General features: G+C 72.3%; 96 protein-coding genes, 1 tRNA gene and 1 pseudogene (1 of these 98 only partly in view). 38 read left to right on the top strand and 60 right to left on the bottom strand.

Translation table 11 applies throughout. The annotated features are described in order from the left end of the window. The 11 genes from FH610_RS23865 to FH610_RS23815 all read right to left on the bottom strand — a co-directional run. Positions 1-900: the 5' end (the start) of a penicillin acylase family protein gene (locus tag FH610_RS23865; protein ID WP_139576860.1), read on the bottom strand. It extends 1,407 nt beyond the left edge of the window; the window shows 900 of its 2,307 coding nt (coding positions 1-900); the start codon lies at positions 898-900; its stop codon lies off the left edge, out of view. Positions 901-907: 7 nt separating this feature from the next. After that, a complete protein-coding gene (locus tag FH610_RS23860; RefSeq protein ID WP_139576859.1) occupies positions 908-3,139 on the bottom strand; it encodes an FtsX-like permease family protein in 2,232 nt (743 codons plus the stop codon). Next, positions 3,136-3,816: an ABC transporter ATP-binding protein gene (locus tag FH610_RS23855; protein WP_420813733.1), complete on the bottom strand. Its 681-nt coding sequence runs from the start codon at positions 3,814-3,816 to the stop codon at positions 3,136-3,138. The genes FH610_RS23860 and FH610_RS23855 overlap by 4 nt, the downstream gene beginning before the upstream one ends. Then, the gene (locus FH610_RS23850) at positions 3,813-4,337 is read right to left on the bottom strand and encodes a PadR family transcriptional regulator (RefSeq protein ID WP_161628069.1); all 525 of its coding nucleotides are present in this window, start codon (positions 4,335-4,337) and stop codon (positions 3,813-3,815) included. The genes FH610_RS23855 and FH610_RS23850 overlap by 4 nt, the downstream gene beginning before the upstream one ends. Before the next feature lie 91 nt (positions 4,338-4,428). Then, positions 4,429-4,504: transfer RNA gene (locus tag FH610_RS23845), tRNA-His, on the bottom strand. A gap of 83 nt (positions 4,505-4,587) precedes the next feature. Then, the gene (gene orn, locus FH610_RS23840) at positions 4,588-5,184 is read right to left on the bottom strand and encodes an oligoribonuclease (protein WP_139576857.1); all 597 of its coding nucleotides are present in this window, start codon (positions 5,182-5,184) and stop codon (positions 4,588-4,590) included. 43 nt (positions 5,185-5,227) lie between these two features. Then, positions 5,228-6,241: a DUF2510 domain-containing protein gene (locus FH610_RS43800; RefSeq protein ID WP_205826002.1), complete on the bottom strand. Its 1,014-nt coding sequence runs from the start codon at positions 6,239-6,241 to the stop codon at positions 5,228-5,230. 19 nt (positions 6,242-6,260) lie between these two features. Then, positions 6,261-7,622, bottom strand: coding sequence for a protein kinase family protein (locus FH610_RS23830; protein WP_139576856.1), 1,362 nt, complete (start codon positions 7,620-7,622; stop codon positions 6,261-6,263). A 92-nt stretch (positions 7,623-7,714) separates the two neighbouring features. Beyond that, the gene (locus tag FH610_RS23825) at positions 7,715-9,241 is read right to left on the bottom strand and encodes a serine/threonine protein kinase (protein WP_139576855.1); all 1,527 of its coding nucleotides are present in this window, start codon (positions 9,239-9,241) and stop codon (positions 7,715-7,717) included. A 125-nt stretch (positions 9,242-9,366) separates the two neighbouring features. Beyond that, complete coding sequence (locus FH610_RS23820; protein WP_205826001.1) at positions 9,367-11,631, bottom strand: serine/threonine-protein kinase; 2,265 nt, start codon at positions 11,629-11,631, stop codon at positions 9,367-9,369. 60 nt (positions 11,632-11,691) lie between these two features. Then, positions 11,692-12,339: a pyridoxamine 5'-phosphate oxidase family protein gene (locus FH610_RS23815; RefSeq protein WP_139576854.1), complete on the bottom strand. Its 648-nt coding sequence runs from the start codon at positions 12,337-12,339 to the stop codon at positions 11,692-11,694. Between the two features lie 83 nt (positions 12,340-12,422). Here FH610_RS23815 and pdxR point away from each other — a divergent pair, with 83 nt between their 5' ends. After that, the gene (gene pdxR, locus FH610_RS23810; RefSeq protein WP_139576853.1) at positions 12,423-13,808 is read left to right on the top strand and encodes a MocR-like pyridoxine biosynthesis transcription factor PdxR; all 1,386 of its coding nucleotides are present in this window, start codon (positions 12,423-12,425) and stop codon (positions 13,806-13,808) included. Here pdxR and FH610_RS23805 read toward each other — a convergent pair. The 3 genes from FH610_RS23805 to FH610_RS23795 all read right to left on the bottom strand — a co-directional run bounded on the left by FH610_RS23805 (position 13,786) and on the right by FH610_RS23795 (position 18,136). Next, complete coding sequence (locus FH610_RS23805) at positions 13,786-14,325, bottom strand: hypothetical protein (RefSeq protein WP_139576852.1); 540 nt, start codon at positions 14,323-14,325, stop codon at positions 13,786-13,788. The genes pdxR and FH610_RS23805 overlap by 23 nt on opposite strands. 197 nt (positions 14,326-14,522) lie before the next feature. Continuing rightward, positions 14,523-16,241 carry a sigma factor-like helix-turn-helix DNA-binding protein gene (locus tag FH610_RS23800; protein WP_139576851.1) on the bottom strand — a complete coding sequence of 573 codons (1,719 nt, stop codon included), beginning with the start codon at positions 16,239-16,241 and terminating at the stop codon, positions 14,523-14,525. A 134-nt stretch (positions 16,242-16,375) separates the two neighbouring features. Then, entirely contained in the window at positions 16,376-18,136 is a 1,761-nt protein-coding gene (locus FH610_RS23795; protein WP_139576850.1) for a substrate-binding and VWA domain-containing protein, read from the bottom strand. Positions 18,137-18,249: 113 nt separating this feature from the next. Here FH610_RS23795 and FH610_RS23790 point away from each other — a divergent pair, with 113 nt between their 5' ends. Continuing rightward, a complete protein-coding gene (locus FH610_RS23790; protein WP_139576849.1) occupies positions 18,250-19,059 on the top strand; it encodes a TrmH family RNA methyltransferase in 810 nt (269 codons plus the stop codon). Here the strand turns inward: FH610_RS23790 and FH610_RS23785 are convergent. From FH610_RS23785 to FH610_RS23765, 5 genes are all read right to left on the bottom strand, one after another. Then, positions 19,046-19,906 (bottom strand): D-alanyl-D-alanine carboxypeptidase family protein, encoded by an 861-nt coding sequence (locus FH610_RS23785; RefSeq protein WP_139576848.1) that lies wholly within the window; start codon positions 19,904-19,906, stop codon positions 19,046-19,048. The two genes, FH610_RS23790 and FH610_RS23785, sit on opposite strands and share 14 nt — an antisense overlap. Beyond that, positions 19,899-20,435, bottom strand: a complete 537-nt coding sequence (locus tag FH610_RS23780) for a DedA family protein (protein ID WP_139576847.1) — start codon at positions 20,433-20,435, stop codon at positions 19,899-19,901. The genes FH610_RS23785 and FH610_RS23780 overlap by 8 nt, the downstream gene beginning before the upstream one ends. Positions 20,436-20,562: 127 nt before the next feature. After that, entirely contained in the window at positions 20,563-23,940 is a 3,378-nt protein-coding gene (locus tag FH610_RS23775; RefSeq protein ID WP_139576846.1) for an ATP-binding protein, read from the bottom strand. A gap of 170 nt (positions 23,941-24,110) precedes the next feature. Further along, complete coding sequence (locus FH610_RS23770) at positions 24,111-25,196, bottom strand: lysylphosphatidylglycerol synthase domain-containing protein (RefSeq protein ID WP_139576845.1); 1,086 nt, start codon at positions 25,194-25,196, stop codon at positions 24,111-24,113. Positions 25,197-25,284: 88 nt separating this feature from the next. Then, positions 25,285-26,196, bottom strand: coding sequence for a PIG-L deacetylase family protein (locus FH610_RS23765; RefSeq protein ID WP_240809151.1), 912 nt, complete (start codon positions 26,194-26,196; stop codon positions 25,285-25,287). 92 nt (positions 26,197-26,288) lie between these two features. On the opposite strand from FH610_RS23765, the gene FH610_RS23760 reads away from it, so the two are divergent. Continuing rightward, on the top strand, positions 26,289-27,428 hold the full coding sequence (locus FH610_RS23760) for a glycosyltransferase family 4 protein (protein WP_139576844.1): 1,140 nt from the start codon (positions 26,289-26,291) through the stop codon (positions 27,426-27,428). A gap of 356 nt (positions 27,429-27,784) precedes the next feature. Here the strand turns inward: FH610_RS23760 and cysS are convergent, their stop codons facing one another. Then, a complete protein-coding gene (gene cysS / locus FH610_RS23755) occupies positions 27,785-29,140 on the bottom strand; it encodes a cysteine--tRNA ligase (RefSeq protein WP_139576843.1) in 1,356 nt (451 codons plus the stop codon). Between the two features lie 126 nt (positions 29,141-29,266). On the opposite strand from cysS, the gene FH610_RS23750 reads away from it, so the two are divergent. Then, positions 29,267-30,010 (top strand): DUF427 domain-containing protein, encoded by a 744-nt coding sequence (locus FH610_RS23750; RefSeq protein WP_139576842.1) that lies wholly within the window; start codon positions 29,267-29,269, stop codon positions 30,008-30,010. A 6-nt stretch (positions 30,011-30,016) separates the two neighbouring features. Here FH610_RS23750 and FH610_RS23745 read toward each other — a convergent pair whose 3' ends face one another. After that, positions 30,017-30,304 (bottom strand): hypothetical protein, encoded by a 288-nt coding sequence (locus tag FH610_RS23745; protein WP_079315904.1) that lies wholly within the window; start codon positions 30,302-30,304, stop codon positions 30,017-30,019. 238 nt (positions 30,305-30,542) lie between these two features. On the opposite strand from FH610_RS23745, the gene FH610_RS23740 reads away from it, so the two are divergent. From FH610_RS23740 to FH610_RS45655, 5 genes and pseudogenes are all read left to right on the top strand, one after another. Then, complete coding sequence (locus FH610_RS23740; RefSeq protein WP_205826000.1) at positions 30,543-32,030, top strand: NsdA family TPR-like regulatory protein; 1,488 nt, start codon at positions 30,543-30,545, stop codon at positions 32,028-32,030. 16 nt (positions 32,031-32,046) lie between these two features. Continuing rightward, positions 32,047-33,021, top strand: a complete 975-nt coding sequence (locus FH610_RS23735) for a phosphotransferase enzyme family protein (protein WP_205825999.1) — start codon at positions 32,047-32,049, stop codon at positions 33,019-33,021. Between the two features lie 212 nt (positions 33,022-33,233). Then, positions 33,234-33,437, top strand: a complete 204-nt coding sequence (locus FH610_RS23730; protein ID WP_030511616.1) for a cold-shock protein — start codon at positions 33,234-33,236, stop codon at positions 33,435-33,437. A 136-nt stretch (positions 33,438-33,573) separates the two neighbouring features. Further along, a complete protein-coding gene (locus FH610_RS23725; RefSeq protein ID WP_240809150.1) occupies positions 33,574-35,244 on the top strand; it encodes an alpha-amylase family protein in 1,671 nt (556 codons plus the stop codon). An 81-nt stretch (positions 35,245-35,325) separates the two neighbouring features. Beyond that, positions 35,326-35,811 (top strand): annotated as a pseudogene (locus FH610_RS45655) (DUF998 domain-containing protein); the annotation flags it as partial. A gap of 72 nt (positions 35,812-35,883) precedes the next feature. Here the strand turns inward: FH610_RS45655 and FH610_RS44600 are convergent. The 3 genes from FH610_RS44600 to FH610_RS23710 all read right to left on the bottom strand — a co-directional run bounded on the left by FH610_RS44600 (position 35,884) and on the right by FH610_RS23710 (position 39,437). Then, entirely contained in the window at positions 35,884-36,918 is a 1,035-nt protein-coding gene (locus tag FH610_RS44600; protein WP_240809147.1) for a hypothetical protein, read from the bottom strand. Positions 36,919-36,975: 57 nt separating this feature from the next. Further along, positions 36,976-38,358 carry a dihydrolipoyl dehydrogenase family protein gene (locus tag FH610_RS23715; RefSeq protein WP_139577144.1) on the bottom strand — a complete coding sequence of 461 codons (1,383 nt, stop codon included), beginning with the start codon at positions 38,356-38,358 and terminating at the stop codon, positions 36,976-36,978. A 101-nt stretch (positions 38,359-38,459) separates the two neighbouring features. Continuing rightward, positions 38,460-39,437: a malate dehydrogenase gene (locus tag FH610_RS23710; protein ID WP_139576838.1), complete on the bottom strand. Its 978-nt coding sequence runs from the start codon at positions 39,435-39,437 to the stop codon at positions 38,460-38,462. Positions 39,438-39,788: 351 nt separating this feature from the next. On the opposite strand from FH610_RS23710, the gene FH610_RS23705 reads away from it, so the two are divergent. Further along, positions 39,789-41,654: a glycoside hydrolase family 6 protein gene (locus tag FH610_RS23705; protein ID WP_139576837.1), complete on the top strand. Its 1,866-nt coding sequence runs from the start codon at positions 39,789-39,791 to the stop codon at positions 41,652-41,654. Between the two features lie 87 nt (positions 41,655-41,741). On the opposite strand, the gene FH610_RS42930 is transcribed toward FH610_RS23705, so the two are convergent. Both FH610_RS42930 and dapD read right to left on the bottom strand, forming a co-directional pair. Beyond that, a complete protein-coding gene (locus FH610_RS42930) occupies positions 41,742-41,918 on the bottom strand; it encodes a hypothetical protein (protein WP_156081201.1) in 177 nt (58 codons plus the stop codon). A 104-nt stretch (positions 41,919-42,022) separates the two neighbouring features. Further along, a complete protein-coding gene (dapD, locus tag FH610_RS23700) occupies positions 42,023-42,991 on the bottom strand; it encodes a 2,3,4,5-tetrahydropyridine-2,6-dicarboxylate N-succinyltransferase (RefSeq protein WP_139576836.1) in 969 nt (322 codons plus the stop codon). 314 nt (positions 42,992-43,305) lie between these two features. On the opposite strand from dapD, the gene FH610_RS23695 reads away from it, so the two are divergent. Genes FH610_RS23695 through egtD form a run of 4 tightly spaced genes read left to right on the top strand, consistent with a single transcriptional unit; the run spans position 43,306 to position 47,456 of the window. Continuing rightward, positions 43,306-44,430 (top strand): glutamate-cysteine ligase family protein, encoded by a 1,125-nt coding sequence (locus FH610_RS23695; RefSeq protein ID WP_139576835.1) that lies wholly within the window; start codon positions 43,306-43,308, stop codon positions 44,428-44,430. Beyond that, positions 44,427-45,749 carry an ergothioneine biosynthesis protein EgtB gene (gene egtB / locus FH610_RS23690; protein ID WP_240809146.1) on the top strand — a complete coding sequence of 441 codons (1,323 nt, stop codon included), beginning with the start codon at positions 44,427-44,429 and terminating at the stop codon, positions 45,747-45,749. The genes FH610_RS23695 and egtB overlap by 4 nt, the downstream gene beginning before the upstream one ends. A 4-nt stretch (positions 45,750-45,753) precedes the next feature. Then, on the top strand, positions 45,754-46,455 hold the full coding sequence (gene egtC, locus FH610_RS23685) for an ergothioneine biosynthesis protein EgtC (RefSeq protein ID WP_139576834.1): 702 nt from the start codon (positions 45,754-45,756) through the stop codon (positions 46,453-46,455). 8 nt (positions 46,456-46,463) lie between these two features. Further along, entirely contained in the window at positions 46,464-47,456 is a 993-nt protein-coding gene (egtD, locus tag FH610_RS23680) for an L-histidine N(alpha)-methyltransferase (RefSeq protein ID WP_139576833.1), read from the top strand. A gap of 3 nt (positions 47,457-47,459) precedes the next feature. Here egtD and FH610_RS23675 read toward each other — a convergent pair whose 3' ends face one another. From FH610_RS23675 to FH610_RS23665, 3 genes are all read right to left on the bottom strand, one after another. After that, complete coding sequence (locus FH610_RS23675; RefSeq protein WP_161628068.1) at positions 47,460-48,806, bottom strand: sensor histidine kinase; 1,347 nt, start codon at positions 48,804-48,806, stop codon at positions 47,460-47,462. A 202-nt stretch (positions 48,807-49,008) separates the two neighbouring features. Next, positions 49,009-51,384, bottom strand: a complete 2,376-nt coding sequence (locus FH610_RS23670; protein ID WP_139576831.1) for an ABC transporter permease — start codon at positions 51,382-51,384, stop codon at positions 49,009-49,011. Then, positions 51,378-52,136 carry an ABC transporter ATP-binding protein gene (locus FH610_RS23665; RefSeq protein ID WP_139576830.1) on the bottom strand — a complete coding sequence of 253 codons (759 nt, stop codon included), beginning with the start codon at positions 52,134-52,136 and terminating at the stop codon, positions 51,378-51,380. Before FH610_RS23665 ends, FH610_RS23670 begins: the two co-directional genes overlap by 7 nt. Positions 52,137-52,246: 110 nt before the next feature. Here FH610_RS23665 and FH610_RS23660 point away from each other — a divergent pair, with 110 nt between their 5' ends. Then, on the top strand, positions 52,247-53,467 hold the full coding sequence (locus FH610_RS23660) for a sensor histidine kinase (protein ID WP_240809145.1): 1,221 nt from the start codon (positions 52,247-52,249) through the stop codon (positions 53,465-53,467). After that, positions 53,455-54,111 carry a response regulator gene (locus FH610_RS23655; RefSeq protein WP_139576829.1) on the top strand — a complete coding sequence of 219 codons (657 nt, stop codon included), beginning with the start codon at positions 53,455-53,457 and terminating at the stop codon, positions 54,109-54,111. Before FH610_RS23660 ends, FH610_RS23655 begins: the two co-directional genes overlap by 13 nt. A gap of 35 nt (positions 54,112-54,146) precedes the next feature. Here the strand turns inward: FH610_RS23655 and FH610_RS23650 are convergent, their stop codons facing one another. The 4 genes from FH610_RS23650 to FH610_RS23635 all read right to left on the bottom strand — a co-directional run bounded on the left by FH610_RS23650 (position 54,147) and on the right by FH610_RS23635 (position 57,210). Continuing rightward, positions 54,147-54,545 (bottom strand): PPOX class F420-dependent oxidoreductase, encoded by a 399-nt coding sequence (locus FH610_RS23650; protein WP_139576828.1) that lies wholly within the window; start codon positions 54,543-54,545, stop codon positions 54,147-54,149. Positions 54,546-54,563: 18 nt separating this feature from the next. Continuing rightward, entirely contained in the window at positions 54,564-55,223 is a 660-nt protein-coding gene (locus tag FH610_RS23645) for a DedA family protein (protein ID WP_139576827.1), read from the bottom strand. A 206-nt stretch (positions 55,224-55,429) separates the two neighbouring features. Further along, complete coding sequence (locus FH610_RS23640) at positions 55,430-56,077, bottom strand: response regulator (protein WP_139576826.1); 648 nt, start codon at positions 56,075-56,077, stop codon at positions 55,430-55,432. Further along, complete coding sequence (locus tag FH610_RS23635) at positions 56,074-57,210, bottom strand: sensor histidine kinase (protein WP_139576825.1); 1,137 nt, start codon at positions 57,208-57,210, stop codon at positions 56,074-56,076. Before FH610_RS23635 ends, FH610_RS23640 begins: the two co-directional genes overlap by 4 nt. Before the next feature lie 109 nt (positions 57,211-57,319). Here FH610_RS23635 and FH610_RS23630 point away from each other — a divergent pair, with 109 nt between their 5' ends. Beyond that, positions 57,320-58,420: an alpha/beta hydrolase family protein gene (locus tag FH610_RS23630; protein WP_161628067.1), complete on the top strand. Its 1,101-nt coding sequence runs from the start codon at positions 57,320-57,322 to the stop codon at positions 58,418-58,420. A gap of 3 nt (positions 58,421-58,423) precedes the next feature. On the opposite strand, the gene FH610_RS23625 is transcribed toward FH610_RS23630, so the two are convergent. The 4 genes from FH610_RS23625 to FH610_RS23610 all read right to left on the bottom strand — a co-directional run bounded on the left by FH610_RS23625 (position 58,424) and on the right by FH610_RS23610 (position 61,276). Beyond that, on the bottom strand, positions 58,424-58,948 hold the full coding sequence (locus FH610_RS23625; RefSeq protein ID WP_139576823.1) for a DUF6789 family protein: 525 nt from the start codon (positions 58,946-58,948) through the stop codon (positions 58,424-58,426). 110 nt (positions 58,949-59,058) lie between these two features. Next, entirely contained in the window at positions 59,059-59,571 is a 513-nt protein-coding gene (locus FH610_RS23620; protein WP_139576822.1) for a nuclear transport factor 2 family protein, read from the bottom strand. A gap of 107 nt (positions 59,572-59,678) precedes the next feature. Beyond that, complete coding sequence (locus tag FH610_RS23615) at positions 59,679-60,632, bottom strand: glycosyltransferase (protein ID WP_139576821.1); 954 nt, start codon at positions 60,630-60,632, stop codon at positions 59,679-59,681. Positions 60,633-60,697: 65 nt separating this feature from the next. Further along, positions 60,698-61,276: a D-glycero-alpha-D-manno-heptose-1,7-bisphosphate 7-phosphatase gene (locus FH610_RS23610; protein WP_240809144.1), complete on the bottom strand. Its 579-nt coding sequence runs from the start codon at positions 61,274-61,276 to the stop codon at positions 60,698-60,700. Between the two features lie 196 nt (positions 61,277-61,472). Between FH610_RS23610 and FH610_RS23605 the strand changes: the two genes are divergently transcribed. From FH610_RS23605 to FH610_RS23565, 9 genes are read left to right on the top strand one after another with little or no spacing between them, the layout of a single operon-like run. Beyond that, entirely contained in the window at positions 61,473-63,113 is a 1,641-nt protein-coding gene (locus tag FH610_RS23605) for a carbamoyltransferase family protein (protein WP_139576820.1), read from the top strand. Continuing rightward, positions 63,110-64,132, top strand: a complete 1,023-nt coding sequence (locus FH610_RS23600) for a glycosyltransferase family 2 protein (RefSeq protein ID WP_240809143.1) — start codon at positions 63,110-63,112, stop codon at positions 64,130-64,132. The genes FH610_RS23605 and FH610_RS23600 overlap by 4 nt, the downstream gene beginning before the upstream one ends. Continuing rightward, positions 64,129-65,169, top strand: a complete 1,041-nt coding sequence (locus FH610_RS23595) for a glycosyltransferase family 9 protein (protein ID WP_139576819.1) — start codon at positions 64,129-64,131, stop codon at positions 65,167-65,169. Before FH610_RS23600 ends, FH610_RS23595 begins: the two co-directional genes overlap by 4 nt. Further along, the gene (locus tag FH610_RS23590; RefSeq protein WP_139576818.1) at positions 65,166-66,359 is read left to right on the top strand and encodes a glycosyltransferase; all 1,194 of its coding nucleotides are present in this window, start codon (positions 65,166-65,168) and stop codon (positions 66,357-66,359) included. Before FH610_RS23595 ends, FH610_RS23590 begins: the two co-directional genes overlap by 4 nt. A 3-nt stretch (positions 66,360-66,362) precedes the next feature. Further along, a complete protein-coding gene (locus FH610_RS23585; protein ID WP_030512289.1) occupies positions 66,363-66,914 on the top strand; it encodes a D-sedoheptulose-7-phosphate isomerase in 552 nt (183 codons plus the stop codon). Then, the gene (gene rfaE2 / locus FH610_RS23580) at positions 66,911-68,293 is read left to right on the top strand and encodes a D-glycero-beta-D-manno-heptose 1-phosphate adenylyltransferase (RefSeq protein ID WP_139576817.1); all 1,383 of its coding nucleotides are present in this window, start codon (positions 66,911-66,913) and stop codon (positions 68,291-68,293) included. Before FH610_RS23585 ends, rfaE2 begins: the two co-directional genes overlap by 4 nt. A gap of 31 nt (positions 68,294-68,324) precedes the next feature. Further along, a complete protein-coding gene (locus tag FH610_RS23575) occupies positions 68,325-69,005 on the top strand; it encodes an SDR family oxidoreductase (RefSeq protein ID WP_139576816.1) in 681 nt (226 codons plus the stop codon). Beyond that, positions 68,996-69,943 carry a glycosyltransferase family 9 protein gene (locus FH610_RS23570; protein WP_139576815.1) on the top strand — a complete coding sequence of 316 codons (948 nt, stop codon included), beginning with the start codon at positions 68,996-68,998 and terminating at the stop codon, positions 69,941-69,943. Before FH610_RS23575 ends, FH610_RS23570 begins: the two co-directional genes overlap by 10 nt. After that, positions 69,940-70,899, top strand: coding sequence for a UDP-glucuronic acid decarboxylase family protein (locus FH610_RS23565; protein WP_139576814.1), 960 nt, complete (start codon positions 69,940-69,942; stop codon positions 70,897-70,899). Before FH610_RS23570 ends, FH610_RS23565 begins: the two co-directional genes overlap by 4 nt. A 64-nt stretch (positions 70,900-70,963) precedes the next feature. Here FH610_RS23565 and FH610_RS23560 read toward each other — a convergent pair whose 3' ends face one another. Further along, complete coding sequence (locus FH610_RS23560; protein WP_139576813.1) at positions 70,964-71,419, bottom strand: MarR family winged helix-turn-helix transcriptional regulator; 456 nt, start codon at positions 71,417-71,419, stop codon at positions 70,964-70,966. Between the two features lie 89 nt (positions 71,420-71,508). Here FH610_RS23560 and FH610_RS23555 point away from each other — a divergent pair, with 89 nt between their 5' ends. Continuing rightward, positions 71,509-72,456: a quinone oxidoreductase family protein gene (locus FH610_RS23555; RefSeq protein WP_139577139.1), complete on the top strand. Its 948-nt coding sequence runs from the start codon at positions 71,509-71,511 to the stop codon at positions 72,454-72,456. A gap of 141 nt (positions 72,457-72,597) precedes the next feature. Here FH610_RS23555 and FH610_RS23550 read toward each other — a convergent pair whose 3' ends face one another. Next, complete coding sequence (locus FH610_RS23550) at positions 72,598-75,150, bottom strand: ATP-binding protein (RefSeq protein WP_139576812.1); 2,553 nt, start codon at positions 75,148-75,150, stop codon at positions 72,598-72,600. 143 nt (positions 75,151-75,293) lie between these two features. On the opposite strand from FH610_RS23550, the gene FH610_RS23545 reads away from it, so the two are divergent. After that, positions 75,294-75,899, top strand: coding sequence for a carboxymuconolactone decarboxylase family protein (locus FH610_RS23545; protein WP_139576811.1), 606 nt, complete (start codon positions 75,294-75,296; stop codon positions 75,897-75,899). A 30-nt stretch (positions 75,900-75,929) separates the two neighbouring features. Here FH610_RS23545 and FH610_RS23540 read toward each other — a convergent pair whose 3' ends face one another. From FH610_RS23540 to FH610_RS23525, 4 genes are all read right to left on the bottom strand, one after another. Further along, complete coding sequence (locus tag FH610_RS23540; protein ID WP_139576810.1) at positions 75,930-76,577, bottom strand: DUF6461 domain-containing protein; 648 nt, start codon at positions 76,575-76,577, stop codon at positions 75,930-75,932. A gap of 68 nt (positions 76,578-76,645) precedes the next feature. Continuing rightward, positions 76,646-77,572, bottom strand: a complete 927-nt coding sequence (locus tag FH610_RS23535) for a MerR family transcriptional regulator (protein ID WP_139576809.1) — start codon at positions 77,570-77,572, stop codon at positions 76,646-76,648. 40 nt (positions 77,573-77,612) lie between these two features. Beyond that, positions 77,613-78,335 (bottom strand): Mut7-C RNAse domain-containing protein, encoded by a 723-nt coding sequence (locus FH610_RS23530; RefSeq protein ID WP_139576808.1) that lies wholly within the window; start codon positions 78,333-78,335, stop codon positions 77,613-77,615. A gap of 28 nt (positions 78,336-78,363) precedes the next feature. Further along, positions 78,364-78,834: a MarR family transcriptional regulator gene (locus tag FH610_RS23525; RefSeq protein WP_139576807.1), complete on the bottom strand. Its 471-nt coding sequence runs from the start codon at positions 78,832-78,834 to the stop codon at positions 78,364-78,366. A gap of 69 nt (positions 78,835-78,903) precedes the next feature. Here FH610_RS23525 and FH610_RS23520 point away from each other — a divergent pair, with 69 nt between their 5' ends. Continuing rightward, positions 78,904-79,779 (top strand): alpha/beta fold hydrolase, encoded by an 876-nt coding sequence (locus FH610_RS23520; protein WP_205825997.1) that lies wholly within the window; start codon positions 78,904-78,906, stop codon positions 79,777-79,779. A 1-nt stretch (position 79,780) separates the two neighbouring features. Here the strand turns inward: FH610_RS23520 and FH610_RS23515 are convergent, their stop codons facing one another. Both FH610_RS23515 and betA read right to left on the bottom strand, forming a co-directional pair. Further along, positions 79,781-81,238, bottom strand: a complete 1,458-nt coding sequence (locus FH610_RS23515) for an aldehyde dehydrogenase family protein (RefSeq protein ID WP_139576805.1) — start codon at positions 81,236-81,238, stop codon at positions 79,781-79,783. A gap of 1 nt (position 81,239) precedes the next feature. After that, positions 81,240-82,874, bottom strand: coding sequence for a choline dehydrogenase (gene betA, locus FH610_RS23510; protein ID WP_139576804.1), 1,635 nt, complete (start codon positions 82,872-82,874; stop codon positions 81,240-81,242). A gap of 41 nt (positions 82,875-82,915) precedes the next feature. On the opposite strand from betA, the gene FH610_RS23505 reads away from it, so the two are divergent. Beyond that, positions 82,916-83,746 (top strand): IclR family transcriptional regulator, encoded by an 831-nt coding sequence (locus FH610_RS23505; protein WP_420813732.1) that lies wholly within the window; start codon positions 82,916-82,918, stop codon positions 83,744-83,746. A gap of 87 nt (positions 83,747-83,833) precedes the next feature. Here the strand turns inward: FH610_RS23505 and FH610_RS23500 are convergent, their stop codons facing one another. The 5 genes from FH610_RS23500 to FH610_RS23480 form a co-directional block, all read right to left on the bottom strand. Beyond that, entirely contained in the window at positions 83,834-85,000 is a 1,167-nt protein-coding gene (locus FH610_RS23500) for an NAD(P)/FAD-dependent oxidoreductase (protein ID WP_139576802.1), read from the bottom strand. Positions 85,001-85,017: 17 nt separating this feature from the next. Continuing rightward, positions 85,018-85,365, bottom strand: a complete 348-nt coding sequence (locus FH610_RS23495; RefSeq protein WP_079315939.1) for a bifunctional 3-phenylpropionate/cinnamic acid dioxygenase ferredoxin subunit — start codon at positions 85,363-85,365, stop codon at positions 85,018-85,020. Positions 85,366-85,624: 259 nt separating this feature from the next. After that, positions 85,625-85,969 carry an SPW repeat domain-containing protein gene (locus tag FH610_RS23490; protein WP_139576801.1) on the bottom strand — a complete coding sequence of 115 codons (345 nt, stop codon included), beginning with the start codon at positions 85,967-85,969 and terminating at the stop codon, positions 85,625-85,627. A 189-nt stretch (positions 85,970-86,158) separates the two neighbouring features. Further along, the gene (locus FH610_RS23485) at positions 86,159-88,606 is read right to left on the bottom strand and encodes a M14 family zinc carboxypeptidase (protein ID WP_139576800.1); all 2,448 of its coding nucleotides are present in this window, start codon (positions 88,604-88,606) and stop codon (positions 86,159-86,161) included. 226 nt (positions 88,607-88,832) lie between these two features. Next, positions 88,833-89,495 (bottom strand): SDR family oxidoreductase, encoded by a 663-nt coding sequence (locus FH610_RS23480; protein ID WP_139576799.1) that lies wholly within the window; start codon positions 89,493-89,495, stop codon positions 88,833-88,835. A gap of 148 nt (positions 89,496-89,643) precedes the next feature. On the opposite strand from FH610_RS23480, the gene FH610_RS23475 reads away from it, so the two are divergent. Both FH610_RS23475 and FH610_RS23470 read left to right on the top strand, forming a co-directional pair. Further along, a complete protein-coding gene (locus tag FH610_RS23475; protein WP_139576798.1) occupies positions 89,644-90,411 on the top strand; it encodes a bestrophin-like domain in 768 nt (255 codons plus the stop codon). Between the two features lies 1 nt (position 90,412). Continuing rightward, the gene (locus FH610_RS23470) at positions 90,413-90,988 is read left to right on the top strand and encodes a hypothetical protein (protein ID WP_139576797.1); all 576 of its coding nucleotides are present in this window, start codon (positions 90,413-90,415) and stop codon (positions 90,986-90,988) included. Positions 90,989-91,050: 62 nt separating this feature from the next. Here FH610_RS23470 and FH610_RS23465 read toward each other — a convergent pair whose 3' ends face one another. Then, entirely contained in the window at positions 91,051-92,097 is a 1,047-nt protein-coding gene (locus tag FH610_RS23465; RefSeq protein ID WP_139577138.1) for an aldo/keto reductase, read from the bottom strand. Between the two features lie 97 nt (positions 92,098-92,194). On the opposite strand from FH610_RS23465, the gene FH610_RS23460 reads away from it, so the two are divergent. Further along, positions 92,195-92,881 carry a TetR/AcrR family transcriptional regulator gene (locus tag FH610_RS23460; protein WP_139576796.1) on the top strand — a complete coding sequence of 229 codons (687 nt, stop codon included), beginning with the start codon at positions 92,195-92,197 and terminating at the stop codon, positions 92,879-92,881. Between the two features lie 61 nt (positions 92,882-92,942). On the opposite strand, the gene FH610_RS43795 is transcribed toward FH610_RS23460, so the two are convergent. From FH610_RS43795 to FH610_RS23435, 5 genes are all read right to left on the bottom strand, one after another. Next, positions 92,943-96,551 (bottom strand): ATP-binding protein, encoded by a 3,609-nt coding sequence (locus tag FH610_RS43795; RefSeq protein WP_240809142.1) that lies wholly within the window; start codon positions 96,549-96,551, stop codon positions 92,943-92,945. Then, positions 96,548-97,273 (bottom strand): hypothetical protein, encoded by a 726-nt coding sequence (locus FH610_RS23450; protein WP_139576795.1) that lies wholly within the window; start codon positions 97,271-97,273, stop codon positions 96,548-96,550. The genes FH610_RS43795 and FH610_RS23450 overlap by 4 nt, the downstream gene beginning before the upstream one ends. Next, complete coding sequence (locus FH610_RS23445; protein WP_139576794.1) at positions 97,266-98,318, bottom strand: DUF559 domain-containing protein; 1,053 nt, start codon at positions 98,316-98,318, stop codon at positions 97,266-97,268. The genes FH610_RS23450 and FH610_RS23445 overlap by 8 nt, the downstream gene beginning before the upstream one ends. An 86-nt stretch (positions 98,319-98,404) precedes the next feature. Then, a complete protein-coding gene (locus FH610_RS23440; RefSeq protein WP_205825996.1) occupies positions 98,405-99,148 on the bottom strand; it encodes a hypothetical protein in 744 nt (247 codons plus the stop codon). Positions 99,149-99,306: 158 nt separating this feature from the next. Next, on the bottom strand, positions 99,307-101,076 hold the full coding sequence (locus tag FH610_RS23435; RefSeq protein ID WP_139576792.1) for a 5'-nucleotidase C-terminal domain-containing protein: 1,770 nt from the start codon (positions 101,074-101,076) through the stop codon (positions 99,307-99,309). A gap of 121 nt (positions 101,077-101,197) precedes the next feature. Here FH610_RS23435 and FH610_RS23430 point away from each other — a divergent pair, with 121 nt between their 5' ends. Then, entirely contained in the window at positions 101,198-102,196 is a 999-nt protein-coding gene (locus FH610_RS23430) for a DNA polymerase ligase N-terminal domain-containing protein (RefSeq protein WP_139576791.1), read from the top strand. Positions 102,197-102,239: 43 nt separating this feature from the next. Further along, positions 102,240-102,608, top strand: a complete 369-nt coding sequence (locus FH610_RS23425) for a hypothetical protein (protein ID WP_139576790.1) — start codon at positions 102,240-102,242, stop codon at positions 102,606-102,608. Between the two features lies 1 nt (position 102,609). On the opposite strand, the gene FH610_RS23420 is transcribed toward FH610_RS23425, so the two are convergent. After that, positions 102,610-103,227, bottom strand: a complete 618-nt coding sequence (locus tag FH610_RS23420) for a sigma-70 family RNA polymerase sigma factor (RefSeq protein ID WP_139576789.1) — start codon at positions 103,225-103,227, stop codon at positions 102,610-102,612. 206 nt (positions 103,228-103,433) lie between these two features. On the opposite strand from FH610_RS23420, the gene FH610_RS42925 reads away from it, so the two are divergent. Next, complete coding sequence (locus tag FH610_RS42925; protein WP_161628066.1) at positions 103,434-103,604, top strand: hypothetical protein; 171 nt, start codon at positions 103,434-103,436, stop codon at positions 103,602-103,604. Between the two features lie 47 nt (positions 103,605-103,651). On the opposite strand, the gene FH610_RS45280 is transcribed toward FH610_RS42925, so the two are convergent. Next, positions 103,652-104,929: a site-2 protease family protein gene (locus FH610_RS45280; RefSeq protein WP_139576788.1), complete on the bottom strand. Its 1,278-nt coding sequence runs from the start codon at positions 104,927-104,929 to the stop codon at positions 103,652-103,654. Positions 104,930-105,182: 253 nt separating this feature from the next. Between FH610_RS45280 and FH610_RS23410 the strand changes: the two genes are divergently transcribed. Further along, complete coding sequence (locus FH610_RS23410) at positions 105,183-105,617, top strand: ester cyclase (protein WP_139576787.1); 435 nt, start codon at positions 105,183-105,185, stop codon at positions 105,615-105,617. Positions 105,618-105,683: 66 nt separating this feature from the next. Here the strand turns inward: FH610_RS23410 and FH610_RS23405 are convergent, their stop codons facing one another. Beyond that, on the bottom strand, positions 105,684-108,002 hold the full coding sequence (locus FH610_RS23405; RefSeq protein WP_139576786.1) for a rhamnogalacturonan lyase family protein: 2,319 nt from the start codon (positions 108,000-108,002) through the stop codon (positions 105,684-105,686). Positions 108,003-108,468: 466 nt separating this feature from the next. Between FH610_RS23405 and FH610_RS23400 the strand changes: the two genes are divergently transcribed. Further along, the gene (locus FH610_RS23400; protein ID WP_139576785.1) at positions 108,469-109,809 is read left to right on the top strand and encodes an NAD(P)/FAD-dependent oxidoreductase; all 1,341 of its coding nucleotides are present in this window, start codon (positions 108,469-108,471) and stop codon (positions 109,807-109,809) included. Positions 109,810-109,819: 10 nt separating this feature from the next. Here FH610_RS23400 and FH610_RS23395 read toward each other — a convergent pair. Beyond that, positions 109,820-114,300 (bottom strand): HAMP domain-containing protein (locus FH610_RS23395; RefSeq protein WP_161628065.1); only part of this gene is annotated, 4,481 nt, incomplete at its 5' end.

Genomic DNA, 114,300 nt, shown 5'->3' with positions numbered 1-114,300 from the left:
GTGGCCGCCCGCGAGTGCCAGCCGGTAGACGGTGAAGCGCTGGGCGTGGGAGACGGTGTGGGCCCAGGCGACCTTGGCGTTGTGGCCGATCTGGACGACCGGGGTGCCGTACAGGCTGCCGCCGGAGACGTCGAGCACGCCGGGAATGGTGAGCTGGACCTGGTAGAAGCGGCGGATCCCCTGCCAGGGGAAATGCGGGTCGGCCAGCACCATCCCGCCGCCCCCGCGTGTGGCCTGACGGCCGAGCGCCCAGGCGTTGCTGCCCGCGGCCGGCTTGGGCTGTGGTCTCTTGTCTTCTGGCGGTCCCTCGGGTTCGGCTATCCCGGCGATGGCCTCCTTCAGGCTGGAGCTCGAGACCATCCGGTCGAGGTCGAGCAGGTTGTTCCACATGTCGGTGGCGGTGATCGGGCCGACCCACGCCTTGCCCCGGCACCTGGGGTCGGGCAGGTTCGCCACGCCGGTGTCCTCGAGGTAGCGGTTGTATCCGGCCACGTAGCCGTCGACCAGGCGGCGCAGCTCGTCGCTCGGGCCGACCGGCGCGGGGCGGGCCAGCAGCCGCCGTACGACGCCGGAGCCGGCGACGCTCTTGTAGTAGACGTCGCTGGCGAGGTTGGCGACCGGGCGGACCGGGTCGTCGGACTCGGCCTTCGGGCCGAAGTAGCGGGAGCGTTCGCCGCGCAGCGTCACGACCCAGGAGGCCAGCGTGCACAGGTTGTCCTGGGCGAAGGCGTAGCCGTACCCGAATCCGAGGCCGCCGTAGTCCTTGGCGGTGATGTGCGGGATGCCGTACTCGGTGCGTCGGATCGTGGCCGAGTAACTCCCGTCGGCCGCCGCGGCGGGCACGGGAGACACGGCCGGGGTGAGTAAGGCCAGCGTGATCATCAGTGGTCTGAGCTTCATCGGTCTCCTATTCGAAACGCGCGTTGTCGGGCGTGGTCATGCGCCGCAGCAGCGGCAGCGTCGTGAGGATCACCAGGAGGGAGGCGGCCAGGCCGGCGCCGAGGGAGGCGAAGTAGACGTGACCTGGCATCGCGATCGACGCGCTCTTCATCGCGAGGGCGTCGATGAGCGGCTCGGCCACTCCGAAGCCGGCGCCGGCGGCGAGCGCGGCGGCCAGCACGAGCGGCAGCGCCGACTCCAGCAGCACCACCGCGGCCAGGGTGCGCGTGGGCGTGCCCGCCAGCCGCAGCAGGGTGAACGGCTGCCTGCGCTCCACCAGCCCGCCGCCTGCCGCCACCATGAGGCCGCAGGCGCCGGCGACCAGGGTGAGCCCGACCATGGCCAGCGCGACGTTCTCCGCCCGGGTGTAGAGGTCCGCCCTGACTTCGGCGACCTCGGCGAAGGTCATCGGCGCCTCGACGGTGTAGCCCGCCAGCAGGGTGCGCAGCCGCTCCAGCGTCGCCGGATCGCGTGTAGTGATCATGACGGCCGCCAGGTCGAGCCCGTCGGCGGAGGCGGGCGGGCTGGCCGGGCCCGCCAGCGGAAGGAGTCTGTCGACGGTGAGAGGGTTGTCGGCGCCGACGATGCGGGCGAAGTTGCCCGCCACGGCCCGGGCGCCGTCGGGGCAGCGGCCGAGCACGGGGAAGCGGGCCAGATTGGAGCACTCGACGACGTACGGCGCGGGCGGCGGGCCGTCGGGCCGCGGGGGGACGTGTTCCGCCCTGGCCTCGATCGGCAGCGCGTAGATCGGCAGCACGTCCACGCCCGGGCGGGCGCGCAGCCGGTCGAGCAGCTCCGTTCCCGCCCGCGGTGACAGGCCGGAGACGCCCGGCCGGTCGAACCTGGCGCCCAGAACGTCGTTGAGCGTGCCCCCGGCCACCTTCTGCTGGCCGGCGACCACCGTCGGCACGAGGGCCGCGATCGTCGTCCCGATGAACACCGCCAGCACCAGCCCGCTCACCGACCTGAAGGCGGCCTTCGGATCGGCGGCCAGGCGCCGCGCGGCCAGCAGCGTCGCCCCGCCCCGGGTCAGCCGGGCGGTCAGGCGTGCGGCGACCATGGTCAGCCAGGGGCCGGCCAGCATCAGCCCGACCATGACCAGCGCGAGCGCGACGACGGCCAGCAAATTGTCGGGCTTGCCGTTCCGGTACACCGGACCCAAGAACATCCCCAGCCCCGCCAGCAGCGGGACCACCCGCCACGCTCGCGGTGGGGACGCGGCGGTCTTCCTCGCCACGCCGAGCGGCGAGATCCGCACCCGGCGCAGCGACCACAGGGCGGCGCAGGCCGCCACGACCGGCGCGCCGCCAAGCACGGCCGCGTACTGCCAGGCGTGCGGGGCGACCAGTTCGGGGAAGAACCGGGCACCGGTGATCCGGACGCCGGCCACGGCCGGCCGTACGAGCTGGAAGACCGCGAGGCCGGCCAGCGCGCCGGCCAGCGCGCCCAGCGCGGCGTCCACCGTCGCGAGCACGTTGATCTGCCGCGTGGTGGCTCCGACCAGGCGGATCGCGGCGAAGCGGGTCTCGCGGCGAGCCGCGGCCAGCCGGGTGGCGGTGCCCACGAGCACCAGCAGCGGGACGATCAGCCCGACGGCGGCGACGCCGAAGCCGAACCGGTAGACGTCCGCGCTGTCGTCGACCGCGGGCATGGTGGAGACCGCGGAGACCGTGTCGACCTGCCTGGCGCCGGGCAGGGCGGCGACCTGATCCGGCGTCCGCCCTACCACGATGACCAGCTCGTCGGGCCCGGACAGCGCCGCGTCGCCGATCAGCCCGGCGCGCGTGCCGGGGAAGCGGGCGGCCAGCTCCTCAGGCGGCGCCGAGTCCAGCAGCCCGGCCAGCGCGGGCGAGGCGTAGTACTGCCCCGGGCCGGGCATGCGGGACAGACCGGGGACGACCGGCGCCCGCGTGCCGAGCGCGGCGGCGTCGAGCCTCTTGATCGTCCGGCCCGCGTAGAAGTCCTCGTGGTAGTTCCACAGCGCGCCGTCGGCCGTCGCGTCGAGGGCCCAGCCGCTGGGCGCCGAGCCGGACGTGCACTCCCAGCAGGGGCGGCCGTCGGTGGCCTGGAAGGCGTTGAACAGCGACAGCGTGGCCAGCAGCACCGCGACGCCGGCCGCCACCCCGACGACGATCAGCGCCAGCCTGGCCGCCGCCTCCCTGCCGCTGCTCAGCGACAGCCGCAGGCCCAGCCGGATCATCGGAGGGCCCCGCTCGTGTACGGGTCGAAGACGCGGCCGTCGCGCACCACGACCTCCCGGTCGGCGCAGGCGGCCACCCGGGCGTCGTGGGTCACCACGATCACGGTGGCGCCCTCCTCGCGGGCCAGGCCCACCAGCAGGTCCATCACGTGCTCGCCGGTGAGCGTGTCGAGCGCGCCGGTCGGCTCGTCGGCGAACACGACCCGCGGCCGCGTCACCAGCGCTCGCGCGATCGCCACGCGCTGCGCCTGCCCGCCGGACAGCTCCCCGGTGCGCCGGCCGCCCAGGTCGGCCAGCTCCAGTCGCTCCAGCCATTCGGCCGCCCGCCGCTCGGCGTGCTTTCTCCTGGTGCGGCCCAGCAGCAGCGGCAGCATCACGTTGTCGGCCGCGGTCAGCTCCGGCACGAGCTGGCCGAACTGGAAGACGAAGCCGAAGGCGGTGCGCCGCAGCTCGCTGCGGCGGCCGTCGTCCAGGGTGTCCAGGCGGCGTCCGTCGAACCAGACCTCGCCGCTGTCCGGCGTGAAGATGCCGGCCAGGCAGTGCAGCAGCGTCGACTTGCCGGACCCGCTGGGACCCATGATCGCCACGACCTCGCCCGCGGCCACCGACAGGTTCGCCTCCCGCAGCGCGGGCGTGCTGCCGTAGGAGCGGCTGACCTCCCGAGCCTCGATGATCACGATGCGCGCACCATCTCGGCCAGGGCCCCCAGCCGGGCCTGGGTGACGTCGATCCACCGCAGGTCCGCCTCCAGGTGGAACATGGCGTGGTCGGCCAGCAGGGCGTCGGTCAGGGGGCCGCCGCGCTTGACCTCCGTCAGCTCCCGCATGCGCCGCATGTGCGTGGCGCGCTGCGCGTCCAGATAGCCGGCCGCGTCACGGCCCAGCATCAGCGCCAGCACGACCTTGGTGAACAGCACCGTCTGCAGGTACGGCTCGGCCGCGACCGGCTCGGCCAGCCATGTGGCGACCTCCTGCCTGCCGAGGGGGGTGATGGCATAGCGCTTGCGGTCCGGCCCGTCGCCCGGTTCGCTCTGCCCGGTTACCTTGCCGTCCCTGGCCAGGCGGCCGAGCGTGGAGTACACCTGCCCGAAGGGCAGTGGCCTGCCCCGGCCGAAGAAGGCGTCGTAGTCGCGTTTCAGGTCGTATCCGTGGCTCGGCTCCCGTTCCAGCAGGCCGAGCAACGCGAGGGGAACGGTCATGCCGGTGACTATACATCGAGTGTATACGCGGAGGTTATAGTCACTCATGAAAAAGCGAACGGCCGATCCGTCTGGACCGGCCGTTCGCCATTGGGGTGAGTGATGGGACTTGAACCCACGACATCCAGGACCACAACCTGGCGCTCTGCCAGCTGAGCTACACCCACCATGTCCGCCGTTCGAGGCGTACGAAGAAAGTGTAGCGGTATTTCGGAGTCCTCCGCGCCCTCAATACCGCTCGCCCTCCGCGTCAGGACCCGGAGACGGCCTCCGCGACCTCGCGGGCGGTGGCGGAGTCGGGGCCGGGCTGCGGCACGAAGACCGCGGCGCGGTAGTAACGCAGCTCCCGGATGCTCTCGGTGATGTCGGCCAGCGCGCGGTGCCCGCCCTGCTTCTCGGGGGAGGCGAAGTAGACCCGGGGATACCAGCGGCGGGCCAGCTCCTTGATCGACGAGACGTCGACCATCCGGTAGTGCAGGAACGCGTCCACCAGCGGCATGTCCCGGGCGATGAACGCGCGGTCGGTCGCGATGGAGTTGCCGCACAGCGGCGCCTTCTTGGCCTCGGGCACGTGGGAGCGGATGTAGTCGAGCACGACGGCCTCGGCCTCCGCCAGGGTCACCCCCGTCGCGAGCGCCCGCAGCAGCCCCGAGGCCGTGTGCATCTCCCGCACGACCTCGGACATCTGCTCCAGCGTCTCCGCGGGGGGCTTGATGACGACGTCCACGCCCTCATCCAGCTGGTTCAGCTCGCCGTCGGTGACGATACAGGCCACCTCGATGAGCGCGTCACGGCCGAGGTCGAGCCCGGTCATCTCACAGTCGATCCAGACCAGCGGGTCAGTCATGGCTCAAGAGTAATGCTGAAGGGTAATGGGGACGTCACTGAGATTAAAGCGAGTCCTCCACGCGCTTGATGACCGACTGGTCCAGGTTGTCCGGCACCGAGACGTACAGCATCGCGGGACGGGCGTTCTGACCGCGGTCCACGAGGATGATCGCGCCCTTCTCCTTCTTCCACTTCAGATTGTTGGCCTCGGCGACCTTGGTGAAGTCCATCTCGAACTCGATGACCCAGCCCTGCTTGCCGCTCACGGTCAGCGCCTCGTTGCGGAGGATCTTGCGGTCGTGCTGGATGCCGTACCAGGCCCGGTCGTAGGTGAGCAGCAGCCCTTGAGCGAGCGGCCCCAAGCCCCCCGCGCCGCTGTTGGGGAAGACCTGGGGCACCTCGGCCGTGTAGACGCTGCCCACCCAGTCGTTGCCCCTGCCGTCGTAGTTCGACTGGGACGTCGCCTGGCAGCCGCTCGTCCACAGTGGACTCGTCGGGTCGGCCGGGTTGTTGACGTCCTTCGACTCCGGCACCTGCCACTTGTCGCCCGGGTACGCGTACGACAGGCCGGTCACCGGGTCCGTGATGCGGTCACCGGACGGCTGGGGAAGCTGGGGCAGCGGCGGGGTGGACTGCTGCGGTTCCTGCTCGGGCGGCACGGTCTGGTCGAGCTGCGGGGCCGTCGCGGTGGTGTCCGGCCGGGCGAGGGCCGTGCCGGCGCGGTCGCGCAGGACGATGACCGCGCCGCCGATGACCAGCGCGAGCACGACCACCGCGGCGATGCCGCCCACGATCCACGGCCAGACCGGCGCCGTACGCCGCGGCGCGCCGAACTCGGGCATCGGAAGCTGCGCCGTCTGGTTCGGAGGCCCCCACTGGGGCTGTGTCGTCCACTGCGGGGCCTGCTGAGCGGCCTGCTGAGGGGCCTGGTGAGGGGCCTGCTGAGGAGCCTGGGGCGGCGCCCCGGCCTCCTGTCCGGGAGCGTGGGTGGCGTCGGTCCACTGGGTGCCGTCCCACCAACGGAGGAGAGGGGAGCCGTACGGGTCCGGATACCAGCCGGCGGGGGTCGTCGTCATGCGCGCCACACTAATGAAATCAGCATTTGTAGGTGAAACTTGCCTTGTCCTGGATCGGCTTCCCCGCCGTCGTGGGGGACAGGACGCGGAGTGTGGCCGTGCCCTTGAACGATCCCGATCCGGTCACCTTCCAGTGCAGGGGAAGGTCCACCGACGTGTCTCCGGAGGAGACCCGCTGCTCCTGCTCCAGCGGCTTGCGGTCGTCGCTGCGGATCCAGAGGTAGCGGATCGTCCCGGCCTCGCCGTTGGTCGTGACGACGCCCACGAAATCGGCTTTGCCGTCGCAGCGCACCGTCTTCTTGGGCGCCTTGACGTCGACGTCGCTCACCGCGAGCGGCAGGCCGGGCGTCTGGCGCAGCCACAGGATCACCGCCGCGATCAGGATCGCCAGCAGCAACGTCCCCGCCCACGCCGTCGTACGCCTCCGGCGCCGCCGGGGAGCCGGACCGCCGGCGTGGGTGGTCGTGATGGCGTCGGAGGTCTGCCCGGCACGCCAGATCTGCGCCGCCGTGGTCTCGGTCGGGACCCCGGGCCCGAACCGCATCATCACGTCGCCGCGGCCGTCGGCCGCATTCGGCAGGTCGAGCCCGTCCGCCGCGTCCGGCAGGTCGAGCAGGGTCACCGCCTCCCCGCCGGCAGAGCCGGCCGCCGCGCCCGCGGGGAGTTCTGGGGTCGCGGTCGCGGAGAGGCCGTGTGCCGCGTGGGCCAGCTGTTCCCTGCCCATGCCGGGGAACGCCTCGCGCTCGGCGAGCAGGGTGTCTCGCGCGGCGGCGAGCCCATGGGCCGCGGTGGCGGACGCGCGCCGCAGCGCCGCCGCGGCGTGTCCCTGCCCGCAGTTCGCGGCCAGCGCGCCGGCGAGCGCGGCCCAGGCCGCGACGTCCTGCTCCGCGGACGCGTGCTCGCCCCGCAGCGCCCGCAGCAGGCCGCGCTCGGCCAGCAGCACCGCGCCGTTCTCCCCGATCACGACGGTCCCGGCATGCAGCGCGCCGTGGGCGAGCCCGGCGGCGTGCACGGCGAGCAGCGCCTGCGCGGTCTCCAGGAGCACGGTCGCCGCGCCGCCCGGGTCCAGGCGGCCGGCGGCCATCAGGTCGGCGACGGCCGGCGTCGCCCGTGCGGTGATCAGCCAGACCTCGTCACGCGCGGCCACCAGGTCGATCACGGGCAGCAGCCCGATCGGCCCGCCTCCGTGTAAACGCACGTCGGCGCCGACCGCCGCGACGAGCCGCTCGCGCGCCTGGGCCGTCGCGACGGCCAGGGGATCGAACCGCAGCACACCGGACGGCCGCCCGTCGGGGGAGACGGCGTCCGCCCAGGTGCCCACCTCGCTGGGCCGGGTGCGGCCGGTGAGCCGGTGTCCCGCGACCGTCACGCCTTCTCGCATCTACCGCCGCCTTCGGTGCCGTCCGCGTATGCGTCCCATGGCCAGTGTGGCGGGAACGAGGCCGGTCGTCACCAGGGCCGCGGCGAGCGCGCTCACAGGATCTCCGGCGGCGAAGCGGGCGAGAGCGTCAGTGTGGGCGGGTTCTCGGTCGAGGGCTGGGGCGAAGGCTGGGTGGAGGGCTGCGTCGTGGGCGGGTTGCTGGTCGGCGTGGGCTTGGGCTGCCTGGTCGCCGGCGGGTTCTTGGGCGGGTCCACCGTGACCGTGGGCTCGTCCGAGGGAACGGGCTTGGGCGACGGCTTCGGCGTGGGCTTGGCCGTGGGTCTGGTCGTGGGCTTGGCGGTCGGCTTCGGCTTCGGCGAGGGGCTGGGCCTGCGGGTCGGCCGCTGGGTCACGGTGGGCCGCACGGCCGGCGTCGGCGACGCGCCGGGCTTGGGGCTGGTGGCCGCCGGGGTCGGGGTGGGCTCCTGCGGCTCCTCGGTGGGGTCGTCGCCGGAGTCGTCGCCGGAGTCGTCCTCCACCTCGATGGACGAGGGATCGACCGCGGGCGGGCTGGACGTCTCGATCGTCGTCCCGGCCTGCAGGGTCGTGCCGCCGCTCACCGTCTGGACCAGCGCCACCGTTCCGCCCGCGATCACGACCATCCCGGCCAGGGTCAGGCCGATCTTCATGCGGGTCTGGCTCAGCAGCCCGCCGAGCCTGGTCTCGGCCAGCGCGGTGCCGGTCTCGGGAGCGTTCTCCTTCAATGGGAAGAACGGTACGAGCAGCCCGGCGAGCGCCGCGAGCCGGCGCCGTCCGCGCTCCTCCCAGGCCGGGCCGTACGCGCCGGCGGCGACGGCCTCGAGCTCCCGCAGGAACTCCTCGGCCGACGCGAACCGGTCCTCCGGCCGCTTGGCCATGCCGCGCTCCACGAGGTCGCGCAGCGGGGGCGGCACCTCGTCGACCGGAGGAGGGGTCGCCTGGTGCTGGCGGGCCAGCGCGGCCATGTTCTGCGCCCGGAACGGCCGTCCGCCGGTGAGGCACTCGAAGAAGACGACCGTGGCGGCGTAGACGTCGCTCGCCGGTCCGGCCTTCCCGCCCGACCATTGCTCCGGAGCCATGTACGGCGGTGTCCCGGCCGCCCTGACCCCCTCGCCGGCCTGCGCCGCGATGCCGAAGTCGACGAGCTTGCTGGTGCCGTCGCCCTCCACCATGACGTTCTCGGGCTTGTAGTCGCGGTGGACGACGCCGATGGAGTGCGCCGCGGCCAGGCCGAGCAGCGAGCCCTTGAGCACGGTGAGCGCGGCCTCGGGACCGGTCGGGCCCTCCGAACGGAGCATCGCGCGCAGCGAGACGCCGTCGATGAGCTCCATGACGATGGCGGCGCCGCGCGCGGTCTCGACGTACTCGTAGAAGCGCGCCGCGTGGGGATTGGGATCCATGGCGGCGAGCAGCCGGGCCTCGTGCCGGAACCGGGCGACGAAGTGGAGGTCCGCCATCATCTCGTCGGACAGGTACTTGATCGCCACAGGGATGTCGTCGGCGTCGTGCCGCGCGAGTATCACTCGCCCGGCGCCCCCCGTGCCGAGTTCACGAATCTCCGTATAGCCGGGGACGCGCCAGGCGCCCGTATGGCCGTGCATAACGGTCTGTCTCCTCATCGCCTGGGGCCCCCGCCATATGACGAGACCGTAGCTTAGTGATGACGTTGCGAGTGCGATGAAAAGTCACGACTTAGTCAGACTGAGTCGTCAATGATGGTCCGGGGTCATTTGATGCACGGATCCGTCTGCCGGATGATCGTGGAGGCGCCGCCCGCCGCGGCCGGGGAGGTCGAGGCGGTCACGCCGTAGGAGTCGCAGGGCCAGCGGGAGTAGGTGTACGAGGCCGTGACGGTGTAGCCGGTCTTGCCCGACAGGCTGAAGGTCCGGGTGGTCACCGTGGAGCCACCGGTCATCCAGGCGAGGTTCAACCGCACCGCGGAGGTGTTGCCCGCGGTGACGGCGATGGTGGCCGTGGCCGTCGTCCCGTTTATGTCCAGGCTCTGCACGCGTACCTGACCGACGGAGGCGGGGCAGGTCACCGCGACCGAACGCGACGCGGCGCCGCCGGGGGCCGCGGGATCGGTCGAGGCGTCGAACGTGACGCTCTCGCCGCAGGGGCGGCGCGAGAAGGTGTACGACAGCGTCCGCGTGTAGGTCCTCGCCCCGGACAGACGGACCGTCTTCGTCCCGCCGCCCGCCGTGGGCGCGGAGAACCGTCCGGCGAGGTCCACCGGGCCGGTGCCGTCGGTGGTCACCGTCACGGTGGCCGTCGCGACCCCGGCCGAGGACACGACCGGTGTGCCGGCCTTCAGCCCGGTGACGGAGGTCGGGCACGGCGGCGCCTTCGCCGTGGCCTCGCGGGCACCGCCCGGCGCGGCGGGGCCGGTGGTCACGCTCATGCCCCAGGTGCCCGAGCAGACGTGGCCGAGGCCGCCCGAGACGGTGCGGGTGTAGGACGTCGCGCCACTGAGGGTGAGCGTGCGGGTGGCGGTCACCGTGCCGTTGGCGGTGAAACGCACGGTCAGGGTCACCTTGCCCGGCCCGCTCGTCCTGACGGTGACCGTTCCGGCGCCGGTCGCGCCGTCCTTGCCTGCTCCGGCCTTGTACGACAGCCCGCCGACATCCAGGTCGCCGACCTTGACGAGTGGGGGAGAGGGCGACGGCTTCACCGAGGGTGTCGCAGAGGGCCTCGGAGAAGGTTTCGGAGAAGGTTTCGGAGAGGGCTTGGGAGAGGGCTTGACCGTGGGTCCAGGGGTGGGCGCAGAGGTGGGCGCCGCGGACGGGCTCCGCACGGGCGTCTCCGTGGACACCGGCGAGGGGGATTCCGAGAAGGTCTCGTCCGGCGTCTCGTCCGGCGTCTCCTCAGGGACGACCGGCGACGCGGACGCCGTGGCGGGCACACCCGTGTTCCCCGCGCCCGTGTTCCCCGCGCTCGTGTCCTGCGACGCCGCGACCGTGCGCGTCCCGGCCGAGCCGAGAGCGTACGCGCCGATGCCGCCGCCCGCGACCACCACCAGCACGGCCCCGGCGGTGAGCAGGACACCCCTGCTCCTCAGCGACCGCAGCGTCGTGGTGAACAGCGAGGTGCCGGCCTCCGGAGGACGTGTCCGGTTCAGCGGGAACGTCGCGGCCAGGGTGGCGGCGAGCGCGGCCAGCCTGCGGCGGCCCCGCTCCTCCCACGCCGGGCCGTACGCCGCCACGGCGGCCTGCTCCAGCTCGGAGACGAACGCGGTCGCGCTCGCCGGCCGTAGCGCGGGGTCCTTCGCCATGCCGCGCGCGACCAGGTGCCGCAGCGGCTCGGGGACCTCCTCGACCGGCACGGGCGCCGTCCTGTGCATGTGCCGGAGGACGGAGTGCTCGGTCGCCCGGTAGGGCCGGTGCCCGGTCAGGCACTCGAAGAAGACCGCGGTCGCGGCGTACACGTCGGACGCCGGTGAGGCGGCCGTGCCCGTCCACTGCTCGGGGGCCATGTACGGCGGGGTGCCGGCCGGGAAGCCGGGGGCTCCTCCGGCCCGCACGGCGATGCCGAAGTCGGCGAGCTTGCTCGTCCCGTCGGCGGTGACCAGCACGTTCTCAGGCTTGTAGTCGCGGTGGACGACCCCGGTCGCGTGTGCCGAGGCCAGGCCGAGCAGGGAGCCCTTGAGGACGGCGAGCGCGGCCTCGGCGCCCGTCGGGCCCTGCTCGCGCAGCAGCGCCCGAAGGGTGGGGCCGTCGACCAGTTCCATGACGATCGCGGCGCCCCGCCCGGTCTCCAGGTACTCATAGAGCCGCACCACGTGCGGGTCGTCCAGCTCGACGAGCAGGCGGGCCTCCTGCCGGAAACGGGCGACGAATCCCTCGTCCCGGCGCAGGTCCTCCGACAGGTACTTGATCGCCACCGGGGCGCCGGACCCCTCGTGGACGGCGAGGACGACGCGCCCGCCGCCTCCCGCGCCCAGCTCACGCGTCACCGTGTAACCGGGCACATTCCAGTGCTCGGCGGAACTCATACGGCCTCCCTGGCTGATGAAAGGTCGGCCGTAGTGTCGGTGAAACCGCTTGCAATCCGCTTACAGCCGCGGCTGACGGTTCCCGATGTGCGGGGGAACCGGGATGCCGGGCGCGAGGCGCGGGTCGGGCTCGGGAGCGCCCCACGACACGGTGAGCGGCAGCACGCCCGCCCAGACGGGCAGGTCGTAGTCCTCCTCGTCGTCCTTCGGCGGCCCCTGCCGGACCTTCACCGACGCCTCCTCCAGGGACAGGGCGACCACGGCCGTGGCGGCCATCTCCTTGCGGTCCGGCAGGCGTACGGCGTCCCACTGTCCGGGGGCGAGCTGCTCGGTGACGGCCCGCAGGCCGGCGAGCCGTTCCTCGGGGTCGTCCACCATCCGGGCGAGGCCGTAGACCATGGCGGACCGGTAGTTCACGGAGTGGTGGAACGCGGAGCGCGCCAGCACGACGCCGTCGAGGTGGGTCACGGTGACGCAGACCGGGGTGCCGAGCGCGGCCCGCAGCGAGGTGGCGGCGGTGGAGCCGTGCAGGTAGAGGGTGTCGCCGATCCGACCGTAACCGGTGGGGATCACCATGGGGGACCCGCCGGCCAGCACGCCGAGATGACAGATGAGGCCGGCGTCCAGGATCGCGTACAGGTCGGCGCGGTCGGTGCGGGCGCGGTCTTTCGACCGCCTAAGGGTGGTACGGGCGGTTGTGGAGAGCATGTCCGATACGTTAAGCCGAAGTGGACCGCCGGAACACGTCCACTCAGTGCCCATATGGAGAGACCACTTTTGCGGAGAACACTGTGCGTGTGACCATAGATCTGCCGCTGACGGTGGACCGCGAGTCCCCGGTGCCGCTCGCCGCCCAGGTGGCCGGCCAGTTGCGGGAGGCCATGCGCACCGGCCGGCTCAGGGCGGGGGAGCGGCTGCCGTCCACGCGGGCCCTCGCCGCGCTGCTGGGGGTCAGCAGGACCGTCGCGACCGACGCCTACCAGCAGTTGTACGCCGAGGGGTGGCTGGACGGGCGGCACGGCTCGGGCACCTATGTGGCCGACGACACGCTGCCGTACGAGCAGCCCGGCGCGCAGGCGGTCGAGGCTCGCGGGGCCGCCCGCCGCGAGCCGGCGCCCCCGGGATGGGTGGACCTGCGGCCGGGACGGCCGTGGGTGTTCGGGTACGACACGGCGGCCTGGCGGCGGGCCTGGCGCTCGGCCGGCGAGCTCGCGCTGAACGCGTTCCCCGACCCCTACGGCCACCCGGAGCTGCGCGAACTGCTGGCCGACCACCTCCGCAGGGCCAGGGCCGTGCCGGTGGGCGCCGGGAACGTCATGGTCACCAGGGGCACCGGCAACGGCCTCGACCTGATCGCCGCCACGCTGCTCGGGCCGGGGAGCCGGGCCGGGGTGGAGGAGCCCGGCTGGCGGGCCGCCCGGCGGATCTTCGCCTCACGGGGCGCGGAGGTCGTGCCCTGCCCGGTGGACGAGCAGGGCGTGATCGTCGAGGCGCTCCCCGACGACCTGCGGGTGCTCTACACCACGCCCGCGCACCAGTTCCCGGTCGGCGGCAGGCTGCCGATCCCGCGCAGGGAGAAGCTGCTCGCCTGGGCACGCAGGACCGGCGCGATCGTGGTGGAGGACGACTACGACGCCGAGTTCCGCTACGACGTCGCGCCGCTGCCCGCGCTCTACGGGCTCGACCCCGGGCGGGTGGTGCTGCTCGGCACGCTGTCGAAGTCGCTCGGCCCCGACGTCGGGCTCGGCTGGCTGGTCGCCCCCGCCGACCTGCTCGACGCCGTGGCCGAGCGCCGGATGCACCTCGCCGACCGGACGTCGGGGCCGGTCCAGCGGGCCGTGGCGACCCTGCTGGAACGCGGCGACCTCGACCGGCACCTGCGCAGGATGCGGCTGGAGTACGCCCGCAGGAGGGCGGCCATCGTCGAGGCGCTCGGGCCGTACGTGCGGGGCGACACGGCCGGGCTCCACGTCATGGTCAGCCTGCCCGCCGGCGTGGTCCCCGGCCTCGTACGGCGGGCCGGGGAACGCGGCGTGCTCCTGGACACGACCGAGGCCCACCACCAGGGGCCGCCTCGGGTGCACGGCCTCGTGCTGGGTTACGGCTCGGCCTCCCGCGCCGACGTGCGGCGCGGGTGCGCGGTGATCCGGGAGCTCATACCTCCTGAAGGAGCCTGAGCCCTCTTCCGGGCAGGGGGACCTCCAGGTTGAGCGCCTCCTCGCCGATGATGCGGGCGATGTCGATCGATCCCGGGTCGCCCTCCCTGGTGCCGGGCACCTGGGAGTGGCCGAAGTGGCCGCCCCGCGCCCACAGCCGTTTGCTGCGCTCGGCGGTCAGGGAGTGTGGATAGGGCAGCGGAGGGCCGGCCGGCCAGCGGCGCGGCACCTCCCAGGAGTCGAGCCAGGCCAGGATGTCGTCCAGACCGTCGAGCTTGGTGTCGGTGAACGGTTCCCTCGCCGAGCCGATGACTTGGATCTGCACGCAGACCCGTCCGTTCCTGCCGCGGTCCGCGGCGAGCCCGCCGCCCGCCCTGGTGGGCGGGAGCAACTGGACGATCTCCCCGGTCACCGGGTTCCACACCAGGTGGGAGGGCCGGCGGAGCTGGATCAGCCGCTGGGCGACGGACCTGGCCGAGACCCCTTGGGGGTCGGCGGGCCAGATGAACCAGACGGTCCTCGGGGCTCCTCCGAGCATCGCTCCGGAGTCCCCGGGGGAGGGAAGTCGGCTTGCGCCGGGCAGCCATGCTTGGGCCACAATGCCCCCTCAAATCCTCGGTCGCGTCGTTTTTCCCCTTTCAAACTTCCGCTGACACCTCGCGAATCCTGATTGTTACTGGCGGGTGCCAATCTTCCAACGAAGGTGTAACACCTGGTGATTCTGTGACGGATGCGTCAGGCAGAGGGAGTGGCGGCGGCTTCGGCGGCCGGAGGCGGGCCGTCGCCCGACTCGCCCGCAGGATCGGAGGAGGGGCCGGCCGTGGGGCGGGCAGTGGGACCGGTCGTGGTGTCGGAGGTCGGGTCGGGCAGCGGGCCGGAGTCGCCGTTCCCCTCCTGGCCGTCCCAGGTCATCCGGCACGAGGGCCGGCCGGCCGAGGACTCGAAGGTCACCACGCCCCTGCCCGCGACGCCGGGGTCGACGACGGCGAGCGTGACCCGGCCGCTCGCGCCCGCGCGGAGCCTGCCGTGCCGGGGCGAGACCGCGATCCCGCCCGAGGTGACGGCCGTCCACTCGATCACGGCGTTGCGCGCGGCCAGCGTGATCGACGCGCCCGCGGCCCCGCCCAGGTCTCCGGGGCACAGCGCCGTCAGCGCCGGCCTGGGCACGGGCCGCGTACGGGTGGGAGAGGGCCGCGACCGCCCCGAGGGTGCGGTGGTGTGGGGCGGGGCGGTCGCGGCCGATTGGGGGGAACCGTCTGGTGGGGGTGTCTCGTCTCCGGACGCGGCGGGAGTCGCCGTGGGCAGGTCGCTCTCCTCCGGGCCCGGCGTCGAATCTCCGGGGGCAGGCTCTCCGGCGGCGGGGTCTCCGGAGACGGGGCCTCCGGGCGCCGCCGTCGGAGATACGCGTATCGCCTCGAGCCGCTCGGCCGGAGCCTGACCGGAGACCAGCGCGAGCCCTCCGGCGGCGCCGAACACGCAGACGGCGGCGAGCATGACGGGGGCGGTCCGCAGCGGGCGGGAGCGGACCCGCCTGCGCCCTGTCCGCCCGTGCCCTGCCTGCCCGTGCCCTGCCTGCCTGCCGGTGGTCGCGGGGAAACCGCGCCGGTCGAACTCGGCGGTGGTGGCGGCTGTGGTGGCGGTGGCGGCGTCACGCCGGTCGGCGTGGAGCGCGGACTCGATCACCCGGCGGCGCAGGGAGAGCGGGGGGAAGGCGACGGGGATCATGTCGAGCAACCGCTCGGCCGACACGTGCCTGCCCCGGCCCTCACGGCAGATCTCACAGGCCGCGATGTGCTTGCTCAACCTCTTGCGCAGGGGAGGAGCGAGGGGGCCGTCCTGCCAGGAGGCGCCCACGCCGTGGTCGACCAGGGCCGACAGCTCGGGGCAGTGGGCCCGGCCGACCCTGGCCAGCACGAGGGCCGCCGCGGCGTTCTCCAGGTGATCGCGGGCCCGGGTGAGCCGCGCCGACACCTGCCGGGAGGCGAGCCCGAGGACCGATCCGATCTCGGCCGTCGTCAGGCCGTGCCGTACGGCGAGTTCGAGCACCTCGCGCTCGTGGTCGCCGAGTTCCCCCAGCACCTCCCGCACCAGCGCGGCGAGCGGCGGGTCCGCGGACTCCTCCACGGAGATGACGGGTCCGGTGACCTCCTTCCCCCCTCGCGCGGCCCCTTTTCTGGTGGCGCTGTGGAACCGGGTCAGCGCGTACAGCCACGCCCGCAGCCGGGCCGGTTCCTTCAGCCGGTCGGCGCAGCAGGACGCGGCGACGAGGGCGTCGTGCACCGCACGCTCCGCCGCGTCGAGGTCGCGCACCAGCGCGTACGCGTAGTCGCTCAGCCGGTCGGCGTAGGCGTCGTACAGCGCGGCCGTGGCCTGGGCGTCGGCGCCGCCCCCGCGGCGCAGCGCCTCCAGCAGTCGGTGGTCGTCGGCTCGCCCGACGCCGGGCCATTCGGGCAACGAACATTCCTCCCCGTGTGACGGAACCTGGTCTTGCCGGTCCCCACACGAGTGGGACGCCGTCCCCTCTGGCGTCGTTTACGGATCACAGTGTCATGCCCAACCGGCATGACCTGGGAAAACAGGTGCGGATGTTACTGGAGGCGGCGCGCGATGCCCTTGAGGAAGATGTTGCGGATCTCCAGGACCGTCTGCGGGAAGTAGGCGGCGCCGCCGGTCGCCTTGGCGATGGAGGTCATCTGCGTCCGGTCCTCGTCCTTCTGCGTGTTGAACGAGATGATCAGGATGCTCACCGGCCGCTTGGGGTCGTAGGCGTCCTTCAGCTTGCGCAGGATCTCGGCGTTGGAGACGCCGCCGTTCGGGTCGTCGTTGCCGACGCCGTCGGTGAACAGCAGGATCGTGTTGACCTTGTCGGGCTCGTACTCCTTGGTCATCTTCTGGTAGGCGGCCCACAGGGTGTCGTTCAGGCCGGTGTTGCCCGTGGGAATGGCCTTCGCCTGACGCAGTGCCTGCGCGATCATTTCGCGGCGGGTCACCCCGTTGACCTGCTGGGCCAGCGGCCCGATCTGCACGACGGGCTTCCAGTCAACGCCCTCGCCGCGCAGGTTGTCGGAGAAGGCCCAGATGCCCATCTCGGCCTTGTCCGGGAAGAGCTTCAGGCCCTCGACGGTGAGGTCGCTGATCGCGCGCATCCGGCTCACACCGGTTTTGTCGGCGGGCAGCGCCATGGTCCCGGAGATGTCGATGAGGGAGAGCAGCCTGGTGCCGAGCTTGATCTGGTGCCACGCCTGCGAGAGGCGGGTGACGGTCGCGGCGTCCGGCAGCGGGATCGCGGCCGGCTTCTTCGCGTTCACGCCGTTGTCGGGCTTCAGCAGGCTGCCGCCCTTGCCGTCGGGCGCGCGGAAGCCGTAGTCCTGGACGGTCTTCCTGCCGTTGGGCGAGGTGACCTCGGTCGCCAGGGCCTGCGCCGCCTTGCGCGTCGTGGCGTCCTTCGCCGTGACGATGATCGGGTAGTCGAGGCTGATCGTGCCCTCGGCCGGATAGAGCGCGACCGCCGGGTTCGAGGGGGTCGTCGTCGTGTTGTACGACCACACGGCCTGCTCGGACGTCACGCCGACCGGGATGCGGGCCGCGGCCTTGGTCAGCGTGGCGAACATGCTGTCGGGGGTCGACACGGTGGACTCCGACAACTGGCGCAGCACGCCGACGAGCGTCTCCTCGCTGCCGCCTCCCTGCTTGAGCACGGCGGCCCCGGCGAGCAGCGCGCCGAGGCCGGCGGCGTTCTGCGTGGGATCGAGCGCGAGCACGCGCACCTTCCGCGCCAGGCCGTCGGGGTTGGCGGCGTTCGCCGCGCTCATCAGGCCGGTCCAGCTCGGGCTGAAGGCCGACTGGAGCTTGTCCGCGCCGGTCTTGGACGCGGCGAGCACGACGGGGGTGCTCGCGGCGTTCCCGGCGGGCTCCGGCGCGTCCTTGACGCCGCTCAGCCACAGGCTGGAGTCGGGGATCCACAGGTCGGGGTCCAGCTTGCCGCTGGTGGGACCGGTGCCCGCCATCGCGTTGGCGACGTCGGCCGGCTCGGCGGCCTTGACCGTGACGGCGACGCACTTGCCGTCGAGGGCCTTGCCCGACTTGCCGAACCTGGTGGCGATCTTCTGAACGGCGGGCTGGATGTCGGGCGCGGCGACGACCGAGAGCTTGACCTTCTCGCCGGCGCAGCCCGGGCTCTTGTTCACCACCACGTACGCGGCGACGCCGAGGAGCACGGCCAGGGCGACCGCGCCGGCCAGCGGGACGAACACCGTCCCCCGCCCGGCCCGCCGCCGCGGCGGCGGCGGGGGCTCGTACTGGGGGTCGAAGCCGCCATCGAGTTCGTCTGTGCGGTGCCGTCCGCCCACGGTGCTCTCTCCGATGTCGACTGGCCGTAACAGGTTTACGGAACGATACTGGCAAAAGTCATAACTTGCGCCTGATGTGCGGGAGTCCCCCTCGCAGGCCGTAGCCTTGGCCCGTGGTCATCCCGGTCGAGGACGCCGCCGATCCGCGCCTGTCGGACTACGTGCGGCTGCGCGACGTCGATCTGCGCAAGAGTGTCGAGAGCGAGCGCGGGCTGTTCGTCGCCGAGGGCGAGAAGGTCATCCGGCGGGCGATCGGCGCGGGCCATCCGGTGCGCTCGGTGCTGACCACGGCCAAGTGGCTCGACGCGCTGGCCGACGTCGTCGAGGAGGCCACCGTCTATGTGGTCTCCGACCGGGTGATGGAGGGGATCACCGGCTTCCAGGTGCACCGGGGCGCGCTCGCCGCGATGGAGCGCACCCCGCTACCCCCGGTCGGCGAACTCCTCGCGGACGCGGGGTCGCGGATCCTCGTCCTGGAGGACCTGGTCGACCACGGCAACGTGGGGGCGATTTTCCGCTGCGCGGCGGCGCTCGGCGTCGGCGCGATCGTGCTGTCACCGCGCTGCGCCGACCCCCTCTATCGCAGGGCCGTCAAGGTGTCGATGGGGGCGGTGTTCGCGATCCCGTACGCCCGGATGACCGACTGGCACGGCGGTCTGGCGGAGATCAGGGCGGCCGGGTTCCGCCTGCTGGCGCTCACGCCCGACCAGTCGGCGGTGCCGCTGGACAAGGCCCCGCTGTCCGGCCGGGTCGCGCTGATGCTCGGCTCGGAGGGCGACGGGCTGTCGTCCCACTGGCTGCACGAGGCCGACCAGCCCGTCTGCATCCCGATGAGCCCGCGGGCGATGGACCTCGGCGTCGACTCCCTGAACGTGGTGGCCGCCGCGGCCGTCGCCTGTCACGGCCTGCTCAGGGGAGCGTGACCCCGGCCCCCGCCTCGGCACTCTCGCCGGTGTCCTGGCCGACCCAGTCGAGCAGCTTGCGTGCCGTGGCGAACCTCGCCTTGTCGCTGCGCTCGCCCAGCACGACCCCGACGTACGTGCGCCCGTCCCGGACGGCGGCGAACGACAGGCAGTAGCCGGCCTGGTTGGTGAAGCCGGTCTTCAGCCCCACCGCGCCGTCGTCCAGCAGGTCGTTGGTGTTGCGCCACACGTGCGCCCGGTGGAGGGCCGACTTCCCGGCCACCCGCTTGGGCGTCCTGGCGATGGACGCGATCACGGGGTCGCGCAGCGCCGCCACGGCCAGCGTCGCCTGGTCGCGGGCGGTGGAATACCCCTTCGACGGCAGCCCGTCGGGGTTGGCGTAGCGGGTGTCGCGCAGGCCGAGAGCCCGCGCCGCGTCGTTCATCTTGGCGACGAACTTCGCCGTCCCCGGGCCGTACCGCTCGGCCAGGGCGTGGGCGGCGTCCGCCCCCGAGGGGAGCATGAGCCCGTAGAGCAGGTCACGCACCGTGAGCCGCTCGCCCGCCCGCAGGCCCGCCGTCGTGGCGCCGCCCGCCGTCGCGTGCCGTACGTCGGCCTTGGTGATGGTCACCACGTCGTCCAGCCGGGCCTGCCGCCGCACCACGTAGGCGGTCATGACCTTGGTCAGGCTCGCGACCGGCACGCGGCGCGTCTCGCGCTTGGCGAACTGGACCGTTCCCTCCGTGGTGTCCACCAGGTAGGCCTCCCTGGCCGTGACCGAGGGCGCTTCAGCGGCCTGAGCGGGCGCGGCCGCGGTCCCTGCCGTGACGAGGGCGGCGGCCAGCGCGATGAGTACCCCGTTACGCATCCCGACATGATCGCACGGCTTCGGGTGCGGCGGGCGCGTCCCCGTTCCCGCCCCTCCTCCTGCGGCGCCGTACGAGGAGGGCGACCGCCAGGGCCGCGACGGCGACGACGGCGGCCGCCAGCGCGGGGGACCGGGCCGCCAGCGACAGCCAGGCCCACAGGAGCGAGTAGAGGCCGAAGGAGGCGACCGGCACCCAGGTCAGGCAGCCGAGCGCGCTGGCCACCACATACCAGCGGTAGTTCACCCGCAGCGCCCCCGCGACCCACGGCAGCGTGTGCCGCAGGCCCGGCACCCAGAAGCAGCCGTAGACGGCGAGCGCGCCCCACCGGCGCACCACGTTCTCCACGCGCTCAATCCGCTCCCGGCCGATCCTGCGGCCCATCCGCGAGCGGTAGAGCGCCTCGCCGAGCCTGCGGCCGACCCAGTAGTACACCTGGAACGCGCCGAACAGGGCGACCGCGCCGACCGCGACGACCAGCCACAGGGGGAGGCCGAACACGGAGGCGGCCGTAGGGTCAGGGATCCGCACGTGCTCTCACCGCCGGTCATCGGGGCAGTCATTTAGGCAAGCCTCACCTTAGCGCCCCGGATCGCGCTGATTGCACGCGAATGTCAACCGGCGATCGATCCGTCCTCTCCCTGCCTCCTCTGCTCGCTCATCTGTTCGCGAGCGCCCCGCGCGCCTCGGCGACCCAGCGGGGCACACCCACCCGCTCGGCCACGGCCAGCGCCTTCTCGTAGTGGTCGCGGGCCGGCAGGCCGAGCCGTACGGCGAGGTCGCCGAGCGTCTTCGCCACCGGCCACAGGGCGACCACGCCGGTGCCCGCCCCGGCGATGCGGTCGCGGAACGGCGCCAGCTTCTCGTATGCCTCCCGCATCCGGCCCTCGTCGTCCAGCAGCATCCCGGCGAGCGCCCGCCAGATGAGGGCGAGCTCGTAGAGGAAGTCGGTGCGGACCGGCTCCCGGCTCGCTGCCACCACCTGGGCGTCCCTCACGTGCCCGGCCGAGGCGAGCGCCACGGCGTACGCGTCGAGCGTCCACTTCGCGCCGCGCTGGTGGGCCTCGCCCAGCGGCTCGGTCATCTCGGCGGCCCGCCCGTCCACCAGGTGCAGGCAGAACGTGGCGATCAGCGGCAGGTCCTGGCGGCCTTCGAGCATGCCGGCCCGCGCGGTCAGCCGTGCCGCGTTCCGGTAGGCCCGCTCGGCCCCCGCGTAGTCACCGGTGATCATCAACCGCTGCCCGGCGTACCACGCCCCGACGGCCGCGGGGGCGGGCAGGGCGTACTGCCGCCCGAGGCGTTCGGCCTGCGCGAGGTGCTCGTCGGCCTCGGCGAAGTCGCCGCGGGCCGCCGCGCACTCCAGCAGCACGAGGTGCGCCAGCGTCTGCACCGAGATCTGGCCCGACTCCGCCCCGACCCGCAGCAGCTCACGGCCGATGGTCTCGCGCTCGTCGACCTGCGTCAGCGTGTACGACTGCCGCAGCCGCCCGCTGAGCGCCATCGCCAGCAGCGCGGGGTCGCCGCTCGACCTGGCCAGCTCCTCGGCCTCCAGCGACGCCTGGTAGCCGCGCTCGGTGGCCGACCCCTCCAGCTCCAGGGCCAGCGTCGCGAGCAGGCTGGCCCGCAGCGACTGCTCGCCCTGCGGCAGCTCGACCAGCGCCTTCTCGGTGACGTCGACGATCTCCCAGGCCGTGCGCGTGAAGTCGCGGGCGATGCCCTTGTGCGGCACCGCGAGCGCCGCCGCGACCCGGGCGGTCAGCTCCAGATCGCCGAGGGGCAGCGCGACCGACATCGCCTCCCCCCGGTGCGCGCGGGCGGCGGTCATGTCCCCGCACAGTGCCAGCGCCCTGATCATCCGCAGCTGAAGCTCCAGCCGGTCGCGTACCGAGCCACGGCCCGCGTGGGCCCGGCCTGTGTGAGCCCGGCCTGTGGCGGCACGGTCGAAGGCGGCGATGGCCTGCTGCCAGAGCGTCGCGGCCTCCCGGTGGGCGAACCTGCGCTCGGCCTGCTCGGCCGCCAGCCCGGCGTACCGTACGGCCTTCGCGGCGGTCTCCACCGTGCCCGCCGCGTCGTAGTGGTGGGCCAGCGCGGCCACGTCGTTCGGGCTGCGCTGCTCGATCACCGAGGCGACCGCGGCGTGCAGGCGCGAGCGGCGCAACCGGGAGGCGTCCGAGTAGAGCGTGTCCCTGACCAGGTCGTGGTCGAACCTGAGCAGGCCGGGGCCCGGCTCGGTCACCAGCCCGGCGAGCAGCGCCGCCTCGACCGCGTCCACCACGGCGTCCTCGTCGCCGGACACATCGACCAGGACGTCCACGTCCACATCGCGGCCGATCACGGCGGCCTGCAGCAACACCTGCTGGGCCCGCTCGGGCAGCCGGGCGATCCGCCGCCGCAGCACGTCGCGCACGCCCGAGGGCACCTCGGAGATGTCGGCCTCGGCCTCGAACAGCCGGGCCGTCTCCTTGACGAAGAACGGGTTGCCCCCGGCCCGCTCGACGATCGTGCTGACGACCTCGTCGTCCACGTCGTGCACGCAGGTCGCCCGGACGAGCTCCGCCACCGCGGCGTCGTCGAGGCCGCCGAGCCCCACGCGTACGGGGTCGAGCCGGGCCAGCGCGGCCAGCACGTCCTGCTGCTGGTCGTTCAGCTCGCCGTCGCGGCAGGTCACCACGACGAGCACGCGGCTGGCCGCGAGCAGGCTGGGCAGCGCGCGCAGCAGCGCGAGCGTCTGGTCGTCGGCCCAGTGCAGGTCCTCCAGGAGGATCAGCAGCGGGGCCTCGCGCGCCACGGCCGACAGGTAGCCGCCGACGGCCCGGTGCAGCCGGAAGCCGCCCGACGCCTCGTCGTCGGCGATGTCGGGAGCGGCGTCGTCGAGCAGCGGCGCCAGCAGCGCGGCGTACTCGCCCGCGCCCCTGCGGGCGACCAGGGCGCGCAGCACCTCGACCCAGGCCCAGCCGGGCGGGGTCGCCGTGCTGTCGGGGCAGCCACCGGTCGCCCCTATCCAGCCGTCGCCCTCCAGCCGCTCGAACAGCCGCCGCACCAGTGTGGTCTTCCCCGCGCCGGGATCGCCGCTGACGACGGTGACCGTGAACCGGCCCGCCTGGGCGCGGGGCGCGGCGGCGGCGAGCGCGGCCAGTTCGGCGTCGCGCCCGACGAACGGCTCGGGCTCCAGCGGCGGGGCGTCGCCGGTGGCGAGCGGCCGGGGCGGCCAGGTCGCGGTGATCTCGGCGGGCCGCCGGGGCGCGGGGAGCACGAGGTCGAGCCCGGGGTCCTGGGCCAGGATGTCCGACTCCAGCTTCCGCAGCGCCGGCCCGGGGTCGATGCCCAGCTCGTCGGACAGGATCGTGCGGGCCCGGCGCAGCGCGGCGAGCGCGTCGCCCTGCCGCCCGCACCGGTACAGCCCGAGCGCGAGCAGCCGCCAGCCCTCCTCGCGCAGGGCGTGCTCGGTGGTCAGCGCCTCCAGGTCGGGCACGGTCTCGGCGTGCAGGCCCATCCGCAGCCCGGCGTCGGCGTGCCGCTCCCTGGCCACCAGGCGCAGCTCGCTCAGCCGCGCCACCTCCGCCTCCGCCCAGGACTGGTCGGCGAAGTCCGAGTACGGCGTGCCCTGCCACAGCGCGAGCGCCGAGTCCAGCCGGGCCCGGGCGGCCTGGGGGCTCTCCTCCAGCCGCTCCCCGGCCGAGCGGACCATGGCCTCGAAGCGGAGCGCGTCCACCTGTTCCGGGGCGGCGCGCAGGGCGTACCCCGACGCGACGGTCACGAGCAGGCGGTTGGGCCCGCCGCGCGGGCGGTTGGGCTCAAGCACGCGGCGCAGCCGGGAGATGTAGACCTGCAACCCCGACTGGGCGCCCTTGGCGGTGTCGTCGTCCCACAGGTCGAACAGCAGGGTGTCCACGGGCACGACCTGGCCGCGCGCCACGAGCAGGCGGGCCAGCACGGCGCGCTGCCGCAGCCCGCCCAGGTCGAGCTCGTCGGTGCCGTCGTGCGCCCCCACCGGACCGAGGACCCGGAACGTCACCGGGCTCGTCGGGGGGGTCATCGGGCGCTCCTCCGCTGTCGTGCGTCGTGCCTGCCGGCCGCCGCTGGTCGTCCTATCTCAGGCGTCACCGTATGCGCGCCCGCGAAGGGGCACAAGGCATTCACCAACCCGGACACCCTCACCTTCTCGCCCCGCGAGTGTAGGAGATCGGCAGGGTGACCCGCAGTTGATCAGCGGACCCGGGTGCGGTGCGGGGAGGCGGCCGATTCCGCCTCCGCGTTCGCGGCGCGGGTCTCCCGCCTGCGCAGCAGGGCCCATCCGCCGAGCGCGAGCCCGCCCCAGGGGATCTCGATGGTGTAGGTCCAGAAGCCGAACAGCACGGCGGCCGCGGTGGCCCCGCCGGCGGGCTGGCCGAACGCCCCGATCAGCAGCGTGGCGACGCCCCCCTCCATGATCCCCGCTCCGCTGGGCGTGACGAGGGCGGTGGTGAGGACGCGGCTGAGCGCGAAGACGGCGACGGTCTCGGCCGGTCCCGGGTACGAGTCGGTGGCGACCAGGCAGGCGGCCATGATCAGGCACTGCAGGACGAGGAAGGCGACCATCCCGAGCGACAGGCCCGCCCACCGGCTGTGGATGATGTCGGCCGTGTCCCTGCGCAGCCGTTCGATCGCCGCCGACGCCGCGTGCTCCGCCGGGCGGAACCGCCGGGGCGCGAGCCGTACGAGCCCGTCGAGGACGCGGCCGAGGACGGCGGCCGCGCGGTCCCAGTACAGCGCCGTGGCGACGACGGCGACGAGGACGAGGATCGAGACGGCCCCGACCCAGCCCGCCTTGGCGACCGTGGGATTGGTGGCCTTGCCCGCCATCAGCAGGCACACGATCCCCACGGCGGGCAGGATGAACCGGAACAGCGAGTTCCAGATGCCGGTGACCAGCGTGTAGACGACGATCGGCCGGTTGGCGAAGCCCCAGCCGCGGGTCATGCCGAACGTCAGGGCCACGCCCGCCGCGCCGCCGAACGGCAGCAGGTTGCTGACCGCGCTTCCCGCCGCGTTGAGCGTGAGCGCCTGCGTGTGCGTGAGGCCGGGCAGCGCGGAGGTCATCACGAACGTGTACGCCCACAGGCTCGCCAGCCACAGGACGGTCATCAGCGCGATCGTCTGCCATCCGAGACCGCCGAACTGGTGCCCGATCTCCGTCCAGCTCACGGTGGCGCCGGTCAGCGTGTGCACGATCTCCGGGAGATAGAGCACCAGCGCCGCGGCCAGCCCGAGCGAGACCACAGACAGCGCGATCTGCAGCCACTTCCTGTTCACCCGCGTACGCCCCCAGTCCGGTGTCGGTCCCCTCCAGTCTGCCGGGCCCCGGGGGCGGCCGAATCCTCCTGGCGGAGGATCACGCCCCTTAGGGGGTGGCCTGCGGACTGCCGTCGAAGGGATGCCGCAGGCGGGTGCCGCGGGGCAGGCCGCGGCGTACGTACCACTCGGTGCCGAAGACGAAGCGGTAGGCGAACCCGGGGATCTTCAGCATCGCGCCCAGCGTGCGGTCGCCCGCGCCGCCGGTGGCCTGGCTGGCGTGGGCCGCCATCGCCGCCCGCTTGGCCTTGGCGTACTTGCGCACGTTGACCCGATGGGTGATCGCGTCGCGGGGCGAGTAGGCCCGCTCGAAGCTCCGCACGTCGATCGCCGGGTAGAACCGGGAGGCCAGCCGTACGCCTTTCAGCAGCAGGTCGCGGTCGACCGTCGCCTCCAGCACGATGGGCGTCCCGGCGATCTCCGCGGCCCGGCTTCCGACCCGGTAGACCTGCACGTGGTCGGGGTGGCCGTAGCCGCCGGCCGGGTCGTAGATCGTGAGCAGGTCGGCGGCCTCCTCCTTGAGCACCGAGGCCAGCCCTTGCGCGGCCTCCTCGATGTCGGCGTCGATGAACGCGTTGTCCGGCCGGTCGTCGGCCACGCCGCCGTCGATGGCCAGGCCGGAGTCGCCGTAGCCGAGCAGCACGACCCGGGCGCAGCCCAGGGCCGCGGCCGAGCGGTGCAGCTCGTCCATGCGGGCTCTGCCCAGCTCCTCGCCGTGGGGGAGGTCGGCGAGGCCGCGCTCGCCGGCCGTCGCGACGACGAGCACCACGCGATGCCCCTCGTTGGCCAGCATGGCCATGGTCCCGGCGGTCAGCAGCGCCTCGTCGTCGGGATGGGCGTGGAAGAACACCGCCGTCCTCATCGCGCCCCACGGAACGTCGTCATCGCGTGCTCCACTCGTCAGCGCCATCGCGGCTGCCGTCGCGGCTGCCGTCGCGGCCAGTTCCGCCCATGATCCCACGTGGCCCAGGTCGCGCGACGTCGCCCTCCCCGTGAGCAGTCTGAATAGGCGTGCGGTTTGATGGGCGTGGCGTGCTCTGCCAGGCTGACCCGGTGAGGATTCTTCACGTCAGCGACTGCTACCTGCCGCGGCTCGGAGGGATCGAGGTGCAGGTCGCCGACCTCGTCAGGGCCCAGCGGGAGGCGGGCCACACGGTCGAGGTGGTGACGGCGACGCCGGGGGAGCAGCTGCCCGGGGTGCACCGGGTGGTCGCGAACCTCCCCTTCGACCTGCCGGTCCATCCGCGCGGCACGGCCCACCTTCTCCGGATCATGAGGAGCGGACGGTTCGACGTGGTGCACGTCCACACGGGGGCGGTCTCGCCGTTCGCGTGGATGGGAGTGCGCGCGGCGGTCCGGTCCGGGCTGCCGGTGGTCGCGACCGTCCACAGCATGTGGGATCCGGTCACCCGTGGCGTCTACCGTGCGCTGCAGGCGGCGTTCGAGTGGCGGCGCTGGGGCCTGGTCCTCACCGCCGTCAGCGAGGCCGCCGCGCGCCCCATCCGCGCCGTGGCCGGGCCCCGCGTGCCCGTACAGGTGGTGTCGAACGGCCTGGACGTGACCGCGTGGCGGCCCGAGCCCGGTTCGGTACGGCACAGTTCCGAACGGCACAGTTCCGTACGGGACGCGGGGGACGGGCCGGTGGACGACGTCGTCCATGTGGTGGCGGTCGGCAGACTGGCGCCGCGCAAGCAGCCGTTGCGGCTGCTGAAGCTGCTGGAGACGGTGCGCACCCGGGTGCCGAAGGACATCGCGATGCGCGCGACGATCGTGGGCGACGGCCCGGCCCGCGGGCGTATGGAGCGCTACCTGCGGGCGCGCCGGATGGGCTGGGTGTCGCTGCCGGGCAGGTACAGCCGGGAGCAGATCAAGGACCTGCTGGCCGTGGCCGACGTGTTCGTGGCCCCGGCTCCGCGTGAGTCGTTCGGCCTGGCCGCGCTGGAGGCCCGCGCGGCCGGCGTGCCGGTGGTGGCGCGGGCGCAGAGCGGCGTGGCCGACTTCGTCAGGCCGGGCAAGGAGGGCCTGCTGGGCCGCACGTTCGACGATCTCGTCGCCTCGGTCGCACGGCTGGCCCGCGACTCCGCCCTGCGTCAGTCGATCGCCGAGCACAACAGGGAGACGGAGCCGGTCCGGTGCTCCTGGCCCGCCGTCCTGGAGGGTTTCGCCCACTGCTACGAGCTGGCCAGAAGCTGATCCGGGCCACCGGGGTCCAAGAAGCGGGGTCTAGTAGGGGAGGACCCTTCCCGAGGGGGTGCGCAGGTCCATCGGAGCGGGAGTTCTCGGTGGCCGCGGTCGCGGCACGATCTGCACCTTCTTCATCGGGGCCCTCCTTTCGGCGGTGTCCGTCAGCTGGTGCCGTCATGATTCCCATGAATTGGCCGAAATTATCCTCCGCGCGTCAGTTCTTGTTCTTGTAACGTGCGCCCGTCGGTCACCCCCGCGTCGCAGACTGCCCGTCGGGGCTGCTCGCACGCCGTGGTCGTGTCCGTGCCCAGAGAGGCCGGACCCCGCCGGGATGTGAGCGTTCACTCCGGGCCGGGCGTCAAGATCTATCTGATAAGCGCGGCATGCTCGATTTGGCGCCGTTTAGCGAGCGCCCTCTCGATGTGCTGCTCCATGATCCGCGCGCGTTCGTGATCTCCCTGCCGGGCACTGGCGGCGGCGAGATTACGCACCACCCGGAGTACGGCCCCCGCGACTTCCTGCAGATGCGTTTCCCGATGCCAGGTGTCGCTGAGCGGATCGAGGCCGAGCACATTCAGCATGGCCCGGACCGATCGGCATTTCCCGGCCGCCCGCCGGCGATCTCCGGACGCCAGTGCGGCGTTGCCTTCGGCCACCGCGCCGTGGACGGCCGCGAGGGCCTGAGGCACGTTCAGGTCGTTGTCCATGGCCTCGCTGAACTGCGGGGGAAGGGATGCGGCGGCGTCGGAGGCCACCCGCAGCACGAACCTCTCGACCCTCCGGTAGGCCGCCGCCGCCTCGTCCAGGGCGTCGGGGCTGAATTCCACCGGCGACCGGTAATGGGCCGCCGCCAGGTAATAGCGGAGTTCGGCCGGCCGTACGCGGTCGAGCAGGGCCGGGACGGCCAGCGGATTGCGGAGATGTTTGCGTATCTTCTCGCCCCGGTGCGTCACCGGCCCGTTGTGCAGCCAGAAGCGTGCGAACGAATCCCCGGCGGCCCGCGACTGGGCCATCTCGTTCTCGTGGTGCGGAAATATCAGATTGGCTCCGCCGCCGTGGATGTCGAATTCGGCGCCCAGATATCGGCGGGCCATCGCGGAACATTCCAGATGCCACCCCGGGCGCCCCTCGCCCCAGGGGGAGTTCCACACCGGCTCGCCGGGTTTGGCGCTCTTCCACAGCGCGAAATCGCGCGGATCGCGCTTTCCGTGCTCGTTTTCCTCGGCCGCTCGCAGATGCCTGGCCTGCTGCCGGGAGAGGGACCCGTAATGCGGGTAGGAGCCGACCGAGAAATAGACGTTGCCGTCGGACTCGTAGGCGTGCCCGGATGCGACGAGCTGCTCCACCATCTCGACCATCTCCGGGATGTGTCCCGTCGCCCACGGTTCCACGCTGGGCGGAAGGCATCCCAGGGCGGTGTACGTGCGGACGAAGGCGCGGTGGACGGGATCGGTGATCCGCCACCACGGAACTCCCTCGGAAATGGCCCGGTGAATTATCTTGTCCTCGATGTCGGTGACGTTCCGGCAGAGCAGGACCTCGTATCCGCTGCTTTTCAGCCAGCGGTGCAGGATGTCGAAATTCACCTGCGACCTGAGCTGTCCCAGATGCGGCGGAACGACGACGGTGGGACCGCAGAGATAAATCGACACCGTTCCGGGAATTCGGGGGGCGAAATCGCGGACGGCGCGGCCATGCGTATCGTAAAGGCGAAGACCCACCTAGCCGAGGGTAAGCGACTTATCCGCTCGCTGTCGATAGCGCGGGCCGACCCCGCCCCGCACACCGGGAAATGGCGATTGTGAGGCCGGGGAATAAGGGCGATCCGCCCGCTGGTTGGCGCAGGCATGGAGCAGACGAAACGGGGCCGCGTCCGGGTGGAGACGACGGCCAAGCGCGTGCGTGTCTACGTCGAGGGCCGGGCGGTGGCCGACACCACCCGGGCCCTGCTGGTCTGGGAGGTCCCCTACTACCCGACGTACTACTTCCCGGCGGACGACGTCCGCGTGGAGGAGCTGAAGGCCACAGGGGAGACGCGGCACTCGCCCAGCAGGGGAGACGCGGCGGTCCACGACGTCGCCGGCCGGGCGGGCGCCGCCCTGGTGTACGGGGACGACGCGCCGCTGGATCAGATCCGGGGCCACGTCCGCTTCGACTGGAACGCGATGGACAACTGGTTCGAGGAGGACGAGGAGGTCTTCGTCCACGCCCGCGACCCGTACACGCGGGTGGACGTCCTGGCCAGCTCGCGTCATGTCCGCGTGGAGGTGGGCGGCGTGACGGTCGCCGACTCGCGCAGCCCGCGCATCCTGTTCGAGACCGGCCTGCCGCCGCGCTACTACCTGCCGAAGACCGACGTGCGGCTGGACCTGCTGCGCCCGTCCGAGACCGTGACGCACTGCCCGTACAAGGGCCGCGCGGTGTACTGGTCGGTCGGCGATGACGAGTCCGGCAAGGACCTCGTCTGGTCCTATCCCACGCCGCTCCCGGAGTCGCAGAAGATCGCCGGGCTGGTCGCCTTCTACGACGAGAAGGTGGACGTGTACATCGACGGCGTCCTCCAGGACCGCCCCGAGTCCAAGTTCGCCTGACCTGACTCAGCGACGGATCACGTGGAGGACGCTGGCGATGCGTTCGGCGGCGGTGACCACGTCGGAGGCGTGCCCGATCCGGCCGGCCCAGGACAGCCAGTACCACCACTCGCCGTCGCTGGCGTTGGACGCGAGCACGTCCTCGGCCATCGTGGGCTCCATGGGGTTGATGACGCGCAGACGGGGATAGAGGCCTGCCGGCGCGGTCAGGCGTACCTGGAAGGAGTGGGCCTCGAGCTGCGCGGCGAGCCGCTCCAGGTGGTCCATCGCCTCGCTGCGGTCTACCGTCGTCATGGTCAGCCTCCGGAACGTCAGGACCTATCACCGGAAAGGGTGAACCCGCAACGACCCACCGGCAATCGCCCCGATTCCCCGAAACCGTGCAATAACCAGGGAACTCACCGGGATTCCGTGGAACACACGCGGGTTCGCGAACACGAAGGCATAACAGTCTCGGGCGTTGCGTGCCTGCGCGTTTACCTTGGGGAAACAACCGTAAACGGGGACCGCTTCACCAGTGGAGGGCGTGCACATGGCCCGCGGAGAGCACTCACCCGCTTGCGCGCGTCGCTGGCGCGAACAGGCACAGGTGCGGCAGTGGACGCTCTGGCAGACCGTCCAGGCGATCCACGGGTGCTGCGGCGTCAGCCTGCTGAAGGCCCACAGGCTCGGCCGCGGGTGGTCGGCCCGGCAGGCGATCGAGGAGCTGGAGCACCTGTGCGAGCAGCAGAACCTCGGCCACCCGCGCGCGAGCATCGATTTGCTGAACGCCTGGGAGAACAATCGGGCACGCCCGCGTCCCCAGACCATCGACCTGCTGGCCCGGCTCTACCGGGCCAACGCCGTACGGCTCGGCCTGGCCGCCGACTACTGCGAGGACCAGGGCGGGCAGAAGATCGTCGTGGTGGGCCCGGGCCAGACCGCTGAGCAGGCCCGGGCCGAGGACCCGGCCGCCGACGACGCGGAGCGCCGGGCGCTGTTCCACCAGGCGATGCTGATGGGCACGCCGAGCGGCCGGTTCTTCGCGGAGGTCGAGGGCCTGCGCCACGACCTCGATCGCACGCTGGCCGGGGGCACGGTGAGCGAGGACCAGCTCGACCGGCTGGACGAGCAGGTGCTGCGCTACCGCAGGGAGTACATGACGACCCCGCCGACGCCGATGCTCTGCCGGGTCATGCTGGAGATCTCCGATGTGCGCCGGCTGAGCGCGGTCCGCCAGCCGTCGTCGGTGCAGCGCCGCCTGCTCACCGCGACCACGATGCTCACCCTGCTCGCCGCCGACGCGCTGATGAAGCTGGGCGACACCCGCCAGGCCCACGCCTGGTACGGCACCGCCCGCGCCGCCTCCGACGACGTGGGCGACCTGCGGCTGCGGGCGCTCGTGCGGGCCCAGCAGACCATGCTCCTCTACTACTACGGCGACCTGAACGAGACCGTGCGGCTGGCCCGCGAGGCGCGGATGCTGGCCGGCTCGGCCCCCAGCTCGCCGGCGGCGCTCGCGGCGGCGGCCGAGGCGCGCGCGCTGGCCAGGATGGGGGACGGCAAGGCCGCCAGGATCGCGCTTGCCGAGGCGGAGCAGATCTTCGCCCGCATGCGCGGCATCAGCCAGGACGACCTGGCCTTCGTCTTCACCGAGAAGCGGATGAAGTTCTACCGCACCGGCACGCTGATCGAGCTGGGGGACGCCCTGCAGGTGCAGGGCATCGACGGGTTCCCCCCGGGTTTCCAGACCATCGACCCGGCGCTGATCCTGCTCGACCAGGCGAGCCACCTGGCCAGGCACGGCGACCACGAGGAGGCGTGCAGGATCGCCGCGGACGCGCTGCGCCAGGTGCCCGCGGAACACCGCACCTCGATCGTCGTCACCCGGGCCAGGGCCCTGCTGGCGGACGCCGACCCCGCGCTGCCCGCCGTACGGCGCCTGCGGCGGGTGCTGTCGGAGTCGTCGCCCACGCTCGCCCTCAGCGGGCTGTTCCCCGCTGCGGACTTCCCCGTCGCCGAGAACGCCGAGAACGCCTGAAACCGCCATGAGGACGATGGAGCCGGCACCGCTGGCCGAGGAGGCGTTCGAGGTCCTGCGCGAGGTCTGCGCGAAGATCGGGGTGGACGCGCGAGGCGCGCGGCTCCTGCGGTTGCGCAGCAACGCGGTCTTCAAACTGCGCGGGAACATGGCGGGCGGGAACATGGCGGGCGGGAACATGGCGGGCGGGAACATGGCGGGCGGGGACATGGCGGGCGGGGAGATGGTGGTGCGGATCGCGACCGCGCCGGACGCGCTGACCCGGCTGCCGGTGGTCGTGGCGGTCGCCCGCTGGCTCGCCGACCGGGGCTTTCCGACCGTGCGGCCCGCCGACGAGATCGCCGATCAGCCGATCGTGCACGACGGCCGGGTGGTCACGTTCTGGCGGTACGTCCCCTCCCGCGGCCGCCCGACGACCCGGCAGCTCGGCCGGGTGCTGCGCAGCCTGCACCGCGAGCCGGTGCCGCCGGTGGGCCTGCGGACGCTCACCGACCCGCTCGCCGAGGTGCGGCACGCGGTGGAGCATCGGGCCGAGGTGCTCACCGCCGGCCAGCGGTCCTGGCTGAGCGACCGCATCGAGGAGCTCACCGGGCGCTGGCGCGACCTGGACACCGGCCCGCCGGTGCTGCTGCACGGCGACGCCTGGATCGACAACCTGCTGCGCTGCCAGGACGGGCACGTGGTGCTGTGCGACTGGGACGGCGTGGCCGTCGGCCCGCGCGAGTGGGACCTGGTGCACACCTACCACGGGCAGCGCCGCTTCGGCCTGTCGGCGGCCGACGTGGACGAGTTCGCCCGCGCGTACGGCTCGGACCTGCGGCTGTGGCCCGGCTACGGCACGCTGATGGAGGTGCGGGACATGTACGCCGTGGGCATCCATATCCGCAACGCCTCCGGCGACCCGTTCTCCCGCCAGGAGCTGCCCCGGCGGCTCGACTCGCTCACGCGCGGTGACGGGCACGCCCGCTGGTATATGGCGGCACCGGCATAGCCTCGGGTAATCGCGGGTACTCTCCGTACAGGCTGCGAGTGTCGCAGTGGACAATTCCTGAAAACATGGTTTGTAAAAAGCGCACCCGGGTTCGTCCCGGCGGCGGATATACGCGCATTCCCAGCGTCTCACGCGGTCGCGCGATGAATCCGCTACGCAGCCTCATGCTCTCGACCTGGGAACATGGTGTGGCTTCCAAGAAGGAGAAGCAGTTGTCTGAAGGCACTGTCAAGTGGTTCAACGCCGAAAAGGGCTTCGGTTTCATCGCTCCGGACGACGGCACCGCTGACGTGTTCGTTCATTATTCGGCGATCACTTCGAACGGTTACCGGACGCTGGACCAGAACCAGCGAGTCAGCTACGTGACCGTTCAGGGCAACAAGGGACCGCAGGCCGAACAGGTCACGCCGCTCTAGGACGTGACGCACGGTGACATCGCGGCCGTGACCGGCCGCGCCGGCGGTACCACGTCGGCCCGCGCCGCTCCGGCGGCGCGGGCCCGATGTTTTGCCGTTCCTTTGCCGGGCATCGGGAATGGTCATGAGACTGAGCATGACCTCCGATCTCTGGTGGAAAAACGCGGTCGTGTACTGCCTGGACATCGAGACCTTCGCCGACGGCAACGGCGACGGGATCGGTGACTTCAGGGGGGCGATCCAGCGCATCGACCATCTCGACCGGATGGGCGTGACGTGCATCTGGCTGATGCCGTTCTTCCCGACGCCGGACAAGGACGACGGCTACGACATCACCGACTTCTACAGCGTCGATCCGCGCCTGGGCACGCTCGGCGACTTCGTCGAGTTCATGCGGGTCGCCAGGGATCGCGGCATCAGGGTCATCGCCGATCTCGTGGTCAACCACACCTCCGACAAACATCCCTGGTTCAAGGAGGCGCGCTCCAGCCGGGACTCCCGCTATCGGGACTGGTACATCTGGTCCGACAAGCCGGAGCCCGACGATCCCAAGGGCATCGTGTTCCCCGACAAGGAGGACAGCCTCTGGGAGTACGACGAGAAGACCGAGCAGTACTACTTCCACCGGTTCTACCGGTTCCAGCCCGACCTGAACACCGCCAACCCCGAGGTGCAGGACGAGATCTCGCGGATCCTCGGGTTCTGGATGGAGCTGGGCCTTTCGGGCTTCCGGGTCGACGCCGTGCCGTTCCTCGTCGAGCAGGTCACCGACAGCGGCGATCTGCCCGATCCGCACGAGTTCTTCGCCTGCCTGCGGGCCTTCCTCAGCCGCCGCGACGGCAGCGCCATCCTCCTCGGCGAGGTGAACCTGCCGTACGACGACCTGGTGCGATACTTCGGCAACGATCTCGGTGACGAGATCACGATGTGCTTCGACTTCATCACCATGCAGCGGACGTACCTGTCGCTGGCCCGCAACGACGCCGGCCCGCTGGCCGCCGCCCTGCGGGAGCGCCCCGAGGCCCCCAAGGACTCCCAGTGGGCGACGTTCGTCCGCAACCACGACGAGCTCACGCTCGACAAGCTGAGCGACGCCGAGCGCGAGGAGGTCTTCGCGGCCTTCGGCCCGGACAAGAACATGCAGCTGTTCGGCCGGGGTCTGCGCCGGCGCCTGCCCACGATGCTGGGCGGCGACGTCGACCGGATCAAGATGGTCTACAGCCTGCTGTTCTCCCTGCCGGGCACCCCGGTGCTCTTCTACGGCGAGGAGATCGGCATGGGGGAGAACCTGGAGCTGGAGGGCCGCCAGGCCGTCCGGACACCCATGCAGTGGACCCCGCACCGCAACGGCGGCTTCAGCGACGCCGACCCCTCGAAGGTGCAGATACCCATGCCCACCGGGGACTACGGCCCCGAGAAGGTCAACGTCAGCGCGCAGGAGCGCGACCCCGACTCGCTGCTGTTGTGGATCACCCGGCTGATCCGGCACTACCGCGACTGCCCGGAGTTCGCGTGGGGCGAGTACACCGTGCTCGACGCCGGCGTGGACGCCGTGTTCGCCCACCGGGCCGACTGCGACGGCGAGACGGTCGTGGCCGTGCACAACCTCAGCGAGGCCGAGGTCGAGGTGGAGATCGCGCTGGACGGGCTCGACTCGTCCAAGGTGCTGACCGACCTGCTGGTGGACGGCACGGTCGAGATCTCCGGTTCCGGGCGGGCCCGTTTCCCCATGGGCAGGTATGGCTGCCGCTGGTTCCGCGCCTCCACCCCCGAGACGGCCCCGGCCGATTCCGCCGACGTCTCCTGAGCTCCCTAGGGGTTCCCTCAGGGACGGCTCGGGTGGATCTCCGATGGGCCGCCGCCCTCCCCACGGCCACAGTGAAGAGCCATGGGGATGGTCTTGGGATACCTGCTGGTGGCGACTGGCGCCGCCGCGATGCTCGCGTTACATCTGGTGGCGGGGCTCGACCCGCTCACCGACATGATCAGCGAGTACGTCTTCGCGCCGCACGGTTGGCTGCTGCCGGTCTCGCTGACGTCGCTCGCCCTGGGCTCGGCCGTGCTCGCCGTACGGCTGGCGCGGCTGGACCGGCGTGCGGCGCTGCTGGTGGGCGTGTGGGGCGTCTGCCTGCTGCTGGTGGCCGGGTTCCCGACCGACCGACCGGGGCTGTCGCTGTCGCTCTCCGGCGGCATACACCGCTATGCCGCCTTCGCCGCCTTCGTCAGCCTGCCGTTGGCCGGGCTGCTCGTCGCCCGGGTCACCCGCTCGCGTCCGGTGCGCGTGCTGTGCGCCGTCGCGCTCGGTTCGCTGCTCCTCGTGGTCCTGCCGTACGCCTTCCGGATGCTGCACCTCGACCCCGGCACGGTGCCGGCCGGGCTCACCCAGCGCCTGACCGTCGTCTCCGAGGTGGCGGCGCTGGTGGCCATGTCCGTGTCGGCGGCGAGGTCAGCCGCCGCAGCTCTGGTAGGTGAAGGTGCCGGCCCGGACCTTGTATCGGTCACGCACTCGGGTCTTGCCCGTCTGCGTGTCGATCCTCAGGACGGTCACCACATCGCGGGTGCCTCCCGACTCGCTGAAGTGGACGGTCACCTCGTGCTCGCCGGTCCAGTCGATCATGTCGGGCAAGGTGTCCCCGGGCAGGGAGACGCGGACCGAGCCCGTCGTCTGGTCGGTCTTGACGTCGTAGAAGCGCAGCGCCGCCTTCTTGCCGCTACCGGTGACGAAGGCGACCGTGCGGTCGTCGGCCGACAGCGCCCACGGGCCGTTGTTGGCCACGATCTGCGGTGGGACGGCACTGGCCAGTTCGGCGCCGGCGTCGTCGTGGACGGCCAGCCCCATGGTGTTCGCGGTGGCGTCCCGCTGCAGGAGGACGGCCGAGCCGTCCCCGCTGAAGCCGGAGAACCCGCCCGACTTCGGGATCGTGCCGGTCACGCTCGCCCGCGCGACGTCGAACAGGCGGCCTCGCGTATCGCCGTCGTCGTCGGTGTAGGCGAGGGCCAGGCGGCTGCCGTCCTGGGACATGTCCAGCCAGACCGAGTCCATGCCGATGCCGCGCGGCAGCGGCGTCTTCGGCATCACGTGGACCCCGCCGTGGAACTCGCGCACGACCAGGCGATGGTCTGACTTGCGGAAGTAGGCCACCGACTCGCCGTCACCGCTGACGGTGAGGGGGGCGCTGAGGCTCTTGTCGACCTTGCCCTTGGCGTTGAGCGGCCACAGCATGGCGTCCTTGAGCGCGACCCGCCCGCCGTCGAGCAGGTCCAGCCGCCAGGTGTGGCACGGCCTCTCGGTGTCGTCCTTGGCCGTGCAGGCGTCCACCGAGGCGTACCTGATCGAGTGGTGCGCGGAGTGCCGCATGGAGGGTGCGGTCCGGGCCGTGGCGGGCGCGGCCGCCACGGAGATCGTGAGCGTGGACAGGGCGAGGCCGATCAGCCCCATTGAGATGGGACGCAGTGTGATCGGCCGGGTGGGGTGCCGCATGACTTTCTCCTTTCTGGGAGGTCATGCATTGGACCCGCCCCGGGGGTCGCCGGTTCGTCACAAGTCGATTGCGTATGCCTGGCCGTCAAGCGTCTCGAGCGCGTCCTCGATGGCCCGGTGGAAGGTCGGATAGGCGTACATCATGTGCCGCAGCCGCGTCGTGGGGATCTCGTTCTGCACCGCCACCACCAGTGCGCCGAGCACCTCCCCGCCGGCCGGCCCGGCGCTCGTGGCGCCGACCAGCACGCCACGCCGCGCGTCCTCCACCAGCTTGACGAAGCCCTCGTGCCCGGCCCCGTGGATCCAGCCCCGGGCCGACTCGCTGACGGAGGCGAAGCCCACCCGCACGTCGAGCCCGGCCTCCCGGGCCTCCCGCTCCGTCAGGCCGACCGAGGCCACCTCGGGGTCGGTGAACGTGACCCGGGGCACCGCCCGGTAGTCGGCCGGTGGGCCGCCCTCGCCGAGGATGTCGCGGGCCGCGATCCTGCCCTGGTAGACGGCGACGTGCGTGTACGCCCCCCGGCCGGTGACGTCGCCCACCGCCCACACGCCGTCGGCGGCCCGCATCCGCCCGTCCACGGTGACGAACCGGGCGCTCTCGTCGAGGCCGGCGTCGCCGGCGCCGATCGCGGCCAGATCGGTCCTGCGCCCGGTGGCGACCAGCAGTCGCACGGCGCGGAGGGTCCGGCCGTCCTCCAGCGTGAGCGTGAAGCCGCCCTCGTCGTGCCGCACCCGCTCGGCCGCGACGCCGGTGTGCGTCTCGAGGCCCTCGCCGGCGAACACCCGGGCCAGCAGCACGCCGGCCTCGGGCTCCTCCTGCGCGAGCAGGCGGTCGGCGGCCTCCACGACCGACACCCGCGTGCCGAACCGGGCGAACACCTGGGCGAGTTCGCAGCCGATCGCCCCGCCGCCGAGCACGATCAGCGACTCGGGCACGTGCCGCGCAGCGACGGCGTCCCGGTTCGTCCAGAACGGCGTGCCCTCCAGGCCGTCGATCGGGGGGACGGCGGGGCTGGTCCCGGTGGCGAGGACGATCCCGCGCCGTGCCCGCAGCACCCGGCCGTCCACGGTCACCTCGCGCGGCCCGGTGATCCGGCCGCGGCCGCGGACGAGGTGGACGCCGGTGCTCTCGAAATGCTCCGCCCTGGCGTCGTCGCTCCAGCCGTCGGTGGCCTCACCGCTGATCCGGTCGATCACCGGGGCCCACTTGGGGAAGACCCGCACCGAGCCGGCCATGCCGGGCACCCGCCGCGCCTCGGCCAGCAGTCCCGCGGCGCGCACCATCATCTTGGAGGGCACGCAGCCCCAGTAGGCGCACTCGCCCCCGATCAGGCCGGCCTCCACGCCGGCGACGCTGAGGCCCGCCTCCGCCAGCCGTCCCGCGACGTCCTCTCCGCCCGGTCCCAGACCGAGCACCACCACGTCGTACATGCCGTCCATGCCCGTCAACTGCCCAGGCAGGCGGAGCCGTACCGTGCGGGAGACCCGGGACAACACGAGGGGCGGGCCCGTGCGGGCCCGCCCCTTCCGTGCGCGAATCGTCAGATGAGACCGAGCGCCCGCACGGCGTCGCGCTCCTCGACCAGCTCGTTCACCGAGGCGTCGATCCGCTCGCGGGAGAACGCGTCGATCTCCAGGCCCTGGACGATCTCCCAGCGGCCGTTCCTGGACACCACCGGGAAGGACGAGATGAGGCCCTCCGGCACGCCGTAGGAGCCGTCGGACGGGATGGCGGCCGAGGTCCAGTCGCCCTCGGGCGTGCCGTTCACCCAGTCGTGCACGTGGTCGATCGCCGCGTTGGCCGCGGACGCCGCCGAGGACGCGCCGCGCGCCTCGATGATGGCGGCGCCGCGCTTGGCGACGGTCGGGATGAAGGTGTCGCGCAGCCACTCCTGCTCGACCTGCTCGGCTGCGATCTTGCCGCCGACCTCGGCGTGGAAGAGGTCCGGGTACTGCGTGGCGGAGTGGTTGCCCCAGATCGTCATCTTCTTGATCTCGGCCACCGGCACGTTCAGCTTGGCCGCGAGCTGCGAGAGCGCGCGGTTGTGGTCGAGACGGGTCATCGCGGTGAACCGCTCGGCCGGCACGTCGGGAGCCGCGGACTGCGCGATGAGCGCGTTGGTGTTGGCCGGGTTGCCCACGACGAGCACGCGGATGTCGTCGGCCGCGTGCTCGTTGATGGCCTTGCCCTGCGGGCCGAAGATGCCGCCGTTGGCCTCGAGGAGGTCGCCGCGCTCCATGCCCTTCGTACGCGGGCGGGCGCCGACGAGCAGCGCGACGCTGGCGCCGTCGAAGGCCTTGGCCGGGTCGTCGGAGATCTCGATGCCCCGCAGCAGCGGGAACGCGCAGTCGTCGAGCTCCATCGCGGTGCCCTCGGCCGCCTTGACGGCCTGCGGGATCTCGAGAAGGCTCAGCTTCACCGGGGTGTCAGCCCCGAGGAGCTGGCCCGAGGCGACGCGGAAGAGCAGCGCGTAACCGATCTGGCCGGCCGCGCCGGTGACGGTCACTTTGACGGTCATGACGGATCCCCATTCGCGATATGTGTGACTCACGGATGCTACCCGTCGGCCCGGTTCCCCCTGTGACCAGGTGGTGCATCCCCACTTCCGCGCGTCGGGGGCGGTCTGGACGGGACATCCGGCCCCTGGCCACGCGTTTCGCCAGTGAAAGGGTGAAACTTTCACGAAACACGCAGGTGACTTCTGACGTAACGGCATGACGGAATCCCTGCTCGGACGCGGGGTGAACGCCGGGCCGCGACTTCGCCGCGCTCCCGCCCTTGACGGGTCCCTGTACGGCGCCGGAGGCGGTGCCTATGGTTCGTGGGAGCGCTCCCAAGCGCAGTATTCATCGCCAGGAGGACCTTCCCAATGAGATCCACCCCCCGACCGGGAGCCGTGAGCTCCACGGTGCGCCGCGGCCTGGTCGCGGCGGCCGTGCTCGCGCTCGGTTCCACGGCGGCCGTCGCCACCGCCACCTCGGCGAGTGCCGCGGTCTCCTGCAAAGTCAACTACTCCGCCAGCGAGTGGCAGGGCGGCATGTCCGCCAACCTGACCATTCAGAACCTGGGCGACGCCCTCAACGGCTGGACGCTCACGTTCAGCTTCCCGAACAGCAGCCAGAAGGTCAGCCAGGGCTGGTCGGGCAACTGGAGCCAGTCGGGCAGCAACGTGACCGTGACCGCCATGGACTGGAACAAGTCCCTGGCCACCGGCGGCTCGACGAGCATCGGCTTCAACGGCACCTGGTCCGGGAGCAACCCGGCGCCGAGCGACTTCAAGATCAATGGTGTGTCCTGCAACGGCACCCCGCAGTCGCCGTCGCCGTCGCCGTCCGTCTCGCCCTCGGTGTCGCCCTCGGCCTCCCCCTCTCCGAGGGTCTCCCCGTCGGCCTCGCCCTCTCCCAGGGTCTCCCCGTCGGCGTCCCCGTCGCCGTCCGCTTCTCCGTCGACCTCGCCGCCGCCGCCCGGGACCCACGTGGACAACCCGTACGCCGATGCGACGGGCTACGTGAACCCCGACTGGTCGGCCAGCGCGAAGTCCGAGCCGGGCGGCTCGCGGGTGGCCAACATCTCCACGGCGATCTGGCTGGACCGCATCGCCGCGATCAGCTCCGGCTCGGCCGGCAACAACAGCATGGGCCTGCGTGACCACCTCGATGAGGCGGTCAGGCAGGACGAGGCCAACGGCAGCGCGCCTCTCACGATCCAGGTCGTCATCTACGACCTGCCGAACCGCGACTGCTCGGCGCTCGCCTCCAACGGCGAGCTGAAGATCGCGCAGGACGGCCTCGCGCGGTACAAGAGCGAGTACATCGACGTGATCGCCGGGATCATGGCGGACTCGAAGTACTCGAACCTCCGCATCGTGACGGTCATCGAGCCCGACTCGCTGCCGAACCTGATCACCAACGTCAGCAACTTCCAGGCGTGCCAGGAGGCCCAGTCCTCGGGCGCCTACGTCCAGGGCGTGCAGTACGCGCTGAACAAGCTGCACGCGATCAAGAACGTGTACACCTACGTGGACGCGGCGCACCACGCCTGGCTCGGCTGGGACAACAACTTCCAGCCGATGGTGAACCTCTTCTACCAGGTCGCCACCGGCACCACCGCCGGCGTGAACAGCATCGACGGCTTCATCGTGAACACCGCCAACTTCGCCGCGCTGACCGAGCCGTACTTCAACATCAACACCACGGTGAACGGTCAGTCGGTGCGCCAGTCCCACTGGGTCGACTGGAACTGGTACGTGGACGAGTCGTCCTTCGCGACCGGTCTCCGCAACGCCCTGATTTCGAAGGGCTTCCCGAACACCATCGGCATGCTGGTCGACACCTCCCGCAACGGCTGGGGTGGCTCGGCCCGGCCGACCAAGGCGAGCACGTCCACCGACGTGAACACCTTCGTCAACGAGTCGCGCGTCGACCGCCGGATCCACGCTGGCAACTGGTGCAACCAGTCCGGCGCCGGTATGGGTGAGCGGCCGAAGGCGAACCCCGCCGCCGGTTTCGACGCCTACGTCTGGATCAAGCCTCCGGGTGAGTCCGACGGTTCCAGCTCGGCGATCGACAACGACGAGGGTAAGGGCTTCGACCGGATGTGCGACCCGACCTACACCGGTAACAGCCTGAACGGCAACAACATGTCCGGTGCTCTGGGTGGCGCCCCGGTTTCGGGCCACTGGTTCTCCGCGCAGTTCCAGCAGCTCATGCAGAACGCCTACCCGCCCCTCTCGTAACACGAGGCGCGAGTGACAGCGGGCCCCGCCGCATCCGCGGCGGGGCCCGCCCCTGTTTTCCGGCCCTGTTTCCGGCCATGGAGCCGGTCAGGAGTAGTGGTTCGACCTGCTGCTCCGGGTGAGCTTGAGCACGACCGACACGATCAGCGCGATGGCGCCGATGATCAGAACCCACTTCAGCGCGCCGAAGATGAGCCCGATGACGGAACCGAGAAGGAAGAACCCGACGATGACGGCTGCGGCGATGAGGAGAATGCGTCCCATACCCTCACCGTACGGGCCGCCCTCCCGCCGTTCACAGGGCCGAAGGCCAAGTTCAGGGCAGACTCAGGGTCATCTCAGGGTGGGGGAGGGGGCCCGCTCCAGCGTCAGTCGTTGGCGTGCAGCGCCGCGTTGAGCTCGATGCCCCCGCTGTCGCGGGACACCGCCTCGACCGCCCCGGTCGTCGAGTTGCGGCGCAGCAGCAGGCCCGACTTGCCCGACAGCTCCCTCGCCTTCGCGACCGTCCCGTCCGGCAGCGTGACCTTGGTGCCCGCCGTGACGTACAGCCCGGCCTCCACCACGCAGTCGTCGCCGAGCGAGATGCCGATGCCGGAGTTGGCCCCGAGCAGGCAGCGCTCGCCGATCGAGATGACCTCCTTGCCGCCGCCCGACAGCGTCCCCATGATCGAGGCCCCGCCGCCCACGTCGGAGCCGTCGCCCACGACGACCCCCGCCGAGATGCGGCCCTCCACCATGGAGACGCCGAGCGTGCCGGCGTTGTAGTTGACGAAGCCCTCGTGCATCACGGTGGTGCCGCTCGCCAGGTGGGCGCCGAGCCGTACGCGGTCGGCGTCGGCGATCCGCACCCCGGCCGGCAGCACGTAGTCGACCATCCGGGGGAACTTGTCCACGCCGTACACGGTCACCGGGCCCCGGGCCCGCAGGCGCAGCCGCACCTCCTCGAAGCCCTCCACCTTGCACGGGCCGTGGTTGGTCCACACGACGTTGGCCAGCAGCCCGAAGATCCCGTCGAGGTTGAGCGCGCGGGGCCGGACCAGGCGGTGGGACAGCAGGTGCAGGCGCAGATACACGTCGTGCGCGTCGGCCGGCGGGGCCGACAGGTCGGCGATGCCGGTGCGCACGGCCACGACCTCGACGCCCCGGGCGAGGTCGGGGCCGACCAGTTCCGCCATGCCCTCGCCGAGGTCCTCGCCCGCGATCGGCTCGGTGCCCACGGCCGGGGGCTCGCCCAGCGCGGGGAAGGGGAACCAGGTGTCCAGCACGGTGCCGTCCGCGGCGATCGTGGCCAGGCCGATGCCGTACGCACCCGAGGTGGTGGAGTCGATAGCTGTCATGTGCACCTACGCTACCGGCTCACGAGGAGGGGTCTCCTGGGCGGACGACGCCCGACTCGTAGGCGTAACGCGGCCTGGGCGCGAGCGCGTGGAACCTCGTGCTCGGCCTCGGCGGCCCGGTCATCCCGCTGGTCGTCTTCGGAATCGTCGGCGTCTCGATGATCCGCATGCGCGACGAGGAGTGGGCGACCTCCACCGCCGCGTGACCGGTGTTAACGCACTGTTTCAGTGGGTTTCAGGTTGAGAAGGGGGATTACGGGGAAAGTTGACTCGGCGCGACCGAGTCGCGTAAACCTCGGCCCGATGGGGGGCGAATGACCGACGTGCAGAGGTACGCCCGGGACTGCTTCCGCGGGGTCACCTCCGACCGGTTGGGCGTCGAGCTGGAGTTCCTGGTCTTCGACGCGGACAACCCCGCGCTTTACGTCCCCATCGCCCGGATCGCGGGCGCGCTCCCCGCGCTCGCGGGTGGCAGCCGGGTGACGTTCGAACCGGGCGGGCAGCTCGAACTGTCCGCCCCGCCGGACGTCCTGCCCGCCGCCGTCGCGAAGCTCACCGCCGACGTCGACGCCGTACGGCTCGCGCTCGCCCGGGCCGGGCTGCGGCTGGGCGGCCGCGGCCTGGACACCCTGCGCGCGCCCCTGCGGCAGTTACGAGAGCCCAGGTATGAGGCGATGGCCGCGGTCCTGGAGCGGCCGGACGGCCTGACGATGATGTGCTCGACGGCGTCGATCCAGGTCAACCTTGACTTCGGTGAGGATCACCGGGCTCGCTGGGAACGGGCCCACGTGCTCGGCCCGGTGCTGGTGGCGGCCTTCGCCAACTCGCCCGCCGACGGGTGGGCCTCCGGCCGCCAGGCCGTGTGGGGCAGGCTCGACCCGAGCAGGACCGCGCCGGTCGCGCAGAACGGCGCCCCCGCGGACGACTGGGCGCGCTACCTCCTCGACGCCCGCCTCATGCTGGTCCGGGGGACCGGCGGTCTCCTGCCGGTCCTCGACGGCTCGGCGTTCCGCGACTTCGCCCGCGTGGCCGGGCGGCCCCCTACTCAGGCCGACCTCGCCTACCACGCCACCACGCTCTTCCCACCCGTGCGGCCCCGGGGCTTTCTGGAGGTGCGCTACCTCGACGCGCAGGGGGCCGCCGAGTGGCCCGTGTGCGTGGCCGTCGTCCACGCGCTCGTCACCGACGACCGGGCCGCCGGGATCGCCATGGAGGCGGCCCGGCCGGTCGCCCACCGGTGGGCGGACGCCGCCCGTCTCGGCCTCGCCGACCCCGATCTGCGCCGCTCCGCCTCGGTCTGCTTCGCCGCCGCCGCCGAGGCCCTGCCGCGCCTCGGGGCCGAGCCCTCGCTGGTCGCCCGGGTCCGCGCGTTCGCCTCTCGGCACATCGAATCCGGCCGATCGCCGGCCGCCGACCAGATGGAGGAGATGTTCGCGTGACCGATCTCGACGCCGTCCTGGGCAACGCCGGCCCGACCGGCCTGAAGGAGCGGATCGCGGCCGAGCTCGCCGCCGTACGCGAGCGGTCGCTCGCCTACACCGACGCCGACGACGACATGCTCGTGCGCCAGCACTCGCCCCTGATGTCGCCGCTGGTCTGGGACCTCGCCCACGTCGGCAACTACGAGGAGCTGTGGGTGCTGCGCGAGGTGGGCGGCATCGAGCCGCTGCGCCCGGAGATCGACCACCTCTACGACGCGTTCAAGTATCCGCGCAAGGACCGGCCGTCGCTCCCGCTGCTCGGCCCGGCCGAGGCCAGGAAGTACATCTCCGGCGTGCGCGGCCGGGTGCTCGACGTGCTCGACCGGGTGGACCTGACCGACCCCGATCCGCTGCGGTCCGGCGGCTACGTCTTCGGGCTGGTGCTGCAGCACGAGCACCAGCACGACGAGACCATGCTCGCCACGCTCCAGCTGTCCCGGCGGCCGGGCCTGGTCCGCGACGGGGAGCTGCCGCCCGGCAGGCCCGCCGCCGAGCCCGAGGTGCACATCCCCGCCGGGGTCTTCACGATGGGCACCGGCGGGGGCACCGACACCACGCCCTGGGCGTACGACAACGAGCGGCCGGCCCACCGCATATACCTGCCGGGCTACTGGATCGACCGCCACCCCGTCACGAACGCGGCCTACCTGGAGTTCGTCGAGGACGGCGGCTACCGCGACCCGCGCTGGTGGCTGCCGCAGGGCTGGGAGTGGGCCGAGCGGAACGGCGTGGAGGCCCCGCTGTTCTGGACGCGCGACGGCGACACCTGGTGGCGGGTCCGGTTCGGCCGGGAGGAGCCCGTGCCGCCGGACGAGCCGGTGCAGCACGTCTCGTGGTACGAGGCCGACGCGTACGCCCGGTGGGCGGGCAAGCGCCTGCCGACCGAGGCCGAGTGGGAGAAGGCGTGCGGCGGCCGCACGTATCCCTGGGGCGAGGCCGATCCCGGCCGTCTCGGGCGCTGGGCCAACCTCGGCCACCGCGCGGCCCGGCCCGCGCCCGCCGGGGCGTTCCCGGACGGCGCGAGTCCTTATGGCGTCGAGCAGCTCATCGGGGACGTGTGGGAGTGGACCGACTCCTGGTTCCAGCCCTATCCCGGCTACCGGTGCTTCCCCTACGAGGAGTACAGCAAGGTCTTCTTCGGGGAGACCTACCGGGTGCTGCGCGGCGGGTCGTGGGCCACCCATCCCTCCGCGGTCCGCACGACCTTCCGCAACTGGGACTACCCGATCCGGCGGCAGATCTTCGCCGGGTTCCGCTGCGCCCGCTCGGAGGACTGAGGGGATGTGCCGCCACGCGGCGTGGCTGGGCCCGGCGCGGGCCCTGACCACGCTCATCAGCGACCCCGAACACGGCCTGCTGCGCCAGTCGTACGCGCCGCGCCTGCAGAAGTACGGCACGGTGAACGCCGACGGGTTCGGCTTGGGCTGGTACGACGGGTCCCGGCCCGTGCGCTACCGCCGTACGGTGCCCATCTGGACGGACGCCAACATGCCCGGCCTCGCCGCGGCGGCCCGCTCGACGTGCCTGATCGCCGCGGTGCGGTCGGCCACGGTCGGGATGCCGATCGAGGAGACGGCCACCGCGCCGTTCGCCGACGGGCCCTGGCTGCTCAGCCACAACGGCAGGGTCAGGCGCGAGGCCGTCCGGCCCCTCGCGGCCGACGCGGAGAGCGGGTGCGACTCGGCGTGGCTCGCCGCGGCCGCGTTCACCCGGTTGCGGGACGGCCTGTCACTCGCCGACGTCCTGCCCGCCGTCGTCCGCACGGCCGCCGAGGGCGACCCGGAGGCCCGGCTGAACCTGCTCGTCACGGGAGGTTCCCACCTGGCCGCCGTCGCGTGGGGCGACACGTTGTTCACGCACCTGGAGGAGGGGGTGCTCGTCGCGAGCGAGCCGTTGGACGACCGGCCGGGCTGGCGGGCCGTGCCCGACCGGAGCCTGCTGCTCGCGTCCCCCGACGGCGTTTCGGTGACACCCATCGATTGAGAGGCGACATGAGCGTTAGCGTTACGGACCATCTCGGCGCCGACTACCTGCGCCATGTTCTGGAGAACGACGTGCGCGCAGGGCTGACCTCGTCGCCCAAGTGGCTGCCCCCCAAGTGGTTCTACGACGCCGCGGGCAGCGAGCTGTTCTCCCGGATCACCCGGCTGGCGGAGTACTACCCCACCCGGCGCGAGCTGGAGATCCTGCGCCGCCGCGCCGTCGACGTCGCCGGCCTCAGCCGCGCCGACACGCTCGTCGAGCTGGGCTCGGGCACCAGCGAGAAGACCGTGCTGCTGCTCGACGCGCTGGCCAACGCGGGCGTGCTGCGGGCCTACACGCCGGTCGACGTGGACGACGTCACGCTGGAGGCCGCGGCGGAGCGGCTCGCCGTACGCTATCCCGGCCTCGACGTGCGGCCGGTGCGCGCCGACTTCGAGCAGCACCTCGCGCTGCTGCCGAGGACCGGCAGGCGGCTGGTGGCCTTCCTCGGCGGCACGATCGGCAACCTCCCGCCCGCCGCGCGGGAGGTGTTCCTCAAGGAACTGCGCGCCACGCTGCGGCCGGGCGACACCCTGCTGCTCGGCACCGACCTGGTGAAGGACAGGGGGCGGCTGGTCGCGGCGTACGACGACCCGGGGGGCGTGACGGCCGCCTTCAACCGCAACGTGCTGCACGTGCTCAACCGGGAGCTGGACGCCGGGTTCGAGCCGGAGGCGTTCGAGCACGTCGCGCTGTGGGACGAGGACAACGACTGGATCGAGATGCGGCTGCGGGCCACCCGGCCCATGGAGGTCCCGATCAGGGCGCTCGGCCTCACGGTCGCCTTCGCCGAGGGCGAGGAGATGCGCACGGAGATCAGCGCCAAGTTCCACAGAGAGGGTGTGCTCGACGAGCTGTCCCGGGCCGGGTTCGCGGTCTGCCGCTGGTACACCGACAGCGCCGCCGACTTCGCGCTGACCCTGGCCGCCGTCGGGAGCGCCCGCCCGGGCGTCACCGGCTGAGCGTCACCGGCTGAGCTGGGGCGCGCTGCCCGCGGCCGCGGCGCCCGCGGGCAGCGGCAGGCGCAGGACGAAGCGGGCGCCGCGGGGCGAGTCCTCGACCCGCAGCGTCCCGTGGTGCGCGTCCGCCGTGACGCGGCACAGGGCGAGGCCCAGCCCGGTGCCCTTGGGGTCGCGGCGGCGCCCGTCCTTCAGGCGGACGAACGGCTCGAAGACCCGCTCGCGATCCTCCGGCGCGATGCCGTCGCCGTCGTCGAGCACGGTGACGACCGCCTCGTCCCCGGCCCGCCCGACCGTGACGTCGACCCTGCCGTACGCGTGGCGCTGGGCGTTGACCAGCAGGTTGGTCAGCACGCCGCACAGCTGGACCCGATTGCCGAGGACGGTCACCTCGTCCTCGACCTCGACGTGCACGGGCACGCCGTCCGTGCGGGCGGCGGCCTCCTCCCGCGCGAGCGTCCCGAGGTCGACCGGCTCGGGTTCGTCCGTCGCGGCCGTGCGGACGCGGGCGACCGTGAGCATCTCGTCGATGATCGCCTGGCACCGCTCCGTGGTCCGCACCGCCGTACGGATCGTCTCGTACGGATCGGTCTCCTCGCGGTAGAGCAGGGCCTCCTCCAGTTGCGTGCGCAGCCCGGCGAGCGGCGTCCGCAGCTCGTGGGAGACCATCGAGGCGAAGTGCCGCTGCTGGCGCACCGAGGTGTCGAGGCGTTCGAGGAAGTTGTTGGAGGCCCGCGCGAGCTCGGCTATCTCGTCGCGCCCGGGCGGCTGGGGGACGCGCAGGCTCAGGTCGCGCACGCTGATCTCGGTCACCCTCTCGCGAATCTCTCTGACCGGACGCAGCGTGCGGCCCGCGGCGCGCCAGCTCGCCCAGGTCCATCCGGCGGTCATCAGCAGCACTCCGATCGCGATGAACAGTTCCAGCCGCCGCGTGGCCAGGAGGCCCGGCTCGGTCCTTCCCGCGTACACGGCGTGCGGCTCGCCGTCCCAGAACAGCCGGGACTGCACCGGCAGGACCCGTACGGCGGTGAGCACGACGCACCGGCCCCGGTCCGGGCATTCGATCCGGTACTGCAGGCGGTCCTGGCCCGTGGGGAAAGGGGAGGTCAGCGGGGCCCGGCCGCTCGCCGCCCGGCTGGCGGTGATCACCCGGTTGCGGGAGTCGACGAGTTGCACCAGGTCCTCGTGCGCGGCCGGCGGCTCGGGGATGCCGTTGGGGCCCATCGAGGCGATCCAGTCGGTGGCCACCCGCTGGGTGTCCATGAAGAGATGGCTGTGGATCCGGTTGCGTACGGCGATGTCCAGGCCGAACCCGATCACCGTGAGGACGACGAGGGAGAGGACCGCGCTCATCACTGCGGTCCGCGCCTGGATCGAGCGCGGGCGTAAAAGGGAAGGCATGCGCCAGCCCGCCATGACCCCTCCGTTCGTGTCCGTAATGCAATGCTCAGGAAAAAAATGTTAATAAGGGCTATCCGGAAACCGGGCCGTCTGAACACGTGGGATCGCAATACTTGCGATAACAAGGCGAAGGATCGACGATTCCTTTGCCTGATCACGCATCTGCCCTGGTAGACGGCCTATACGACGCCTTTCCTGAAGTGAAAGGTGTTTTTCCTGTGAAAGTGCTCGCTCCGGCCGCGAGGACGAGGCAGGCGGCGACGACGGCCGCGACCGTGGGCCAGGGGACGACCAGCGGAACGGCCGCGCCGGACTTCTGCGCCAGCCCGGCGCGCATGCCGAGCAGCGCGGGAACGGCCACGGCGAGGCCGAGCACGGTGCCGATCCCGGTGACGAGCGCCGCCTCGGCCGCGGCCGCCGCGGTCGCCTGCCGCCGCGTCGCGCCGGACAGACGCAGGACCGCGAACTCGCGTGCGCGTGCCGACGCCGCCATGACCTGCGTGTTGACGATCGCCAGGCCCGAGTAACCGGCCGAGACCCCGACCAGCAGGAGCGTGAACAGCCAGACGAGCCGGTCCTCCTCCGCCTGGTCGCCGGCCGCGCGGTCGGCGACGCTCACCGTCCTCGCCCCCGGGAAGACCATTCCGGCCGGCCGGGACACGTACGCCTCGGGGGTCAGCGCCGACGGGTCGTGCGCCCGGACCGTGTCCCTGGAGACCAGCACCTCCGCCGGCGCGCCGGGCAGGACCGCCGCGATCCGCAGGCGCACGCTGCTGCCGTCCTCGAAGGTGAGCGGCACGACGTCTCCCTTCCGCCAGCCGTGGTCCCGGGCGACCCATTCCGCGACCGCCGTCTCGTCCCCGGCGAGGTGACCGTCGCCCAGCGCGGCGAGCGGCCGGTCGCCGTACACGGTGGTGGGCAGCGGGGCCGTGATCGTGCCAGAGGCCGACGCCGCCGCGAGCGCCGCGTCCGACAGGCCGGGGGCGCCGTCGGGCACGAGCACCGCCGCGGCGGGGGTGCCGGCCGCCCGCCCCGCCGTGTACGCCGCGGCGGTCGTGCGCACCATGCCGGTGACGAGCACGGTGAAGCCCACCGTCAGCAGCACCGGGGCCGCCGTGGCGGCGGTGCGCCGCACGGCCGTCATCGCGCTCCGCCCGGCCAGCATGCCCACGGCCGGCCGGGAGACCGGCCACGCGAGGACGCGGACGAGCGGCGGGAGGACGACCGGCGCGAGCAGGGTGAGCCCGGCGATCAGCGCCATCGCGGCGAGCAGGACGTCGTTCACCAGAGCGTCCTCGCCCGCGGACCCGCTCGCCACCGCCAGGGCCAGGCCGCCCGCGACCGACACGACGCCCGCGATCCACCGCAGGCGGGTCATCGGCGTGCCGCCCGCCGTGTGGTCGCGGAGGGCCTCCAGCGGGCGGACCCGGGCGGCCCTGCCCGAGGCGGACCACGCGCCGAGCAGGCCCGCCGCGATCCCGGCCGCGACCGCTCCGGCCACGGGCAGCGGGGCGAACCGCACGCCGAACGACTCGGGCTCGAAGCCCGCCGCGACGAGCACCCCGCCCACGGCGGGCGCGACGGCCGCGCCCAGCAGCGCCCCGACCGCGGCGGCGACGGCTCCCACGGCGAGCGCCTCGCCGTACACGATCAGCCGCACCTGGCGCGGGGTCGCGCCGACCGCCCGCAGCAGGCCGAACTCCCGGCGCCGCTGGGTGACCCGGAACGCGAACGTGGAGGCCACGACGAACACCGACACGAACCCGCCGAGCAGCGCCATCGCGGTCAGCACCTGCATGCCGATCCAGCGGGTCCGCGCGTCGGCCGCGGGCTCGGCCGCCGCCCGGTCCGGCCCGGCGAGCACCTGCCCGGACCCGCCGACGACGCCGAGTACGGCACGCCGCACGGCGTGGGGGTCGATTCCCGGCCGGGTGAGCAGCCCGATGACGCGGACCCCGCCCCCGACGCGCGCGGCCTCGCCGTCGGAGACGTACGGGCCGGGGCCGTCGGTGAGACCGCTGACCGTGTACGGCGCGGGTCCCCTGGCGGTCAGCAGCGTGACGGGCGAGCCCGGCGCGAGCCCGGGCGCGCGGCCGAGCACGACCTCTCCGGCGCGGACGGGCGGCCTGCCCGCCACCAGCCGGTGCGGCGCCAGCGCCGCGGTGCTCCAGCCTCGTGCCTCGTGCGCGCCGGCCGGTCTGCCCCGGACGACGGCCTGGGCGTAGAAGGCGCGATCGGGGACGGCCGCCGCGACGCCGGGCACCGACGTCAGCGCGCGGACCAGCGCCTCCGCCGTCTCCGGAGACCAGGGCCGGTTCTCGGCGAAGCCGTTGTCGTCGCCGGGCACGCCGGGGGTGCGTACGAGCAGGGACGCGGCGGCGTAGCGCGCGGGCACCCGCGGGCCCGCGGACGTCAGCAGCAGCGCGCTCGCGGTGAGGACCGCGGCGCCGAGACAGAGCGCGACGAAGGTGCCCGCGAGCCCGGTCCACCGGCCCCTTCCGGCCGGCCCGAGCAGGGAGAAGCTCAGCATGCCTCCTCCAGCAGGGCCATGCGGGCGGCGATCTCGGCGGCGCTCGACCGGCCCAGCTCCCCGGCGAGCCGGCCGTCGGCCAGCAGCACGACCCGGTCCGCGTACGCCGCGGCGGCGGGGTCGTGCGTGACCATGACGACGGTCTGCCCGTGGGCGTCGACCAGCGCGCGCAGGAGTTCCATGACCACGCGGGACGCGGCGCTGTCGAGCGCGCCGGTGGGCTCGTCGGCGAAGAGCACGGCAGGCTCGGTTCGTTTCGACCGGGTGATGAGGGTGCGGGCGATCGCCACCCGCTGCCGCTCGCCGCCGGAGAGCTCGGCGGGCCGATGCCCGGCCCGCCGCTCCAGGCCGACCTCGGCGAGCGCGTCGCGCACCTCGTCAGGGCCGGGGCGGCGCCCGGCCAGGCGGAGGGGGAGCGCCACGTTCTCCTCGGCGGTGAGCGCGTCGACCAGGTTGTACTCCTGGAAGACGAAGCCGACCCGTTCCCGGCGCAGCAGGGTGAGCGCCTTCTCGTTCAGCGGGCCGAGGTCGGTGCCGCCGATCAGCACGGTCCCGGACGTCGGCCGGTCGAGCCCGGCGGCGCAGTGCAGCAGCGTGGACTTGCCGGAGCCCGAGGGCCCCATCACGGCGGTGAAGGTGCCCTGGCCGAAGCCGAGGGTCACGCCGTCGAGAGCGGTCACCGCGCCAGGCCCGGTGCCGTACGTCACCTGGACCGAGTCGAGCAGGACAGCCTGCCCGGTTGTCTGTGTCATGTGGCTCAGCCAACCGGCGGCGGGCCCGTGAGGCATTGGCACTGGGGCGAGAACCAGGGGTATCCCCAGCACTACCGACACCGGCGCGCCCAGCGGTTAGCGTCGGTGCCGTGGCCACCCCGCTCCTCGCCCCCGCCCCTATGACCCTTGTGCCCCGGACCGCGCTGGACGCGCTCAGCGGACCGCCCCAGCGCTTCCTGGCCTCGGCCTGGCCGTGGAGGTCTCTGGCCTACCTGCTGGCCGGGGTCGTCCCCGGCCTCGCGTTCGCCGCCGTCCTGGCGCCCGTCCGTGCGGTGGGCGGCCTGCTCGCCGCGCCGCTGTCCCTCGTGGTGGCCGCCGTGCTGCTGGCGCCCCTGGCCCGGTTCGAGCGGTGGCGGCTGCGCCTCGCGGACCGGCAGCCGGTGCGCGGACTGCCGGACGGCTGGTGGCCGGGGTGGCGGGAGGCGGGGCACGCCCTCGTGGCGCTGCTCGCGCTCTGGTGGGTCGACCTGCTGGTGGTGGCGGCCGCGATCGCCGGGCCGGTGGTGCTGATCCTCTCCCCGGTCGTGCAGCCGACCGCTCCCGAGGGCGAGGCCACGCTGGGGGAGACCTTCGTCGGCTCGGCCGTCGGGCTGCTGCTGGTGCCCGTCGCGGCGTACACCATCGCCGCCTGGGCGGGCGCCAGGGCGGCGATGGCGCGGGCGATGCTCGTCCCGCAGGAGGCCGAGATGCGGGAGATCGCACGCTCCCGGGCGCGGCTGGTGGACGCCTTCGAGGCCGAGCGCCGCCGCATCGAGCGCGACCTGCACGACGGCGCGCAGCAGCGGCTCGTCGCGCTGTCGATGAAGCTGGGCCTGGCCGGGCTCGACCTGCCGCCGGGCTCGCCCGCGGCCGTGCGGCTCGACGAGGCGCGCGAGCTGGCCGGGCAGGCGCTCGCGGAGCTGCGCGAGCTGATCCGCGGTGTCCATCCACAGGTGCTCGCCGACCGCGGGTTGCCCGCCGCCGTACGCGACGTGGCCGGCAGGTCGCCGGTGCCCGCGGAGGTGGACGTCGAACTGGACCGGCGGCTGCCCGAGCGGGCGGAGGCGGCGGCCTACTACGTCGCCTGCGAGGCGCTGGCGAACGTGGCCAAGCACAGCGCGGCCGGCTCCTGCGCGGTGCGCGGCCGGCTGCGCAGGGGCAGGCTCGTGCTGGAGATCGCCGACGACGGGCGCGGGGGAGCGGACCCGGCGCGCGGCACCGGCCTGACCGGGCTCGCCGACCGGGTGGCGGCCGTCGGCGGCACGCTGACCGTCGAGAGCCCGTACGGCGGCCCGACCACGGTGAGGGCGGAGATCCCGTGCGAGTGGTGATCGCCGAAGACTCGGTGCTACTCCGGGAGGGTCTCGCCGGCCTGCTCGAACGGTTCGGGCACAGCGTCGTCGCGGCCGTCGGCGACGCCCCCGCGCTGATCGCGGCGGTCGCCGAGCAGGACCCGGACGTCGTCGTCGCCGACGTGCGCATGCCGCCCGGCTTCAGCGACGAGGGGCTGCGGGCCGTGCTGGAGCTGCGGGCGGCGCGGCCGTCCCTCGCGGTGCTCGTGCTCAGCCAGTACGTCGAGCAGACCTACGCCGCCGAACTGCTCGACCAGACCCGCTCCCCGGACGGGGGCGGCGTCGGCTACCTGCTGAAGGACCGGATCGGCGACGTCACCCAGTTCGCCGGCGCGGTGACGACGGTCGCGGGCGGCGGCACGGTGATCGACGCCGAGGTCGTCCGGCAGTTGCTGCGCGGGCGCCGCGACCCGCTGGCCCGGCTCACGCCACGCGAGCGCGAGGTGCTCGCCCTCGTCGCGGAGGGACGGTCGAACGCCGCGATCGCCCGCGCGCTGTTCGTCTCCGAGGCGGCCGTCGCCAAGCACATCGCGAGCATCCTGGCCAAGCTCGACCTGCCTCCGGACGCCGACGACCACCGCCGGGTGCTCGCCGTGCTCGCCTACCTGCGCGCCGCCGTGTGAGCGGGTCCTCGTCGCCGCCCCGGAGAGCGCCCGGGTCAGCGACCGGCGCTGAAGACGACCTTCTCGGGAACGACGCGCACGGTGATGCGCTGCTCTCCCGGCTGCCGGTAGGGGTAGGCGTCCACCCCGAGGTACTTCTTCGCCAGGCCGTCGATGACCGCGTCCGCGCCTTCGAGCTCCAGTTCGGCGGTGCCCGAGACGCTGACGAAGCGGAAGGCGTTCTCCGGGTCGAGCACGCTGACCGACACCCGGGGGTCGTTGCGCAGGTGCCGCTCCTTCGCCCGCCCCACGGCGGTGTTGAAGATCACGTCGTCGCCGTCGACGTCGACCCACACCACGGTGTTGTGCAGCGATCCGTCCGGCCGGACGGTCGTCACCCAGGCGTGGACCGGTTCCTTCAGCAGAGCTACGGCGTTCTCATCGAGCTTGCTCATCTGCTCCTCCTCGGTTCGTCAGCGCTGCCTTGAATCGGCGGCGGACACGAGATCACATTCTTCCCCCGATGACGGGGTGGGAAGACGCTCGAGGGAGAGCCGGGTGGCGCGTCGTTTCCTGAGCCATCGCACCAGCTCGACGATCACGGCGATCGACAGCGCGATGCCGAGGCCGAGGAACAGGCCCTTGATCGGGTCGTTCTCGAACGCCATCCCGCCGAAGAAGCCGATCAGCCCGGAGTACACCGCCCACGAGCCCGCCGCGATCGCGTCGAAGAACGTGAACGAGCGCAGCGGATGCCGTACGGCGCCCATGGTGAGCGTGGTCGCGGTGCGTCCACCGGGGATGTATCTCGCCACGATCAGGACGAGACCGCCCCGCTCGGCCAGCGCGTTCCGCGCCCAGACGAACGGCTTCTTCTCCCGCAGCCTGCCCGCCGACCTGCTGCCGATCAGGTAGGAGATGTGGTCACCCGCGCATGCGCCGAGAGCCGCGACCACGATGACCAGGGCCAGGTTGGTCTCGCCCGACGCGGCGAACACCGCGGCCGTGATCACCGAGGTCTCGGCCGGCACGACGGGGAAGAAGCCGTCGAGCAGCGCCAGGGCGAACAGCGCCACGTATAACCAAGGCGATGACATCACCTGCTGGACCAGGTCGAGGATCGCGTGCGACATCAGCGTGACTCCGATCGTTGGGGCACTGGGTACACCGTGTCGGCCGAGGAGCGTCGGGGACATCCGGGAGGTCCCGGATCGGACGCGGGCCCATCCCGCACAGAGGTCAGGGCCGACACGCCATGAAGCTAGACACTCAGCAGGTCACGGCACATCGGACGATCGGCGGGCGTCGGCCCCTGCTTTCGTATGCGAGAGCGCCGGCGTCAGGCGAGGTCGGCGTCGTGGACGAGGATCGCGGCCTGCACCCTGTTGGCCAGGCCCAGCTTGGCGAGCAGCCGGCTCACGTGCGCCTTCACCGTCGGTTCCGACAGCTTCAGCTCCCGTCCGATCTCGGCGTTCGACAGGCCGCGCGCCAGCGCCCTGATCACGTCCTCCTCCCTGGCCGTGAGCGCGGCGAGCCGCTCGCGCGCGACGTCGGCACGCGAGGGCGCCTTGTGGACGAACGAGCCGATGAGCCTCTTCAGGACGACGGGGGAGAGCATCGCGTTCCCCGCGGCGACCGTGCGGACCGCGGCGATCAGCTCACGCGGCGGGGTGTCCTTGAGCAGGAACCCCACGGCGCCGAGACGCAGCGCCTCGTGGACGTACTCGTCCAGGTCGAAGGTGGTCAGCATCACCACCTTCGGGGCGCCGGGGGCGCGCGGGAGCCGCGCCGCGGCGGTCAGGCCGTCCATGCCGGGCATCCGGACGTCCATGAGCACGACCTCGGGCCTGAGCCGGGCGGCCGCGCCGATCGCCTCCTCGCCGTCGCGGGCCTCGCCCACGATCACCATGTCGCCGGCCGACTCCAGGATCATCCGCAGCCCCGACCTGACCAGCGCCTCGTCGTCGACGATCAGTACGCGGATCATGCGGCGGGAATCCTCGCCAGCACCTGGAAACCCCCTCCGTGCTGGCCGGCCTCCAGGGTGCCCCCGAGCAGTTCGACGCGCTCGCGCAGGCCGACCAGTCCCCAGCCGGATCCGGGGAACCCCTCACCCGCGGGGGACGTCGCGTTGCGGATGAGCACCTCCAGATCGGCGGGCAGGTAGCGGACGACCACATCGGTCTCGGCGCCACGTGCGTGCTTGTGCACGTTGGTCAGCGCCTCCTGGACCACCCGATAGGCGGTGCGTTCCGCCGAGTGCCCGAGCGGGCGGGCCGGGCCCTCGTCACGCCGGTTGACCACGAGGCCGAGGGCGCGAGACTGCTCCAGCAGCCGGTCGAGGTCGGCCAGCGTGGGCTGCGGGTCGCGGGAGGCCTCCGGCGCGCGCAGGACGCCGAGCACCTCGCGCAGGTTGTGCAGCGCCTCCCTGCCGACGTCGCTGATCAGGGCGGCCGCCTGGGCGGTACGCTCGTCCGGCGCGCCGACCTCCAGCGCCCCGGCGTGCAGGACCATCAGCGACACCCGGTGAGCGACCACGTCGTGCATCTCCCGCGCGATGCGGGCGCGTTCCTGGGCGCGTGCCTGCTCCGCGCGCAGGACCTGCTCCCGCAGCAGCTGTTCGGCCTGCTCGCGCATGGTGTCGAGCACCTGCCGCCTGGCACGGCTCCACAACCCGGCCACCAGCGGAAGCCCGACCAGCGCGCCGCCCAGGATGAGCACGTTGGGAGAGGAGCCCATCGCCAGCGCCCGGTGGCCGCCGCTCAGCCAGGAGACGACTCCGCCCAGCGCCCACGCGGCGGACGCACCGGCCGCGTAGAGCCACAGAGCCTGACGGCGCCCCAGGTGAAGGCCCGCGTAATAGGAGGCCACGACCGCCGGCGGCCACATGGCGAGCCAGACGTAGGCGACGGCCGCCACCACGGTCACCGGCCACATCGAACGCCTGGCCGCGACCGTGGCACCCGCCGAGGCCGCGGCGACCGCCAGGGCCACCGGGGCGGGCACGGTCGTCGCGACGCCGGCCCAGCCGGACGCGGAGCCCGCGCAGAGCACGAACACCGCGCTCCCGAGCGCCCACGGCAAGGCCCGATCCAGGATGCCCGAACCGGTAGAGGTCATGGTCAGAGGCTATTGGGCGGCCGGCGGAGCGACCCCCTACGAAAGTCGCGCACGCCGCGTGACCTTTGCAGGGGACAGTGCGGCAGCGCCGCCCGGCAGGGTGACGGCCATGAAGAACATGCTCATCGCCGGCGTGATCGCCCTGGCTCCCGTCACCGGCGGCACTCCCGCCCCCAAGCCGGCTCTGCCCGCTCCGACCGGGCACTACGCGGTCGGACGGTCGGACGTCCACCTGGTCGACTCCCACCGGCCCGACCCCTGGGTGGACGACAGACCGCGAGAGCTGATGGTCTCTCTCTGGTATCCGGCGAAGAAGACGAGGGGCACGGCCGCGCCCTACGTCACCCCGCAGGAATCGGCGCTGATCCTCAAGGGATTCCCCGAGCTGAAGGACCTCCCGCCGGACACGCTCACGAAGACGAAGACGCATGCCCGCGCCGACGCGCCCGCGCTCCTGAGGAAGGGCGGATGGCCGCTGGTGGTCATGTCGCCGGGCATGACCATGCCACGGGCCACGCTGACCTCGCTGGCCGAGGAGTTCGCGAGCCGGGGCTACGTGGTCGCGGGCATCGAGCACACCTACGAGTCGGTCGCCACCACGTTCCCCGACGGCAGGACCGTCACGTTCCAGGCGGGTGCGGGCGGCCAGACCCCCGAGCTGGGAGAGAAGGTCGCCCGGGTGCGCGCGGCGGACACGACCTTCGCGCTGGACCGGCTGGAGCGGGCCAGGCGCTGGAACCGGCTGATCGACGAGAGCAGGATCGCGATGGTCGGGCACTCGGTCGGCGGCCAGAGCGCGGCCCACCTGCTGCCCGTGAACGACCGGATCAAGGCCGCGGTGAACCTGGACGGCTCCTACAACCCCGTCACCCCTGCCGAGCCCGTCACCAAGCCGTTCATGATGATCGGCAACCCCCGGCAGCAGCCGGTCACCAGTGGCCGGCCGAAGTCGTGGGACCTGTTCTGGCCCCACGTCACCGGCACGTGGAAGCGCTGGCTCACCGTCACCGGCGCCGAGCACGTGAGCTTCGTCGACTACGCGGTGCTCGGGCCGCAGCTCGGCATGCCGGCGTATCCGATCGACGGTATACGCTCCCTCACGATCACTCGGGAATACGTGACCGCCTTCCTCGACACGCACCTGAAGGACAAGCGGCGGCCCCTGCTCGACGGGCCGTCGGCGGAGTATCCGGAGGTCGGGTTCTGGTGAACGTCACCGCGCCGGGACCGGCTCGGGGGTGGGCATGACGCGCCGGACCTGCTCGCGAACGCGGGGCGCGAGTTCGGCGGTCAACGGCGCCTTCTCGGTCCGCAGCCGGTTGAGCGCGACGGCGAGCGCGGTGCCCCACAGCAGGTGTCCCGCCAGCAGTGCGGCCTGGCGTCCCGCGTGGTCCTTCGGTGCGGGCGGATACGCGCCGATGCTCGGCGCCAGGCCCTGGTAGCCGAAGTACCACACCAGCAACCCGTACGCCGTGCCGATGGGCACGGGCACCCGCTGTCCGGCCGACAGCAGGCCGAGCAAAGAGCCGGAGGAGGAGCCGAACGCGAAGTGCGCGATCGTCCCGAGCACGTTCTCACCCCTCCTGGGCTTGTCCCGCCCGGAAAGGGTCAGCCGCGCGAACCGCCGCGGCGGCGGCTCCTCCAGCAGGCCGGCCCTGTCCGCCGCCATCAGCATCGCGCTGTACACGGCCGTCGCGAGCGCGCCGCCGACGGCGCCGTTCACCAGGTTGCGCATCATGAGGAGCCTTTTCCCACCCGGACCGGATCACCTGCCCTCGGGGTGCCCCGTTCTCGGTAAACAATCAAGGTCCGCCTCGGCCTGCGCGGATCCGGCAAGGCGGTGTCCTGTCACCGGCCGGCGAGTCTGCGGAGAAGCCGGCGGACGGATCCGGAGCGCGACTCGGCTCGGGTCCCCTGATCGCGTGGATGGACGGGCTCGGTCTGCACGAGCCGGCAGCCCAACGACATGTAAGCCTGCAACTGGTCGTAGTAGATGCGCCCGGTGGCGAACCTGCCGTCATCCACCGTCCACATGCCGCACCCCGTCCAGGAGACGGGGCGGCCGGTGCCGGGGATCTCGGTGCCGTCCGGAAGCAGCATCACTCCCGCCTGGCTCCCCGACGTGACCCATTCGACGGCGACGGTGTCACCGTGGACCAGCATCGTGGTGACCCTGGCCGTCAGGTCGGGCACGGTGGAGAAGAACTGGCCGAAATACCACTCGATCTGTTCGTGCCCCTCGACCATGCCGACGGGGGTCACGATAACGGCATCCGGGTGGAAGCAGTCCAGAAGACGCCTGCTGTCGTGCGCGCAGAGCGCCTCCACGAAAGCGTCATGGATCTCCCGAGGATCGGCCATGGTTCCCCCTCGCCTCCCTGAAGCGTACGTCGGCGGGGAGACCGGCCGGTCTCATCGAGGGGTAAGGCCTTCCCCAGGAAGACGTCAGTAGCGCGGCCGCATGAGAGTCATCCCGGGACGATCGAGCCGAGCAGCTTGTCCCAGTCGGCGAGGAAGCGGTCGAGGCTGTAGCGGGCCAGTGCGGCCGAGCGGGCCGCCTTGCCCGCCTGGACGGCGAGCTCGGGCTCGTTGGCGTACCGGTCGAGCGCCCGCAGCAGCGTCGGCAGCTTGGTCGAGACGACCCCCGCCTCCGGCGGCACCGCCTCCACGGCCTCGGTGGTGGCGAGCGCGACGACCGGCATGCCGATCATCATGGCCTCGATCAGCGACAGTCCGAGCGAGGTCCAGCGGTAGGGGTGCAGGTAGACCCGGCGCCGGGCCAGCTCGGCGTGCATGGCGGCCTGCGGCAGGTCCTCGAACACCTCCATCTCCCTGTCCAGGCCGAGCTTGGACGGCAGGTTCGTCACCTTCATACCGAACACGTCGAGCGGGGCCGTCGCGGCGAACGTGGGCAGCAGGTCGGTGCCCGCCACCCGCCAGCGCCTGATCGGCTCGTTGACGACCACGCCGGCACGGGCCAGCTCGCCCGCGTAGAGGTAGCCGGGGTCGACGACCCCGTGCTCGATGACATGGGTGGAGGCGCGGCCGGAGTCCCAGAACAGGTCGTTGAAGTGGGTGACGTGGACGATCGGGATGTCGTCGCGGTCGGCCAGCGGATGACGGGTCTTGGGCACGTCCCCCGCGGGCGTGTTGTGCTCGACGTAGACGCCGGGCACGTCACGCCCCAGCCATTCGCGGGCCAGGTCGAGCTCGTGCGGCCTCTGGTACACGACCACGTCGACGTCCTCACCCGCCAGCCGGTCGTACGGGACCTCCCGCACGCTGTCGGGCCAGGGGTAGGTGTCGGCCCGGCCCCGCCCGTCGGGACCACGGTCGGGGGTGAGCGGCACCAGATAGTCGTGCCGCCCATGCACGAAAGAGGTGGTCCACGACCCGTGGACATGCCAGACCATGATCTTCATCGCATCGCTCCCCGTCCGTCGTTCTGCCGACCTCGGAACACCGTGCCCTCCCCCCCGCGGGCGCCTCACCCACCTGCCCTGGTCATGCCCTCTTCATCCTCAGCTGTGAGCGGAATTCCCCCGAGCACCAGATCGACCGCCGCGGCGAGGTCGGACGCCACCTCGGGGGCGGCCGCCACCTCCTCCGGCAGGGTCACCGGGGTCGGCACGAGGATGCCCCGGGCGCCGGCGGCGCGGGCCGCCTCCACGTCCCGGCCGATGTCGCCGATCACCACGCAGTCCTCCGGACGGACGCCGAGCCGACGGGCCGCGCGCAGCACGAGACCGGGCGCGGGCTTGCGGCAGTCGCAGCGGTCGCCGTCGTCGTGCCGGCAGATCTCCCACACGTCGAAGGGGCCGAGCAGGGCGTCCACCCGGTCGTTCACGGCGCGCAGGGCCTCCGGGGCGATCAGGCCCTTGGCGACCCCCGACTGATTGGTCACGATCCCGACCGGGATGCTCGCCGCGCGCAGCCGGTCGAGCGCCTCCCGGGCCCCGGCGACGGGCTCCACGCGCTCGGGATCGCTGTTGTAAGGAACGTCGTGAATCAGCGTTCCGTCACGGTCGAAAAGCACCGCGGCGGGCGGACGGGCGGCCTGTGGCACGAGCAACCTCCTGCGCGAATCGCCCGCCGGGCTACCCGGGGGACAGGTCGGCAAACACCGCCACAACTTCGCCCGTGACTACGCAGAGTAGCAGTTATTGAGTGCATCCCCCACTCACGTCGACTTCTCTACAAAGGAGTGTTTAGGAGCGCTTCTCTCGGTAACCAGACCTCCACTGCGCCACGGAGGGAAACCGATGCGGTTCTTGGGGATAAATGCGATTTTTCATGATCCAGCCGCCGCGCTGGTCGTGGATGGTGAGGTGGTCGCCGCAGCGGAGGAGGAGCGCTTCAGCCGGCGCAAGCACGGCAAGCGCCCGGTCCCGTTCTCCTCCTGGGAGCTGCCGGAGCTGGCCGCCGCGTGGTGCCTCGAACAGGCCGGGCTGCGGCCCGAGGACCTCGACGGCGTCGCCTACTCCTACGACCCCGAGCTCGTGGTGCCCGGAGGGCCCGGGCAGGACGAGCGCTGGGAGGACCTGCGCACCACCTACGCACGCCGCGCCCCCAACTTCCTGGCCACCGCGCTGCCCGGGCTCGACGCCGCCCAGGTGCGGTTCGTCCCCCACCACATCGCGCACGCCGCGTCGGCCGGGCTGGCCGCGCCCTACCGCGAGTCGGCGGTGCTGGTGTGCGACGGCCGCGGCGAGGCCGTCTCTCACCTGGCCGGGCACTACCGGGACGGCGAGCTGACCGTCCTGGCGAGCCAGGCGCTGCCGCACTCCCTCGGGCTGATGTACGAGGATCTCACCCAGCACCTCGGCTTCCTCCGGTCGAGCGACGAGTACAAGGTGATGGCCCTCGCCTCCTACGGCGAGCCGCGCTTCCTGCGCGAGATGCGCGAGCTCATCCACCCCACGGGCGACGGCGGCTTCCGGGTCGAGCCGATCGACTGGAGCGTCTACGCCAAGGCGCTCGGCAAGGGTGAGAAGTGGACGGCCGACCACGCCGACCTCGCCGCGAGCGTGCAGGTCCGCCTGGAGGAGGTGCTGCTCGACCTCGCGACGTGGCTGCATGAGCGCACCGGGGCGCGCTACCTCACGATGGCCGGGGGAGTGGCGCTCAACTGCGTGGCCAACACCCGCCTGTTCGCCGAGGGCCCGTTCGAGGAGGTGTGGGTGCAGCCCGCGGCGGGCGATTCCGGCACCGCGCTCGGGGGAGCGCTGCACCTCGCCCAGGCCAACGGCGACCCCGTCACGCCGATGCCCGGCGCCGACCTCGGGCGGGGCTGGACCGACGAGGAGCTCGGCGCCTGGCTCGACGTCGCGCGCGTGCCCTACGAGCGCCCCGCCGACCTCGCCGCGACCGTCGCCGCCGAGCTCGCGGCCGACCGCGTGATCGCGTGGTTCCAGGGACGCGCCGAGTACGGCCCCCGCGCGCTCGGCCGCCGCTCCCTGCTCGCCCACCCCGGCAACCCCCGCAACACCGAGCGGCTCAACGACGTGAAGGGCCGCGAGCAGTTCCGCCCCATCGCCCCGATGGTGCTGGCGGAACGCGCCCCCATGATCTTCGGCAGGGGCCCGATGTCGAGCCCGTACATGCTGTTCGTCCACGACGTGCGGCCGGAGTGGCGCGACCGCATCCCCGCGGTGGTGCACGTCGACGGCACGGCCAGGATCCAGACCGTCGAGCGCGGTCGCGACCCGCTGCTGGCCCGGCTGCTCGAGGAGTTCGAGGCGCGCAGCGGGCTGCCGGTGGTGGTCAACACGAGCCTCAACACGGCCGGCCGCCCGATGGTGGACGACCCCCGCGACGCGCTGGAGTGCTTCGGCTCGGCCCCGGTGGACGTGCTCGTCCTCGGTCCGTACGTCGTGCGCAGGGGGGCGGTGTTCGCCGGATGACGACTGAGATGACCCGGGGAACGAACCCGGCTCCCACCGGGGAGCCGCACCAAGAAACGGGACCGGCCGTCACGGTCGTCATCCCGACGATCGGGCGCCCGAGCCTGGCCGCCACGCTCGCCGCCGTCGGCTCCGGTCCCGAGGTGATCGTGGTGGACGACCGGCGGGAGGCAGACCGGGACCCGCTGCCGGTGCCCGGTCACGTACGCGTGCTCAGGTCGGGCGGGCGCGGCCCGGCCGCCGCGCGCAACGCCGGATGGCGGGCCGCGACGACGCCGTGGGTGGTGTTCCTCGACGACGACGTGGTGCCGGGCCCTGGCTGGGTCCGCGCGCTGACGGACGACCTCGCCCGCCTGCCCGAGAACGTCGGCGGGAGCCAGGGACGGCTGGAGGTGCCGCTGCCGGCGGGCCGCCGCCCGACCGACGCCGAGCGCAACACCGCCGGGCTGGCCGGCGCCGACTGGATCACCGCCGACATGGCCTACCGAAGGACGGCCCTGGAGGCGACCGGCGGATTCGACGAGCGCTTCCCCGGGGCCTACCGGGAGGACGCCGACCTCGCGCTGCGCGTCGAGCAGGCCGGGTTCGCCCTGGTGAAGGGCGAACGCCTGACCCGCCACCCGGTGCGCGACGACGGCTTCTGGTCCAGCGTGCGCTTCCAGCGCGGCAACGCGTCCGACGCGCTCATGCGGCACGTGCACGGCCGCGACTGGCGGGCGGCCATCGGCGGCCACCCGGGCAGGCTCAGGCGGCACGCACTCACCACCGGCATGGGCCTGCTCGCACTCACGCTCGCCGCCACCGGGGGGTGCCGGAGGCGACCGGCCGCCGTCGCGGGACTGGCCTGGCTCGGCCTCACCGCCGAGTTCGCCTGGGCGCGCATCGCCCCGGGCCCGCGTACGCCGGGGGAGATCGCGCGCATGGCCGCGACCAGCGTGGTGATCCCTCCGGTGGCCTGCGCGCACCGGATCAGAGGCGAGGTGAAGGTGCGGACGGGCAAGACGGGGAGGCGCTCGTGATCGGGACCGCTCTGGTGGTGCGGCCCGACAACGCGGGCGACGTGTTGCTCGCGGGGCCCGCCGTGCGCGCCGTCGCCGCCGGGGCGCGGGAGGTCGTGCTGCTCGCCGGGCCGCACGGCAGGGCCGCGGCCGAACTGCTGCCCGGCGTCGACCGCGTTCTGGAGTGGCGCGCCCCCTGGATCGACCCCGACGGGATGCCGATGACCTCCGAGCACGCGGCCCGCCTGGTGGAGCAGGTCCGCGCCGTCGGCCCGGACGTGGCCGTGATCTTCACGTCCTTCCACCAGTCGGCGCTGCCGACGGCCCTGCTGCTGCGGCTGGCCGGAGTGCCGCGGATCGCCGCGATCAGCGAGGACTACCCCGGCTCCCTGCTCGACGTGCGTCACCTCGTGGACGAGCGCGTGGACGTCCCAGAGCCGGAGCGCATGCTCGGCCTCGCCCGCGCCGCCGGCTTCGACCTCCCGCCGGGCGACGACGGGCGGCTCGCCGTGCGCGGTCCGCTGCCGGATGTGGAGCACCTCACCGGCCCGCCCGGCTACGTGGTGGTGCATCCCGGCACGACCGCGCCGGCCAGGGCGTGGCCCGCCGAGCGCTGGGCGGAGGCGGTCGAGGCGCTGCTGGCCGCGGGCGAGCGGGTCGTCGTCACCGGCAGCCCGGGCGAGCGGGCGCTGACCGCGATCGTCTCCGGCCTCGCGCTCGATCTGGGCGGGGCGACCACGTTCGCCGAACTCGCCGCCGTGCTCGCCGGGGCGTCGGCGGTGGTCGCCGCCAACACCGGCCCCGCCCACCTCGCGGCCGCCGTCGGCACGCCCGTTGTCAGCCTGTTCGCGCCGGTCGTGCCCGCCGCCCGCTGGGCGCCGTACGGCGTGCCCACGGTGGTCCTCGGCGACCAGGACGCCCCCTGCCGGGGGAGCAGGGCGAGGATCTGTCCCATTCCCGGTCATCCGTGCCTGACCTCGGTCGGCGGTGAGCAGGTGGTCGACGCGGTGCGCCGCCTCATACCGGCCGAAGAGGCGGTGAAGGAGAGGGTGCCATGAGGATCGCCCTGGTGTCGGAGCACGCCAGCCCGCTGGCGACCCTCGGCGGTGTGGACGCCGGCGGGCAGAACGTGCACGTCGCGGCGCTGGCCGTGGCCCTGGCCGAACGGGGCAACGAGGTCGTCGTGCACACGCGGCGGACCTCCCCCGACCAGCCGGAGGCCGTGCCCATGGCGCCCGGCGTCACCGTCGAGCACGTGCCGGCCGGACCGGCGGAGCCGCTGCCCAAGGACGAACTGCTGCCGCACATGCCCGAGTTCGGGGAGCACCTGGCCCGCAGGTGGAAGGCCGAGCCGCCCGACGTGGCGCACGCGCACTTCTGGATGAGCGGGCTGGCCACGCTGACGGCGGCGGAGCCTCTTCGAATTCCGGTCGTGCAGACCTACCACGCGCTCGGCACCGTGAAGCGGCGCTGGCAGGGCGAAGCCGACACCAGTCCGCCGAGCCGGCTCGCGATCGAGCGCGACATCGGCCGCCGGGCGGTCGCGGTCATCGCGACCTGCTCCGACGAGGTGCGCGAACTCGTCGTGATGGGCGTGCCGCGCGACCGGATCGCGGTCGTGCCGTGCGGCGTCGACCTCGGCCTGTTCCGCGCGGACGGCCCGGCCGCCCCGCGCGGCGACCGGCCCCGGGTGCTGAGCATCGGCCGCATGGTGCCGCGCAAGGGGGTGGACACCGTCGTCCGCGCGATGCGGCAGGTGCCCGGCGCCGAGCTCGTGATCGCCGGCGGCGACCCTGATGACGAGGAGAGCACGCGGCTGCGCACGCTGGCCGACGGCCTCGGCCTCGGCGACCGGGTCCGGCTGATCGGCAGCGTGAGCCGGGCCGAGGTGCCGGCCCTCATGCGCTCCGCGGACGTCCTGGTGACCGTCCCGTGGTATGAGCCGTTCGGCATGGTGCCCCTGGAGGCCCTGGCCTGCGGGGTGCCGGTGGTCGCTTCGGCGGTCGGCGGCCACCTCGACACCGTCGCGGGATGCGGCGTGCTCGTGCCGCCCCGGCGGCCGCGTGCGCTGTCGCGCGCGCTCTGCGATCTGCTGATCCGGCCCGGCCTGCGGGCGGCGTTGTCGGCCGCCGGAGCCCGGCGGGCCCGCGCCCGTTACGGCTGGCCCAGGATCGCCGAGCAGACCGAGTCCGTGTACCGAAACCTGGTCGGCGGGTGCCTGCGCACCCTCGCCGCCGCGGGAGGCTGAGCGATGCATCCTCATCTGGCCCGGCTGAGCACCGCGCTGACGGCGGTGGACCCGGAGACGCCCAAGATCCACGCCTGGGGCTACAAGCTCGCGGCCGTGCTGAGCGGCGGCGGACGGCTGCTCGCCTGCGGCAACGGCGGATCCGCCGCCGAGGCGCAGCACCTGACCGCGGAACTGGTCGGGCGCTACCGAGCCGACCGGCGGCCGTACGCCGCGATCCCGCTGCACGGCGACACCTCGTCCCTGACCGCCATCGGCAACGACTTCGGCATGGCCGAGCTGTACGCGCGGCAGGTGCGGGCGCACGGCCGCCCCGGCGACGTGCTGATGTGCCTGTCGACCAGCGGGACGAGCCGCAACGTGACCGAGGCGGCCGAGGCCGGCCGCGAGTGCGGCCTGACGACCTGGGCGCTGACCGGCCCAGGTCCCAACCCGCTCGCCGAGCTGTGCGACGAGGCCCTGACCGTGCCCGCGGACGACACCGCGACCATCCAGGAGGTGCATCTCACGGTGATCCACATGCTCTGTGACGTGATCGAGAAGGCAGTCGCGTGAGCGGACCACTTGTCATCGTCGGAGACTCCCTGCTCGACGTCGACGTCGAGGGCACCGCCGACCGGCTGGCCCCCGACGCTCCCGTCCCCGTCGTGGAGGAGCAGGCGGAGCACCACCGGCCGGGCGGCGCGGGGCTCGCGGCGCTGCTGGCCGCCCGCGACGGCACGCGGGTGGTGCTGATCACCGCCATGGGCGACGACCCCTCCGGCCGCTGCCTGGAGGGGCTGCTGTCGCCTTCCGTCGAGATCGTGCGGCTGCCGCTGCGCGGCACGACCGTGCGTAAGACGCGGGTCCGCGCCCGCGGGCAGACGCTGGTCAGGATCGACACCGGCGACGGGCGGGCGCTGGGCCGGCCCGGCCAGGTGGCCTCCGCCTCCGCGTTCGCCCGCGCGGCCGACGCCCTCGCCGCGGCGAGCGCGGTCCTGGTCGCCGACTACGGGCGCGGCGTGGCCGACCTGCTGCGTGAGCCGCTGCGCGGCCTCGACGTGCCGCTGGTCTGGGACCCCCATCCCCGCGGGGCGCTGCCCGTGTCGGGATGCGCGCTGGTCACGCCCAGCGAGGCCGAGGCCCGCGGCATGTGCGAGGAGCCGTACGTCTCGCCGGAGCGCACCGCCCGCAGGCTGGTGCGCGACCTCGACGCCGAGGCCGTCGCGATCACACTGGGGGAACGCGGCGCGATGCTGGCCCGCCGCGGCGGCAGGTTCGGGCCGGTCCCCGTCCCGCACGTCGCGTCCGGCACGGACGCCTGCGGCGCGGGCGACCGCTTCGCCGCGGCGGCGGCGCTCGCACTGGCGGACGGCGCGTCCACCGAGGACGCCGTCGCCCGCGCGGTCGGCGAGGCCACCAGGTTCGTGGAGGAGGGCGGGGCCGCCGCGCTGCGCCTGCCGCGCCCTGCCGCCGAGTCGCCGGTGCCGTTCGCGCCCGGCGCGTCCGCCTTCGAGGTGGCCGCCGCCGTACGCGCCGCCGGGGGCCGCCTGATCGCGACCGGCGGGTGTTTCGACCTGCTGCACGCCGGGCATGTGAGCCTGCTGCGGCGGGCCCGGGCGTTAGGCGACGCCCTGGTGGTCTGCGTGAACTCCGACGATTCGATCCGGCGGCTCAAGGGACCGAGCAGGCCGCTGGTGAGCGAGCGTGACCGGGTCGAGGTGCTGCGCGCGCTCGGCTGCGTGGACGCGGTGACGGTCTTCGACGAGGACACGCCGTCGCGGGTCATCGAGCGCCTGTGCCCGGACGTGTGGGTGAAGGGCGGCGACTACGACGAGCGGTCGATGCCGGAGGCCGAGGCCGTACGCCGGGCCGGTGGGGAGGTCGTCATCCTGCCGACCGTGCCCGGCTACTCCACCACCGGCCTGATCGCCGCCGCCCGAGCCGCTTCGTGACATCGGCCGCCTATCGAAGGGATCGACCTCAATGGTGGGAAACGTATTGATCACCGGTGGCGCGTCCGGCCTGGGCCGGGCGACCGCCATGGCGGTCGCCAAGGCGGGCGGACGGCCGTTGGTCGTGGACGTGAACGAGCCGGACGGCGGGTTCGACCATGTGCGGGCCGACCTGGCCGACCGCGAGCAGGCCGAGCGGGCCGTGCGCGAGCTCGCCGACCGGGTGGGCGGGCTCGACGGCGTCGTGACGGCGGCGGGCATCGACGCCTGCGGACGGCTGGAGGACGTGGCCGCCGAGCAGTGGGAACGGGTGATCGGGGTCAACCTGCTCGGGACCGCCGCGGTGGTCCGGGCGGCCCTGCCGTATCTGCGCCAGTCGGGAGGCAAGGTCGTCACCGTCGCCTCCACGCTCGGGGTGCGGGCGCTCGGCGACGCGACGGCCTACTGCGCCTCGAAGTTCGGCGTCGTGGGCTTCACCCGGGCCCTGGCCGCCGAGCTGGCCGGGCAGGTGGGAGTGACCCTGCTGATCCCCGGCGGCATGCAGACGAACTTCTTCAACGACCGCCCCGACCAGTACAAGCCCGGCCCCGACGCCCGGCTGAACCAGCCGGAGGACGTCGCCTCGGCGATCCTGTTCGCGCTCGGCCAGCCGCGGGGCTGCGAGGTCAGGGAGCTGGTCGTGTGCGCCTCCACGGAGACGTCATGGCCCTAGAAGATCCGCGAAGACCGGTCCTGCTCGCCCTGCGCGGGCTCGGGCTCGGCGACCTGCTGACCTCGGTGCCCGCGCTGCGGGCGCTGCGGCGGGCGCACCCGGAGCACCACTTCGTGCTGGCCACCCCGGCCTACCTCGGCGGGCTGCTGCCGCTGATCGGCGGCGTCGACGAGCTGCTCGACGTGTCCGGCCCTGGGCCGGTGCCGTACGAGTCGCCGGACGTCGCGGTCAACCTGCACGGCAGCGGCCCGGAGAGCATCCAGGCATTGCGCCGCACCCGGCCGGGCCGTCTGCTCACGCACGCCCACGACCTGGTGCCGGGCCCGGACGGGCCGCCCTGGGAGCCGGAGACGCACGAGAGACGGCGGTGGTGCTCCCTGCTGGAGTGGTACGGGATTCCGGCCGACCCGGAGGACCTCGCATTGGGCGACCCGGGGCCGAGCCCGCTCGCCGGCGGTGAGGTGATCATCCACCCGGGGGCGGCGTTCCGGGCACGGCAGTGGCCGCCGGACCGCTTCGCCCAGGTGGCGGCGGAACTGGCCGGCCAGGGCCACCGGGTCGTCGTCACCGGCGGCGTGACCGAGATCGCGCTCGCCCGGCACGTCGCCGCGCTCGCCGGCCTGCCGGAGGAGTCCGTGCTGGCCGGCCGTACGAACCTGCCCGAGCTCGCCGCGCTGACGGCGCACGCGGCGCTCGTCGTCTGCGGCGACACGGGCATGTCGCACCTGGCCACCGCCGTCGGCACGCCCTCGGTCATCCTGTACGGCCCGGTGCCGCCCGCGCTGTGGGGGCCGCCGCCGGGCCGCCCGCACATCGCGCTGTGGGCCGGACGCAGGGGTGACCCGCACGGCGACCGGCCGTCGGAGGGGCTGCTCGAAATCGGGGTGCCCGAGGTGCTCGACGCCGTCAGAAGGTTGCGAGGGGTGGGAGTGCGGTGAAGGGATCCCGTGTCGTGGTCACCGGGGGAGCCGGGTTCCTCGGCTCCTACCTGTGCGAACGGTTGGTGGAGCGTGGTGCGGCGGTCGTCTGCCTGGACAACTTCCTCACCGGGTCGCCGCGCAACGTGGAGCATCTGATCGGGAGGCCGGCGTTCCGGCTCGTGGAGTGCGACCTCACCGGGTTCGTCCACGTGCCGGGCCAGGTCGACCTGGTGCTGCACTTCGCCTCGGCCGCGTCCCCCGCCGACTACCTGCGCCATCCGATCGAGACGCTGAAGGTCGGCAGCATGGGGACGCTGCACGCCCTCGGCCTCGCCGCCGAGAAGGGCGCGCGGTTCGTCCTCGCCTCCACCAGCGAGGTGTACGGCGACCCGCTGGAACACCCGCAGAAGGAGACGTACTGGGGCAACGTCAACCCGGTCGGGCCGCGCAGCGTATACGACGAGGCCAAGCGGTTCGCCGAGTCGCTGACCACGGCCTACCGCAACTCGCGCGGCGCCGACACGGCGATCGTGCGGATCTTCAACACGTACGGCCCGCGGATGCGGCCCCACGACGGCCGGGCGATCCCCACGTTCATCCGTCAGGCGCTGCTGGGCGAGCCGATCACCGTGACCGGCGACGGCGGCCAGACGCGCTCGATCTGCTACGTGGACGACACGATCGACGGCGTGCTCGCGCTCGCGGAGAGCGACTTCGCCGGGCCGGTGAACATCGGCAACCCGGCCGAGATGTCGATGGCGGAGCTGGCGGAGACGATCCGCGGCCTGGCGGGCTCGTCCTCCCCGATCCGGTTCGTCGAGCGGCCGGTGGACGACCCCGCCGTCCGCCGTCCCGACACCTCGCTCGCCGAGGAGCGGCTCGGCTGGCGTCCGCGCGTCGACCCCGTCACCGGCCTGCGCCGCACCATCGACTGGTTCGAGAAGGAGCTCACCTCCTACTCCGTCGCCTCCTGACCCTCGCCGTCCACCGGGCGCGCCTGCGGCTCCGCCCCGCCGCAGGCGGGTCCGGCGTCCGCTCTCAGGTGGAATGGGCGGCGGGTGTCTGCTCGACCAGGGTGGCGGTGGCGCGGTCGAGGAATTCGCAGAACAGCCGGTGCTCGTCGGCGGTGAATCGGTCGGTCAGAGCGCGTTCGAGCACGATGACCTCCTGGTAGGCGCGGTCGAGCAGGTCACGGCCGCCCGGAGTGAGGGTGGCGATCAGGACTTTGGCGTGCACAGGGGACGGCTGCCGGTCGATGAGGCCTTTGTTCTGCATCCCCGTCAAGACGGTGGCCATGCTCTGCTGGGTGACTCCGCACGCGCGGGCCAGTTGGGCACCTGACATGCCGTCGTCGCGAGACAGGGTCAGCAGCACCATGTACTGGGTCATGGTCAGCCCATAACCGCGCAGCACCCCCTCGTGGTGGGCCATGAGCGCCTGCTCGGCTCGGCGGATGCGGGTGCACACGTACTCCTCAATGGGCACTTCAGGCATGTCTCAATTCCCTAAGTTGACTCAGCATCCTGATACTGCTTAGGCTTCTCAGTATCAGGATACTGAGTCGACACAGAAGGTTGTACGCCATGAAGGCTGTTGTTCTGGGCGCCGACGACCAGCTCCGGATCGCGGAGAGGGCCGAGCCCGCGGCCGGGCCGGGCGAGGTCGCGATCAGGGTCGCCTACGCGGGGGTGCAGTACGGCGACGTGCTGGTGCGTGCGGGGCACTTCCCGATTCCGCGCCCATTCGTGCCCGGCTTCGAGGCGGCGGGTGAGATCGTCGCCGTGGGGGAGGACGTCGACGAGGCCCGTATCGGCGAGCAGGTGACCGCGCTGATCGGCGGGGGCGGTTACGCCGAGGTCGTGACCGCGCCGGCGGTGCTCGCGATCAACGCCGCCGGGGTCGGCATCCGTGATGCCGCCGCTTTCGGGTGGGTAGCCCCGACCGCCTACGACCTGATCAACAGTGTCGCCGGGGTATCGCGCGGGGACAGTGTGCTGATCCATGCCGCCGCCGGTGGTGTGGGCTCCCTGGCCGGGCAGTTCGCCGCCGCCGCGGGCGCGGACCGGATCGTCGGGGTGGTCGGCGATGCCGGTCGGGTCGATTACGCACGCCGGTTCGGTTATCACGAGGTGCTGGTGCGCGACCAGTTTCCGGATGCCCTCGGTGACGAGACGTTCGACGTGATCCTCGATCCGGTCGGCGGCGCCACGCGGGTCGCGAACCTGGCACGTCTGGCGCCGCATGGCCGGATCGTGGTCTACGGCAACATCGCCACCTTCGAGCCGGTCACCGTGTCGGCCAACGATCTGCTGACGCACGGCCAGTCGCTGATGACCTACAACAGCAACCTGGCCAGCCAGACCCGCCCGCAGAAGCTGGCCGACAGCGCCGCTCGCGCCATGGCCCTGATCGCCGACGGGTCGGTGCGCCTCGACGTCACCGCCGAATACACCCTCGCCGATGTGGAGAACGCGATAGCGGACCTGGCCGGCGGAGTGACCCGCGGCAAGAGCATCATCCGCGTCGGCTGAAGCCCGGTCGCCGATGTTCGTCACGTTGGCCTCGGCCCTTTTCCGCATACTTGGCCGTCGCTTAGCCGCTCCGCTCAGGTAGTGCTCCCTCCCCTGGGCAACGCGCACGTGTGAGCGGCGTCACGACATCATGAGGAGAGCTCAGGGGACGGCGGGCCGGGATTCCTCGTCCACGGGCGCGAGCCGCAGCGCCGCCGTCGCCGACAGGCGCTCCCCTTGAGCGTGGGCGCCGTCGAAGGACCCGGCGCCAAGGACCCGTACGAGGGTGTGGCGCAGCTCCTGGTCAGGCGGCTGCGGGGGGCGCAGGTGCGCGCCGGCCGCCTCACGCACGCTGTGCGCCGTGCCGAGAAGCACGGCCGCGCTGCGGGGGCGCTGCTGCGCGGCGTACACGGCCGCCAGCGCCTCGAGCGCCGATACGAGCACGAACGACTGGCCGGCGAGCGCGATGGCTTCGACGCTGGCGCGTAAAAGTTCTTCGGCCCGGGCCGGCTCCTGCTTCTCGTAGGCCCGCTGACCGAGCATGTGCAGCGCGCGGCCCGTGCAGCGGCGGTCGCCGAGCCGGCGCAGGGTGGGCAGGCACTCGCTCATAAGCTCGGCGGCCCGGTCGTGGTCGCCGCGCAGCCACGCCAACTGCCCGAAGCCGACCGTCGCGTGCGCCATGTCCGCCTCGCTGCCGGCGGCCTCGGCCAACGCGCGGCTCTCGGTGAGCCATCCGTGCACCTCGTCGTCGGCGATGCCTGCGGATATCGACCGTTGCGCCATGAGGTACAAGGTGTTGGCCGCGCATATCTGATCGCCGGCCCTGCGGAAGAACGCCGCGCTGTCTCGTCCCCACTGGAGCGCCCGGCTCAGGTCGGCGGTGGTGACCGCGAGGCCCTGCATCGTCAGCGCGCCGTCCCACGGATGCTCGTCGCCGAACCCGGCAAGCGCCTCCTGCAACGCCGGGGCGACCAGCTCCGGCCGGATCCAGGTCGCGCTCATTCCGACCGCGCGTGCCGCTCTGGCGCGGGCGAGATCGTCGAGGCCGGCGGCCAGGCTCGCCGCCTTGCGGGCCAGGTCGAACGCGGCGCGAGCGTCCCGGGAGTCCAGGACCAGGCAGGCCTCGGTGAGCCCGGCGACGACGGCGGGCGTGGCGGGCGGGTCGGCGACGGTCAGCGCCTGCCGAATCCACTTGTGGGCTTCGCGGCGCCGACCGGTGACGTCCCAGAACCGCTGCAGCGCGGCGATCATCCGCCAGGCGGACTCGACGTCGCCGGTGCTGATGCCGTGTGCCAGCGCGGCGTGCAGATTCGGCTGCTCCGTGGTCATACGGTCGAGCCAGACGCGCTGGTCCGAGGTGCGTAATCGCTCGGCCGCCCGTTCCGCGAAGGCGAGATAGTGGGCGGCGTGACGGCGCCTGGCGGCCGGCTCACCACCCGAGTCGGCCAGCCGCTGGGCGGCGTACGCCCGGATCGTCTCGAGCAGCCGGTAGCGCCCGGTGCCGCGCCCCACAGTGGAGACGAGCGACTTGTCCACCAGCCTGGGCAGCAACGTGATCACGGCTTCGCCGGCGAGATCCTCGCCCTCGCATGCGGACACGATGGCCGCCAGGTCGAAGTCGGCGGGGAACACGCCGAGCCGATCGAACAAGGCTCGCTCGCCGTCGTCCAGCAACTGGTAGCTCCAGTCGATGGTGCTGCGCAGGGCGCGGTGCCGCGGCGGGGCCGTACGGACTCCGGCGGACAGCAGTTCGAAGCGCTGGTCGAGGTGCTCCACGAGTTCGGCCGGCCCGAAGGTGCGCAGCCGCGACGCGGCCAGTTCGATGGCCAGCGGCAGCCCGTCGAGGCGCCGGCACAGCGCCGCGACGGCCGGGGCGACGGCGTCGGTGAGGGCGAAGCCGGGCGATGCGGCCGTCGCACGGTCGACGAACAGGCGTACGGCGTCGTAGGGCGCGATGCTCTCGGCTCGCTCGGACGCGTGCGGAGCGGGCAGGTGCAGCGGCTGCACCTGGTAGGCGACCTCGCCGGGGATGCCGAGCGGTTCGCGGCTGGTGGCGAGCACCCGCAGCGCGCCGCCGGCGCCGAGCAGGTCGGCGACGATCTCGGCGGCCTCCGCGACGACGTGCTCGCAGTTGTCGGCGAGCAGCAGACAGCCCGAACCCGCGGCGACCTCCCGCAGGATGTCGCGTAGCGGCCATCCCGGCTCCGGCACGACGCCCAGCGCCCGCGCGAAGGTGTCGCCGGCCGACTCCGGCGCCACCGGAGCGAGGTCGGCCAGCCGGACGCCGCCGGGGAACCGGTCGGCGGGGGCCGTGGCCCATGCGGATTCCGCTACGTGCAGCGCGAGCCGCGTCTTGCCCACACCACCCGGGCCGATGAGCGTGACGAGGCGATGGGTGCCGAGCAGTGCGACGAGTTCGTTCGTCTCGTCCACCCGGCCGATGAGGCTGGTCAGGGGCGCGGGGAGAGCGGCGCCGGCGCGGGCGGCACGTCGCAGCCGCGCACCCGTCTCGGCCAGCGCCGCCCGATCCGCGGCGCCGAGCTTGCGCAGCAGGGCGGCGATGTGGCTCTCCACGGTGCGCACCGAGACGTGCAGCCGCTCGGCGATCTCGCGGTTACGCAGCCGTTCGGCGACCGCCCAGAGAATCTCGGCCTCGCGTCCGGTGACCCCGGCGCGAGCCAGCCGATCCGGCAGGCCGTCCCCTTGGTGCGTCATGCACGCATTGTCCTTCGGCACGGGCACCGGCGACACGGAGACCGCGTCCGTACGAGGATCCGTGCATCGCACGGATGAGCCGGGGCCGGAGAACCGCGACGCTGGCCTTGCAAGCGAGCCGGCGACCCGTGAAAAAAGAGACCATGGACAGAATCGGTTTTCTCGGCATCCCCGACGTCACCGCCGAGGCCCAGCAGATCTTCGACGAGGACGTCGCCGAGGTGGGTTACGTGATGAGCGTCTCACGCCTGTGGGCCTATCAGCCGGCGACGGTGACCGGGCTGTTCGCCCTGCTGCGGCAGGTGAACGCCGGGGACCGCCTCAGCCCGCGTCAGCGCTCCGTCCTCGTCGCCGCGTTCGCGTCGGCGTTCGGCGATTCCTACTGCTCGCTCATGTGGGGAAACAGGCTGGCGCAGGCGGCCGGCGCGGAGACCGCCGCAGGGGTTCTGAAGGGCGTCGACGACGGCCTGGACGACAGTGAGCAGGCCATGGCCGCGTGGGCCCGTAAGGTGGCGCGCGACCCCAACGGCACCACCGAGGCGGATGTGCAGGAGCTGCGCGACGCCGGATTCGACGATTCGCAGATCTTCACGATCACTGCGTTCGTGGCACTCCGTCTGGCCTTCTCGACGGTCAACGACGCGCTCGGCCTGCGCCCCGACGCTCCTCTTCGCTCCACCGTGCCCGCTGTCGTGCGCGACGCGGTCACGTTCGGCCGTCCGATCGACGACGTCGAAGACGAGGCGTAGCCGACGGAGCCCCCTGGGGATGCGCGCCGCCTATGCGGAGCGTCCTCGGAGGAGAGGTTCCGGGGCCACGGGCCAGCGGAAGGTGACGTACGGATGGGCTTCGGTGAGCCACTCGCCGGTCAGCCGCACCCCGGTCACCAGCTCCACCACGGTCATCGCGGCGGCCTGCCAGTCGTCCTCGTCCCCGGCGAGCAGTCCGGTCATGGCACGCAGCTCCGGCTCGAGCACCGCGAAGTCGTCGCCGCTCCATTCGTCCCAGAACATCGCGTCGAGGTTTACGAGGACCCGTCCGTCGGCCGCGTAGCTCAGCCTGTTGTTACCTTCGACGTTCCAGTAGATGCCGCACACCCGGCCGTCACGGCTGAGCCGCCGCAGAACCTCGGGCAGGCTTCCCAGGAACCCGTTGTTCTCGAACAGCACCACGGCTGAGCCCGCCGGCGCCACCGACATCGGATGAACCCCGTCGTAGTGGGGAAGCGCCTCCAGCGGGGCGGTCTCGTGCGCTTCGTGCGGGGTTCCGCCGCTTACCCGGGCTCCGACGTCCGCGACGGAGATCGACCGATGGTCGTGCGGAACGACGACCGTCCAGCACATGGCCACCTCCAGCCACGGTTCCTCCCGCAGCAGCTTCAGGTAGTGGGAGAAGATTTCGGCGGGGGCAGGGCGGTCGTCGTTCAAGGGACACTCCGGAGCAGGGGGCGGATCCGTCGGCGTGATCGTGCCAGAAGGTGCCGACAGATGGTCCGTCACCGGTCGGAACGGGCTCTCAGCGCGTCGATGAACCAGGTGAGGGCCGGGGTCAGCGGGTCCGGGGGCGGCCAGCCGTTGACCACCGCGAGCAGCCGGAGGTACGACTCCCTGCGCGGGTCGTTCGCGGTCTCCAGCAGGGTGAGCAGCCGGCGCCGAAGGGTGGCGTCGTCCGGGTGGCCGACCAGGTCGGCATACCGTGCGGTCACGGCGGCGACGATCGCGCCGGCCTGAGGTGAGGCGCTGCCGACGCCCGCGGCGAGCGCGGGGGCGACGTGGTCGCGGACCATCGCCACCGCGTCCGGGCGCGGGCCCTCTCCCCGGGCGCGGTCGGCCAGGTGCTGCTCGGCGACGCGCCGCATGAGCGCGCCGAACTCCGGGTCGGCGGCCAGCTCGGCCAGCTCGATCCACGCCTCGACCTGCTCGTCCTCGGGGTCGTCGGGCAACTCGGGGGTCATCGTGCGCCTGATTCCCGTCAGGTCGGCGTCCAGGCCGCCGAAGGCGGCGTCGAGGAAGCCGCCGACCAGGCGCCGGCGCTCGTCCTCGGAAAGCCTGGCGAGTCTGTGCATGAGATCCATCTCCTCGGGGGTAGAGCCGCGCCGCGCCACCGCCGTCGCCACCGCGCGCCGCAGGCGCAGCACCCGGATCTGCGTCGCCAGCGCCTCGGCGTGCGCCGCCGCGACCTGAGCGAGCGTGGTCTCCCGGTCCAGGACTTCGCGGATCGTGGGGAGGTCGATCCCCAGGTCGCGCAGCGTCCGTACGAGCTCCAGCCGGGCGACGGCGTCGTTGTCGTAGAGGCGGTAGCCGGCCGGACTGCGGCCGGTGGGCGGCACGATCCCGCAGTCGGAGTAGAACCGGATGGCCTTGACCGTCAATCCGGTCCGCCGGGCCAGCTCACCGATCGCGTAGAGCGCGTCGCCGTCCATGCCCCCACCCTCGCGCCTCCCCCTACTGGAGACTCAACCGTTAACCGAGATGTACGAAGTGGAGGGCGCGGTCGACGACGGCGGCCAGGTTGCCGCCGTGGGCGCCGTGCCAGTAGATCCGGCCGCAGGCGAGGCAGCGGGCGAACTCGTCGTAGCTGCGCCGGGTCCCGGGCTCCAGCGCGTCCTCCACCTCCTCCTTGCCGACCGGCGCCAGCCGCCCGTTGCAGGCCGTGCAGCGGGTCCACGGAGCCAGCGGCGGCCGGAAGCGGCCGAGCACGTCGAGGAACTGGTCGTCCGGCCGGGCGCCGCGCACGTACGCGCCGAGCCGCAGCGACCGGCGCCGCAGGATGCCCCGGTCCTGCGTGAGCAGCACCCGGTCCTCGGCGTTGGCCTGCTCGATCAGGGCGTCGTCGTCCATGTCGTTGCGGTAGGCGGTGTCCAGGCCGACCAGTCGCAGCCGCCGCGCCAGCGTCCCCAGGTGGACGTCGAGGACGAACCGGCAGCCCGGCACGGCCTGCGGCCTGGGCGCGGCCGGCACCTCCACCACCTCGTCCGGGCCCGGCCGGTGCGACCGGCCGACCGGGCGGCCTCCGGCGAGCGGCTCGCCGATCTCGGTCAGCGGAACGCCCGCCGACTCGATCAGGTGGCCGAGCGAGGACGTCCCGTCGTACGGCAGGAGCACCTCGGGCCGCCGGTTGCGCGGTGCGAGGAAGATCCACAGCTCGGGCGAGAAGCGTACGGACACCTCCATGTTTCCCAGCATGCCCCCGCCGCAGGGGCGCGGCCGCCGGTCATGGGTCTTCCGTCGTCAACGCGTCCAGTGCCGTCTGGAGGAAGAGCCGCACCGCGGCCATGTGCCGCTCGTCGAATCCGGACAGGACCCCGACCGTGCTGTCGATGAGCGGGCCGAAGTAGCTCCAGCCCAGTTCCTTGGCGCGGTCCTCGACTCTCAGCAGGACCCGGCGCCGGTCCTTGACGTCGCGGACCCGGCTGACCAGGCCGAGCCGTTCGAGCCGGTCGACGACCCCCGTGGTGCCCGCCGAGTTCAGGCCCAGCCCGGCGCCGAGGAAACCGGCGGTGGCGTCGGTTCCGGCCCGCTCCGCGTCCAGCAGGCAGATGAGCGCCCGCACGTCGGTGACGTGCATGCCGTGCTCGGCCGCGAACTCCGCCTGCCGCAGGCCGTACTCCACCGCGACCGCCCGCAGCAGATGGAAGATCTCCATCTCCGGGCCCTCGCGCTCACCTGCCACCCCTGGCGCCATGGCAGCCCCTCCTCGGCCTATTATCTCGCTCAACGAGATTATCGCTCAGCGAGACATTACGGAGGCGTCTTGACGACCATCGACGACGCGTTTCTCGCGGCCTACGACGCCGTCCTGGCGGCGCGCTGGCCCGCCTCCACCGAGTCGGCCGAGATCCGCACGCCCTACGGCACGACCCACGTCAACTCCGTCGGCCCCGCGGACGCGCCGCCGGTGGTCCTCCTCCACGGCGGCGGGACCACCTCGACCGTCTGGTCCGATACGGCGAGGGCGCTGGGCACGGCCTACAGGGTGCATGCGGTCGACACCGTCGGCGAGGCGGGACGCAGCGTCGCCGGCGAGCGGGCGATCCGGACGCTGGGCGACCAGATGGCCTGGCTCGACGCCGTGCTCGACGCCGTGCTCGACGGATCGGGCACCTCAGCGGTGTCCCTGTGCGGCAATTCCTACGGGGCGTGGAGCGCCCTGCACTACGCGGCGCACGCTTCCGGCAGGGTGAGGGCGCTGGTCCTGGTCGACCCGACGAACTGCTTCATCGGCTTCTCCCGCCGCTACCTGCTGCGGGCCCTGCCGATGCTGCTCCGCCCGACCGTGGGGCGGCGCCGCGCGTTCCTCGAATGGGAGACCCGGCGCGCGGCGCTGGACGAGACGTGGCTCCGCCTCTACGACCGCGCCGCCGCCTTCCCCGCCGCCCGGCCCCTGACCGGTCCGCGTCCCGGCCCGGAGGCGCTGCGGGCGCTGCGGCTCCCGGTGCTGCTTCTCCTGGCCGAGCACAGCCGGGCACACGACATCGGCCGGGTGGCCGCCTCCGCCGCGGCGCTCCTGCCCCGCGTGGAGACGGCCGTGCTGCCCGGAGCCACCCATCACACCCTTCCCCTCGCGGCGCCGCCCGAGATGGACGCGCGCATCGAGGAGTTCCTCGCCGCGCACGGGCGGGACGACTGATTCAGGGGCGGAACCAGTGCTGGGGGCGAGGATCGGTGTTCTGCCAGATGTGCTTGATCTCGCGGTATTCGTTCAGGCCGGTCGGGCCGAGCTCCCGGCCGACGCCGGACTGCTTGAACCCGCCCCACTCCGCCTGCGGCACATACGGGTGGTAGTCGTTGATCCACACCGTGCCGTGCCGCAGCCGCCCGGCCACCCGCTGCGCCTTGCCCGCGTCCGTCGTCCACACGGCCCCGGCCAGCCCGTAGTCGGTGTCGTTGCCCAGGGCGACGGCCTCGTCCTCACCCGAGAATCGCTCCACCGTCAGCACCGGCCCGAACGACTCCTCGCGGACCACCCGCATGTCGCGGTGGCAGCCGTCCAGCACCGTCGGCGGGAAGAAGTATCCCTCGCCCTCCAGGCGCCGCCCGCCGCAGCGTAGTTTCGCGCCCTCCGCGATCCCCGCCTCGACGTACGCCTCGACCTTGGCCAGGTGCTCGGCCGAGATCAGCGGCCCGGTCTCGGCCTCGGGGTCGAACGGCCCGCCCAGCCTGATCCGCTCGGCCCGGCGCACCACCGCGTCCACGAACCTCTCGTGGACGGAGTCCTCCACCAGCAGCCGGGCGCCGGCCGAACAGACCTGCCCCGAGTGCAGGAACACCGCGGTCACGGCGAAGTCGACCGCGGTGTCGAAGTCCGCGTCGGCGAACACGATGTTGGGGTTCTTGCCGCCCAGCTCCAGGGCGACGCGCTTGACCGTCCGCGCGGCCGAGGCCATGATTTGCCGCCCGGTCGCCAGCCCGCCGGTGAACGACACCATGTCCACCGCGGGGTGCTCGGCCAGCGGCGCGCCTGCCTCCGCGCCGGCCCCGAGCACCAGGTTGCCCACCCCCGGCGGCAGGCCCGCCTCCTCAAGCAGCCGCATCAGCAAGATCGCGGTGGACGGGGTCAGCTCGCTCGGCTTGAGCACGAAGGTGTTCCCCGCCACCAGCGCGGGCGCCACCTTCCAGGAGGTCTGCAGCAGCGGGTAGTTCCACGGCGTGATCAGGCCGCAGACCCCGACCGGCTCGTACACCACCCGGCTGATCGCATCGGCGCGGCCGGTGTCGACCACCCGCCCGGCGTCGGTGCCCGCGATCCCGCCGAAGTAGCGGAAACTCGCGATCACGTCGTCGACGTCGTACTCGCTCTCCACCAGGCGTTTGCCGGTGTCCAGCGACTCCGCCCGCGCGATCTCGGCCTTGTCGCGCTCCAGCAGACCGGCCACCCGCAGCAGCAACGCCCCGCGCTCCCGCTCCGGCGTGCGCGGCCACGGGCCCTCGTCGAACGCCCGCCGGGCCGCCGCGATCGCGGCCTCCGTGTCGGCGCGGCCGGCCTCCGCGACGGTGGCCACATGCTGTCCGTCGGCCGGGCAGCGGATCTCGCGCCGGCCGCCCTCGGCCGCGTCGCGCCACTGCCCGCCGATGTACAGGTCCTTCATGTCAGGCGTCCTTCCTGTGCCGGTAGAACTCCGCCGGCTCGGGGGCCAGGGGAGTGTTACCGAGGATCAGGTCGGCCGCCTTCTCCGCGACCATCATCACCGGCGCGTAGATGTTGCCGTTCGTGACGTACGGCATGACCGAGGCGTCCACGACGCGCAGGCCCTCCAGGCCGTGCACCCCCATGGTCAGCGGGTCGACCACGGACATCTCGTCCACGCCCATCTTCGCCGTGCAGGAGGGGTGCAGCGCGGTCTCGCCGTCCTTCGCCACCCAGTCGAGGATCTGCTCGTCGGTCTCGACCTCCAGGCCGGGGGACAGCTCGCCGCCGTTGAACCCGTCCATCGCGGGCTGGTTGAGGATGTCGCGGGCCACCCGCACGGCCTCGACCCACTCGCGGCGGTCCTGGTCGGTGGACAGGTAGTTGAACCGCAGCGCGGGCTTCACCCGGGGGTCGGCGCTCTTGATCTTCACAGAGCCGCGGGCGTCGGAGTACATCGGACCGATGTGCACCTGGTAGCCGTGCCCGCCGGCCGGCGCGCTGCCGTCGTAGCGCACGGCGACCGGCAGGAAGTGGAACATCAGGTTGGGGTAGTCGACGTCCTCGTTGCCACGCACGAAGCCGCCGGCCTCGAAGTGGTTGGTCGCGCCGGGGCCCTTGCGCAGGAACAGCCACTGGGCGCCGACCATCGGCCGGTTGCGCCACTTCATCGCGGGTTGCATCGAGACCGGCTGCTTGCAGGCGTACTGGATGTAGACCTCCAGGTGGTCCTGGAGGTTCTCGCCGACACCGGGCAGGTCGTGGACCACGTCGACGCCGTGCGCCTTCAGATGGTCGGCGTCGCCCACGCCGGAGAGCTGCAGGAGTTGCGGGGAGTTGATCGCGCCGCCGCAGAGGACGACCTCCCCGGCCCGCACCCGCTTGCCGTCGAACTCGACGCCGACCGCGCGCTTGCCCTCGAAGAGGATCTTCGTGACGAACGCCCCGGTCTTGACCGTGAGGTTCGGGCGGTTCATCACCGGGTGGAGGTAGGCCCGGGCCGCCGACAGGCGGCGCCCGCGGCGTACGTTGCGGTCGAACGGCGCGAACCCCTCCTGGCGGTAGCCGTTCACGTCGTCGGTCAGCGGGTAGCCCGCCTGCTGCACGGCCTCGAAGAAGGCCTTGAACAGCGGATTCCTGGCCGGGCCGCGCTCCAGCACCAGCGGCCCTTCGTGTCCGCGCAGCGGATCCGACGCGTCGGCGGCCAGGCAGTTCTCCATGCGCTTGAAGTACGGCAGGCAGTGCGCGAAGTCCCAGGTCTCCATGCCCGGATCGGCGCCCCAGCGCTCGTAGTCCATGGGGTTGCCGCGCTGGAAGATCATGCCGTTGATGCTGCTCGACCCGCCGAGCACCTTCCCCCGGGCGTGGTAGATGCGCCGGCCGTTCATGTGCGGCTCGGGCTCGGACTCGTACTTCCAGTCGTAGAACCGGCTGCCGATGGGGAACATCAGCGCGGCCGGCATGTGGATGAAGACGTCCCACAGGTAGTCGGGACGGCCCGCCTCCAGCACGAGCACGCGGTTCGCGGGGTCGGCCGACAGCCGGTTCGCGAGAGCGCTCCCCGCTGATCCACCACCGACGATGACAAAGTCATACATGTCCGCCTCCCGGGCAGGATGATATTGATATGCGCAATAGAGTGCAGCATTCGCAACGTCACGCGTCGGACCCCGATCTCGTCGGGGCCGACGAGGCCGCCGTGCGGTCCGAGGGGAGCGGCGGCGTCCAGTCGGTGGACCGGGCCGTGACGATCCTGGAGATCCTCTCCCAGCGCGGCGAGGCCGGCGTGAGCGAGGTCGCCGCCGAGATCGGCGTCCACAAGTCCACCGCGTTCCGGCTCCTCGGCGCCCTCGAGGCCCGCGGCCTGGCGGAGCAGGCCGAGGACCGCGGCAAGTATCGCCTCGGCTTCGGCATCGTCCGGCTCGCCGCCGGGGTGGCCGCGCGCCTCGACCTCGTCCAGCAGAGCCGCCCGGTGTGCCGGCGGCTCGCCGAGGAGATCGGCGAGACCGTCAACATCGCCGTCGCGCGGTCCCACTACGCCATCAACCTCGACCAGGTGCGCGGCCAGGCGGCCGTGACCGCGCACAACTGGGTCGGCCAGCCCACCCCCCTGCACGCCACGTCGAGCGGCAAGGTCCTGCTCGCCCACCTCGACGAGCGGCGCCGCGAACGGCTCATCGCCGCCGCCGGGCTGGAGCGCTTCACGCCGGCCACGGTGACCGACGCCGCCGAACTGCGGCGGCAGCTCGACGAGGCGCTGCGGCGGGGCTACGCGGTCACCGTGGAGGAGTACGAGATCGGGCTGAACGCCATCGCCGCGCCCATCCGCTCCCACGAGGGCGAGGTGGTGGCGGCCGTCAGCGCCTCCGGCCCGGCCTACCGGTTCAGCGAGGAGCGCATGCGCGAGCTCGCGCCCGTGCTCGTCGCGGGCGCCGCCGACATCAGCCACCGTCTCGGCCACGCCGGGTGACCGGGGTCACCGCACGCCCGGTATCGGGAGACCCGACACCGGAAGACACGGCGCCGGAGGGACGTCCCCGACGGGACGTGACGGCGCTCATCGCGCCCCGGCGGGCTCGTTCACGCGGCGCCGCCACCGGGTGAACGAGCGCGGCTGGTCGACGCCGAGCACCGCGACCGTGCGGCCCTCCCGCCGGTAGACGGCCAGGAAGCGGCGGGACGCGAGGTCGCCCTCCTCGACGCTCACCTCGTCTCCCGGAAGCGTGTGCCCGGCGAACTGCACGCGCATGCCGTACTGGTCGGACCACAGGTAGGGCGGCGCGAGGGCGTCCGGAACGGCGGCGCCGCCGGATAGCAGCGTCTGCGCGGCCGTCGCGGGACGCCGCGCGGCGCCGGTCCAATGCTCCACGCGCAGGTGGGCGCCGAGAGCGGGGTCGAACCAGGCGGCGCAGTCGCCGACCGCGACGACTCCCGGCACGCTCGTCGCCCCGCCGGTGTCGCAGACGACGCCGTCGCCGACCTTCACCCCGCTGCCGTCGAGCCAGTCCACCGCCGGCCGCGCGCCGATGCCGACGAGCACCACGTCGGCGTCCAGGCGGCGCCCGTCCTCCAGCAGCACGCCGTCGACGCGGCCCTCGCCCGTCAGGCTCCGTACGGCGGCGCCGCAGATCAGGCGCACCCCGTGCGCCTCGTGCAGCCCGGCGAGCGCGGTGCCCATCTCGGGCCCGAGCGCGCGGGCGAACGGCGCGGGCGCCGCCTCGACGATCGTCACGTCGAGCCCGAGCGTGCGGGCGACGCAGGCGACCTCTGCGCCGATGAAGCCCGCCCCGATCACGACGAGCCGCCGGGCGGCGTCGAGATCGGCCCGCAGGGCCGCCGCGTCCTCGATCGTACGCAGCGTGTGCACGCCGGACAGATCGCCCCCGAGGGTGCGGGCGACCGCGCCGGTGGCGATCACCACGCCGTCGGCCTCGACCGCGGAGCCGTCGGCGAGCGCGATCCGCAGCGACCGGCCCTGTTCCAGCCCGGTCGCGGCGACGCCCAGGCGCCACTCGGCGTCGAGGTCCTCGCCGTCGCCCTCCAGGGCGAGGTCCACCGTCGTCATCCGGCCGGCGAGGAACTCCTTGGACAGCGGGGGCCGGTCGTAGGGGCGGTGCGCTTCGGCCCCGACGATCGTCAGGAGCCCGCCGAAGCCCTGGGCGCGCAGCGCGCGGGCCGCCGACAGCCCGGCGAGCGACGCGCCGACGATGGCGACGGATTTCACGGCACCCTCACGACGTCTCAGGCCGAACCGGTGCGGACGCCGGGCGGGAGGTTCGGCGGCAGGTCCGACGGCACGACGTAGACGGTCTCGTCCCGGACCACCACCTGGTGGGTGCGCACCGGCAGCTTCGCGGGAGGAGCGTCCACCCGGCCCGTGCGCAGGTCGAAGCGCGACGCGTGCAGGGGGCACTCCACCTCGCATCCTTCCAGCCACCCGTCCGCGAGCGAGGCGTCCTGATGCGTGCAGGTGTCGTCCACCGCGTACAGTTCACCGTCCTCGGTGTGAAAGACGGCGATCGGGGGATCTGTCTCGATTCGGAGGGCCTCACCCCTGGGCAGGGCGGCGAGGGGGCACGCAGGAATCATGCGGGAGTTTCCAGTTTCGTAAGGTGGAACAGGAAGCGCTATACGCAACAGATTGAGCGGAGATCGCGCCAAAGTCAAGGGGCGACATATCGCCTACGGGGTGATAAGCGCGACTCTGGTCCAGGCGCAGGTGAGGCCCCTGTTCATCGCTCCTGTCGACCGTGAGAACCGGAAAGGCCGGAAAGGCGTGCGGCCCCGCCGCCGGTCGCCGGAGGGGCGACAGGCGGCGGGGCCGCACGCGATGTCGGGGTGGGTGGGGTCAGGCGGCGACGGTCGTGCGGCCGCGCACCTGCAGGACGGTCAGCAGGCCGACGACGACGGTGACGGCGCCGGTGATCCAGGCGGTCCACGCCGAGGCGGAGTCGCCGTCGAAGCCGAACGCCCAAGGGGAGACGAACAGCAGGGCGCCGAACGCCGCGGTCACCCAGGAGCTGGCGCCGCCCGCGCCCAGGATGGACCACAGGGCGGAGACGACGAGCAGGGCGCCGAGAATGAGCAGTGGCTGCGTGGCCGCCTGGGCGTCGGCCCAGAAGAACGGTGCGAGCACCGCGACCAGCCCGGCGACGAGGGCGACGATGTCGGACAACGATCTCGTGAGATCCATCCGTGCCTCCGTACGGGGAGAGGTGACCTATGACCCGACGGTGTGCCTGATTGACCGCCCGGTCAACAATCCGCTACGTCAGGATTTCCTAACCCTGCGTCACCTCGTCCTGAACCATCCCCAGGGGCGAACGACGGTGGCCGCCGGCCGGGGAAGTCCCCGGCCGGCGGCCATCGTGGAACGCGACGGTCAGGGCTTGCCGCCGACCGTGACGGTCTCCTTGCCGTAGTTCTTGCCGTTGCCGTCCGGCTTGTAGTTCTTCTCGACGTTGCCCGCGAGGTCCATGGCGAACCAGTGCACCTCGGTGGTCTTGTCGATCGAGATCTTCGCGGCGCCCTCACGCATGCCCGAAGAGGTCAGCTTGGGCGAGCTCAGCGTCGGCCGGCTGCCGTCGAGGGTGTAGTAGACGTTCGCCGGCTCGTCCACATTGAAGGTGAACGTCGTCGAGGTGTCGGTCCTGCCGGTCACCACGAGCGTCGAATCGGGCCGTTGCCTGTCCTTGTCGTAGGCGCGGGCGACCTCGAGGATGCCGATCTGGCCGTTGGAGAACTCCATCGCCTCCTCGTGGCCCTCCTCGAATGGAGGCTGGAAGCCGACCGCGAGGTACTGCTTGGTCGCCTGGTCGTAGACGTCGGCGCCGACCTCGAAGTCCCAGCCGATGATGCCCTTGTTGTACCAGAACTCGTCGGCGCTGTTGCCGGCCGCCGAGTACAGCACGTCGATCACCGGGCCGGTGCGTCCCGGCCAGATGGCCGTGCCGCGCCAGCCCTGGACGGCGGACAGGATGTGGGTGGAGGCGTTCCAGAAGTACTCCTCCGTGCCGAGGTCCGTCCGCGGCAGCGTCTCCCGTCCCGCGGTCTTGTACGCCCCGGGAGGCCACATGAAGTAGCCGCCGTAGGAGTGGGTGTTCATCGCGAACTTGATGTTCGGGAACTTCTCCGTGAGCCACACCTCGTTGCGTGTCTCCGGCTCCGACAGCTCCGCCGGCCCGGCGAAGGTGTCGCTGGTGCAGGTGGTCGAGCCGCCGTTGTATCCGTCGCGGACGCTGCCCACCGAGAAGTTGCGGTTGAGGTCGACGCCCCAGGAGTTGCGCCGCCCCGGGTCCGCCGCGTCGGCGGCGCAGTAGTTGACCATGTTCCTGCGCTGCATGTTGTAGTCGTACATCGAGTAGTGGGCGCCGTCGGGGTTGATCGTCGGCACGATGAAGATGTCGAGATCGTCCACCAGCTTCCTGGTGTCCGGGTCCTGCGCGTAGTTGCGCAGCAGCCGCTCGGCGGTCTCCACACAGGTGATCGGGGTCACCCACTCGCGGGCGTGCTCCTGGCAGTAGAGGAACACGCCGGTCTTCGAGCCGTTCCGGCTCTTGCCGATGCGCAGCGCCTTCATCTGGAACGGCTGACGCGAGACGCTCGCCGGCGCCTTCAGGTTGTCGGTCAGCTTCGTCGCCGGGGCCGCCGCCACCACACCGGTGCCCGTGCTGGTCCGGTAGAGGCTCGCGGTCAGCAGCGCCGAAGCGGCGGAGCTGCCGTTCAGCGCGGCGACGACCTGGGAGGCCGTGCTGGTGACCGTGCCGGAGGCGTCCGTGGCCAGGTTGACCGTCACGTCCTTGCCGTTGACGGCGACGGAAAGCGGGGCCGAGGCGGTCCCGGGGTTCACCAGCGCGACGCCGACGTCGTTGCCGCCCTCGCTGCCGTACGCCTTGGACGTCACGTAGAACGTGCTCGCCAGCGCGCTCCCCGAGCCCGTGCCGAACTGCGCCTGCGCCTGGCGGCGGTAGCCGTTCGTCTTGTTCGGCAGGTCGACGATCTCCGAGATCTTCGGGAACTCCTTGGACAGCGCCACGATCCGGCCGGTGACCTCGGTGGGGTCCATGTAGTGGTCGACGAAGTCCTGCACGTAGTGCTTGCTCGGCGCCTTGCGCGGCTCGCCCAGCCACTTCGTCACCGGCACGGTGATCGAGCCGCCCCGGTTGCTGGTGATGGTGACCGTGGTGGGGGCCGCCGTGATCGGCAGCGGCGCGTTGAACCGGTGGTACATGTACTGCCCGGCGTCGGTGAAGCGGGACATCGTCGCCGTGCCGCCGGAGTCGGGGGCGGTGCCGGGGCCGCTGTCCCAGGTGGCGGTGAGCACGGTCTGGGCGTCCGTCGCGCTCGTCTTCACCTCCACCGAAAGGAAACGCTGATCGTCGAGGCTGGTGAACCACTCGGCGCGCAGCGGTGTGAGCGTGTCGGTCTCGGTCGCGTCGGCCGACGCGGAGGCCAGCGCCTGGCGCCGCTCGGCCAGGTTCGCGGCGTAGTCGCTCTGGTCGGAGATGGCGTCGCGGACGTCGAAGCCCTGGTCGCGCAGGCTCCGCGCCTCGTCGGGGCTGAGCACGGCGTGCACCTCGACGCCGCCGTCGACGGGCTTGCTGTACTCGGCCAGGTCGACGCCCAGGGCAACCAGCTTGTCCACGCCCGACTGGTCGGCGACGACGACGCGCATCAGCGCGACGCCGTTCTGCGCGGTGCTGGACGCCCGGTCGGGCGGGACCGGATCGGGAGAGGGACCGGCGAGCGCAGGGAGGGCGTTCAGGGTGATCGCCAGGGGGAGTGCGAGTGCGGCGGCGTAGCGCCGCGCCCTGCGGGGAGAGCTCCTCATCGAGTTTCCTCCATCTGGCGTGCCGTCCGGGAAGGGGGGTCAGCCCGGAACGGATCACGCGAGGTCGAGGGAAGTCTTTGTCACCCCGAAAAAGTCGTCAAGGTGCACGAACCCCCCAAATTCGGGATTTTTCCGCAACGAGATGGCTTAGTGCCTGATTGGGTATTTAGCGCCTCTTGTCATGTGGGGCCGATATGAGTAACGGTCCCGGGGAGGCCTTTCTCCGTCACCGCATCAGCACGAGCCGTACGGCCTCGGCGACGGGCACGCCTCCGCCGATGAGTTCGAGGACGCGATGCCGCGTCTCCGGGGCGTCGATCAGCGCGGCGATCACGGCGGCGACGTCGTCGCGCGGCACCGCCCCGGAGGGAAGCGGCGGATCGGCCAGCGTCACCAGGCCGGTCCCCGGCCCGTCGGTGAGCCGCCCCGGCCGCAGGATCGTCCAGTCGAGCGGGCGGGCGCGCAGGTCCTCCTCCGCTGCCGTCTTCGCGGTGATGTAGGCCGTCCAGACCTCGTCGCTCCCCGGCGCGGGCGGCGATCCCGCGCCCATCGAGGAGATCTGGATGAAGCGGGAAACGCCGGCCCGTCCGGCCGCGTCGGCGAGCAGCACCGAGGCGCCCTGGTCCACCGTGAACTTGCGCGCGGCGCCGCTGCCGGGCCCCGCCCCGGCCGCGAAGACGACGGCTCCGGCTCCCCGCAGGATCTCGGCCACCTTCTCCGGCGCGGTTCGCTCCAGGTCGCACAGCACCGCCTCGGCGCCGGCGGCCTCCACGTCCGCGACCTGATCCGGGTCGCGGATCAGCCCCACCGGCGCGTCGCCCCGCCCGCTCAGCAGGCGTGCCAGCCGAAGGGCGATCTTCCCGTGTCCGCCCGCGATCACCACGCGCATGCGCTCACCTCCGCGCCGATCCTGCCACGACCCCTCCAGGCCGCCGGGGCAGGCCGCGCCGTCACTTGCCCGTCTTCGCTGGTCAATGGTTACTTCTTGTGATAGTCATGTCACTACTAGTAATCAGCAAAGTGTCTGTGGAGATGACATGCTCATGGGCGTACTCGCGGTCGCGGCGGCCGTCGGGCTGGTGGCCGTGGCGGCCCTTCTGTTCCGCGCGCTGGGCCGGGGCGCCGACGATCGCGATCCCGGCGGCGCGTCCGCCGGTCACGCCGGGTCGATGCTCTCCTCGCTGTTCCTGCTCGTGTTCGCCATCGCGATCGTCGTGCCGTGGACATCGGCCGACTCGGCGCGGCAGAACACCTACTCGGAGACCCAGGCGCTCGTGGAGGCCTACTGGGCCGCCGCGCCGCTCCCCGCCCCCGACGCCGCCCAGGTGCGCGAGGGACTGCGCGAGTACGCGAGATACGTCCTCGAGGACGAGTGGCCGCAGATGGCGGCCGGGCGCCTCGGCACCGAGGGGACGGCGCGGCTGGAGTCGCTGCGCGCCCGCGTGACCGAACTGCCGGCCACGACCGACGAGGCGCGCGACGCGAAGGACGCGGTGCTGGAGCGGATGGCGGACCTGTTCGCCGCCCGCCGGCAGCGCGCCGCCGACGTCGGCACCGCGCTGCCTCCCGGCGTCATGCTGCTGACGGTCCTCACGGGCGTCCTCGTCGTCGTCTTCCCGTTCCTGGCCGGGGCCCGTCCCCGGGGGCTCACGCTCGTGCCGATGACGGCGATGGCGGTCCTGCTCGGCGTCGGCGTCTATCTCGCCTGGAACATCTCCCACCCCTTCAGCGGTGGCCTGGCGGTGAAGCCCGACGCGTTCGTGAGCGCCCTGCACGAGTTCCAGCGGATCCCCGAGGGCCGCTGACATGGGCAGGACGGCGGGCCCGCGCGTGGCCGTCGCGCTCGTCCGTGCCAGTGCCGTGCTGACCTGTGCCACTCTCACCTGTGCGACCCTGACCTGGGCCACGCCGGCCGCCGCGCTTCCCGCGCCGGTGCGGGCAGCGGCCGGCACGTCTTCCACGGCCGACGATCCGGATGGACCGGGCCTGCGGGTCGGCGTCTGCGTCGACGTCGACGTGATCGTCGACCTGCACGCCGAGGTCGGCATCGGAGGGCCCGGCTGCACGCCGCCGACGCCCGTCCCGCCGCCGGCGCCCTCCCCGGAGCCTCCGGCGCCGGCTCCCGAGAAGCCCGCACCGGCGCCCCGGCACTCCCCGCATCGGGTGGCGGTCGCGCCCCGGCCGCCCGTGGCGGTGCCGTCCCCCCGCCCTCGTGCGACGCCGCGGCCCACCCCCTCGCCGTCCAGGTCACCGGTTGCCCGCGTGCCGGCCATGCGCGCGATCGCGCCCGTACGGCACCGCAACCCCCTGGGGACGCTCACGGTCGTCGTGGTCCTGTCGGTGGCGATCGCCGCCGCCGGTGCCGCCGCCTTCCGCCGGTAGGAGGACACGGGCGGCGACGCCGGGCCGGAGAACGATGTGGGCCGCAAGTGCTGACGCGGCCCTCATCGCCGGAATGCGCCGGAAGGGGGGTCGACGAGCGCGGCGCCGAACACCCACGGCGAGGTCTGGGCGATGAAGTCGCCGGGAAATCCGAGGGTGAACTCGGTGGCATTTTCCAGGCGCGTGCGCACTTCAGGGGGGAGGGCGAGGCCGGCGGCGGCGAGATTGCCCCGTAGCTGGTCGGCGGAACGCGCCCCGACGATCGGATGGACGGCGGGAGAGCGGCTCATCGTCCACGCGATCGCGACCTGTGCCGGGGTCGCGCCGAGGTCGTCGGCGGCCTCCTGCACGGCCCGGGCGACGGCGTGGTCGCGGGCCGAGAGCGACTCGGCCTTCAGCCGTCCCATGGGCACGGCCCCGTCCGGGCGGGTGTGCTCGCTGGACACCGTGTACTTGCCGGACAGCACCCCGCCGCCGAGCGGGCTCCACGCCGTGACGCCGAGCCCGAGGGACTCGGCCATGGGGAGCAGTTCCCGTTCGATGTCACGTTGCAGCAGGCTGTACGGCACCTGCAGGCCGATGAAGGGACTCCAGCCGCGCCACTCGGCGAGGGTGTTGGCGCGGGCCACGACCCAGGCGGGGGCGTCGGAGATCCCCACGTACAGCACCTTGCCGGCCTGGACGGCGTCGTCCAGCGCGCGCATGGTCTCCTCGATGGGCGTGTCACGGTCCCACATGTGCACCCAATAGAGGTCGAGGTAGTCCGTACGCAGCCGGCGCAGGCTGGTCTCCAGGGAGGCCCGGAGGTTCTTCCTGTGGTTCCCCCCGGCGTTCGGGTCGGACCGGTCGCGGGAGACGGTGTACTTCGTGCCGAGGACGAACGACTCACGCCTGCCCTCGAGCAGCTCGCCGAGGATCTCCTCGCTGGCCCCGTCGCGGTAGTTGACGGCCGTGTCGATCATGTTGCCGCCGGCCTCGGCGTACAGGTCGAGCATCCGCCGGCACTCCGCCGCCGGCGCGCCGACGCCGCCCTGCTCTCCGAAGGTCATCGCGCCCAGGATCAGTTCGGACACCCGAAGACCGCTCGTGCCCAAAGTGCGGTACCTCATGCCGATATCTGAATGTGTCATGAAGGGAACCATACACTGTGTCTGAACATTATGTCTGTACAAGGCGTCCGTACAGCACGTCGGTATCCTGAGGGGCATGCCTTCGAAGCCCGGCGCGCAGCCGGCCCGTAGATCGGCCGCGGAGCCGGCGTCCACCGGGTTGCGGGAGCGGATCCTGTCCGCGACCCGCGAGCTGCTGCGGGAGCGCCGCTTCGACACCCTCAGCGTCGCCGACATCCTCACCGCCGCGGAGGTCTCCCGGGCGAGCTTCTACTTCTACTTCCCGAGCAGGCAGGCCGTGCTCGGTGAGCTGGTGCGCGACGCCGTGGCACAGGGACAGCAGGCCGCGGCCCCGTGGATCGGCGGGTCGCAGGACCCCGTCGCCGCGCTGCGTGCGGGGGTGCGGGACGGTGCCCGGCTGTGGCGCGACAACGCGGGCGTCCTCATGGCGATCGTGGAGAGCCAGGGCTCGGACGAGGGGCTGCGAGCCCTCTGGCTGGAACAGATGAACCTGTTCACCGACGCCGCCGTGGCCCGGATCGAGTCCGACCCGCAGGCCCGCAGGCGGCTCGGGGACATGGACGTGCGCGCCGTCGCCGCGTCGCTGACCTGGATGGGTGAACGGCTCTACTATCTCGCCGCGGCCGGTGTCCCCCCGTTCGACGACGAGGAGGTCCTCGTCGACGTTCTCACCAACGCCTGGGTATCGATCCTCTACGGCCGGCCGGTCACCCCGCCCAGCCGGATTCCCAGGGCAGAGCAGCGGAAAGACGCCGCCGACTGATCACCGGTGCAGCGGAGCCGGCGTCGCGTCCGAGGACGGCGCCGGCTCCGCGCGCTCCCATTCAGGACCGGTTCGCCCGGGCCACGACCTCCTCGCTGGTCAGAGGGCTGCTCGGGTGGTGACTCAGGCACAGCGGCGTACGGACCTTCGTGAACGACCCGCCCTCGAACGCCGCGTAGAACTGGCCGGACCGCAGCCGCGCCACGTCGGGGACGTCGCCGCCCTTGGCCCTGGCCAGCTCCCGCGCCGCCGTGATCTGGGCCGGCGCGTTGAGCAGGCCGAAGAACTGGGTGGCGGCGTTGCCCGTGATCCGGTTGTGCAGGCCCTTCGGCGCCTGGGTGGCGTACACGAGCCCGAGGCCGTACTTGCGGGCCTGCGCGGCGAGGGCGAGCGTGCTCTGGGTGCACACGGTCGCCGTCCCTGACGGCGCGAACGTCTGGGCCTCGTCCATCACGAACAGCCCGCCGAGCGGCCGGTCTCCGGCGGGATGCCGTTTGATCCAGGAGAACAGCGCCATCTGCAGCTGGTTGACGAAGCCCTGCCGCTGGGCGTCGGAGGCCATGCCGGTGAGGCTGATCACCGAGACGCGGGCCCGTCTGCCCTCCGGCGGCGTGAGCAGGACGCCCGGATCGACAGGCGTCCCGGTCCCCGCGAACAGGGGATCGCTGATCGTCTCCGCCCTGAGGTGCTGGGCCATCTCGGTCGCGAGCCTGGGCGCGCCTTCGAGACTGCTCACGCCGTCAGGAAGGTCGTCGAGCAGGGCGATCAGGCCGCCCAGCCCCGTGCCGCCGCGCCGTCCGTAGTGGGCGACGGCCTCGCGGAGCACCGCCTGGCCGAGATGGGCCCTGGCCGTCTTGGCCTCCAGCTTCGCCCGGGGCACGAGCGCGGCGAGGGCGGCGTCCACCGCCTCGTCGAACTCGTCCGGGTCGTCGGCGACGCCGGCGAAGTCGGGCAGTGGCTGGAAGCTCAGCGGGCGTCCCGACTCCTTGCGCGGCGTCCAGACGACCACGTCGGTGTTCCTCAGATAGTCGTCGGCCCTGGCCGCGTCGCCCTCGCCCCACTCCGCCGGTGGTTCCGGCCACCGGTCGCCGAGCCGCGCGAGGTCGTTGTTCGCGTCGAGCACGATCGCCGAGACCCCCTGAAGGGCGCACTCCTCCACGAGGCGGCGGATCAGCACCGTCTTGCCGGAGCCCGAGCCGGCGAAGATCGCCGTGTGCTTGCGCAGGGTCTCCAGCGGGATCCGCACCGGCCGGTCGTCCGAGGTCGCCGCCCCGATCGTCAGGTACGGAGCGGCCGGGGCCTCGTCCGCCGGCAGCGGCCTGCGCGGACGAGGAACGGCCGCCGCCTCCGCTGCCGGCATCTCCGCAAAGGGCGCCTCGACCGTCGTCTCCACAGCCGGCGTGTCCGCAGCCGGTACCTCCGCGACCGGCGTCTCCACAGCCGGCACCTCCGCGGACGGCGCTTCGACCGGCGATGCCTCGGGGGAGGGCAGAGGTGGCCAGACCTGCAGATCGGGAACGGCCGGGCCGAGGGTTACGCCGCCGGGAACCGCGACGCTCGCACCGACAGGTTCCGGCACATTGCCGGAAGCCGGGGACGGCGCGGTGTCGGGGGCCGGGGACGGCGCGGTGTCGGGGGCCGGGGACGGCGCGGTGTCGGGGGCCGCGGAAGGTGCATCACCGGAGGCCGGGGACGGCGCGTCGGCCACCGGCAGCGGCTTGAGTCCTGGCACCGCCTCCCGGTGGAGCAGACGCCGCTCGGGATTGGCGGTGCGCCGGGGGCGGTCCGGCGACCGGGCCGGCCGCGAGGACCTCCCACTCCCCGCGCTGGACACGCGCGGAACGGCCGCGTCGCTCAGCGCCTCGGCGAACAGCTTCACCTCGTTCGTCGGCTTGCGGGAGACGAGCCATGCCTGGAGGTCCGCCGGGTTTTCGGTCAGCAGGGTGCGAAGAGCCGAGAAGATCCTCAGGTCGTCCTCCTCGACCTGGAGGACGCGGCCCCCCGCCTGCTCGAAGGCGGCCAGGGCCTCCTGGGTGGCGGGCCCCTTCGCCCAGCCCTGGTTCCTGAGCACGAAGAGTTTGCGCGCGGGTATCCGATCGTCGAGCCCGGCCGCCGTGGACGCGGCCTTCAGTCGGTTGAGCGCGGCGGTGTGATGGGACGCGGAGACGGCCCGGAAACACCAGTGGGCCTCGTTCTCCGTCGCCTCGTCCAGGGTCCGCCGCAGGCGGGCGTGCAGGGGCGGCTTCGTGCTCGGAGGCGGGTCCTGGGCGAACAGGCGTCCGTCCTCGCCCTGCTCGGCGATCCAGGCGGACAGCCCGGCCGACAGCAGTCCCGGCATCACGGCGTCCTCCGTGATCGGGTCCAGCGCCTCCACCACGTCCGCCCGCTGCCGCAACTCCGCGAACCGCCTGTCGAGCTCGCCGAAGTCCGGTCCCCGTTCCGGTCCCGGGCGCTGCTTTGTGGGAACGACCTTGGCCGGCTGGGAGCCGGTCAGCCGTTCCAGCTCCGCGACCTGCCCGCTCGCCAGGCACGACCGCACATGCGTGTCGATCCGGATGAGCAACTGGCGAGGCGTGTACTGGTTCGCCTCCTCGAACGCCTCAGGCGTCACCGGCCAGGTCGGGTATGGCGGCGTGAACCCGACCGCCCCGTACTGCGCGCTGAACCTCTTCTCGATCAGCGCCCGGCCCGTCTTCGCGTCCGGGATCGTCCCCAGCGGCAGGGTCATCCGGAAGCGGTCCTGGACGGTGTCGGTGGCATGCTTTTCGATCAACGTCCATGTGAGGGGGAGGCAGGACAGGACCGTCAGCGTGCGGCGGGTAACCTCGCGAAGTGTCATCAGACCACCCGCGACGCGTTCGATCGTCCTGCGGTGCTCCGGGTCCTCCGCCGATCCGCCCCCGGTGAGGGTGGCGGACTGGGCGATCAGCGTGTCGACCTGGTCCACGGCGATGACGGAGGGACCGGTCAGCGCGAGAAGTCTGGACAGGTCGTGGACGATCTCCTGCGGTGTCTTCTCGACGGTCCGGAACCCCCATCCCGCGCGCTCGCCGGGCTCTCCCTGCGGCGCCGAGATGAGGTAGGCGTCACCGATGTCCTGCGCCGCCAGGCCATGCGAGGCCCGCAGGGTGAGGGCCCGTGCGGTGTCCTGCACGTCACGGCCGACGTGCGGGTCGTATTGGCGCAGGGCGTCGATGAAGGCATCCAGGTCAGCCCGGGACAGGGGGACGTCGCCGATGATCGGGCCGCGTGCCGCTTGTGGCACCTCGGCGAGCACGCAGAGGCGCCACAGGAGTTCCCTCAGCTGACTGCCGTCCCCGGCCAGCGGCCGGGAGAGGCTGTCGAGCATGGAGAGCAGCACGCTCTCCCAGAAGTCCTTCGCGTCGAGCAGGCTGACCAGGAAGAAGTAGGCGTCCTCTTCGTGTACCTTCTCGCGCACCCAGCCGAGGAGATGCGTCTTACCCGTCCCCCGCTGGCCCTGTATCGCGACGCCGATGGGGCTCGCGGCGACGCTCTCCTCCGCCTCCAGCAGGCCGTCGAGGATGACCTGCGCGGCGTCCCGATGCATCCCCTCGACATGGAACGGCAACGGGCGCCACACGTCGTCGGCGACCCGCGTGTAGTTGAACCGCAGGGCCCGAAGGGCGTCGAGTTCGTCGCTCGTCATCATGCTCCGATCAGGATGAGGTGCTTGGCCTGGTCCCCGATCACGACAGCCGCGCTCCTGTCCTCGTCGGTGAGCATCTTCTGGTTGGACTCGGGCACCAGGCGTACGTCGGGCAGGCCGATCATCCGGCGGAAGGTGGCGTCGACCTCGTCCCTGGGGGCATCGCCGAGCAACGGGCGCAGCCGGGTCAGGCTGACCCAGGCGTTGGGCTTGTCGGCGAGCCGCGCGTACGCCTTGCGGATCATCGTCTCGATGTCGTCGGACGCGGGCACGCTCGCGGCCGGCGTTTCCGCGATCGCGATCGGTGCTGCCGCCGGTTCGGAGGCGGGCGGTTCCGCAACCGGTTCTCCGGTGTTCGCGGGGACGAGGTCCTCCTCCCGCCCGAAGATCTCGGCGAGGCTGTTCTCGCTCCGGGCGATGTGCCGCTGGAGGTTGCCGACGAGGGCCTTGACCGCCGCCGCGGCGAAACCGGTGCCCGGCGTGCCGATGCCGTCCCGGACGAGCTCCGACGCGTGGTGCCAGCCCTTGTCGGTCAGCACATGGCTGAAAGAGCGCCCCGCTCTCCGGCTGGTGACGAATCTGCCCTCGTTGAGGGTGGTCCGCTCCTTGCCCGTGATGGTGACGCCGTACTTTTCCTTGAGCTCGGGATTGGACATCTCCCGGTCCTCCGCCATCAGGATCAGGAGGGCGCAGGTCGCGGAGAAGGACAAGGGTTTGTCAGGCATGGAGTGACCCTTCGAGCGTTCCATGGCGGCACTGGTGGAGGAAGCGCTCCAACTCGGCGAGCACGGTGCCGAGGCGTTCCAGCACCTGCTCGTTCGTGAAGCGGCGGACGGCGTAGCCGTCCCGGCGGAGGCGCAGGTCGCGTTGTCTGTCCGCGGCGAGGCGGAGCGGCCGGAGATGCTCGGGGCCGTCGATCTCGACCACGCATCGCTCGGCACGCCAGAGCAGGTCGACGCGGATCGGATTGCTGAGCGGTCCTGAGGCGTGGAGCTGGTTCCACTCGCGGCCCGCCGCCCAGGCGTACGGCGACAGTGCCGCCTCCAACCGCCGCTCGGCGGTGCTGGCCGGGTGCGGCGATCCGGCCAGAGGCGGGAAGGCGAGCGCCGGCAGCGGAGACTCCACGGCACCGCCGGACGTGATCTCGCGGGCGAGCGCCGCGACCTCTTCGGGGATCGGGGCGGTCATGGTCTCGATCCGGTCGACGGAGCGCGGCGGCGGCCCGATGAGCCAGACGCCGAACCCGCCGTGGTGGGCCAGCCATTCGCACGCCGCGACCAGCACCTCCTCGGCGGCAGGCGAGAGCCCGGAGGGAACCCGTACGAGGATCGCGGCCTCCGGCCGCCGGTAGGCCGAGCGGAGCACCCGGGCCAGCCCGGCGGCACGGATCTCGGGCGGGAAGCCTCCCCGAGCCTGGCCGCGCAGGGCGCGTTCCGCCAGGTGGGCGAGGAAGGGCGCGAAGTGCCTGGTGGCGGAGCCCGTACGCAGGGCGAGGGCGCGAACGGCGGGGACGGCCGCGCCGCCGGGCCCGGTGATCCCGTCCGCATCGGGCAGCCAGGCGGGGAACATCGCCAGCGCGGCGGACTCCAGTTCCCCCAGTACGTCGGCGACCACGTCCGCGGGGGTCTCGGCCGGGCGGGGCACGTAGGTGACCAGTGCGGGCGCGTCATCGGGCAGGTGCACGTCCCCGTCCGCGTGCAGGTGCACGTCCCCGTCCGCGTGCAGGTGCACGACCCGGCCCGTGGGAAGCTCCCTCCACGAGCGTGCCACGCCGTCCCCGCCTGTCGTTGAAGATCCAACAATCTCGACCCGGCAGAGGGTATCGGGCAGTGGCAGGACCGTCCACAAAATCGGAATTATCCGGTCTCGGATCTGATCAGGCGGAGGAACGCCTTGATGCCCGACAGGACCTCCTGGTTGTCGGTGAGACGGCTGAGGGAGTCCTCGAACTTCCTGCCCATGGCGTCGAGCCGGCGGTCGAGGTCGTCCCCGCGCGCCGTGGCCGCGTGGAACCCGGCGCGCGTCTCCGAGGTGAGGGCGTCGAGGCGCTCGGCCAGTTCGGCGGCCCTGGCCTCCGACTCCTCGGCCCGCCCCTCCAGCGCTGCGACCCGCTCGACGAGCGTGACGACGTCCTCGCGCGGATAGCGGACCTCCTCCAGCATCGTGGTCATGCGGTTGCGCAGGTGGGAGAACCACGCCCCGGCCGGCCTGAACAACGTGGCGATCAGGTAGAAGACGGCGAAGTAGTAGCCGACGGTCTCGCCGGAGAAGTAGGTGACGACCGCGAGCAGGGCGGCCGACAGCAGGTGGGCGGCGACGGCCGCCCGGCGCATGCGCACCGCGATGCGGAGGGCCTCCGCCTCGCGCTCCGGTGAGACCTCCACCCCGCGCTCGCGGCTGACCCGTATCTCGTGGATCAGGGCATGGGCCTGGAAGTACAGGTTCCACGGCACCGTCAGGAGCACGATCAGCCAGAGCAGGCACAGCGCTCCGAAGCCCAGCGAGACGACCACCGGCAGTGGTACGTCCACCACGTAGACCAGGACGATCCCCGCGATCGTGGAGACGATCGCGAGAAAGACGATCCCGCTTCTGCTCACGGTCATCCTTTCCGCCGGCGTTCGGACACGTCAGTGTCGCCGCCGGATCGGCGCGCGGGCATGAGCGGGATCACCCGGATCGCCTGAGTACGACCGCTCAGTAGAAAGGGGGTGGCCCGGGACGCGGACCACCCCCACTCGTCACCCGAAGCAGCTCGTCACTTCTCGAAGACGGGAACTCCGTCGCGGACGAGCTTCCAGTTCGCCTGGGCGAACGTCGCCGGGTCGATGGTGCCGCTCGCGGCGGCGTACTCGATCAGCGCCTGGCGGATCTCCACCTGGGCGTTGTAGACCACCGGGGCGGTCGAGACGTGCGGGAAGCCGCCGCCTCCCGACTGGCGGTAGTTGTTGATGGCCACGACGAACTGCTGGTCGGCGGTGACGGGCTTGCCCTGGTAGGACAGGCCGACGATGCGCTGGCCGACCGGCTTGGAGATGTCGATGTCGTACGTCACGCCGGAGAGCTGGTCGTAGTTGTAGTCGGGCGTGCCACCGGCGTTGGTGAGCGTGCCGAGGTCGATCGGCGCGCCCGGGGCGACCTGGGCGAAGTACTTCGCCGAATACTCCAGGAAGTCCTTGATCTGGGCGCCGTTCAGCTTGATGCCGAGCAGCGTGTTGTCGTAGACGTACAGCCCGGCCATGTCGCGGACGCTGACCGGCCCGGCCGGGAACACGGCGGTGCGGCTGAACGGCGCGGCGATCGACAGCACGGGCAGCGAGGCGTCGGCGGTGCCGGCGATGGCCTTGCCGACGAGGTCGGTCTGGACCTTCTGGATGTAGTCGAGGATCGGCGTGTCCTTGTACGGCGACTCGGCCGCCGACAGCTCCTGGGTGGACTGGGCGATGACCTTGTTGACGTAGCCGACCGTCTTGTCGTGCGACTCCTTCAGGAGCGCGACGATCTTCGGGTCCTCGGCCACGGTGTTGGTGTTGAGCGTGGTGGACGACTTGCCGGTCACCGTCCACTTCCCGCGCTCCTTGGTGAGCGTGAAGTCGACGACGCTGAGGCGCTGGCCCCACTTGCTGGGCTCGGTCAGCAGCACCTGCTGCCCGGTGACCTTGTTGGTCACGAAGCGCTGCGGCACGTCGTTGTGCGCGTGGCCGAACAGGACGGCGTCGACGCCGGGCACCTGCTCGGCGACCATGGCGGCGGCGTTCTCCACCGGCAGGTCTGAGCCGTAGGACGACAGGCCGTTGTCACCCGCGTGGGCGGTGACCAGGACCACGTCGGCGCCGAGGCCGCGGATGACCGGCACCCACTTCTTGGCGGTCTCGACGAGGTCGAGGAACCTCAGCTTGCCGTCGACGTTCGCCTTGTCCCAGATCGCGACGCCGGGGTTGGTGAGGCCGAGCACGCCCACCTTGATCGGCTTTTCGCCCTTCACCTTCATGGTCTTGATGACGTACGGCCGGTAGGCCGGCAGGCCGGTCTTGGCGGAGACGGCATTCGCGCCGAGGACCGGCGCCTTCATCTGCCCCACCCATGCGCCGAGCAGCGGCAGGCCGTAGTTGAACTCGTGGTTGCCCAGCGTCACGGCGTCGTACCCGATGGCGTTCATGGCCTTCGCCATGGGGTGGACCTGGCCGGTCGAGGTGATCGGCTCGACCTTGGCGTAGTAGTAGTCCAGCGGCGTGCCCTGGAGGGTGTCACCGGAGTCGAACAGCAGGGTGTGGTCGGCGCCGCGGTCGGCCCTGATCTTCGACACCATCGTCGAGATCTTCGCCAGGCCCACGTCGTTGTGCGCGCTGTCGTCGTACTCCGCGTTCTTGTAGTAGTCCCAGTTGAGCGCGTTTCCGTGGATGTCGGAGCTGGCCATGACGGTGATCTTGACCGTGTGGCTCGGGGCCGCGGTGGCGGGGGTGCCGGGCAGGAGGAGACCGAGGGCCACGACGCCGGCGCCCGCGGTCAACCTGATCGCTGAACTCATGCTGGGTGACGATAGTGATGCCCAATTACCAAGTGGTCACGAAGTCCTTAACCGGACATGTCGCTACAAGGTGACACGCCTGTCACCCACGGGGAGCCACGGCGTGGGTAGGACCAGTGGGATGACGGACAAACTCGAGACCTACCGGGCCAAGCGCGACGCGACGCGCACCAGCGAGCCGGTCCCCGCCGAAGGGCCGCTGCCGCGGGGCGAGGACGACACGTTCGTCATCCAGGAGCACCACGCCAGGTCCCTGCACTGGGACCTGCGCCTGGAGCGCGGCGGGGTGCTGGTCTCCTGGGCGATCCCCAAGGGCCTGCCGCCCGACCCCGCGACCAACCACCTCGCCGTCCACACCGAGGACCACCCAATGGAGTACGCCCGGTTCGAGGGCGACATCCCCAAGGGCGAGTACGGCGGCGGCACGATGACGATCTGGGACCGCGGCCACTACGCGACCGAGAAGTGGAGCGACCGCGAGGTCAAGATCGTGCTGAGCGGCTCCCGGGTCGCGGGCCGCTACGTGCTGTTCCAGACCCGGGGCCGCAACTGGATGATCCACCGGATGGACCCGCCCAGCGGGCGGTGGGCACCTCCGCCCGCCTCGCTCGCGCCGATGACGCCGGTCACCCGCGCCCGCGTGCCGCGCGACCCGGAGGCGTACGCCTGGGAGTTCTGGTGGGACGGCGCGCGGGCGCTCGCGTACGTGGAGGGCGGCAGGCTCACCCTGCGCGACGCGGGCGGCGCGGACGTCACCGGGGAGCACCGCCGGCTGCGCCCGCTGGCCGAGGCGTTCGGCAGCAGGGCCGCCGTGCTCGACGGCGAGGTCGTCACGTTCGCGGGCACCCCCGTCTACGTGGCCTACGACCTGCTCTACGACGACGGCCGGTCGTTGCTGGACGAGCCGTTCGAACGCCGCCGTGCGGGCCTGGAGGACCTCGCGGTCGACGGGCCGCGCTGGCAGACGGCGCCGTCCTGGCCCGGGGAGGTGGACGCGGTGCGGCGGGCGGCGGCCGAGCAGGGCCTGCCCGGTGTGGTGGGCAAGCGCCTCGGCTCCGCGTACGCGCCGGGGGAGGAGTCTCCCGCCTGGGTGCGGCTGCCCGGGAAGGCCTCAGGGTAAGGCCGGTGGTGCGGGGTAGGGAGCACGAGGGGGAGGTGTCGAGATGTCCGAGCAGCACCACCCGGTCACCGGCGAGCACAAGTACGAGCAGGAAGTCTCCTCCTCGGAGGAGCACGAGGAGCGCCCGGGACGCAGCCTGATCACGACCGACCACGAGGTGATCAGGCGCTGGGCCGAGGAGCGGGACGCCAAACCCGCCACCGTCCCCGGCACCGAGCACGAGGGCCGTCCAGGGGTCCTCCGGTTCGACTTCCCGGGCTACGGCGGCGGCGACCTGAAGGAGATCTCCTGGGACGAGTGGTTCACGACGTTCGAGGAGCGCAAGCTCAACTTCATCTACCAGGAGCACCGCAAGGACGGCAGCCCGAGCAACTTCTTCCGGCTGGAGAACCCTGAGCGCGAGGACGCCTGAGTCAGGTCTTCTCGCCGTCCCGTGCGGCGGCGCTCGCCGACCGGAGCAGGCCGAGTTCGGCGGCGTAGTCCTCCAGCTTGGTCCGCAGCTGGCGGCGCCCCCGGTGGAGCCGTGACATGACCGTGCCGATGGGGACGTCCATGATCTGCGCGATCTCCTTGTAGGCGAAGCCCTCCACGTCGGCGAGGTAGACCGCCAGCCGGAAGTCCTCGGGCAGCTCCTGCAGCGCCTGCTTCACCCGGGAGTCGGGCAGCCCCTCCAGGGCCTCCACCTCGGCCGACTTGAGCCCCGAGGAGGTGTGCGAGGCCGCCTCGGCGAGCTGCCAGTCCTCCACGTCCTCGGTCGCGGACCGCTGCGGCTGCCGCTGCTGCCTCCGGTAGGTGTTGATGTAGGTGTTGGTCAGGATGCGGTACAGCCAGGCCCGCAGGTTCGTGCCCTCGCGGAACTGGTGGAAGTTGCTGAAGGCCCGCATGTAGACGTCCTGCACCAGGTCTTCGGCGTCGGCGGGGTTTCGAGCGAGCCGTAGGGCGCCGGCGTAGATCTGGTCGATGTACGGCAGCGCGTCCCGCTCGAACCGCAGCCGCCGCCGTTCGACCGCCGTGTCGTCGACGATCGTCATATCCCCACCTCCTTGAGAGCCTGCCTCTATCAGTTACGACCGCTTTGTCCGGTCCGGTCGCACCGTCCGCCTACCCCTGGTCTCCCTTTCAACACGGCTCGCGCATCTGTTTTCGGCTACCGCGGCCCGTCCTGCGCCCCCGACCGAATGCCCGCGCCACCCGGGGGTACGCGAAGACGGAGAGGCAGCAGCCCGAGGAGGAGGCCATGCCCAAGGACAACGCGGGGCCGGAGCACCTGATCCCTGACCGGCTGCCGCCGCTGGCGCAGTCGCCCGACGTGGAGCCCGGCGCGGACCTGGACGGCGGCGCGTCCGGCGACTGGCACGCCCCCGGCGCCGACTCGCCCGACGACGTCGAGGAACCCGCCGACGAGTGACCCGGGCCGAATGACCCGCACCGGATGACGCAGGGCCGGGGCGGCGTTCAGGCGGCGTCGCGGCGACCGGCCGGCGGGACCGTGCCGCCGGGAGCAGGGCCGCCGGGAGCAGAGCCGCCGGAAGAGGGTCCGCCCGGGGTGCGGTCTCCGGGAGGCGGCGGGGCGAGGTCGGCGCCGCGCGGCGTCCGGTACGGCTCGTGCGCCCGCAGGTCCACCGTCTGGATGGTCCGGCTGATGTCGGTGGGGGTGACCAGGCCGACCAGGTGACCGTCGTCGTCGAGCACCACGGCCCGGCCGTCCGTGCACCCGCTCATCCGCTGGAGCAACTCCGTGAGCTGGTCGCCGGGGCGGGCGGTGGGCACGTCCGACGGCGGGCACGCGATCTCCCGCAACCTGGTGATCACGCGGTCGTCGGGTGGCACGCGCCGGACGCGGCCCAGCGTCACCAGTCCCGCGAACCGGCCGTCGTCGTCCCGCAGCGGATAGGTGGACAGGTGATGGCGCAGCACGAGCCGGTCGACCAGGCCCGCCACGGTCTCGTCGGGGTGGGCGACGACCGGATCACGCGACATCACCTCACCCACCGTGATCCCGTGCAGAGCGGCGTCGATCTGCGTCTGCTGCTCCTCCGCGGTGGCCGCGTTCACCAGGAACAGGCCGATCAGGGCCAGCCAGAACCCCTGGAGGCTGAGACCGGAGACGAGGTTGAGGAAGCCGATCGCGATCAGGACGTAGCCGAAGACCCGGCCGGCCCGGGCGGCGGCCACGGCGGCCCGCAGGCGGTCGTGCCAGCGTGCCCACAGGAAGGCGCGCAGCACCCGGCCGCCGTCCAGCGGCGCGGCGGGCACCAGGTTGAACACGGCCAGCAGCACGTTCACCGCGGCCAGGTAGCCGAACATCCCGCTGATCAGCGGTGGTGCGCCGATGACCGAAACCCCCCAGGACACGAGGGCGAAGAGGCCGCCGAGCACGACGCTGGTCAGCGGCCCCACTCCGGCGATCTTGAGGTCGGCGCCGGGGGAGCGGGGCTCCCCGCGCAGTTCGGCGACCCCGCCGAGCAGCCAGAGCGTGATGCCGTTGACCTCCAGGCCGTGCCGTTTGGCGACGATCGCGTGGGCCACCTCGTGCGCGAGCAACGAGGCCAGGAAGAGCAGGGCCGACACCACCGCGGCCAGCACGTACGCCGCCGTCGAGAGGCCGGGGAAGGCGATGGGGAAGCGGCCGAAGGCCAGCCCGATCACCAGGATCACGACGATCACGACGACGCTGATGTTGAGCCCGACCGGAACCCCGCCCACGCGGCCGAGACTGATCGACGATCGCATCCTGCCACCCCCACGGCCCTCCGCTGTGACTGGCCTACCCACAAAGGCGCAGGTCAAGCGGAGGGTGGGGACTTGGAGACGTCGGCGCGGTCAGCGAAACGCCGCCGGAACCGCCGTGCGGAAACCGGGTAACCGTGTGAGAACCGGAACCCGCTCGTGGTGCTCCGGCGACGTAATCGTGGGCAGCGCCTGACCGGCCTCTGGCTAAAGTTGTTGGCCTGCGTTACGTACCGACCGTCGAAGGACTGTCGTCATGTCCGATTCATGGGCTGTGAAACGCCAGCTGGCCGACGCGCTCAACGAACACGATCTGGAGGGCGTGCTCGAGACCTTCAGTCCGGACGCCGTCCTCGTCTCGCCCTTCGGTGTGGCGGAGGGACATGAGCAGATCGCGTGGATGTACGAGCAGGTCTTCAAGAGCTTTCCGGACTTCCAGCTGATCGTGTGGTACGAAGCCGTCACCTGCGAAACGCCCTTGATGGTGGAGTGGACGGCCACGGGCACGCACCGTGGGCCTCTCCTGCTGCCGAACGGGCGCGAACTGGAGGGGACCGGTCGCCCGGTCACTTTCCGCGGCACCTGTGCGTCCTTCGTCGAGGACGGCAAGATCAAGACCCACCGGGAGTACTTCGACCAGTTGGAGCTGTACACCCAGCTCGGTCTGTGTCTCACGGAGGCCCCGGGCTGAGCGCTTCGGGCGTGCCCGGCGCGGCGGCCGCGGACCTCGCCAGGTGTGTCCGCGGCCGCCGGGGTCTCACCTCAGATAGATGTTCGGCCTGGCGGGCGTCGCCATGCCGTCCCCGAGGAAGAAGCCCGTGTGGGGCGGCTGGTTGTAGGCGGTGTTCTGCCAGGCGACCGCCGCCCGGTATACCGGGTCGTGCATCAGCGTGTAGATCTGGCGGCTCGCCGCCGTGGTCGTGCTGTAAATCCGCAGGGCGGTGTTGTCGCTCGTCGGCCAGACGACCTCCTCGCGCCAGTCGCCGAACAGGTCGGCCGACAGGGACGGGGTGGACTTGGTGCCGTTGTTGGAGTGCACCCCGGAGGCCGTCAGCAGCCGGGTGTCGCCGCTCGTGCCGTACTTGTCGATGTGGGTGCCGTCGAGCAACTCGCGGACGGGGTCGGCGTCCCACCAGGCGAGGAAGTTCGCCGAGCCCGGCTTGCGCCCGACGTTCTGCCCCCTGGTGTTGTAGACGCCGCTGACGGCGGACGACCACGACTCGGCGCCCGGGCTGCCGGACCAGATGTCGTCGGAGACGCCGCGGCCGTTGTCGCAGCCGCAGGAGGCGTTGCTCCAGATGATCGAGCCGGTGCGGGCGTCGGCCATCCACGCCGCGGGCTTGCTGGTGTCCTCGTCCACCTTGAACACCTCCAGCCCGGCGTGCGACGGGTCGAGGTCGCCGACGTGCAGGGCGTCGCCGTGGCCGTTGCGGGTGTTCCACAGCGCCGAGCCGTTGTCGTTGATCGCCATCGCGCCGAAGACGATCTCGTCCTTGCCGTCGGCGTCCACGTCGGCGACGGCGAGGTTGTGGTTGCCCTGTCCGGTGTACTGGCTGCCGGCGGAGTTGGAGTCGAACGTCCACCGCTTGGTCAGCGTGCCGTTGCGGAAGTCCCAGGCCGCGATGACCGTGCGGGTGTAGTAGCCGCGCGACATGATCAGCGACGGGCGGGTGCCGTCAAGGTAGGCGGTGGCGGCGAGGAAGCGGTCCACGCGGTTGCCGTAGGAGTCGCCCCACGAGGAGACCGTCCCGCGCGGCGGGTCGTAGTTGACCGTGGACATCGCGGCGCCGGTCTGGCCGTTGAACATCGTCAGGTATTCGGGACCGGACAGGACGTAGCCGGAGGAGTTGCGGTAGTCGGCCGAGGAGCTGCCGATGACCTTCCCGGTGCCGTCCTTGGTGCCGTCGGCGGTCTTCAACGCCACCTCGGCCTTGCCGTCGCCGTCGTAGTCGTACACCTGGAACTGCGTGTAGTGGGCGCCGGCGCGGATGTTGCGGCCGAGGTCGATCCGCCACATGCGGGTGCCGTTGAGCTTGTACGCGTCGACGAACACGTTGCCGGTGTAGCCGGACTGGGAGTTGTCCTTGGCGTTGGACGGGTCCCACTTCAGCACGATCTCGTACTGTCCGTCGCCGTCGAGGTCGCCCACGCTCGCGTCGTTGGCGCTGTAGGTGTAGGCCACCCCGTCGGGTGTGGTGCCGCCGGACGGCGGCTGGATGGGCACGTCGAGGTGGTCGCCGCCGGTGAAGCGCAGCGACGTCTCCGACGCCGCCTGCTCCGCGCCGTTCACCACGGCCCGCACGGTGTACGTGGCGTCGGCGGCGGCCCCGGAGTCGAAGTAGTTCGTGGAGTCGGTGATCGGCGAGGAGTTCAGCTTCGTCGAGCCGCGGTAGACGTTGAAACCCGTGCCGATGCTCTCGGTGCCGAGCAGGCGCCAGGAGACCAGGTTGCCGCTGCCCGACCGCACGCTGATCAGGCCGCGGTTGAGGTCCTCCATCTGCCGCGCGCCCGCAGGGATGCTCGTGGGACTCGCGGAAGGGCTGGGCGTGGGGCTCGGCGTGGGGCTCGCGGAGGGCGACTGGGCCGGGCTCGCGCTGGGACTCGCGCTGGGACTCGCGCTGGGACTCGCGCTGGGACTCGCAGTGGGGCTGCTCGTGACCCCGCCGGTGCAGGTGGTGCCGTTGAGCGCGAAACTCGCGGGCACGGGGTTGGACGAGTCGTTCCACGAGCCGTTGAAGCCGAACGACGCCGTGCCGCCGGTGGGGATCGAGGCGTTGTAACCGGCGTCCTTCGCGCTGACCTGCGCGCCGCTCTGGGTGACCGTGGCGTTCCACGCCTGCGTGACGGTCTGGCCGGCGGTGTACGACCAGGTGAGCGTCCAGCCGGCGATCGCGTCGCCGAGATTGGTGATCGTGACGGCGGCGCCGAACCCGCCCTGCCACTGGTTGGTCACCTGGTAGTCCACCCGGCAGCCCGCCGCAGCCGAGGCGGGCAGGGCCGGCAGGACCCCGGCCCCCGCGAGCGCGGCGGCCGAGGCCACGGCGGCGACCAGAGCGGATCTTCGTCGTGTGGTCATCTGGAACTCCATGAGGGGGTGCCGATGGGGGTGCGGCGTTCGGCCGTGAGGGCGCCGGAAGCACGGACGTGATCGGGGTTCTCCGAGGCGGGACCTCCGGGTCGGACCTGCCCCGGGCGGGTACGGTGCGACGGGATGCGCCGGGGTGCGTCATCACAACGCGAGACCGGCGGTGTGGTCAATCAGCTCCGATTCACCAATGTGAACGCAATCATCCGACGCGTCCAGGTATGTCGATCTCGGCTGGTAGGAGCCATCCTGGGGGCGTCACCTGCATCTCGACATCGCGCGCCGATCGGTGAAATTTTCAGTCCCGCATGCCGCACGGTCTGTGAACGATCACAGATCTGACCTCTCACCCCGGCCCCGCGCTCGTGCGGAGCCGCTGCATCCGCCCCGACGTTCCGGTTCGAAGTCCCTTAAGGGAGCCGTCGCGCGTGCGGCCGGTAGGGGAGGAGACCCGCTCATGCCACAGCCCGCCACGGTGATCGTCGTCGGCGCGGGGCTCGCGGGCCTCGCCTGCGCCTGGCACCTGCGTCAGGAGGGGGTGCCGGTCCGCGTCCTGGAGGCGTCCGACGGCGTGGGCGGCCGGATCCGCACCGACCTCGTGGACGGCTTCCGGCTCGATCGGGGTTTCCAGATCTTCAACACCAGCTATCCCGAGGTCGGCCGGGTCCTCGACATCGGCGCGCTGGACCTGCGGCGGTTCACCAACGGAGCGATGATCTTCAGGGACGGCCGGCGCGAGCGGGTCGTGCTGCCCTGGCGGCACCCTCGGCACGCGCTCAGCGGTTTGCTCGCCCCGGTGGGCACGCCGTTCGACAAGGCGGTGCTCGCCGCGGTGACCGCCCGCGACCTGCTGCTCCCCGACTTCCTCGTACGGCGGCGCGGCGGCGCCGAGCGCACCACCCTGGCCGAGCTGCGGCGCTGGGGCGCGTCTCCCGAGATCGTCGAGAACCTGTTCCGCCCCCTCCTCGCGGGAGTCGTGCTGGAGCGGGAGCTGGAGACCTCCGGCAGGATCTTCCACCTTCTCTGGCGGTCGTTCTCCCGCGGCAGGATCGGCGTGCCGGCCCTCGGCATGGAGCGGGTCCCCGCTCAGCTCGCCGCCCGCCTGCCGGAGGACGCGATCTCGCTGGAGACGCCGGTCGGCGCGCTGACCCCCGACGGCGTGGCCCTCGCGGACGGGGGAGAGATCCCGGGCGCCGCCGTGGTGGTGGCGGTGGACCCGCCCACCGCGGGACGGCTGGTGCCCGGCCTGCCGGTGCCCGCCATGCGGCCGGTCACGACCTTCTACCACGCCGCCCCCGCCTCACCTCTCGGCGAGCCCACGCTGGTCGTGGACGCCAAGGGAGTGATCACCGACACGATCGTGGTCACCGACGCCGCGCCCGAGTATTCCGCCGACGGCCGCGCCCTGATCTCCACCTCGGTCCTCGGCGTCCACACGGACCGGGACGAGCCCCGGGTGCGGGCCCGGCTCGCCGAGATTTACGGTGACACCGTCTACGGCGACACCTCGTCGTGGGAGCACGTCGCCACCTACGCGATCGAGGCGGCCCTGCCCGCCATGCCGCCCCCGATGCCGCTGCGCCGCCCAGTACGTCTCGAGGTCGTGGGGCTGGGCGCCCGGCGCTACGTGTGCGGCGACCACAGGGACACCGGCTCCCACCAGGGTGCGCTGGTCTCCGGACGGCGGGCCGCCCGGGCGGTGCTGGAGGACCTGCGCCGGGCGGCGCGGGTCCGGGGCCGTCGCACCGTCCCCACCTCTGGCCCGGCCCCGGGCCCGGCCCCGACCCGTCAGCCCTGAGGCGCCGCGCCTACCTGTCGCCGTTGCCGGGCAGGTCCAGCCAGCGCTGCATGCAGACGATGAGCTCCTCGGCGTCCACCGGCTTGGTGACGTAGTCGCTCGCGCCCGACGACAGCGTCTTCTCCCGGTCGCCGTGCATGGCCTTGGCGGTGACCGCGATGATCGGCAGCTGGGCGAAGCGCGGCATGGACCGGATGGCGGCGGTGGCGGCGTAGCCGTCCATCTCCGGCATCATGATGTCCATCAGCACCAGGTCCACGTCGTCGTTGCGCATCAGCACGTCGATGCCCTTGCGGCCGTCCTCCGCGTACAGCACCTGCATGCCGTGCAGTTCGAGGATCGTGGTGAGCGCGAAGACGTTGCGCACGTCGTCGTCCACGACCAGCACCTTGCGGCCCACGAGCGCGCTGTCGACCTTCCCGAACTCGTACGCGCCCTCCTCCGAGGCCGGCTGCACGAGCGGCAGTACGCTGCCGGGCTCCTCGGCGGACAGGTGCAGGGTGATCCGCTCGCGCAGCTCGTCGAGGCTGGGCAGGCGCTCCAGCGGCTGGTTGCGGGAGCGCACCTGCAGCAGGTCCTCCTGCGGGCGCGACAGCTTGCGCGAGTGGTGCGCGAGCACCGGCAACGCGCGCAGCGCGGGATCGGAGTCGAGCCCCTTGAGGAAGTCGGCCGCGGCGTCGTGCGGCATGCCGAGATCGAGCACGACGCAGTGGACGCTCTCCTGCCGCAGCATCGACAGCGCGGAGTGGGCGTCGCTCGCGGTCGACACCTGGACCGGCCCGTGGGTGTCGTGCAGGTCGGCCGCGACGCTCTGGGCCAGCATGGACAGCAGACCGCCGGGCCTGGCCTCGACGACCAGCAGGCGGCGCCCCGCCCTGCCGCCGTCCCGGCCGCCCGGGGTCTGCGCCGCCGCGGGCGCATCGTACGCGGCGATGGAGTGCGGGGCGACCAGCGGCGGCTCCTCCTCCCGCACCCCGGGTTCGTCCCTCTGCGCGCCGTCGACGTGAGCCAGCGCAAGGTAGAGCGTGAACGTGCTGCCCTCGCCCAGCGTGCTGGTCGCGCGGATCTCGCCGCCGAGCAGGGTCGCGATCTCCCGGCTGATCGACAGGCCGAGGCCGGTGCCGCCGTACTTGCGGCTGGTGGTGCCGTCGGCCTGCTGGAAGGCGTCGAAGATCTGCGAGAGGTTCTCCGCGGCGATGCCGATGCCGGTGTCCACCACGTGGAAGGCCAGGATCTCCTGGCCGGCGGCGTCCGGCAGGTCCACGTCGGCCGCCCGTTCGATGCGCAGCTCGACCGAGCCGGCCTCGGTGAACTTGACCGCGTTCGACAGCAGGTTGCGCAGCACCTGCCGCAGTCGCTGCTCGTCGGTGAGCAGCTGGGCCGGCACGTCGGAGGCCACCGTCACCCCGAACCGCAGCCCCTTCTGGGTGGTCAGCGGGCGGAAGTTGGCGTCCACGTAGTCGAGCAGCTGACGCAGGCTGACCGGCTCCGGCGTGATGTCCATCTTGCCGGCCTCGATCTTGGACAGGTCGAGGATGTCGTTGATGAGCTGGAGCAGGTCGGTGCCGGCCGAGTGGATGACGTTGGCGTACTCCACCTGCTTGGGCGTGAGGTTGCGGGTGGGGTTCTGGGAGAGGAGCTGCGCCAGGATGAGCAGCGAGTTGAGCGGGGTGCGCAGCTCGTGGCTCATGTTGGCGAGGAACTCGCTCTTGTACTTGGACGCCAGTGCGAGCTGCTGGGCCCGGTCCTCCAGCTCCTGGCGGGCCTGCTCGATCTCGCTGTTCTTGGTCTCGATGTCGCGGTTCTGCTGGGCCAGCAGCTCCGCCTTCTCCTCCAGCTCGGCGTTCGAGCGCTGCAGCTCCTCCTGCCGCACCTGGAGCTCGGTGGCGAGCCGCTGCGACTCTGCCAGCAGCGCGTCGGTGCGGGCGTTGGCCACGATCGTGTTGACGTTGACGCCGATCGTCTCGACGAGCTGCTCCAGGAAGTCCCGGTGGATGCTGGCGAAGCGCCCGAGGCTGGCCAGCTCGATCACGCCGAGCACCTGGTCCTCGACCACGATCGGCAGCACGATGAGGTTGACGGGCCCGGCCTCGCCGAGACTGGACGACACGGTCAGGTAGCCCGGCGGGATGTCCTCCACCAGGATCGTCCGCCTGGCCTGCGCGGCCTGGCCGACCAGCGACTCGCCGAACGCGTAGCGGCGCGAGGTGTCGCGGTGGCCGTAGCAGCCGACCACTCGCAGCTCCGCGCCCGCCGCGGTCTCCTCGGCCAGCAGGAAGGTGCCGTGCTGCGCGTTGACCAGCGGGGCCAGCTCGTTCATGACCAGTTCGGCGACCGCCGACAGGTCGCGATGGCCCTGCATGAGCCCGGAGATGCGGGCGAGGTTGGTCTTGAGCCAGTCCTGCTCCTGGTTGGCCCTGGTCGACTCGCGCAGGGACTCCACCATGGAGTTGACGTTGTCCTTGAGGTCGGCCAGCTCGCCCTCGGCGTCGACGGTGATCGACCGGGTCAGGTCGCCGGAGGTGACCGCGCTGGTCACCTCGGCGATGGCGCGCACCTGGCGGGTGAGGTTGCCGGCCAGCTCGTTGACGTTCTCGGTCAGCCGCTTCCAGGTGCCGGACACGCCCTCGACCTCGGCCTGGCCGCCCAGCCGTCCCTCGCTGCCCACCTCGCGGGCCACGCGGGTGACCTCGGCGGCGAACGAGGACAGCTGGTCGACCATCGTGTTGATGGTCGTCTTCAGCGCGAGGATCTCGCCGCGGGCGACGACGTCGATCTTCTTGGTCAGGTCGCCCTGGGCGACGGCCGTGGTGACCTGGGCGATCGAGCGCACCTGGTTGGTGAGGTTGTCGGCCATCGAGTTGACGTTGTCGGTGAGGTCCTTCCAGGTGCCCGCCACGTTGGGCACCCGGGCCTGGCCGCCGAGCTGGCCCTCGGTGCCCACCTCGCGGGCGACGCGGGTGACCTCGTCGGCGAAGGCGCTCAGCGTGTCGACCATGGTGTTGATGGTCTGGGCGAGCGCGGCGACCTCGCCCTTGGCCTCGACGGTGATCTTCTGGGACAGGTCGCCCTTGGCGACCGCCGTGGCGACCTGGGCGATCGAGCGCACCTGGCTGGTGAGGTTGGACGCCATCACGTTGACGGAGTCGGTCAGGTCCTTCCAGGTGCCCGACACGCCGCGTACGGTGGCCTGGCCGCCCAGCCGTCCTTCGGTGCCGACCTCGCGGGCGACGCGGGTGACCTCGTCGGCGAACGAGGACAGCTGGTCGACCATCGTGTTGATGGTCTCCTTCAGCTCCAGGATCTCGCCGCGGGCGTCGACGCGGATCTTCTGGGACAGGTCGCCCTTGGCGACCGCCGTGGTCACCTCGGCGATGGAGCGGACCTGGTCGGTGAGGTTGTCGGCCATGACGTTCACCGACTCGGTCAGCGCCTTCCACGTGCCGGAGACGCCCTTGACGTCGGCCTGGCCGCCCAGCCGTCCCTCGGTGCCGACCTCGCGGGCGACGCGGGTGACCTCGTCGGCGAACGCGCTCAGCGTGTCGACCATGGTGTTGATGGTCTGGGCGAGCGCGGCGACCTCGCCCTTGGCCTCGACGGTGATCTTCTGGGAGAGGTCGCCCTTGGCGACCGCCGTGGCGACCTGGGAGATGTTGCGGACCTGGCTGGTGAGGTTGCCGGCCATGAAGTTCACCGAGTCGGTGAGGTCGCGCCAGGTGCCGGAGACGCCCTTGACGTCGGCCTGGCCGCCGAGCTGGCCCTCGGTGCCGACCTCGCGGGCGACGCGGGTGACCTCGTCGGCGAACGACGAGAGCTGGTCGACCATGGTGTTGACGGTGTTCTTGAGTTCGAGGATCTCGCCGCGGGCGTCGACGGTGATCTTCTGGGAGAGGTCGCCGCGGGCCACGGCCGTGGTCACCTGGGCGATGGAGCGGACCTGGCTGGTGAGGTTGCCGGCCATGAAGTTGACGGAGTCGGTGAGGTCGCGCCAGGTGCCGGCGATGCCGGGCACCTGCGCCTGCCCGCCCAGCCGCCCCTCCGTGCCCACTTCGCGGGCGACGCGGGTGACCTCGTCGGCGAACGACGAGAGCTGGTCGACCATGGTGTTGACGGTGTTCTTGAGTTCGAGGATCTCGCCGCGGGCGTCGACGGTGATCTTCTGGGAGAGGTCGCCCTTGGCGACTGCGGTGGTGACCTCGGCGATGGAGCGGACCTGGCTGGTGAGGTTGCCGGCCATGAAGTTGACGGAGTCGGTGAGGTCGCGCCAGGTTCCGGCGACGCCGGGCACCTGCGCCTGGCCGCCGAGCTGGCCCTCGGTGCCGACCTCGCGGGCGACGCGGGTGACCTCGTCGGCGAAGGAGGACAGCTGGTCGACCATGGTGTTGACGGTGTTCTTGAGTTCGAGGATCTCGCCGCGGGCGTCGACGGTGATCTTCTGGGAGAGGTCGCCCTTGGCGACTGCGGTGGTGACCTCGGCGATGGAGCGGACCT

It is taken from the genome of Microbispora catharanthi (genome assembly GCF_006334915.2).
Taxonomy (GTDB): Bacteria; Actinomycetota; Actinomycetes; order Streptosporangiales; family Streptosporangiaceae; genus Microbispora; species Microbispora catharanthi.
This window is presented reverse-complemented; position numbering and strand designations above follow the sequence as displayed.

Bases quoted from the DNA above. Each gene is read 5' to 3' on its own strand.
- FH610_RS23860 (WP_139576859.1), bottom strand. From the start codon at position 3,139: ATGATCCGGCTGGGCCTGCGGCTGTCGCTGAGCAGCGGCAGGGAGGCG.
- FH610_RS23850 (WP_161628069.1), bottom strand. From the start codon at position 4,337: ATGACCGTTCCCCTCGCGTTGCTCGGCCTGCTGGAACGGGAGCCGAGC.
- orn (WP_139576857.1), bottom strand. From the start codon at position 5,184: ATGACTGACCCGCTGGTCTGGATCGACTGTGAGATGACCGGGCTCGAC.
- FH610_RS43800 (WP_205826002.1), bottom strand. From the start codon at position 6,241: ATGACGACGACCCCCGCCGGCTGGTATCCGGACCCGTACGGCTCCCCT.
- FH610_RS23830 (WP_139576856.1), bottom strand. From the start codon at position 7,622: ATGCGAGAAGGCGTGACGGTCGCGGGACACCGGCTCACCGGCCGCACC.
- FH610_RS23825 (WP_139576855.1), bottom strand. From the start codon at position 9,241: ATGCACGGCCATACGGGCGCCTGGCGCGTCCCCGGCTATACGGAGATT.
- FH610_RS23820 (WP_205826001.1), bottom strand. From the start codon at position 11,631: ATGAGTTCCGCCGAGCACTGGAATGTGCCCGGTTACACGGTGACGCGT.
- FH610_RS23815 (WP_139576854.1), bottom strand. From the start codon at position 12,339: ATGCTCTCCACAACCGCCCGTACCACCCTTAGGCGGTCGAAAGACCGC.
- FH610_RS23805 (WP_139576852.1), bottom strand. From the start codon at position 14,325: ATGCTCGGAGGAGCCCCGAGGACCGTCTGGTTCATCTGGCCCGCCGAC.
- FH610_RS23785 (WP_139576848.1), bottom strand. From the start codon at position 19,906: ATGCGTAACGGGGTACTCATCGCGCTGGCCGCCGCCCTCGTCACGGCA.
- FH610_RS23775 (WP_139576846.1), bottom strand. From the start codon at position 23,940: ATGACCCCCCCGACGAGCCCGGTGACGTTCCGGGTCCTCGGTCCGGTG.
- FH610_RS23750 (WP_139576842.1), top strand. From the start codon at position 29,267: ATGGAGCAGACGAAACGGGGCCGCGTCCGGGTGGAGACGACGGCCAAG.
- FH610_RS23745 (WP_079315904.1), bottom strand. From the start codon at position 30,304: ATGACGACGGTAGACCGCAGCGAGGCGATGGACCACCTGGAGCGGCTC.
- FH610_RS23740 (WP_205826000.1), top strand. From the start codon at position 30,543: ATGGCCCGCGGAGAGCACTCACCCGCTTGCGCGCGTCGCTGGCGCGAA.
- FH610_RS23735 (WP_205825999.1), top strand. From the start codon at position 32,047: ATGGAGCCGGCACCGCTGGCCGAGGAGGCGTTCGAGGTCCTGCGCGAG.
- FH610_RS23725 (WP_240809150.1), top strand. From the start codon at position 33,574: ATGACCTCCGATCTCTGGTGGAAAAACGCGGTCGTGTACTGCCTGGAC.
- FH610_RS44600 (WP_240809147.1), bottom strand. From the start codon at position 36,918: ATGCGGCACCCCACCCGGCCGATCACACTGCGTCCCATCTCAATGGGG.
- FH610_RS23715 (WP_139577144.1), bottom strand. From the start codon at position 38,358: ATGGACGGCATGTACGACGTGGTGGTGCTCGGTCTGGGACCGGGCGGA.
- FH610_RS23710 (WP_139576838.1), bottom strand. From the start codon at position 39,437: ATGACCGTCAAAGTGACCGTCACCGGCGCGGCCGGCCAGATCGGTTAC.
- FH610_RS23705 (WP_139576837.1), top strand. From the start codon at position 39,789: ATGAGATCCACCCCCCGACCGGGAGCCGTGAGCTCCACGGTGCGCCGC.
- FH610_RS42930 (WP_156081201.1), bottom strand. From the start codon at position 41,918: ATGGGACGCATTCTCCTCATCGCCGCAGCCGTCATCGTCGGGTTCTTC.
- dapD (WP_139576836.1), bottom strand. From the start codon at position 42,991: ATGACAGCTATCGACTCCACCACCTCGGGTGCGTACGGCATCGGCCTG.
- FH610_RS23695 (WP_139576835.1), top strand. From the start codon at position 43,306: ATGACCGACGTGCAGAGGTACGCCCGGGACTGCTTCCGCGGGGTCACC.
- egtC (WP_139576834.1), top strand. From the start codon at position 45,754: ATGTGCCGCCACGCGGCGTGGCTGGGCCCGGCGCGGGCCCTGACCACG.
- egtD (WP_139576833.1), top strand. From the start codon at position 46,464: ATGAGCGTTAGCGTTACGGACCATCTCGGCGCCGACTACCTGCGCCAT.
- FH610_RS23675 (WP_161628068.1), bottom strand. From the start codon at position 48,806: ATGAGCGCGGTCCTCTCCCTCGTCGTCCTCACGGTGATCGGGTTCGGC.
- FH610_RS23670 (WP_139576831.1), bottom strand. From the start codon at position 51,384: ATGCTGAGCTTCTCCCTGCTCGGGCCGGCCGGAAGGGGCCGGTGGACC.
- FH610_RS23665 (WP_139576830.1), bottom strand. From the start codon at position 52,136: ATGACACAGACAACCGGGCAGGCTGTCCTGCTCGACTCGGTCCAGGTG.
- FH610_RS23650 (WP_139576828.1), bottom strand. From the start codon at position 54,545: ATGAGCAAGCTCGATGAGAACGCCGTAGCTCTGCTGAAGGAACCGGTC.
- FH610_RS23645 (WP_139576827.1), bottom strand. From the start codon at position 55,223: ATGTCGCACGCGATCCTCGACCTGGTCCAGCAGGTGATGTCATCGCCT.
- FH610_RS23640 (WP_139576826.1), bottom strand. From the start codon at position 56,077: ATGATCCGCGTACTGATCGTCGACGACGAGGCGCTGGTCAGGTCGGGG.
- FH610_RS23635 (WP_139576825.1), bottom strand. From the start codon at position 57,210: ATGACCTCTACCGGTTCGGGCATCCTGGATCGGGCCTTGCCGTGGGCG.
- FH610_RS23630 (WP_161628067.1), top strand. From the start codon at position 57,320: ATGAAGAACATGCTCATCGCCGGCGTGATCGCCCTGGCTCCCGTCACC.
- FH610_RS23625 (WP_139576823.1), bottom strand. From the start codon at position 58,948: ATGATGCGCAACCTGGTGAACGGCGCCGTCGGCGGCGCGCTCGCGACG.
- FH610_RS23620 (WP_139576822.1), bottom strand. From the start codon at position 59,571: ATGGCCGATCCTCGGGAGATCCATGACGCTTTCGTGGAGGCGCTCTGC.
- FH610_RS23615 (WP_139576821.1), bottom strand. From the start codon at position 60,632: ATGAAGATCATGGTCTGGCATGTCCACGGGTCGTGGACCACCTCTTTC.
- FH610_RS23605 (WP_139576820.1), top strand. From the start codon at position 61,473: ATGCGGTTCTTGGGGATAAATGCGATTTTTCATGATCCAGCCGCCGCG.
- FH610_RS23600 (WP_240809143.1), top strand. From the start codon at position 63,110: ATGACGACTGAGATGACCCGGGGAACGAACCCGGCTCCCACCGGGGAG.
- FH610_RS23590 (WP_139576818.1), top strand. From the start codon at position 65,166: ATGAGGATCGCCCTGGTGTCGGAGCACGCCAGCCCGCTGGCGACCCTC.
- FH610_RS23585 (WP_030512289.1), top strand. From the start codon at position 66,363: ATGCATCCTCATCTGGCCCGGCTGAGCACCGCGCTGACGGCGGTGGAC.
- FH610_RS23575 (WP_139576816.1), top strand. From the start codon at position 68,325: ATGGTGGGAAACGTATTGATCACCGGTGGCGCGTCCGGCCTGGGCCGG.
- FH610_RS23570 (WP_139576815.1), top strand. From the start codon at position 68,996: ATGGCCCTAGAAGATCCGCGAAGACCGGTCCTGCTCGCCCTGCGCGGG.
- FH610_RS23560 (WP_139576813.1), bottom strand. From the start codon at position 71,419: ATGCCTGAAGTGCCCATTGAGGAGTACGTGTGCACCCGCATCCGCCGA.
- FH610_RS23555 (WP_139577139.1), top strand. From the start codon at position 71,509: ATGAAGGCTGTTGTTCTGGGCGCCGACGACCAGCTCCGGATCGCGGAG.
- FH610_RS23550 (WP_139576812.1), bottom strand. From the start codon at position 75,150: ATGACGCACCAAGGGGACGGCCTGCCGGATCGGCTGGCTCGCGCCGGG.
- FH610_RS23545 (WP_139576811.1), top strand. From the start codon at position 75,294: ATGGACAGAATCGGTTTTCTCGGCATCCCCGACGTCACCGCCGAGGCC.
- FH610_RS23535 (WP_139576809.1), bottom strand. From the start codon at position 77,572: ATGGACGGCGACGCGCTCTACGCGATCGGTGAGCTGGCCCGGCGGACC.
- FH610_RS23530 (WP_139576808.1), bottom strand. From the start codon at position 78,335: ATGCTGGGAAACATGGAGGTGTCCGTACGCTTCTCGCCCGAGCTGTGG.
- FH610_RS23525 (WP_139576807.1), bottom strand. From the start codon at position 78,834: ATGGCGCCAGGGGTGGCAGGTGAGCGCGAGGGCCCGGAGATGGAGATC.
- FH610_RS23515 (WP_139576805.1), bottom strand. From the start codon at position 81,238: ATGAAGGACCTGTACATCGGCGGGCAGTGGCGCGACGCGGCCGAGGGC.
- betA (WP_139576804.1), bottom strand. From the start codon at position 82,874: ATGTATGACTTTGTCATCGTCGGTGGTGGATCAGCGGGGAGCGCTCTC.
- FH610_RS23495 (WP_079315939.1), bottom strand. From the start codon at position 85,365: ATGATTCCTGCGTGCCCCCTCGCCGCCCTGCCCAGGGGTGAGGCCCTC.
- FH610_RS23490 (WP_139576801.1), bottom strand. From the start codon at position 85,969: ATGGATCTCACGAGATCGTTGTCCGACATCGTCGCCCTCGTCGCCGGG.
- FH610_RS23485 (WP_139576800.1), bottom strand. From the start codon at position 88,606: ATGAGGAGCTCTCCCCGCAGGGCGCGGCGCTACGCCGCCGCACTCGCA.
- FH610_RS23480 (WP_139576799.1), bottom strand. From the start codon at position 89,495: ATGCGCGTGGTGATCGCGGGCGGACACGGGAAGATCGCCCTTCGGCTG.
- FH610_RS23475 (WP_139576798.1), top strand. From the start codon at position 89,644: ATGCTCATGGGCGTACTCGCGGTCGCGGCGGCCGTCGGGCTGGTGGCC.
- FH610_RS23470 (WP_139576797.1), top strand. From the start codon at position 90,413: ATGGGCAGGACGGCGGGCCCGCGCGTGGCCGTCGCGCTCGTCCGTGCC.
- FH610_RS23465 (WP_139577138.1), bottom strand. From the start codon at position 92,097: ATGAGGTACCGCACTTTGGGCACGAGCGGTCTTCGGGTGTCCGAACTG.
- FH610_RS23460 (WP_139576796.1), top strand. From the start codon at position 92,195: ATGCCTTCGAAGCCCGGCGCGCAGCCGGCCCGTAGATCGGCCGCGGAG.
- FH610_RS43795 (WP_240809142.1), bottom strand. From the start codon at position 96,551: ATGATGACGAGCGACGAACTCGACGCCCTTCGGGCCCTGCGGTTCAAC.
- FH610_RS23450 (WP_139576795.1), bottom strand. From the start codon at position 97,273: ATGCCTGACAAACCCTTGTCCTTCTCCGCGACCTGCGCCCTCCTGATC.
- FH610_RS23435 (WP_139576792.1), bottom strand. From the start codon at position 101,076: ATGAGTTCAGCGATCAGGTTGACCGCGGGCGCCGGCGTCGTGGCCCTC.
- FH610_RS23430 (WP_139576791.1), top strand. From the start codon at position 101,198: ATGACGGACAAACTCGAGACCTACCGGGCCAAGCGCGACGCGACGCGC.
- FH610_RS23425 (WP_139576790.1), top strand. From the start codon at position 102,240: ATGTCCGAGCAGCACCACCCGGTCACCGGCGAGCACAAGTACGAGCAG.
- FH610_RS23420 (WP_139576789.1), bottom strand. From the start codon at position 103,227: ATGACGATCGTCGACGACACGGCGGTCGAACGGCGGCGGCTGCGGTTC.
- FH610_RS42925 (WP_161628066.1), top strand. From the start codon at position 103,434: ATGCCCAAGGACAACGCGGGGCCGGAGCACCTGATCCCTGACCGGCTG.
- FH610_RS45280 (WP_139576788.1), bottom strand. From the start codon at position 104,929: ATGCGATCGTCGATCAGTCTCGGCCGCGTGGGCGGGGTTCCGGTCGGG.
- FH610_RS23410 (WP_139576787.1), top strand. From the start codon at position 105,183: ATGTCCGATTCATGGGCTGTGAAACGCCAGCTGGCCGACGCGCTCAAC.
- FH610_RS23405 (WP_139576786.1), bottom strand. From the start codon at position 108,002: ATGACCACACGACGAAGATCCGCTCTGGTCGCCGCCGTGGCCTCGGCC.
- FH610_RS23400 (WP_139576785.1), top strand. From the start codon at position 108,469: ATGCCACAGCCCGCCACGGTGATCGTCGTCGGCGCGGGGCTCGCGGGC.